113 protein-coding genes (2 of these 113 only partly in view) are annotated in these 113,743 nt (G+C 64.8%); 56 read left to right on the top strand and 57 right to left on the bottom strand.

The window, feature by feature from the left end:
* The 8 genes from ACRB8A_RS10050 to holA form a co-directional block, all read left to right on the top strand.
* Positions 1–201, top strand: partial view of a glycerol-3-phosphate dehydrogenase/oxidase gene (locus ACRB8A_RS10050; protein WP_432244612.1) — the final stretch only. It extends 1,614 nt beyond the left edge of the window; the window shows 201 of its 1,815 coding nt (coding positions 1,615–1,815); the start codon falls outside the window, past its left edge; the stop codon is at positions 199–201.
* Between the two features lie 89 nt (positions 202–290).
* Complete coding sequence (locus tag ACRB8A_RS10045; protein ID WP_050684679.1) at positions 291–1,040, top strand: MIP/aquaporin family protein; 750 nt, start codon at positions 291–293, stop codon at positions 1,038–1,040.
* A gap of 77 nt (positions 1,041–1,117) precedes the next feature.
* The gene (gene glpK, locus ACRB8A_RS10040; RefSeq protein ID WP_050684680.1) at positions 1,118–2,632 is read left to right on the top strand and encodes a glycerol kinase GlpK; all 1,515 of its coding nucleotides are present in this window, start codon (positions 1,118–1,120) and stop codon (positions 2,630–2,632) included.
* Between the two features lie 323 nt (positions 2,633–2,955).
* Positions 2,956–5,481 (top strand): leucine--tRNA ligase, encoded by a 2,526-nt coding sequence (leuS, locus tag ACRB8A_RS10035; RefSeq protein ID WP_432246032.1) that lies wholly within the window; start codon positions 2,956–2,958, stop codon positions 5,479–5,481.
* Positions 5,482–5,534: 53 nt separating this feature from the next.
* Complete coding sequence (locus ACRB8A_RS10030; RefSeq protein WP_050684682.1) at positions 5,535–6,557, top strand: DegV family protein; 1,023 nt, start codon at positions 5,535–5,537, stop codon at positions 6,555–6,557.
* A gap of 209 nt (positions 6,558–6,766) precedes the next feature.
* Positions 6,767–7,636, top strand: a complete 870-nt coding sequence (locus ACRB8A_RS10025; RefSeq protein ID WP_432244611.1) for a ComEA family DNA-binding protein — start codon at positions 6,767–6,769, stop codon at positions 7,634–7,636.
* 144 nt (positions 7,637–7,780) lie between these two features.
* Positions 7,781–9,646 (top strand): ComEC/Rec2 family competence protein, encoded by a 1,866-nt coding sequence (locus ACRB8A_RS10020; RefSeq protein WP_432244610.1) that lies wholly within the window; start codon positions 7,781–7,783, stop codon positions 9,644–9,646.
* Positions 9,580–10,596, top strand: a complete 1,017-nt coding sequence (holA, locus tag ACRB8A_RS10015; RefSeq protein ID WP_432244609.1) for a DNA polymerase III subunit delta — start codon at positions 9,580–9,582, stop codon at positions 10,594–10,596. The genes ACRB8A_RS10020 and holA overlap by 67 nt, the downstream gene beginning before the upstream one ends.
* A gap of 92 nt (positions 10,597–10,688) precedes the next feature.
* On the opposite strand, the gene rpsT is transcribed toward holA, so the two are convergent.
* Together rpsT and ACRB8A_RS10005 are read right to left on the bottom strand one after the other, a co-directional pair.
* Positions 10,689–10,949 (bottom strand): 30S ribosomal protein S20, encoded by a 261-nt coding sequence (gene rpsT / locus ACRB8A_RS10010; RefSeq protein ID WP_050684685.1) that lies wholly within the window; start codon positions 10,947–10,949, stop codon positions 10,689–10,691.
* Positions 10,950–11,117: 168 nt separating this feature from the next.
* Positions 11,118–11,693, bottom strand: coding sequence for a type II toxin-antitoxin system PemK/MazF family toxin (locus tag ACRB8A_RS10005; protein WP_432244608.1), 576 nt, complete (start codon positions 11,691–11,693; stop codon positions 11,118–11,120).
* Positions 11,694–11,868: 175 nt separating this feature from the next.
* Between ACRB8A_RS10005 and lepA the strand changes: the two genes are divergently transcribed.
* Together lepA and hemW are read left to right on the top strand one after the other, a co-directional pair.
* Entirely contained in the window at positions 11,869–13,725 is a 1,857-nt protein-coding gene (gene lepA, locus ACRB8A_RS10000; protein ID WP_050684687.1) for a translation elongation factor 4, read from the top strand.
* Between the two features lie 25 nt (positions 13,726–13,750).
* Entirely contained in the window at positions 13,751–14,980 is a 1,230-nt protein-coding gene (hemW, locus tag ACRB8A_RS09995; protein ID WP_432244607.1) for a radical SAM family heme chaperone HemW, read from the top strand.
* 28 nt (positions 14,981–15,008) lie between these two features.
* Here hemW and ACRB8A_RS09990 read toward each other — a convergent pair whose 3' ends face one another.
* The 3 genes from ACRB8A_RS09990 to ACRB8A_RS09980 form a co-directional block, all read right to left on the bottom strand.
* Positions 15,009–15,521, bottom strand: coding sequence for a 2'-5' RNA ligase family protein (locus ACRB8A_RS09990; protein ID WP_432244606.1), 513 nt, complete (start codon positions 15,519–15,521; stop codon positions 15,009–15,011).
* Between the two features lie 22 nt (positions 15,522–15,543).
* Positions 15,544–15,963: a DUF4870 domain-containing protein gene (locus tag ACRB8A_RS09985; protein WP_050684690.1), complete on the bottom strand. Its 420-nt coding sequence runs from the start codon at positions 15,961–15,963 to the stop codon at positions 15,544–15,546.
* 116 nt (positions 15,964–16,079) lie between these two features.
* Positions 16,080–16,928, bottom strand: coding sequence for a DUF3097 domain-containing protein (locus tag ACRB8A_RS09980; RefSeq protein WP_432244605.1), 849 nt, complete (start codon positions 16,926–16,928; stop codon positions 16,080–16,082).
* Positions 16,929–17,103: 175 nt separating this feature from the next.
* On the opposite strand from ACRB8A_RS09980, the gene hrcA reads away from it, so the two are divergent.
* The 3 genes from hrcA to ACRB8A_RS09965 all read left to right on the top strand — a co-directional run bounded on the left by hrcA (position 17,104) and on the right by ACRB8A_RS09965 (position 20,121).
* The gene (gene hrcA / locus ACRB8A_RS09975) at positions 17,104–18,117 is read left to right on the top strand and encodes a heat-inducible transcriptional repressor HrcA (protein ID WP_056598229.1); all 1,014 of its coding nucleotides are present in this window, start codon (positions 17,104–17,106) and stop codon (positions 18,115–18,117) included.
* A 94-nt stretch (positions 18,118–18,211) separates the two neighbouring features.
* Entirely contained in the window at positions 18,212–19,339 is a 1,128-nt protein-coding gene (gene dnaJ / locus ACRB8A_RS09970) for a molecular chaperone DnaJ (RefSeq protein ID WP_050684693.1), read from the top strand.
* A gap of 2 nt (positions 19,340–19,341) precedes the next feature.
* The gene (locus ACRB8A_RS09965; RefSeq protein ID WP_056598230.1) at positions 19,342–20,121 is read left to right on the top strand and encodes a 16S rRNA (uracil(1498)-N(3))-methyltransferase; all 780 of its coding nucleotides are present in this window, start codon (positions 19,342–19,344) and stop codon (positions 20,119–20,121) included.
* Here ACRB8A_RS09965 and ACRB8A_RS09960 read toward each other — a convergent pair.
* Positions 20,108–21,058 carry a GerMN domain-containing protein gene (locus ACRB8A_RS09960; protein ID WP_050684695.1) on the bottom strand — a complete coding sequence of 317 codons (951 nt, stop codon included), beginning with the start codon at positions 21,056–21,058 and terminating at the stop codon, positions 20,108–20,110. The two genes, ACRB8A_RS09965 and ACRB8A_RS09960, sit on opposite strands and share 14 nt — an antisense overlap.
* A gap of 362 nt (positions 21,059–21,420) precedes the next feature.
* Here ACRB8A_RS09960 and ACRB8A_RS09955 point away from each other — a divergent pair, with 362 nt between their 5' ends.
* The 5 genes from ACRB8A_RS09955 to ACRB8A_RS09935 all read left to right on the top strand — a co-directional run bounded on the left by ACRB8A_RS09955 (position 21,421) and on the right by ACRB8A_RS09935 (position 26,928).
* The gene (locus tag ACRB8A_RS09955; RefSeq protein WP_050684696.1) at positions 21,421–22,509 is read left to right on the top strand and encodes a PhoH family protein; all 1,089 of its coding nucleotides are present in this window, start codon (positions 21,421–21,423) and stop codon (positions 22,507–22,509) included.
* Positions 22,506–22,979: an rRNA maturation RNase YbeY gene (gene ybeY / locus ACRB8A_RS09950; RefSeq protein WP_050684697.1), complete on the top strand. Its 474-nt coding sequence runs from the start codon at positions 22,506–22,508 to the stop codon at positions 22,977–22,979. Before ACRB8A_RS09955 ends, ybeY begins: the two co-directional genes overlap by 4 nt.
* A complete protein-coding gene (locus tag ACRB8A_RS09945; protein ID WP_056598231.1) occupies positions 22,976–24,307 on the top strand; it encodes a hemolysin family protein in 1,332 nt (443 codons plus the stop codon). The genes ybeY and ACRB8A_RS09945 overlap by 4 nt, the downstream gene beginning before the upstream one ends.
* Positions 24,291–25,250 (top strand): GTPase Era, encoded by a 960-nt coding sequence (gene era / locus ACRB8A_RS09940; RefSeq protein ID WP_056598233.1) that lies wholly within the window; start codon positions 24,291–24,293, stop codon positions 25,248–25,250. Before ACRB8A_RS09945 ends, era begins: the two co-directional genes overlap by 17 nt.
* Positions 25,251–25,347: 97 nt before the next feature.
* Positions 25,348–26,928, top strand: a complete 1,581-nt coding sequence (locus ACRB8A_RS09935; RefSeq protein ID WP_432244604.1) for an LCP family protein — start codon at positions 25,348–25,350, stop codon at positions 26,926–26,928.
* 84 nt (positions 26,929–27,012) lie between these two features.
* Here the strand turns inward: ACRB8A_RS09935 and ACRB8A_RS09930 are convergent, their stop codons facing one another.
* Positions 27,013–27,615, bottom strand: a complete 603-nt coding sequence (locus ACRB8A_RS09930; protein ID WP_432244603.1) for a hypothetical protein — start codon at positions 27,613–27,615, stop codon at positions 27,013–27,015.
* Between the two features lie 203 nt (positions 27,616–27,818).
* Positions 27,819–29,771 (bottom strand): M13 family metallopeptidase, encoded by a 1,953-nt coding sequence (locus tag ACRB8A_RS09925; RefSeq protein ID WP_432244602.1) that lies wholly within the window; start codon positions 29,769–29,771, stop codon positions 27,819–27,821.
* 247 nt (positions 29,772–30,018) lie between these two features.
* Between ACRB8A_RS09925 and leuA the strand changes: the two genes are divergently transcribed.
* The 3 genes from leuA (at position 30,019) to ACRB8A_RS09910 (ending at position 33,453) form a co-directional block, all read left to right on the top strand.
* Positions 30,019–31,758 (top strand): 2-isopropylmalate synthase, encoded by a 1,740-nt coding sequence (leuA, locus tag ACRB8A_RS09920; protein ID WP_050684703.1) that lies wholly within the window; start codon positions 30,019–30,021, stop codon positions 31,756–31,758.
* Between the two features lie 109 nt (positions 31,759–31,867).
* On the top strand, positions 31,868–32,620 hold the full coding sequence (recO, locus tag ACRB8A_RS09915) for a DNA repair protein RecO (RefSeq protein ID WP_050684704.1): 753 nt from the start codon (positions 31,868–31,870) through the stop codon (positions 32,618–32,620).
* Between the two features lie 2 nt (positions 32,621–32,622).
* Positions 32,623–33,453, top strand: a complete 831-nt coding sequence (locus ACRB8A_RS09910) for an isoprenyl transferase (RefSeq protein WP_432244601.1) — start codon at positions 32,623–32,625, stop codon at positions 33,451–33,453.
* A gap of 20 nt (positions 33,454–33,473) precedes the next feature.
* Here ACRB8A_RS09910 and ACRB8A_RS09905 read toward each other — a convergent pair whose 3' ends face one another.
* A complete protein-coding gene (locus ACRB8A_RS09905; RefSeq protein WP_432244600.1) occupies positions 33,474–34,442 on the bottom strand; it encodes an alpha/beta hydrolase in 969 nt (322 codons plus the stop codon).
* A gap of 60 nt (positions 34,443–34,502) precedes the next feature.
* On the opposite strand from ACRB8A_RS09905, the gene ACRB8A_RS09900 reads away from it, so the two are divergent.
* Positions 34,503–35,573, top strand: a complete 1,071-nt coding sequence (locus ACRB8A_RS09900; RefSeq protein WP_432244599.1) for a quinone-dependent dihydroorotate dehydrogenase — start codon at positions 34,503–34,505, stop codon at positions 35,571–35,573.
* A 105-nt stretch (positions 35,574–35,678) separates the two neighbouring features.
* Here the strand turns inward: ACRB8A_RS09900 and ACRB8A_RS09895 are convergent, their stop codons facing one another.
* Complete coding sequence (locus ACRB8A_RS09895) at positions 35,679–36,281, bottom strand: DUF3043 domain-containing protein (protein WP_050684717.1); 603 nt, start codon at positions 36,279–36,281, stop codon at positions 35,679–35,681.
* An 88-nt stretch (positions 36,282–36,369) separates the two neighbouring features.
* On the opposite strand from ACRB8A_RS09895, the gene ACRB8A_RS09890 reads away from it, so the two are divergent.
* The 5 genes from ACRB8A_RS09890 to ACRB8A_RS09870 all read left to right on the top strand — a co-directional run bounded on the left by ACRB8A_RS09890 (position 36,370) and on the right by ACRB8A_RS09870 (position 41,571).
* On the top strand, positions 36,370–37,815 hold the full coding sequence (locus tag ACRB8A_RS09890; RefSeq protein ID WP_432244598.1) for a dipeptidase: 1,446 nt from the start codon (positions 36,370–36,372) through the stop codon (positions 37,813–37,815).
* Between the two features lie 171 nt (positions 37,816–37,986).
* A complete protein-coding gene (locus ACRB8A_RS09885) occupies positions 37,987–38,376 on the top strand; it encodes a HesB/IscA family protein (protein WP_432244597.1) in 390 nt (129 codons plus the stop codon).
* A gap of 186 nt (positions 38,377–38,562) precedes the next feature.
* Positions 38,563–39,435, top strand: coding sequence for an aa3-type cytochrome oxidase subunit II (gene ctaC / locus ACRB8A_RS09880; RefSeq protein WP_050684710.1), 873 nt, complete (start codon positions 38,563–38,565; stop codon positions 39,433–39,435).
* Positions 39,436–39,445: 10 nt separating this feature from the next.
* Positions 39,446–41,173, top strand: a complete 1,728-nt coding sequence (gene ctaD, locus ACRB8A_RS09875) for an aa3-type cytochrome oxidase subunit I (RefSeq protein WP_050684711.1) — start codon at positions 39,446–39,448, stop codon at positions 41,171–41,173.
* Complete coding sequence (locus tag ACRB8A_RS09870) at positions 41,170–41,571, top strand: cytochrome c oxidase subunit 4 (protein ID WP_050684712.1); 402 nt, start codon at positions 41,170–41,172, stop codon at positions 41,569–41,571. Before ctaD ends, ACRB8A_RS09870 begins: the two co-directional genes overlap by 4 nt.
* 121 nt (positions 41,572–41,692) lie before the next feature.
* Here the strand turns inward: ACRB8A_RS09870 and ACRB8A_RS09865 are convergent, their stop codons facing one another.
* Positions 41,693–42,010, bottom strand: a complete 318-nt coding sequence (locus tag ACRB8A_RS09865) for an HPr family phosphocarrier protein (protein ID WP_050687152.1) — start codon at positions 42,008–42,010, stop codon at positions 41,693–41,695.
* Between the two features lie 157 nt (positions 42,011–42,167).
* On the opposite strand from ACRB8A_RS09865, the gene ACRB8A_RS09860 reads away from it, so the two are divergent.
* Positions 42,168–42,938, top strand: coding sequence for a GntR family transcriptional regulator (locus tag ACRB8A_RS09860; RefSeq protein WP_050687154.1), 771 nt, complete (start codon positions 42,168–42,170; stop codon positions 42,936–42,938).
* 139 nt (positions 42,939–43,077) lie between these two features.
* Here ACRB8A_RS09860 and qcrB read toward each other — a convergent pair whose 3' ends face one another.
* The 4 genes from qcrB to ctaE form a co-directional block, all read right to left on the bottom strand.
* Positions 43,078–44,748, bottom strand: coding sequence for a cytochrome bc1 complex cytochrome b subunit (gene qcrB / locus ACRB8A_RS09855; protein ID WP_050687156.1), 1,671 nt, complete (start codon positions 44,746–44,748; stop codon positions 43,078–43,080).
* Positions 44,726–45,796 carry a cytochrome bc1 complex Rieske iron-sulfur subunit gene (gene qcrA / locus ACRB8A_RS09850; protein WP_050687157.1) on the bottom strand — a complete coding sequence of 357 codons (1,071 nt, stop codon included), beginning with the start codon at positions 45,794–45,796 and terminating at the stop codon, positions 44,726–44,728. The genes qcrB and qcrA overlap by 23 nt, the downstream gene beginning before the upstream one ends.
* A gap of 99 nt (positions 45,797–45,895) precedes the next feature.
* Positions 45,896–46,684 (bottom strand): cytochrome bc1 complex diheme cytochrome c subunit, encoded by a 789-nt coding sequence (qcrC, locus tag ACRB8A_RS09845; protein WP_050687159.1) that lies wholly within the window; start codon positions 46,682–46,684, stop codon positions 45,896–45,898.
* Positions 46,685–46,770: 86 nt separating this feature from the next.
* Positions 46,771–47,409, bottom strand: coding sequence for an aa3-type cytochrome oxidase subunit III (gene ctaE / locus ACRB8A_RS09840; protein WP_197273605.1), 639 nt, complete (start codon positions 47,407–47,409; stop codon positions 46,771–46,773).
* 148 nt (positions 47,410–47,557) lie between these two features.
* Between ctaE and trpD the strand changes: the two genes are divergently transcribed.
* A complete protein-coding gene (gene trpD, locus ACRB8A_RS09835; protein ID WP_432244596.1) occupies positions 47,558–48,613 on the top strand; it encodes an anthranilate phosphoribosyltransferase in 1,056 nt (351 codons plus the stop codon).
* A gap of 33 nt (positions 48,614–48,646) precedes the next feature.
* On the opposite strand, the gene ACRB8A_RS09830 is transcribed toward trpD, so the two are convergent.
* A complete protein-coding gene (locus ACRB8A_RS09830; RefSeq protein ID WP_050687163.1) occupies positions 48,647–48,928 on the bottom strand; it encodes an Lrp/AsnC family transcriptional regulator in 282 nt (93 codons plus the stop codon).
* 118 nt (positions 48,929–49,046) lie between these two features.
* Complete coding sequence (locus ACRB8A_RS09825; RefSeq protein WP_432244595.1) at positions 49,047–49,448, bottom strand: DUF3054 domain-containing protein; 402 nt, start codon at positions 49,446–49,448, stop codon at positions 49,047–49,049.
* Between the two features lie 590 nt (positions 49,449–50,038).
* On the opposite strand from ACRB8A_RS09825, the gene ACRB8A_RS09820 reads away from it, so the two are divergent.
* Together ACRB8A_RS09820 and ACRB8A_RS09815 are read left to right on the top strand one after the other, a co-directional pair.
* Positions 50,039–50,188 carry a hypothetical protein gene (locus ACRB8A_RS09820; RefSeq protein ID WP_197273606.1) on the top strand — a complete coding sequence of 50 codons (150 nt, stop codon included), beginning with the start codon at positions 50,039–50,041 and terminating at the stop codon, positions 50,186–50,188.
* Positions 50,189–50,239: 51 nt separating this feature from the next.
* Complete coding sequence (locus ACRB8A_RS09815) at positions 50,240–50,914, top strand: DNA alkylation repair protein (protein WP_056600685.1); 675 nt, start codon at positions 50,240–50,242, stop codon at positions 50,912–50,914.
* Positions 50,915–50,993: 79 nt separating this feature from the next.
* Here ACRB8A_RS09815 and ACRB8A_RS09810 read toward each other — a convergent pair whose 3' ends face one another.
* Positions 50,994–51,392 carry a VOC family protein gene (locus ACRB8A_RS09810; protein WP_432244594.1) on the bottom strand — a complete coding sequence of 133 codons (399 nt, stop codon included), beginning with the start codon at positions 51,390–51,392 and terminating at the stop codon, positions 50,994–50,996.
* A gap of 398 nt (positions 51,393–51,790) precedes the next feature.
* On the opposite strand from ACRB8A_RS09810, the gene ACRB8A_RS09805 reads away from it, so the two are divergent.
* Together ACRB8A_RS09805 and ACRB8A_RS09800 are read left to right on the top strand one after the other, a co-directional pair.
* On the top strand, positions 51,791–52,630 hold the full coding sequence (locus ACRB8A_RS09805; protein WP_432244593.1) for a sulfurtransferase: 840 nt from the start codon (positions 51,791–51,793) through the stop codon (positions 52,628–52,630).
* A gap of 1,625 nt (positions 52,631–54,255) precedes the next feature.
* Complete coding sequence (locus ACRB8A_RS09800) at positions 54,256–55,044, top strand: hypothetical protein (RefSeq protein ID WP_432244592.1); 789 nt, start codon at positions 54,256–54,258, stop codon at positions 55,042–55,044.
* A 1,565-nt stretch (positions 55,045–56,609) separates the two neighbouring features.
* Here ACRB8A_RS09800 and istB read toward each other — a convergent pair.
* From istB to ACRB8A_RS09780, 4 genes are all read right to left on the bottom strand, one after another.
* On the bottom strand, positions 56,610–57,398 hold the full coding sequence (gene istB / locus ACRB8A_RS09795) for an IS21-like element helper ATPase IstB (protein WP_432244591.1): 789 nt from the start codon (positions 57,396–57,398) through the stop codon (positions 56,610–56,612).
* The gene (istA, locus tag ACRB8A_RS09790; protein WP_432244590.1) at positions 57,395–58,924 is read right to left on the bottom strand and encodes an IS21 family transposase; all 1,530 of its coding nucleotides are present in this window, start codon (positions 58,922–58,924) and stop codon (positions 57,395–57,397) included. Before istA ends, istB begins: the two co-directional genes overlap by 4 nt.
* A gap of 504 nt (positions 58,925–59,428) precedes the next feature.
* A complete protein-coding gene (locus tag ACRB8A_RS09785; RefSeq protein WP_432244589.1) occupies positions 59,429–59,977 on the bottom strand; it encodes a hypothetical protein in 549 nt (182 codons plus the stop codon).
* Positions 59,978–60,122: 145 nt separating this feature from the next.
* Positions 60,123–61,267 (bottom strand): IS3-like element ISAcl2 family transposase gene (locus ACRB8A_RS09780; RefSeq protein ID WP_432244588.1). Its coding sequence is split into 2 segments (ribosomal slippage): positions 60,123–60,991 and positions 60,991–61,267, totalling 1,146 coding nucleotides; the frame shifts between segments, so codons are not numbered across the junction.
* Positions 61,268–61,751: 484 nt separating this feature from the next.
* Between ACRB8A_RS09780 and ACRB8A_RS09775 the strand changes: the two genes are divergently transcribed.
* From ACRB8A_RS09775 to ACRB8A_RS09755, 5 genes are all read left to right on the top strand, one after another.
* Positions 61,752–62,333 (top strand): hypothetical protein, encoded by a 582-nt coding sequence (locus tag ACRB8A_RS09775; RefSeq protein WP_432244587.1) that lies wholly within the window; start codon positions 61,752–61,754, stop codon positions 62,331–62,333.
* Positions 62,334–62,420: 87 nt separating this feature from the next.
* A complete protein-coding gene (locus ACRB8A_RS09770; protein ID WP_432244586.1) occupies positions 62,421–63,254 on the top strand; it encodes a hypothetical protein in 834 nt (277 codons plus the stop codon).
* 157 nt (positions 63,255–63,411) lie between these two features.
* A complete protein-coding gene (locus ACRB8A_RS09765) occupies positions 63,412–63,858 on the top strand; it encodes an NUDIX domain-containing protein (protein WP_432244585.1) in 447 nt (148 codons plus the stop codon).
* A 404-nt stretch (positions 63,859–64,262) separates the two neighbouring features.
* Entirely contained in the window at positions 64,263–65,441 is a 1,179-nt protein-coding gene (locus ACRB8A_RS09760; protein ID WP_432244584.1) for a hypothetical protein, read from the top strand.
* A gap of 626 nt (positions 65,442–66,067) precedes the next feature.
* Positions 66,068–66,721: a hypothetical protein gene (locus tag ACRB8A_RS09755; protein ID WP_432244583.1), complete on the top strand. Its 654-nt coding sequence runs from the start codon at positions 66,068–66,070 to the stop codon at positions 66,719–66,721.
* Between the two features lie 771 nt (positions 66,722–67,492).
* Here the strand turns inward: ACRB8A_RS09755 and ACRB8A_RS09750 are convergent.
* The 4 genes from ACRB8A_RS09750 to ACRB8A_RS09735 all read right to left on the bottom strand — a co-directional run bounded on the left by ACRB8A_RS09750 (position 67,493) and on the right by ACRB8A_RS09735 (position 68,956).
* Positions 67,493–67,711, bottom strand: a complete 219-nt coding sequence (locus ACRB8A_RS09750; protein ID WP_432244582.1) for a hypothetical protein — start codon at positions 67,709–67,711, stop codon at positions 67,493–67,495.
* A gap of 29 nt (positions 67,712–67,740) precedes the next feature.
* Positions 67,741–68,274 (bottom strand): helicase associated domain-containing protein, encoded by a 534-nt coding sequence (locus tag ACRB8A_RS09745; protein ID WP_056600281.1) that lies wholly within the window; start codon positions 68,272–68,274, stop codon positions 67,741–67,743.
* 220 nt (positions 68,275–68,494) lie between these two features.
* Positions 68,495–68,692, bottom strand: coding sequence for a hypothetical protein (locus ACRB8A_RS09740; protein WP_050687193.1), 198 nt, complete (start codon positions 68,690–68,692; stop codon positions 68,495–68,497).
* A gap of 45 nt (positions 68,693–68,737) precedes the next feature.
* Entirely contained in the window at positions 68,738–68,956 is a 219-nt protein-coding gene (locus tag ACRB8A_RS09735; RefSeq protein WP_157371002.1) for a hypothetical protein, read from the bottom strand.
* Positions 68,957–69,540: 584 nt separating this feature from the next.
* Here ACRB8A_RS09735 and ACRB8A_RS09730 point away from each other — a divergent pair.
* Positions 69,541–69,840 (top strand): hypothetical protein, encoded by a 300-nt coding sequence (locus ACRB8A_RS09730; RefSeq protein ID WP_157371003.1) that lies wholly within the window; start codon positions 69,541–69,543, stop codon positions 69,838–69,840.
* Positions 69,841–69,890: 50 nt separating this feature from the next.
* On the opposite strand, the gene ACRB8A_RS09725 is transcribed toward ACRB8A_RS09730, so the two are convergent.
* The 6 genes from ACRB8A_RS09725 to ACRB8A_RS09700 form a co-directional block, all read right to left on the bottom strand.
* Positions 69,891–69,980 (bottom strand): hypothetical protein, encoded by a 90-nt coding sequence (locus ACRB8A_RS09725; RefSeq protein WP_432244581.1) that lies wholly within the window; start codon positions 69,978–69,980, stop codon positions 69,891–69,893.
* 26 nt (positions 69,981–70,006) lie between these two features.
* Positions 70,007–70,234 carry a hypothetical protein gene (locus ACRB8A_RS09720; protein WP_432246031.1) on the bottom strand — a complete coding sequence of 76 codons (228 nt, stop codon included), beginning with the start codon at positions 70,232–70,234 and terminating at the stop codon, positions 70,007–70,009.
* A gap of 737 nt (positions 70,235–70,971) precedes the next feature.
* Positions 70,972–71,967: an Ig-like domain-containing protein gene (locus tag ACRB8A_RS09715; RefSeq protein WP_432244580.1), complete on the bottom strand. Its 996-nt coding sequence runs from the start codon at positions 71,965–71,967 to the stop codon at positions 70,972–70,974.
* A gap of 627 nt (positions 71,968–72,594) precedes the next feature.
* On the bottom strand, positions 72,595–72,828 hold the full coding sequence (locus tag ACRB8A_RS09710) for a hypothetical protein (RefSeq protein ID WP_432244579.1): 234 nt from the start codon (positions 72,826–72,828) through the stop codon (positions 72,595–72,597).
* A 78-nt stretch (positions 72,829–72,906) separates the two neighbouring features.
* Positions 72,907–74,187 (bottom strand): Y-family DNA polymerase, encoded by a 1,281-nt coding sequence (locus ACRB8A_RS09705; protein ID WP_432244578.1) that lies wholly within the window; start codon positions 74,185–74,187, stop codon positions 72,907–72,909.
* Between the two features lie 29 nt (positions 74,188–74,216).
* A complete protein-coding gene (locus ACRB8A_RS09700) occupies positions 74,217–74,648 on the bottom strand; it encodes a LexA family protein (RefSeq protein WP_432244577.1) in 432 nt (143 codons plus the stop codon).
* Between the two features lie 284 nt (positions 74,649–74,932).
* On the opposite strand from ACRB8A_RS09700, the gene ACRB8A_RS09695 reads away from it, so the two are divergent.
* From ACRB8A_RS09695 to ACRB8A_RS09680, 4 genes are all read left to right on the top strand, one after another.
* A complete protein-coding gene (locus ACRB8A_RS09695) occupies positions 74,933–75,166 on the top strand; it encodes a hypothetical protein (protein WP_157371004.1) in 234 nt (77 codons plus the stop codon).
* A 462-nt stretch (positions 75,167–75,628) separates the two neighbouring features.
* Positions 75,629–76,351: a hypothetical protein gene (locus ACRB8A_RS09690; RefSeq protein ID WP_157371005.1), complete on the top strand. Its 723-nt coding sequence runs from the start codon at positions 75,629–75,631 to the stop codon at positions 76,349–76,351.
* Between the two features lie 716 nt (positions 76,352–77,067).
* Entirely contained in the window at positions 77,068–77,409 is a 342-nt protein-coding gene (locus ACRB8A_RS09685; RefSeq protein ID WP_432244576.1) for a hypothetical protein, read from the top strand.
* 72 nt (positions 77,410–77,481) lie between these two features.
* Positions 77,482–78,018: a DUF3090 domain-containing protein gene (locus tag ACRB8A_RS09680; RefSeq protein ID WP_050687209.1), complete on the top strand. Its 537-nt coding sequence runs from the start codon at positions 77,482–77,484 to the stop codon at positions 78,016–78,018.
* 58 nt (positions 78,019–78,076) lie between these two features.
* Here the strand turns inward: ACRB8A_RS09680 and pcp are convergent, their stop codons facing one another.
* Positions 78,077–78,718, bottom strand: coding sequence for a pyroglutamyl-peptidase I (gene pcp, locus ACRB8A_RS09675; RefSeq protein ID WP_432244575.1), 642 nt, complete (start codon positions 78,716–78,718; stop codon positions 78,077–78,079).
* Between the two features lie 52 nt (positions 78,719–78,770).
* On the opposite strand from pcp, the gene arr reads away from it, so the two are divergent.
* From arr to ACRB8A_RS09650, 5 genes are all read left to right on the top strand, one after another.
* Positions 78,771–79,181 carry an NAD(+)--rifampin ADP-ribosyltransferase gene (arr, locus tag ACRB8A_RS09670; RefSeq protein ID WP_050687211.1) on the top strand — a complete coding sequence of 137 codons (411 nt, stop codon included), beginning with the start codon at positions 78,771–78,773 and terminating at the stop codon, positions 79,179–79,181.
* Positions 79,182–79,232: 51 nt separating this feature from the next.
* Complete coding sequence (locus ACRB8A_RS09665; RefSeq protein WP_050687213.1) at positions 79,233–79,673, top strand: VOC family protein; 441 nt, start codon at positions 79,233–79,235, stop codon at positions 79,671–79,673.
* Positions 79,674–79,779: 106 nt separating this feature from the next.
* Positions 79,780–80,976, top strand: coding sequence for a type III polyketide synthase (locus tag ACRB8A_RS09660; protein ID WP_432244574.1), 1,197 nt, complete (start codon positions 79,780–79,782; stop codon positions 80,974–80,976).
* Positions 80,977–80,989: 13 nt separating this feature from the next.
* A complete protein-coding gene (locus ACRB8A_RS09655) occupies positions 80,990–81,676 on the top strand; it encodes a class I SAM-dependent methyltransferase (protein WP_432246030.1) in 687 nt (228 codons plus the stop codon).
* A gap of 1 nt (position 81,677) precedes the next feature.
* The gene (locus ACRB8A_RS09650; RefSeq protein ID WP_432244573.1) at positions 81,678–82,832 is read left to right on the top strand and encodes an FAD-dependent oxidoreductase; all 1,155 of its coding nucleotides are present in this window, start codon (positions 81,678–81,680) and stop codon (positions 82,830–82,832) included.
* A 12-nt stretch (positions 82,833–82,844) separates the two neighbouring features.
* Here the strand turns inward: ACRB8A_RS09650 and ACRB8A_RS09645 are convergent, their stop codons facing one another.
* A complete protein-coding gene (locus ACRB8A_RS09645) occupies positions 82,845–83,258 on the bottom strand; it encodes a nuclear transport factor 2 family protein (protein WP_432244572.1) in 414 nt (137 codons plus the stop codon).
* Between the two features lie 61 nt (positions 83,259–83,319).
* Between ACRB8A_RS09645 and ACRB8A_RS09640 the strand changes: the two genes are divergently transcribed.
* The 5 genes from ACRB8A_RS09640 to ACRB8A_RS09620 all read left to right on the top strand — a co-directional run bounded on the left by ACRB8A_RS09640 (position 83,320) and on the right by ACRB8A_RS09620 (position 87,104).
* Entirely contained in the window at positions 83,320–84,000 is a 681-nt protein-coding gene (locus ACRB8A_RS09640) for a peptide deformylase (RefSeq protein ID WP_432244571.1), read from the top strand.
* Positions 84,001–84,059: 59 nt separating this feature from the next.
* Positions 84,060–84,938: a methyltransferase domain-containing protein gene (locus ACRB8A_RS09635; RefSeq protein WP_432244570.1), complete on the top strand. Its 879-nt coding sequence runs from the start codon at positions 84,060–84,062 to the stop codon at positions 84,936–84,938.
* Between the two features lie 127 nt (positions 84,939–85,065).
* Positions 85,066–85,533: an NfeD family protein gene (locus ACRB8A_RS09630; protein WP_050687227.1), complete on the top strand. Its 468-nt coding sequence runs from the start codon at positions 85,066–85,068 to the stop codon at positions 85,531–85,533.
* A 33-nt stretch (positions 85,534–85,566) separates the two neighbouring features.
* Positions 85,567–86,508 (top strand): SPFH domain-containing protein, encoded by a 942-nt coding sequence (locus ACRB8A_RS09625; protein ID WP_050687229.1) that lies wholly within the window; start codon positions 85,567–85,569, stop codon positions 86,506–86,508.
* A gap of 248 nt (positions 86,509–86,756) precedes the next feature.
* Positions 86,757–87,104, top strand: a complete 348-nt coding sequence (locus tag ACRB8A_RS09620; RefSeq protein WP_013600997.1) for an RNA polymerase-binding protein RbpA — start codon at positions 86,757–86,759, stop codon at positions 87,102–87,104.
* A gap of 83 nt (positions 87,105–87,187) precedes the next feature.
* Here ACRB8A_RS09620 and ACRB8A_RS09615 read toward each other — a convergent pair whose 3' ends face one another.
* The 18 genes from ACRB8A_RS09615 to ACRB8A_RS09530 all read right to left on the bottom strand — a co-directional run bounded on the left by ACRB8A_RS09615 (position 87,188) and on the right by ACRB8A_RS09530 (position 107,640).
* Positions 87,188–87,925, bottom strand: coding sequence for a polyprenol monophosphomannose synthase (locus tag ACRB8A_RS09615; protein ID WP_432244569.1), 738 nt, complete (start codon positions 87,923–87,925; stop codon positions 87,188–87,190).
* A gap of 95 nt (positions 87,926–88,020) precedes the next feature.
* A complete protein-coding gene (locus ACRB8A_RS09610; protein WP_432244568.1) occupies positions 88,021–89,673 on the bottom strand; it encodes an amidohydrolase in 1,653 nt (550 codons plus the stop codon).
* Positions 89,674–89,728: 55 nt separating this feature from the next.
* A complete protein-coding gene (locus ACRB8A_RS09605; protein ID WP_050687304.1) occupies positions 89,729–92,629 on the bottom strand; it encodes a DEAD/DEAH box helicase in 2,901 nt (966 codons plus the stop codon).
* Between the two features lie 20 nt (positions 92,630–92,649).
* Entirely contained in the window at positions 92,650–93,444 is a 795-nt protein-coding gene (gene tatC / locus ACRB8A_RS09600; RefSeq protein WP_050687408.1) for a twin-arginine translocase subunit TatC, read from the bottom strand.
* Positions 93,445–93,492: 48 nt separating this feature from the next.
* Positions 93,493–93,777, bottom strand: coding sequence for a Sec-independent protein translocase subunit TatA (gene tatA / locus ACRB8A_RS09595; RefSeq protein WP_050687306.1), 285 nt, complete (start codon positions 93,775–93,777; stop codon positions 93,493–93,495).
* Between the two features lie 26 nt (positions 93,778–93,803).
* On the bottom strand, positions 93,804–94,157 hold the full coding sequence (locus ACRB8A_RS09590) for a hypothetical protein (protein ID WP_050687308.1): 354 nt from the start codon (positions 94,155–94,157) through the stop codon (positions 93,804–93,806).
* A 10-nt stretch (positions 94,158–94,167) separates the two neighbouring features.
* The gene (locus tag ACRB8A_RS09585; RefSeq protein WP_432244567.1) at positions 94,168–96,150 is read right to left on the bottom strand and encodes a helix-turn-helix transcriptional regulator; all 1,983 of its coding nucleotides are present in this window, start codon (positions 96,148–96,150) and stop codon (positions 94,168–94,170) included.
* A 144-nt stretch (positions 96,151–96,294) separates the two neighbouring features.
* Positions 96,295–96,690: an FKBP-type peptidyl-prolyl cis-trans isomerase gene (locus tag ACRB8A_RS09580; RefSeq protein ID WP_050687312.1), complete on the bottom strand. Its 396-nt coding sequence runs from the start codon at positions 96,688–96,690 to the stop codon at positions 96,295–96,297.
* A gap of 72 nt (positions 96,691–96,762) precedes the next feature.
* The gene (locus ACRB8A_RS09575; protein WP_056600321.1) at positions 96,763–97,689 is read right to left on the bottom strand and encodes an FKBP-type peptidyl-prolyl cis-trans isomerase; all 927 of its coding nucleotides are present in this window, start codon (positions 97,687–97,689) and stop codon (positions 96,763–96,765) included.
* A 110-nt stretch (positions 97,690–97,799) separates the two neighbouring features.
* Entirely contained in the window at positions 97,800–99,164 is a 1,365-nt protein-coding gene (gene pafA / locus ACRB8A_RS09570; protein ID WP_050687316.1) for a Pup--protein ligase, read from the bottom strand.
* An 8-nt stretch (positions 99,165–99,172) separates the two neighbouring features.
* Positions 99,173–99,895 (bottom strand): proteasome subunit alpha, encoded by a 723-nt coding sequence (gene prcA / locus ACRB8A_RS09565; RefSeq protein ID WP_050687317.1) that lies wholly within the window; start codon positions 99,893–99,895, stop codon positions 99,173–99,175.
* 1 nt (position 99,896) lies between these two features.
* Complete coding sequence (gene prcB, locus ACRB8A_RS09560) at positions 99,897–100,718, bottom strand: proteasome subunit beta (protein ID WP_056600323.1); 822 nt, start codon at positions 100,716–100,718, stop codon at positions 99,897–99,899.
* Positions 100,719–100,798: 80 nt separating this feature from the next.
* Entirely contained in the window at positions 100,799–101,002 is a 204-nt protein-coding gene (locus ACRB8A_RS09555; RefSeq protein WP_015937113.1) for a ubiquitin-like protein Pup, read from the bottom strand.
* Between the two features lie 86 nt (positions 101,003–101,088).
* On the bottom strand, positions 101,089–102,708 hold the full coding sequence (gene dop, locus ACRB8A_RS09550; RefSeq protein ID WP_432246029.1) for a depupylase/deamidase Dop: 1,620 nt from the start codon (positions 102,706–102,708) through the stop codon (positions 101,089–101,091).
* 50 nt (positions 102,709–102,758) lie between these two features.
* On the bottom strand, positions 102,759–104,510 hold the full coding sequence (arc, locus tag ACRB8A_RS09545) for a proteasome ATPase (RefSeq protein WP_432244566.1): 1,752 nt from the start codon (positions 104,508–104,510) through the stop codon (positions 102,759–102,761).
* 82 nt (positions 104,511–104,592) lie between these two features.
* Positions 104,593–105,657 carry a tRNA (adenine-N1)-methyltransferase gene (locus ACRB8A_RS09540; protein ID WP_050687323.1) on the bottom strand — a complete coding sequence of 355 codons (1,065 nt, stop codon included), beginning with the start codon at positions 105,655–105,657 and terminating at the stop codon, positions 104,593–104,595.
* Positions 105,658–105,749: 92 nt separating this feature from the next.
* Complete coding sequence (locus ACRB8A_RS09535; RefSeq protein ID WP_432244565.1) at positions 105,750–106,916, bottom strand: site-2 protease family protein; 1,167 nt, start codon at positions 106,914–106,916, stop codon at positions 105,750–105,752.
* Complete coding sequence (locus tag ACRB8A_RS09530) at positions 106,909–107,640, bottom strand: HAD family hydrolase (RefSeq protein WP_432244564.1); 732 nt, start codon at positions 107,638–107,640, stop codon at positions 106,909–106,911. The genes ACRB8A_RS09535 and ACRB8A_RS09530 overlap by 8 nt, the downstream gene beginning before the upstream one ends.
* Positions 107,641–107,792: 152 nt before the next feature.
* Between ACRB8A_RS09530 and ACRB8A_RS09525 the strand changes: the two genes are divergently transcribed.
* Entirely contained in the window at positions 107,793–108,698 is a 906-nt protein-coding gene (locus ACRB8A_RS09525; RefSeq protein WP_432244563.1) for a PAC2 family protein, read from the top strand.
* 56 nt (positions 108,699–108,754) lie between these two features.
* Here ACRB8A_RS09525 and mshC read toward each other — a convergent pair whose 3' ends face one another.
* Both mshC and ACRB8A_RS09515 read right to left on the bottom strand, forming a co-directional pair.
* Positions 108,755–110,032, bottom strand: coding sequence for a cysteine--1-D-myo-inosityl 2-amino-2-deoxy-alpha-D-glucopyranoside ligase (gene mshC, locus ACRB8A_RS09520; protein WP_432244562.1), 1,278 nt, complete (start codon positions 110,030–110,032; stop codon positions 108,755–108,757).
* A 15-nt stretch (positions 110,033–110,047) separates the two neighbouring features.
* Entirely contained in the window at positions 110,048–110,881 is an 834-nt protein-coding gene (locus tag ACRB8A_RS09515; protein WP_050687328.1) for an undecaprenyl-diphosphate phosphatase, read from the bottom strand.
* A gap of 52 nt (positions 110,882–110,933) precedes the next feature.
* On the opposite strand from ACRB8A_RS09515, the gene ACRB8A_RS09510 reads away from it, so the two are divergent.
* Positions 110,934–111,872: an aldo/keto reductase gene (locus ACRB8A_RS09510; protein ID WP_432244561.1), complete on the top strand. Its 939-nt coding sequence runs from the start codon at positions 110,934–110,936 to the stop codon at positions 111,870–111,872.
* Here ACRB8A_RS09510 and ACRB8A_RS09505 read toward each other — a convergent pair.
* On the bottom strand, positions 111,869–112,126 hold the full coding sequence (locus ACRB8A_RS09505; RefSeq protein WP_050687332.1) for a hypothetical protein: 258 nt from the start codon (positions 112,124–112,126) through the stop codon (positions 111,869–111,871). The genes ACRB8A_RS09510 and ACRB8A_RS09505 overlap by 4 nt on opposite strands.
* A gap of 39 nt (positions 112,127–112,165) precedes the next feature.
* Here ACRB8A_RS09505 and ACRB8A_RS09500 point away from each other — a divergent pair, with 39 nt between their 5' ends.
* Positions 112,166–112,399 (top strand): DUF5703 family protein, encoded by a 234-nt coding sequence (locus ACRB8A_RS09500; RefSeq protein ID WP_056600347.1) that lies wholly within the window; start codon positions 112,166–112,168, stop codon positions 112,397–112,399.
* Between the two features lie 8 nt (positions 112,400–112,407).
* Here the strand turns inward: ACRB8A_RS09500 and ACRB8A_RS09495 are convergent, their stop codons facing one another.
* Together ACRB8A_RS09495 and ACRB8A_RS09490 are read right to left on the bottom strand one after the other, a co-directional pair.
* Positions 112,408–113,568 carry an acyl-CoA dehydrogenase family protein gene (locus tag ACRB8A_RS09495; RefSeq protein ID WP_432244560.1) on the bottom strand — a complete coding sequence of 387 codons (1,161 nt, stop codon included), beginning with the start codon at positions 113,566–113,568 and terminating at the stop codon, positions 112,408–112,410.
* A gap of 11 nt (positions 113,569–113,579) precedes the next feature.
* Positions 113,580–113,743: the end of a M20/M25/M40 family metallo-hydrolase gene (locus ACRB8A_RS09490; protein WP_432244559.1), read on the bottom strand. 1,141 nt of this gene lie beyond the right edge of the window; 164 of the gene's 1,305 nt are visible here — the last part of the coding sequence; its start codon lies off the right edge, out of view; its stop codon occupies positions 113,580–113,582.

Below are 113,743 nucleotides of genomic sequence, written 5' to 3'. Positions count from 1 at the left end.
GGCCACCTCGTGGACATCCTGGTCCGCCGCACCTCCCTGGCATTCCGGGGCCTGGTGACCGGCGAACTGCTCAATGAAATGGCCGATGTCCTGGGCGCCCCGCTGCACTGGGATGCCGCCGCCAGGGCCGCCGAAGTGCGGCACGCCCAAGAGGTGCTGCAGCGGTTCCACCGCGTGGAAATCCACAGCCTGGTCGCCTGAGGCCGAACTGACCGCCGGGGCGGCAAACCGCCCCGGCCCAACGGCCCCCAACCCGCAGGGGCCAACAACAGAGATAATAGGAGTCAAAGATGTCTCTTGGAATTGTGTTCCTTTCCGAGCTCTTCGGAACGGCGATGGTCACCCTCCTGGGTTGTGGCGTCGTCGCAAACGTCGCCCTTCGGGGGACGAAAGGAAATAACGGCGGGTTCCTGATGGTCACCTGGGGCTGGGGAATTGCAGTCTTCGCCGGTGTGTTTGTCGCCGCCAAGTCCGGCGCGCACCTGAACCCGGCCGTCACCCTGGGCAAGCTCACCAACGGCGGCGCCACCTACGCCCCGGACGTTCCCATTTCGTTCGCCTCCACGGTGACCTACCTGGGCGCCGAACTGCTGGGTGCCTTCATCGGCGCCGTGGTCTGCTGGCTCGCCTATAAGCAGCACTTCGACGCCGAACCCGAGCCCGCAGCAAAGCTTGGTGTGTTTTCCACGGGCCCCGCGATCCGGGCCACCCCGTGGAACCTGGCCACGGAAATCATCGCCACCTTCGTCCTGGTCTTCGTGATCCTCGCCTTTGGCGGGACCCCCTCAGGCCTTGGCCCCCTCGCCGTGGCGCTGCTCGTCGTCGGCATCGGCATCTCCCTCGGCGGCCCCACCGGCTACGCCATCAACCCGGCCCGTGACCTCGGTCCCCGCATCGCCCACGCCCTGCTCCCCATCAAAGGCAAGGGTTCCAGCGACTGGAGCTACGCCTGGATCCCGGTGGCAGGCCCCCTGGCGGGCGGGGCCCTGGCCGGCCTCGTGGCCAAGATTGTGCCGATCATTTTTATCGCCGCTGCCTGACCTGACCCACGGGCGCTTCAGCCCAACCGCTCCACCAGCCATGAACCGTCACTCACTGACAAGACAAGGACGTCACCATGAACCAGTACGTAATCGCCATCGACCAGGGCACCACCAGCACGCGCGCCATCATTTTTGACCACAGCGGGGCGATCGTCTCCTCCGGCCAGATGGAACACGAGCAGATCTTCCCGCAGGCCGGGTGGGTGGAACACAACGCTGCCGAAATCTGGAACAACACCCGGGAGGTCATTGCCTCCGCCCTGTCCAAGGCGAACCTGACCCGCCACGACATCGCCGCCGTCGGGATCACCAACCAGCGCGAAACCGCCGTCGTGTGGGACAAAACCACCGGCGAGCCCGTGTACAACGCCATCGTCTGGCAGGACACCCGCACGCAGGACATCGTCGATGAACTTTCCAAGGACGGCGGCGGGGACCGGTTCAAGCCAAAAGTCGGCCTGCCCCTGGCCACGTACTTCTCCGGCACCAAAATCAAGTGGATCCTGGACAACGTGGCCGGCGCCCGCGAAAAGGCCGAGGCCGGCGACCTGGTGTTCGGCAACACCGATGCCTGGGTCCTGTGGAACCTCACCGGCGGCGTTGACGGCGGCGTCCACGTCACGGACGTCACCAACGCCTCCCGCACCCTGTTTATGGACCTCGAAACCCTTCAGTGGGACGAGGAAATCCTCGGCATCTTCGGCGTCCCGCTCAGCATGATGCCCGAGATCCGCTCCTCCTCCGAGGTCTACGGCCAGGTCCACGGCTCCCAGCTGCTCCGCGAAACGCCCGTCGCCGGTATCCTGGGCGACCAGCAGGCCGCCACGTTCGGGCAGGCAGCGTTCCAGACCGGCGAAGCCAAAAACACCTACGGCACCGGCTGCTTCCTCATCTTCAACACCGGTGAGGAAATCGTCCACTCCAAAAACGGCCTGCTCACCACGGTCGGCTACAAGCTTGGCGACGCTGCGCCGCACTACGCCCTGGAAGGCTCCATCGCCGTCACCGGTTCACTGATCCAGTGGCTGCGCGACAATCTCGGCCTGATCAGCAGCGCACCGGAGGTGGAAACGCTTGCCGCCGCCGTCGAGGACAACGGCGGCGTGTACATCGTCCCGGCCTTCTCCGGCCTCTTCGCCCCCTACTGGCGCTCCGATGCCCGCGGCGCCATTGTGGGGCTCACCCGGTACGTCAACAAAAACCACATCGCCCGGGCCGCGCTGGAATCCACGGCGTTCCAGACCCGCGAGGTCCTCGACGCAGTCAACGCCGACTCCGGCGTGCCGCTGACCGAACTGAAGGTCGACGGCGGCATGGTCGCCAACGATGCCCTGATGCAGTTCCAGGCGGACATCCTCGGCGTTCCCGTCATCCGGCCCAAGGTCGTGGAAACCACAGCCCTGGGCGCCGCGTACGCTGCGGGCCTCGCCGTGGACTTCTGGAAGGACCTCGGCGAGCTGTCTGCCAACTGGTCCGAAGACAAGCGGTGGGAACCCCAGCTGGACCAGGCCGAGCAGGACCGCCAGCTGCGGCTCTGGAAGAAAGCCGTCACCAAGTCCATGGACTGGGTCGACGAGGACGTGAAGTAGCTCCGGCTTAGCTGATGCCTTCCCTGTTAAGGGGGCCCCGCCCGCTTCGCGGACGCCCGAAGCCGCTCCCGGGCCCCCTTAACAGGGAAGGCATGCCCGGGCCGGTACATTCAGCCGCCCGTAGCGACTTACGCTAAAGTGGATTCATGCGTGCGATCCTCTTGCTTAGTCAGCCGCCGGGTGTCCGAAACATCGGATAGCTGAGCGGCAGCCCCTCCATGGAGAGGGGCTTTTGTGTGTCCGGGGTACTTTCCGGGCCGGCAGCAGGAGGATCAGGCCGTTATGGCAGTACAGATGCCGTGACAGAACAGAAGAGGGCAGCAGTGGGCGTTCAGCCGGAGACCAAGACCGGAACAGCAGCATCAGCAGCGGAGGCGCCCGAAGAAGGCGCCTACAGCTTTACCGCCATGGAGGCCAGATGGCCCAAGGTGTGGGATGACCTCCAGGTCTTCACACCTGTGGATGACGGCTCGAAGGAACGCCGCTACGTGCTGGACATGTTCCCGTACCCGTCCGGCGACCTGCACATGGGCCACGCTGAAGCGTTCGCCATGGGTGATGTGGTGGCCCGTTACCTCCGCCAGCAGGGCTTCGACGTGCTGCACCCCATCGGCTGGGACTCCTTCGGCCTGCCCGCGGAAAACGCGGCCATCAAGCGCAACGCCCACCCCAGCGAGTGGACCTACGCCAACATCGACACCCAGGCTGCGTCCTTCAAGCGGTACGCAATTTCCGCTGACTGGTCCCGCCGCCTGCATACCTCGGACCCCGGCTACTACCGCTGGACCCAGTGGCTGTTCAAACGCTTCTACCAGCGTGGACTGGCCTACCGCAAGGATTCCCCGGTCAACTGGTGCCCCAAGGACCAGACGGTGCTGGCCAACGAACAGGTGGTCAACGGCGCCTGCGAACGCTGCGGCACCATCGTCACCAAGAAGTCGTTGAACCAGTGGTACTTCAAGATCACCGACTATGCCGACCGGCTGCTCGATGACATGGAGCAGCTCCGCGGCCACTGGCCCGAGCGGGTCCTGGCCATGCAGAAAAACTGGATCGGCCGCTCCGAAGGAGCCCACGTCACGTTCGTGATCGAGGCCGACGGCGAAAAGCCCGCCAAGGACGTCACGGTCTTCACCACGCGCCCGGACACCCTGTACGGGGCAACGTTCTTTGTGGTGGCCGCTGACGCGCCGATCGCCGTCGAACTCGTCACCGCAGGACACGCCGACGCCCTGGACGCCTACCGCGAACAGGTCAAAGCACTCTCCGACATCGAACGCCAGTCCACGGAACGGGACAAAACCGGCGTCTTCACCGGCCGCTACGCCATCAACCCGCTCAACGGCGAGAAGCTGCCCGTCTGGGCCGCCGACTATGTCCTGGCGGACTACGGCACCGGTGCCATCATGGCCGTCCCCGCCCACGACCAGCGCGACCTCGACTTTGCCCGGACCTTCGACCTGCCCGTGCGGACCGTCCTGGATACCGGCGAGGAGGGCCCCTCCGTGTCCGGTACCGCAACGGCAGGGGAGGGCACCCTGGTCAACTCCGGCGAACTGGACGGCCTGCCCAAGGCTGAGGCGATCCCCGCCGCGATCGCCATGCTGGAGCGCCAGGGTACCGGTGAGAAGTTCGTGAACTTCAGGCTGCGCGACTGGCTGCTGAGCCGGCAGCGGTTCTGGGGCACCCCCATCCCCATCATCCACTGCCCGTCCTGCGGCGAAGTCCCGGTCCCGGACGACCAACTGCCCGTAACACTGCCCGCTGACCTGCGCGGCGAGGATCTGTCCCCAAAGGGCACCTCCCCGCTGGCCGCCGCCGAAGCGTGGGTCAACGTTGACTGCCCCTCCTGCCACGGCCCGGCAAAGCGCGATACGGACACCATGGATACGTTTGTGGACTCGTCCTGGTACTTCCTCCGGTTTGTGTCCCCGGACTTCACCGAGGGCCCGTTTGATCCGGCGAAGATCAACGACTGGATGCCGGTGGGGCAGTACGTGGGCGGCGTTGAGCACGCCATCCTGCACCTGCTGTACGCCCGGTTCTTCACCAAGGTCATCAACGACCTCGGCCTGATCGAAGCCAACGAGCCGTTCAGTGCGCTCCTGAACCAGGGGCAGGTGCTTAACGGCGGCAAAGCCATGAGCAAGTCCCTGGGCAACGGTGTGGACCTCGGCGAGCAGCTGGACAAGTACGGTGTTGACGCCGTCCGCCTGACCATGGTGTTCGCCTCCCCGCCCGAGGACGACGTGGACTGGGCCGATGTTTCCCCGTCCGGGTCCGCCAAGTTCCTGGCCCGGGCCTGGCGCCTGGCCCAGGACGTCACCAGCGGAGCGGGCACCGATGCCGCATCAGGTGACCGGGCCCTGCGCTCCGTGACCCACAGGACCATCGCGGACGCTGCGGAACTGCTGGACGCCAACAAGTTCAACGTGGTGGTGGCCAAGCTGATGGAACTGGTCAATGCCACCCGCAAGGCCATCGACTCCGGCGCCGGCGGCGCTGACCCGGCCGTCCGGGAAGCCACCGAGGCCGTTGCTGTGATCCTCAGCCTCTTCGCCCCTTACACGGCCGAGGACATGTGGAACGTCCTGGGGCACCCCGCCTCGGTCGCGAACGCCGGCTGGCCCGAACATGATCCGGCCCTCTTGGTCCAGGACACGGTCACGGCAGTCGTCCAGGTCCAGGGGAAGGTCCGTGACCGCCTCGAGGTGTCCCCGGACGTCTCCGAAGACGAGCTGCGTGAACTGGCGCTGGCATCGGACAACGTCCAGCGTGCCCTCGACGGCCGCGGCATCCGCACCGTAATCGTCCGGGCCCCTAAACTGGTCAACATCGTCCCGGCCTGACCGGGAACCGGCCGCCCTTCCCGGGCGGCCGGCCACCAGACCAGGAGGCCCCCTTGCCCGAGAGCAATCCGGTTGCGTGGCCCTGGTTCCGGGCGCGCCTGGCGGGACTTCGCCCGGCGCCCCGGCCCGCACCGGTCGCCCCCGGGGCGCCGCGGGTGCGGACCGCCGTCGTCACTGACTCTGCAGCCGCGTTGCCGGTGGACTGGGCGGCCACCAACGCCCCGGACGGCGCCCTCACGGTCATTCCCATGCCGGTCATGGTTGGCGCTGATATCTATGGCGAGGGTGAAGACGACATCCTCGAAACCATCGCCCTTGCCCTGGCCGCCGGAAAAGCCGTCAAAACGTCCCGGCCTTCACCCGGACAATTCGAACAGGCGTACCGCACGGCCGAGCGGCTCGGATTCGAGTCGGTGGTCTCGATCCATCTCTCAGGTGACCTGTCCGGCACCGCTGATGCGGCCCGGCTTGCGGCCACCAGGGTGCAGATCCCCGTGGAGGTAGTGGACTCCCGGACGGTGGGCATGGCGCAGGGCATCGCCGTCCAGGCCGCTGTCCACGCCGCGTCTGCGGGGGCGGAGGCTGCCGCGGTAGCGGCAGCAGCAGCCGACCAGGCCGGCCGGACGTCTGTCCGCTTCTATGTCCCCAGCCTTGAGCAACTGCGCCGGGGCGGCCGCATCGGCGCCGCGGCGTCCCTGGTGGGGACCATGCTGGCCATCAAACCGCTCCTGGCCGTGGACGGCGGGAAGATCGTGCCGCTGGAGAAGGTCCGCTCGGCTGCAAGGGCCGTGGCCCGGCTGGAGGAACTGGTCGCGGCCGAAGTTGCGGCGCACCCACTGCCGGTGCCACGGCTGGCGCTGCACCACTTCGGCAATCCCGCCGAAGCCGAGGCACTGGCTGAGCGGCTTGCCGTGGCCTTGCCGCAGTGCGCCCCGGCGCAGATCAGCTCACTGCCTGCTGTGCTTGCCGCGCATGCGGGGTTGGGCGTTCTTGCCGTTATTGTGGCGCATGACGCACCTGGCGATCAATCCGGTGGATCCTGGCCCACTGGAGCGGGGTTACCACTGTCGCTTTGAACGAAGGGGCAGAGCCGGGATGACCCAAATGCCCTTGGTATTGCTTTTGGTACTGCGTGATTTACCTTGCCTGCAGGAGAATATCCCGGTGGCTGATTCCAGGCAGTATCGTTCGTAAGCCGGTCACGGCCGGACCCTTTCCTGCCGCAGTGTCCACATAGGATCACGGCCCCCTGTTGCCGGGCGGGCCGGCTTCCTAGCGTGGAACCATGTCAGGCCGGGAATCTCGTGCAGCGCGCCCGCCGGCGCGCCACGCGCCGGCCCGGCTGGAAGCCACCGTGGGAAAGTCTCCGGGGCTGCTGGCCGATGTGGCAGGGGACCCGTTCGAATACCGGAACGCCGGTTCTGCCGGTGGGAAAGAAAACGCGGAAGTGCCCTCGGCCGGCGGCCTGCGGGGCGCGAGGCTCCGGTGGCGGCTTGGCCTGCGCCTGGCTGTGCTGCTCGGAGTCCTTTCGCTCCTAGCCGGTGCCTGGTTTTGGTGGCTTGCGGCTGCCGGGCAGCCCGGGATCCTTCCGCTGGGAGCGGAGTCGGCGGCAGGACCCAGCCCTGCCGCAGACGGCGGGGATCCGGACCGGGAAAACACGCCGGACGCCGGTCCGGAACCGTCAGTGCCCGGCGCCGCGGCAGCTGTGGACGTTGTGGTGCACGTGGCCGGGGCCGTTGGCCGGCCGGGAGTTGTCCGGTTGCCCGCCGGCAGCCGGGTCCAGGACGCAGTCACCGCGGCAGGCGGAAGCGTGCCCGGCGCGGATCTGGACCTGCTCAACCTGGCGCTGGTCCTGGTGGACGGGCAGAAAATCCTGGTGCCGGTGGCGGGGGAGCCGTTGCCGGCCGCCGGTGGCGGCGCCGGCGGGGACAGCGGCCTACCCGACGGCCCGGCCCCGCCCGTCCTGAAGGTCAACCTGAACACGGCGAACGCCGAAACGCTGGCGACGCTGCCCAAGGTGGGTCCTGTACTGGCGCAGCGGATCGTGCTGTGGCGCAAGGAGCACAGGCCGTTCAGGACCACGGCGGAACTCGATGCCGTGGACGGTGTAGGACCCAAGCTGCTCGAGGCGCTTCTGCCTTTGGTCACGGTCTGACATGCGGCCGCGGATCCATCGGGGGTGCCCGTGACCGGCACTGGCCGGTCCGGCCGTAAAAGCCCGTGGAGCCGGTATGTGGACTCGGCGGTCCAGGGACCGCGGCCCGCGCCGGACGGTAGCCAGGTCGGGAGGCCCGGTGCCGTGTCCACCTCGGCACGCCAGCGCCGTTACGACGCCTTCCTGGACCTCCGCCGGCGGGTACTGCCGGCAGCAGCGGCGGCGTCGCTGGATGACGGCAAGGCAAAGCCTGCCGGCCCCGGCACCCGGAGGCGGACCGATCTCCGGCTGGTGCTCCCCGCACTGGCCGCTTGGGGCGCAGCAGTCGCGGGGCTCTGGCTGCCGCCGCTGGCCCTCGGTTTCGCGTGTTGCCTGCTGCTCGCAGCCTCGGCTGCGCTCCTGGCCGGCCACCGTTACGGTCGGCGCACCGTGCGCCCGGTGGGGCGTGGCGGCCGTTCGTTCCCCGCCACCGCCGCCGTCGCGCTGGCCCTGGCCGCCACCGTTGCCGCCCACGCGGCGGTGGCTGCGGGCCAACGCACTGACGGTCCGCTGGCTGACGCGGTCGCTGCCGGAAAGTCGGTGGTGGCGTTGGTGGAAGTGGCGGCAACGCCCAAAGCCCTCAACCTGGCGGGCCATTCTTCCGGGCCCCAGCGATGGGCGGTGCCCGTCTGGACGGTGGAGATCAGCACCGGCGGGGTCCTCGTGCGCACCAGGGCGCAACTGCTGGTGATGGGCGGCGGGGCCTGGGGAGCCGCAGTACCGGGTCAGCAGCTACGGGCCGCAGGCAAACTCCGCGCGCCGGATCCGGGAAGTCTGGAAACCGGCATCCTTGCTGCTTCCGCAGCACCCGCCACCATGTCCGACGGGGCCGGGCTGAACGCAGCGGCCGCGGACCTGCGGGCCCGCTTTGTGGCTGCCTGCCGGTTCCTGGGCCCGGATGCCAGCGGGCTGCTGCCGGGCCTGGTCACCGGCGATACCAGTGCCCTGGACGAAGACCTCATGGTTGCCATGAAATCGGTGGGCATGACCCACCTGACCGCAGTATCCGGGGCGAATTGCAGCCTGGTCCTGGGCGGACTGCTGCTGGCGGCCCGAAGGTTCCGGCTGCCGCGGGTGCCGGCGGCCGGCGTCGCGCTTGGAGGCCTTGGATTGTTTGTGGTGCTGGTGGGCCCGGAGGCAAGCGTCCTCCGCGCGGCCGTGATGGGCGGCGTTGCCGTGGCAGCGCTGGCCTGTGGGCGGTCCGGGCGCGGCCTGAGCTTCCTGTGCCTGGCCGTGATCGGGCTGCTACTGGTTGATCCAGGGCTGGGCGGCAGTTTCGGGTTCCTCCTGTCCGTCCTGGCAACGTTGGGCATCATTGTGCTGGGCAGGCGGCTCATTGAATGGACGCCCGCGGCAGTTCCGCGCTGGATGGCCGCTGCTGTTGCGGTGCCGCTGTCCGCCCAACTGCTGTGCGGTCCGGTCACGGTCCTGCTTCAGCCCGGATTTTCGACGTACTCGCTCCTGGCCAACGTGCTGGCCGCCCCACTGGTGGCGCCGGTGACGCTGCTGGGGACTGCGGCGGTTCCGATGCTGGCGGTGGCGGAGTGGTGGGCTGTTCCCCTTATTGCCGGTGCCGGCTTGTTCAGCGCAGGCGTGGCCGCCATTGCACGCCTCGCGGCCGCGCTGCCTGCGGCCACGGTGCCGTGGGCCGAGGGGATCCCCGGCGTGCTGTCCATGGCCCTGCTCTCCGGCCTGACCTTCGGAGCTGTGTGGGCCTCAGTCCGGCCGCGCAGGACGTCGCGTAAGATCCTGGCCTGCCACCGGCACACCGAACGGCTGCTGGCACAACTGGAAACGTGGGGACGGAATGGCCCGGCCCGCTTCCCCGGGCGCCGCCGCTTGGCCGGACGGCAAGGACATGGCAGGCTTGGAAACTCCACAAAACTCTCCGGAAGGAACCCCCGATGGCCGCTGCGCAAAAACGGGCACCCAGCTCACCGGCAGCCAACATGGCCACGTGGCGGGACGTAAGCCCTGCCGCGATCGTGCTGGTAGGCGGGCCTGAGGAGTACCTGGGGATCCGTGCCATGGACAGGGTCCGGGCGCAGGTCCGCGCGGCTTCCCCGGATGTGGAAGTGAGCCGCATCAACGCTGCAGCCTATGAACCAGGCACCCTGCTGATGCAGGTCAGCCCCTCGCTCTTCGGCGAGAGCAAGCTCATCGAGGTCGAAGCCGTTGAGTCCATGAATGAAGCGTTCCTGACCGATGCCCTGGCCTATCTTGGCAGGCCGGAGGAGGACGCGGTCCTGGTGCTCAGGCACGGTGGGGGAGCGCGCGGCAAAAAGCTGCTGGACGCCATCCGGAAGGGTGGCTGGCCCGTGGTGGACTGCCAGCCCCTGAAGAAGGACGCTGAAAAAGCCGCTTTTGTTGTCTCGGAGTTCAAGGCGGGCGGCCGCCGGATAGAGCAGGAAGCAGTCCAGGCGCTGGTCAACGCAGTGGGGGCCAGCCTTTCCGAGCTTGCCGCGGCCTGCAGCCAGCTGATTGCGGACGCCGGCACCACCGTGACCTCGGAGCTGGTGGACCGCTACTACGGCGGACGCATCGAGGCCACCGCCTTCAAGGTGGCCGACGCCGCCATGGCCGGGAACGGACCACTCGCGCTGTCCACCCTTCGGCACGCCCTCGCCACCGGCGCGGATCCCGTCCCGTTGGTTGCCGCGCTTGCTGCAAAGCTGCGGACCGTGGCACGCGTGGCCGGGGCGTCAGGCTCGTCGGCCCAGATCGCCGCCGAACTGGGCATGCAGCCCTGGCTGGTGGAACAGGCCCAGCGGGATGTCCGGCGCTGGACCCCGGACGGCCTGGTCCGGTCCATTCAGGCCACAGCCGAGGCCGACGCCCAGGTGAAGGGACTGTCCAGGGATCCCGTTTATGCCGTGGAGCACGCCGTGACGGTTATCGCCATGTCGGTCCAGGGCCGCTGACCCTTCAGCGAGGAACGGCCCAGCACGTTAAAGATGTGTGGCCGGCACCTTACGGTACCGGCCACAACCATCAGTTCAGTGAACTGGAAACCTTACAGTGCGTTGACCTTCTTGGAGATCGCCGACTTGCGGTTCGCTGCGTTGTTCTTGTGCAGAACACCCTTGCTGACAGCCTTGTCCAGCTTGCGGCTGGCAGTGGCCAGGGCAGCAGCAGCTGCATCCTTATCGGTGGAATCAACGGCGGTGTTGACGGCGCGGATGGCCGTCTTCAGCTCGGACTTGACTGCGTTGTTGCGCAGGCGTGCCTTCTCGTTGGTGAGGATGCGCTTCTTCTGGGACTTGATATTCGCCACGTGTGAACTCTCTTTTTAATGCGGAAATGGTCTAGAGGGCTTTCAGATTGGCCATTGACTGAGCGGCGTGGGGATACCTATGGCGGCCAACCATCTGTGGCCGTCGACCTGCACGGACACACAGCTATAAAGAATAGCAGGTCAGCTGCCGGGCTGGCCATTTGACGGTCAGGTCCAGCCGTGTCGCTTCCGCAGCCCGGCGGCCACCTTCTCGAAGCGGGCACGGTCCAGAACGGCGCCCTCGCGGCGGATCGCGTCCGGCCGGATCTGCAGGACCCTGTCCAGGAGTGCTTCGCTGGGCCTGCCCTGCGTGTCCCATGGCCCGGCTCCCAAGTCGATGTAAACCCCGTCGGAGCGGGATGCAGGAACGTGGTCCTTGCTGGTGAGCATCAGGCCCAGGAGGTATGCGCCGCTGTTGCCCACCAGCAGGACGGGGCGGTCCTTCCCCCGGCTGTAGTCCTCCTCATACGGAACCCACGCCCACACCACCTCGCCCGGGTCCGGATCACCGTCCGGGGCGGGGGAATACCGGACGGTGCTGCGGCCGCGGAAGTCGCCCGGGTAGCCGGCGGTTCCGGACTGCTGCGTTCCGGACTGTGCAGTCCCCGCACGCGGGGCAGGGCGCCGTATCGGGGGAGCGGGGGGTTGCCGGCGCGTGCCGGACGGTGGGACCGCGCCGGCCTTCTGCAGGATCCGGAGGCCCGTGCGGACGGCGTTCACCACGGTTCGAAGATTGATAGCCATTCCGCAACACTAGCGCCGGGCGCCGGGCCCGGGGAATGCGCACCGTGGCGGCAGGAATGCGTGCACGGCGCCCCGGACGTGGGACACTGGAGGTTGAAGATGGGCGGTCCTCCGGCCCGGGCACGTTTGTGTGCCCTCCGGCCCCGCCACGTGAAGCCAACAGTAAGGACCCTGCGTGTCTCCCATGGCCCGCACCGCCCCGGTGCCCGCCGCGACAGATCCGGCCATTATTCGGAACTTCTGCATCATCGCGCACATCGACCACGGTAAATCCACCCTCGCCGACCGCATGCTGCAGTACACCGGAGTGGTCCAGTCGCGCGATATGAAGGCCCAGTACCTGGACCGGATGGACATCGAGCGTGAGCGCGGCATCACCATCAAGTCCCAGGCCGTCCGCATGCCCTGGGAACGCGATGGCGTCAGCTATGCCCTGAACATGATCGACACCCCCGGCCACGTTGACTTCACCTACGAGGTTTCCCGGTCGCTGGCGGCCTGCGAAGGCGCCGTTCTGCTCGTGGACGCGGCACAAGGCATCGAGGCCCAGACCCTGGCCAACCTGTACCTGGCCATGGAGAACAACCTCACCATCATCCCGGTCCTGAACAAGATCGACCTGCCGGCCGCGCAGCCCGAGAAGTACGCCGCTGAACTGGCGAGCCTGATCGGCGGCGATCCCGAGGACGTCCTGCGGGTCTCCGGCAAGACCGGCGCCGGCGTCGAGGCCCTCCTGGACAAGATCGTGCACGACCTGCCTGCTCCCCAGGGCGATCCCAACGCCCCGGCCCGCGCCATGATCTTCGACTCGGTGTACGACACCTACCGCGGCGTGGTCACCTACGTCCGTGTGGTTGACGGCATGCTGCACCCCCGCGAGCGCATCCAGATGATGTCCACCCGCGCCACCCACGAACTCCTCGAAATCGGTGTGAGCTCCCCGGAGCCCACCCCGTCCAAGGGGCTCGGCGTCGGTGAGGTGGGCTACCTGATCACCGGCGTGAAGGACGTGCGCCAGTCCAAGGTGGGTGACACCGTCACCAACCTGGCCAAGCCCGCCTCGGAATCGCTGCCCGGCTATGCGGACGCCAAGCCCATGGTGTTCTCCGGCCTGTACCCGCTGGACGGCGCCGATTACCCGGTGCTGCGCGACGCCCTCGAAAAGCTCATGCTCAATGACGCAGCCCTCGTTTACGAACCGGAGACCTCAGCGGCGCTGGGCTTCGGCTTCCGGGTGGGTTTCCTGGGCCTGCTCCACCTGGAAATCACCCGCGAACGGCTGGAACGGGAATACAACCTCGCCCTGATCTCCACGGCACCGAACGTTGAGTACGAGGTGACGCTGGAGGACAAGAAGGTTGTCCAGGTGACCAACCCCAGCGAATACCCCACAGGGAAGGTTGCCGAGGTCCGCGAACCCATGGTGTCCGCCACCATCCTGGCCCCCAATGAATTCGTGGGCGCCATCATGGAACTGTGCCAGAGCCGCCGTGGCGTGCTGGGCGGCATGGACTACCTTTCCGAGGACCGGGTGGAAATCCGGTACCGCCTGCCGCTGGCCGAGATTGTGTTCGACTTCTTCGACATCCTCAAATCCAAGACCCGCGGCTACGGTTCCCTCGACTGGAAGGCAGACGGCGAACAGGCCGCCGACCTGGTCAAGGTCGACATCATGCTCCAGGGCGAGCAGGTGGATGCCTTCAGTGCCATCACGCACCGCGACAAGGCCTACGCCTACGGCGTCATGATGACCGGCAAGCTCCGCGAACTGATCCCGCGCCAGCAGTTCGAGGTGCCCATCCAGGCCGCGATCGGCTCCCGCATCATCGCCCGCGAAAGCATCCGCGCCATCCGCAAGGACGTGCTGGCCAAGTGCTACGGCGGTGACATCACCCGAAAGCGCAAACTGCTGGAGAAGCAAAAAGAAGGCAAAAAGCGCATGAAGATGGTGGGCACCGTGGAAGTGCCGCAGGAAGCGTTCATCGCCGCCCTCACCACCGATGAGTCGAAGGACAAGGCCAAAAAGAAGTGACCACCGCGCAGCCGGGGACCCGCTGATGCCCAGCGTCCTTCCCCTGGGCGACCCGGCGCCGTCGGACGGCCTGCTGCCTGCCCAGGCGGCGGCCGGCGCGGCGGACCGGGCCTTTGGCCTGTACGTCCACATCCCGTTCTGCGCCGTGCGGTGCGGGTACTGCGACTTCAACACCTACACAGCAACGGAACTGGGCGGCGGCGCCTCCCAGGACGCGTATGCCGGCACCGCCGTGTCCGAGGTGGACCTGGCTGCCCGGGTACTCACCGCGTCCGGGCTGCCGGACCGTCCGCTCAGCACGGTGTTCTTCGGCGGCGGCACGCCCACGCTGCTCCCTGCGGAGGACCTTGCGCTGATCCTCCGCGCCGCCATCAGCACGTGGGGGATTGAGGACGGTGCCGAGGTCACCACCGAGGCCAACCCCGATTCGGTGACACCGGAATCCCTTGCCGTGCTGAAGGCAGCCGGTTTCACGCGCGTGTCCTTCGGCATGCAGTCGGCGGTGCCGCACGTCCTGAAGGTCCTGGACCGCACGCACAGCCCGGCCCGGGTTCCGCAGGTGGTCCGGTGGGCCCGCGAGGCAGGCCTGGCGGTCAGCCTCGACCTCATTTACGGCACCCCCGGCGAATCATTGGACGACTGGCGCCTCTCCCTGGAGACCGCCCTTTCGTACGAACCGGACCACATCAGCGCCTACGCCCTGATTGTGGAGGACGGCACCAAGCTCGCAGCCCAGATCCGGCGCGGGCAAGTGCCTGGAATTGACGACGACGACCACGCGGCCAAGTACGAACTCGCCGACCAGTTGATCACCGCAGCCGGGCTTGGCTGGTATGAGGTCAGCAACTGGGCACGGACTCCGGAGCAGGCCTGCCGCCACAACCTGGCCTACTGGCGGGGGGACGACTGGTGGGGCATCGGACCGGGCGCCCACTCGCATGTTGGCGGGGTCCGCTGGTGGAACGTCAAGCACCCCACCGCCTACGCGGGGCGGCTGGGCCAGGGCGTCTCGCCCGCTGCCGGGCGGGAGACGCTGGATGCGGAAACGCGCAACGTGGAGCGGGTCATGCTGGCGGCCAGGCTCAGCAGCGGCCTCCGGATTGACTCATTGGGCGATGCCGGCCGCCGGCAGGTGGCGGGCCTGATCGCCGATTCCCTGGTGGAACCCACTGCAGCGTTCCGCGGAACACTCGTGCTCACCCTCAAGGGCAGGCTGCTGGCGGACGCCGTGGTGCGGCGGATCCTCCCGGACTGACTGACCCGCAGCCGGCGCGGTTAACGGCTCAGGCCGTTGGCGGACTGTTCAGTGCCGTAACGGTCCGGGTGGTGCTGTCCCACAGCCGCGCGTCGGTGCACCGGGCCTCGAGGGTGGCGTCCAGGGTCCCCACTGCCGCGCCCAGCAGCTCTGCCGGAATCCGGCGGGCGAGCGTGACGTGCGGGGTCCAGGCGCCGGGGCGGGTGAGGGGCAAGGCGTCATTGGCCTGCCGGTGCAGGCCGGCGTGGAGGGCCAGCAGTTCCCTTGATCCCACCACCAGCCGGGCCAGGACGTATTTGCCTTTCCCTGCAGGGAAGAGGACCAGCCCGTCCAGGCGGACGTCCAGTGGAAGGCCCGCCCAGAGCCCGGCCGCTTCGGCCGCAACAGCCAGGCTGTTGCCCGCTGCGAGCGTGATGTGGGGCCTGTTGCTGGGGGCGGTATGGGAGCCCAGGCTGGGCAGGCCCGCCGCGGCCAGCCGGGCCCAGTCCGCCCGGATGCACGCCTCGGCGGTACCGTCGAAGGTCAGCTCGATGCTTCGCACGGGACCCGGCCGTCAGGCGGTGTTACTTGATCCAGCGGAGGTTGAACTGGTAGCGGTAGGGCTGGCCGCGGTTGACGCGGATCCCTGCTGCCACGGAGTAGCAGGTCAGGGCAATCCAGATGAGGGCCGCCGCGACGGCGAAGATGTTTCCGATCACCGGGATGAAGACCAGGATGTTCGCCACCACTGCCGCGATGGTCGGAGGCAGGCTGAAGTTGAGTGCTTCCTTGGATTCCTGGGCCGTGAATGGTCCACGATCACGGAAAATGAGGTAGACGAGCAGCGACGGGATGCAGCCCAGGATGCCGCCGAAGTGCGCCAGCGTGGCCCATTGCCGGTCTTCGCTGGCCGTCAGGGGCAGCGCGTTGGCCGGGACGCCGTGGTATTCGGACCGGCTTTGGCGGCCCTGCGGGTCCCCGTGCCCGCGTGCGTTGTCTGCCACAGTTGTGTTCCTTCGAAGATGCAATAGTGCGTTCGGCGCTGAGGCGCCGGCCGCCCCCGCCGGGAGTGGCAGGTGCTGGTCTACCCAGAATACTGGGTGTTGGCCGGAAGACTGCTTTAGGGAACCGTGAGGAAGTCGATGACTTCCTCCACCCGGCCCAGAAGCGAGGCCTCAAGGTCCGCATAGGTATGCACCGCACCCAGGAGTTTCTGCCACCCCAGCCCCACGTCCTCCTTGGTCTGGTGCGGCCAGCCGAATGCGGCCAGGATCCCGGTTTTCCAGTCCTGCCCGCGCGGCACGGCAGGCCACTTCGCGATGCCCAGCACGGAGGGCCGGATGGCCTGCCACACGTCCACATACGGATGGCCCACAATCAGGACGTTCCCGGCCGCGCCGGGGGAGGCCATTACGGCATCGGCAATGCGCGATTCCTTCGAGTTGGGTACCAGATGGTCCACCAGGACGCCCAGCCGCCGGCCCGGACCGGGGTTGAAGGCCGCCACCGCACCGGCCAGGTCATCGATGCCGTGGAGAGGCTCGACGACGATGCCCTCCACCCTGAGGTCATCGCCCCACACCTTTTCCACCAGCTCGGCGTCGTGCTTGCCCTCCACCCAGATGCGGCTTGCCTTCGCCACCTGGGCGCGCTGGCCGGCCACCCGAACGGAACCGGAAGCGGTCCGGCCCGCCGCAGTGGTGGGAGCGGCACGCGGCGCAGGCGGAACCAGTTTGATGGGCCGGCCCTCCAGGAGGAAGCCGAACCCCAACCGGAAGGACCGGGACTTTCCCCGCCGGTCCTCCAAGGCCACCACATGCATGCCGCCGGACTTCTCCACCCGGGTTACGGCACCGACCCAGCCGGACTGGACGTCCTCCAAAACCATTCCGCGCTCCACCGGGACCTCGGGCAGGGTGGTGCGGGCCGGGGCGGACATGTCTGCCGGCCCCCAGTTCTGGTAATCCATGGTTGACTCCGCCTCGCAGTTGGTTCGTGGCCCGGAATTTCGCCCGGAGCGGTACCAATGCTAACAACGGGGCGGGGCGTAATAGACTGTTGGCACTAAGGCATGCCGAGTGCTAACTGACGGGGCCGCGTTGCCCAGGCGGCGCGGCGGCCCCAATCCCGGATGGAGGTGGACTATGAGCGAGCCACGCAAGCTGGAAGTCCTGCGGGCCATCGTGGAGGACTACGTCCATTCCCGCGAACCCGTGGGCTCCAAAGCCCTCGTGGAGCGGCACCATCTTGGCGTCTCCAGCGCCACGATCCGCAACGACATGGCGGCCCTGGAGGACGAGGGCCTCATTACGGCGCCGCACACCAGCGCCGGCCGGATCCCCACGGACAAGGGCTACCGCCTGTTTGTGGACCAGATTTCCGCGGTCAAACCGTTGTCGCCGCCGGAACGGCGGGCCATCCAGTCGCTGCTGGAAGGCTCCGATGACCTGGACGATGTCCTGGACCGCACGGTCCGGATGCTCTCCCAGCTGACCAACCAGGTGGCAGTGGTCCAGTACCCGCACCTGAGCCGGGCCCAGATCCGGCACATCGAATTTGTCCTGCTCGCCCCCCGGAAAGTGCTGGTTGTGCTGATTGCCGACAGCGGCAAGGTGGAGCAGCGGGTCATTGACGTTGGCCACGACCTTGCTGACGACGCCCTCGCCGGCCTGCGGACCCGGTTCCTGGCGACCCTTGCAGGGACGCCGCTGGGCCGGCTCAGCATGGTGCTGCCCGCGGTGGTGTCCGCCGTGGCGCCTGTCCACCGCCAGGCCGCACAGGCCTTGGCCAACGGGCTGGAGATCCTGGGGCAGAACAGCCGCGAGGAACGTATGGTGATGGCGGGGACCGCCAACCTGGCCCGCTCCAATGTGGATTTCCCGCTCAGCATCGGACCCGTCCTGGAAGCCCTGGAGGAGCAGGTGGTGATGCTCCGCCTGCTCAGCGAAATGGCGCAGGACCCCCGCGGTGTTGCGGTCAGTATCGGCCGGGAAAACCCCTACGACGGGCTGGCCGAGGCATCGGTGGTGGCCACCGCCTACGGTCCGGACAGCACCGCGAAAATCGGCATCCTTGGACCAACCCGCATGGATTACCCCACCACCATGGCCGCCGTCAGGGCTGTGGCCCGATACCTGTCCCGGATCCTGGGTCCCTGAACAGGCCTGCCCGGCCGGCCGCGCGCCGACAGGGCACCAAGAGCAACACCGGCAGTTGAACTGCCGGCAGTACAACAAGGAAGAGACACGAACTTTGAGCAGCCACTACGACGTCCTTGGAGTCTCACCGGAGGCTACGGGCGAAGAGATCAAAAAGGCCTACCGCAAACTGGCCCGCACCCTGCACCCGGACGTCAACCCCGGGGACGACGCGTCCGACCGTTTCAAGGCCGTCACGCATGCCTACGAGGTCCTGTCGGATCCGCAGAAACGGCGGGTCTACGACACCACCGGCAACGAAAACGGCACTGACAACGGCTTTGGCGGCGGCAGCTATGCCGGCCAGGGCTTCGCGTTCCAGGACATCTTCGACACCTTTTTCGGCGCAGGCGGCTCTGCCGGCCCGGCCTCCCGCGTCCGGCGCGGCCAGGACGCCCTGATCAGCGTTCGGATCGAACTTAAGGACGCCGTTTTCGGTGTCAACCGGAAGCTGGAGGTGGATACCGCCGTCACGTGCCCCACCTGCGACGGCTCCTGCTGCCAGCCCGGCACCTCGCCGGAACGCTGCGACATCTGCGGTGGCAGCGGCCAGGTCCAGCGGGCCGTCCGGTCCATCCTGGGCCAGGTCATGACGGCGGCGCCGTGCGGTACCTGCGAAGGCTTCGGCACGGTCATCAAGGACCCCTGCAACGAGTGCAGCGGGCAGGGACGCATCCGCAGCCGCCGTTCGCTGACCATCAAGGTCCCCGCAGGCGTTGCCACGGGCACCCGGATCCAGCTTTCCGGCCAGGGTGAAGCCGGCCCTGCGGGTGGCCCTGCCGGCGACCTGTACGTGGAGATCCGCGTCAACAACGACGCCACCTACGTCCGGGACGGCGACGACCTGCACGCCACACTGAACATTCCCATGACGGCGGCTGCGCTGGGAACCGACGTCAGCCTGGAAACCTTCGACGGCAGCCAGGACATCGACGTCAAGCCCGGTACCCAGTCCGGGGAGATCATCACCCTGCGCGGCCTCGGCGTCACGCACCTGCGCGGGTACGGCCGCGGCGACCTTAAGGTGCACCTCCAGGTGGAGACGCCCGCGAGGCTGGACCAGGCCCAGGAGGACCTGCTGCGGCAGCTGGCCAAGCTGCGCGGGGAGCAGATCACCGAAGGCAAGCTCGCGGCCAGCGGCGGTATGTTCGCCAAGCTGCGGGACCGGCTCGGTAACCTGTAGCGGTGAGCAACCCCGTCTTTTTCACCACCGCCGGCGCGCTGGACCAGGTGCACCCCCAGGGCAGGTTTGTCCTGGAGGGCCCTGAAGCCCGGCACGCCGTGGCCGTGAAACGGCTGGCGCCCGGTGAGCCCGTGGACATCGTGGACGGTGCAGGCACCAGGCTCAGCGGAGTTGTGGTGGCTGCCTCGTCCGCGGCACTGGAAGTTGAGTGCATATCCGTGGCCCGGGAGGACCGGCCTGACATCCGCCTTGTCCTGGTCCAGGCCCTGGCGAAAGGCGACCGGGACGAGCTCGCCATCGAGACGGCCACGGAACTGGGAATCGACGCAGTCATCCCGTGGCAGTCCGAACGGGCCATCGTCCGCTGGAAGGGTGACCGTGCCGCGAAGGCGCACGCCAAGTGGCAGTCCACGGTGACTGCCGCCGCCAAACAGGCCCGCCGGGCCTGGGTGCCTGAGGTGCGGGCCGCCGTCGACACTGCCGCCCTCGCCGGCGCTGTGGAAGCCGCGGACCTGGCCGTCATCCTGCACGAAAACGCTGTCCGGCCGCTCCGCTCCGTCCTGTCGGCGTGGGCCGGGGAGTCTACGGCCGCAGTGCGCGAGGTGCTGCTGATCGTCGGCCCCGAAGGCGGGATCAGCCCCCGCGAAGTGACGCGCCTGTGCGATCAGGGTGCCGTGACTGCCCTGCTGGGGCACCACGTCCTGCGCTCCTCCACGGCCGGACCGGCCGCCGTCGTGCTCGCCAGCGATGTGCTGGGCCGCTGGGACGCTACCGCACAGTGAACGAGCGGGTGTCCTCGTTGCGGTCCACCTGGTCGTCGGCACCCAACTGGGCCACCTTTGCCTCGTAGTCCCCGGCCGGCAGCGTCAGGGCAAGTGTAAACAGCCCGGCACTCCCGGGTTCGGGGGCCGTGGTGGTCTCGCCGGTCAGGAAGGGCTCCTTGGTGCCGTTCTTCTCGGACCGCAGGATCTGCCAGCGGAGCTTGCCGCCCGAGACCGAACTGCGGCCGCCGATTTTGACGCTGCCGGACCGCAGCTCGGTGCCTTCCTGAGGGTCGATGATCCAGACCGGAGCCAGCAGCCCGGTGGCGCGGGTCATCAGGGCGCCGAGCTGGACATGGCCGAACGCCATGTAATCGGTGTGCCCGTCCACCAGGATCCGGACCCGGATCTGCTGGCCGGTGTCGATCAGGCCCGAACTGGCCCCGGCGGCTGTGGCCGTATAAACGAGCTGCTGGATGGCCCGGTTGGCGGTGTCGGCGTCGAGGTTGCTGTTGAAGGCGTCCTCCGAAACATCCACCGTGATGACATCCTTGCCCGAAATGGACGTGGCCAGCTTGGAAGGATTTTGCCAGGGCGTAAAGAAATCCGCGTCGAGGGGTTTCTCGTCCATCATGGCCCGCAGGGCGCGTGTGACAGGGTTTTCCTGGTCCGGGACGTCGCGGAACTCGCGGTAAAGGAAGACATTGTTGTTGGTCCGGCCCAGCCAATAGACGGGGGCCTTGTTGGAGGACTGGGTTGTTTCCAGTGGGGAGCTGGTGGCCGGAATGTCGGGTGTGCCTGTCACCGAAGGGCTGGCTGTCAGGGTGCTGGACTCCGAAGCGCCGGGGTCGGCGATGCAGCCGGACAGGGCGGGAACAACAAGAAGGCCCGCAAGAACCAGTGCCCGCGCGCGGCGTGCACTTTGTCCGGCCCCGAAGGGCGCAGCGGTTTCGGGCACTGTTGTTGCCTGTCCTTTCCTGGTGTGGAGGGCCGATCCCCGGGCGGCCCGCTGTCCAGCAGTAGCTGGGTTTCCAGCATTACACAGGGTGCAGCCGGGAAGTGCTCCGGATCCGGGTCATGCCGGAACTGCAACGGGAACGATATGAGGACGATATGAAGTTGATACCTAACGGGGGAGCACGGCACCCACCAGCCGCACCGGCAGCCGGTGGCTACCAGGGTCCTGATCGCGGGCGGCGGTGTGTGCTGGCGTAAGATGGAGGGATCACTGGGCCGGGACCAGCACGTACCGGAAGTCCCGCCCGGCCAGACGGAAAGCACTTCGACCTTGAGGGGACCACGGGCCTGCGGGCCAGCACCATGACTGAATCAGCGAATGGAAAGCGCCGGCTCACCACAGGAGAGGGCATGGCGGCCGAATTCCCCCATTCACTCCCCGGGATCCGGACAGAAGTTGTTGTTTTCGACAACTCCGACCAAATGGTCCAATCCCTCGGCAGCCACGATGAGGCCCTGAGGTTCATTGAGGAACAGTTCCCCGACGTCAATTTCCACGTCCGCGGCAACGAGCTTTCCATCAGCGGACCAGTCCGCGACGTGCCCCGCATCATGCGGCTCCTGCACGAGGTCCGTGGCCTGGTGGCCCGTGGCAGCGTGATCAGCCCCGCCGTGCTGCAGCAGCTGGCGGCCCTGCTCCGGAGCCAGTCCACGCAGAACCCCGTGGATGTCCTCACCCACGACATCCTCTCCAGCCGCGGCCGGACCATCCGGCCCAAGACGCTGAACCAGAAGAACTATGTTGATGCCATTGATGCCAACACCGTGATCTTCGGGATCGGCCCCGCCGGTACCGGCAAGACGTACCTGGCCATGGCCAAAGCCGTCCAGGCGCTGCAGCAGAAGGAAGTCAGCCGGATCATCCTGACCCGGCCGGCTGTTGAGGCGGGGGAGCGGCTGGGCTTCCTGCCAGGCACCCTCAGCGACAAGATCGACCCCTACCTGCGGCCGCTCTACGACGCCCTGCACGACATGATGGATCCCGAATCCATTCCCCGCCTGATGGCGGCCGGGACCATCGAGGTTGCCCCGCTGGCCTACATGCGCGGCAGGACCCTCAATGACGCCTTCATCATCCTGGACGAGGCACAAAACACCACTCCCGAACAGATGAAGATGTTCCTGACCCGCCTGGGCTTCGGTTCCAAGATGGTGGTCACGGGCGACGTCACCCAGGTGGACCTGCCCTTCGGCACCCGCTCTGGCCTGCGGATCGTTGAAGAAATCCTTAAGGGCATCGACGACGTCAACTTCTCGGTCCTGGACGCCACGGACGTGGTCCGGCACAAACTGGTGGGGGACATCGTCAACGCCTACAGCAACTGGGACGACATCCAGCGCAGCCGGGTCAAGCAACCGGCCGGCAGCCAGCGGCGGGGGGACAGCGCATGAGCATCGAAGTGAACAACGAATCCGGCATCCAGGTGGACGAAGCCAGCCTGGTGGCGCTGTCCCGCTATATTTTTGAGCAGCTGTACATCCACCCCCAGGCGGAGCTTTCCATCCTGCTGGTGGACGAGCCCGCCATGGAAAAGCTGCACATCGAACTGATGGACGAGCCCGGTTCAACCGATGTCCTTTCCGTCCCCATGGACGAGTTGACCCCCGGCACCCCGGGCCGGCCCACGCCACAGGGGATGCTCGGCGACATTGCCATCTGCCCGCAGGTCGCCACGGTGCAGGCCAAAAACGCCGGCCACGGGCTCGCAGACGAGATGCTGCTGCTGACCACCCACGGCATCCTGCACCTGCTGGGCTACGATCACGCGGAGCCTGAGGAAAAGACGGAAATGTTCGGCCTCCAGCGTGAACTCCTGACCGGCTTCACCGGTAGAGAAGCACCCGCCGAGACCACCCAGTGACACCACTGCTCCTGGTGGTGATGGCCCTGGTGTTCCTGGGCGTCGCCGCCGTGCTGACGGCAGCCGAGGCGGCCTTCAACTTCCTGCCGCGCCACGACGCCGAGGAAGCACTGGTGCGGAGCCGCAGCAACGCCATGCGGAAAATCCTCGCCGAGCCCGTGGCCCACATCCGGGCCCTGCGCTTCTGGCGGATCTGGTTCGAGATGGCCTCCGCCGTCGCTGTGGCGGTGCTGCTGTACAGCGTCCTCGACAACGTCTGGCTGGCCGGCCTGGCAGCCACGGGCATCATGGCCCTGGTGGGCTTTGTGATTGTCGGTGTTTCGCCCCGCCAGCTGGGCCGGCTCCACTCAGGCGCCGTGGTCAGGTTCACCGCCCCGATGATCCGCTTCCTCACCTGGGTCCTGGGACCCATTCCCGGTTGGCTGGTGGCCCTGGGAAGCGCCGCAGCACCCGGCGCCCCGGGCGGGGACGAAGCCTTCTTCAGCGAACAGGAATTCCGCGAACTCGTGGACCGGGCCAGCGAATCCGACATGATCGAGGACACGGAGGCCACCATGATCCAATCGGTCTTCGACTTCGGCGACACGTTGGTGCGGGCCGTTATGGTTCCCCGCACGGACATCCTGAGTGTCGACGCCGGATCCACACTCCGCCATGCCATGTCCCTCTTCCTGCGCTCCGGGTACTCCCGGATGCCGGTGATCGGCGAAAACAACGACGACATCCTGGGCATCATCTACCTCAAGGACGTGGCCGCCGTCCTGCACGAACTCGCCCCGGGTGAGGAACCACCGCTGGTGGATTCGCTGACCCGGGAGGTACGGTACGTTCCCGAGTCCAAGCCGGTCAGCGACCTGCTGAGTGAACTGCAGAAGGAATCCACCCACGTGGCCATCGTCATCGACGAATACGGCGGCACTGCCGGGCTGGTCACGCTGGAAGACCTGATCGAGGAAATCGTCGGCGAGATCGTTGACGAGTACGACACCGAAAGTGCTGAAGCGGTGGAACTGGGTGACGGCTCCTACCGGGTCAGCGCCCGGATGAGCATTGATGACCTTGGCGAACTGTTCGACATCGAACTCGATGACGATGAAGTGGACACCGTCGGCGGTTTGCTGGCCAAAGCACTGGGCCGCGTGCCCATCGTGGGCAGCGCCGTGGAAGTCCACGGCGTCGCCTTACGCGCAGACCGGCTTGAGGGCCGGCGGAACCGGGTCAGCCACATCATTGCGGCACCGGTACCAAAGATAGACACTGACCTTGAAGACCTCCTCGAAGAGGCGGAAACAACCCAGCAGGGAGTTCCACGTGAGCAAGAAAATTAAAGCCGGCGGCGACGAGGAATTCGGCGGCTTCCGGGCCGGTTTTTCCGTCCTGGTGGGCCGGCCCAACGCCGGAAAGTCCACCCTGACCAACGCCCTGGTAGGCAAGAAAGTGGCCATCACCTCCGCCAAACCGCAGACCACACGGCACACCATCCGCGGCATCGTCCACCGGGAGGACGCCCAGCTGATCCTGGTGGACACCCCGGGCCTCCACCGGCCCCGGACCCTGCTGGGGAAGCGGCTGAACGACCTCGTCGCGGACACCCTGTCCGAGGTGGACGCCATCGGGTTCTGCCTGCCCGCCAACGAGAAGATCGGTCCCGGCGATAAATTCATTGCCGCGCAGCTCGCTGCCCTGGGCAACAAACCGATCATCGCGATCGTGACCAAGGCCGACACCGTCGACCGGCAGGCCCTCACGGAGCAGCTCCTGGCCGTCGCGGCCCTGGGACGTGAAGTTCTCGGCGAGGACGGCTGGAAGGACATCGTCCCGGTGTCGGCAACTGACGGCTTCCAGGTGGAAACCGTGGCCGACGTGCTGATCGGCCACATGCCGCCCTCGCCCCCGCTGTACCCGGACGGGCACCTGACTGACGAGCCCGAGGCCGTTATGGTGGCTGAACTCATCCGTGAGGCAGCGCTGGAGGGTGTCCGCGACGAACTGCCGCACTCCCTGGCCGTTGTGGTGGAGGAGATCGTTCCCAGGGAAGGCCGTTCCGAGGACAGCCCGTTCCTTGACGTCAGGGTCAACCTGTACGTGGAGCGTCCCTCGCAGAAGGCCATCATCATCGGCAAGGGCGGCGCCCGGCTCCGCGAAGTGGGCACAAACGCCCGCAAGGGAATCGAAGCCCTGCTGGGCACGCGCATCTATCTTGACCTGCACGTGAAGGTGGCCAAGGACTGGCAGCGGGACCCGAAGCAGCTGGTCAAGCTGGGCTTCTGAGCCGGCAGGACCGGTGCCGCCGCGGGGCGGTCCGGCGTTTTCCCAGACTGGGCCACTAAAATGGGCCGGATTTTGTTTTTAGAGGAAGGTTCATCACGTGGGGCGAGGCCGCGACAAGCAGGACAACGGCGCTGACAGTGCTGCCGGAGCTGGACCTGTGTCCCGCCACTCAGATGCTTCGGCCGCTGGCGCTGGCGCTGCCCGGCACCTGGGACCCATCCGCCGGATGCCCATCTGGCTGAAGGCGGTCACTGCCGTCCTGGCGGTTGTGCTCGTAGGTGGCCTGGCCTTCGCCGGGTTCTGGTTCTTCCGGCTGCAGAACAACATCTCCAAGGCGCCCCTGAACGCCGGCGGCGGCAGCACCGAAGGCCAGGTTGATGACGCCAAGGGCAGGATGCAGATCCTGATCCTCGGTTCGGATACCCGCGACGGGAAAAACGCCGACTACGGGACAGCGGACCAGTCCACCGGGTACGGGAACTCCGATGTGATGATGTTGATGGACATCTCCGAGGACAATAAGCGCGTCAGCGTGATCAGTTTCCCCCGCGACCTCCTGGTGGACATCCCGGAATGCACTGACGAGGACACCAAACAGACGTATCCGGCCCGCAGCGGCGTGATGATCAACGAAGCCATGGCTGAAGCCGGGATCGGCTGCGCAGTGGACACCGTCAACAAACTCACCGGCATGGAAGTGGACCACTTCATGATGGCCGACTTCAACGCGGTGAAGGAACTCTCCAACGCCGTGGGCGGCGTCGATGTCTGCATCAGCGACGCCGTCTACGATCCGGACTCCCGGCTGCGGCTGCCTGCGGGCACCTCCTCCGTCGAGGGCGAGCAGGCCCTTGCATTCCTCCGGACCCGCCACGCGTTTGCCGACGGCGGGGACCTCGGCCGGATCAAGGCCCAGCAGGGTTTCCTCTCCTCCCTCACCCGGAAGATCAAGGACGAAGGCACCCTGACGGACCCCGTGCGGATGCTGAAGATCGCCGACGTCGTCACCCAGAACCTGACGGTCGACCAGGGCCTGGGATCAGTTCCCACCCTGCTCACCATCGGCAACCGGCTCAAGGACATCGACGTCGGAAAGGTCGCCTTTGTGGCGGTCCCCACGGGGCCTGCCGCGTCTGATCCGAACCGGCTCGAAGTGGCTGAACCCGCGGCTTCGCAACTCTTCGCCGCATTGCGCAAGGACGTGGACCTGACGGATCCCACCGCGCCCACGTCGCCGTCGGCCAGCCCGTCCGCGGAGCCCAGCACGGCCCCGACGGAAACAGCCCCTGCCGTGGCGCCGTACGACAAGGCCCTGCAACCCGTCGCGGTGGCCAACGGCACCGGCGTCCCTGGCCGGGCGCAGGAAATTGTGCAGGCCCTGGTCGCCGGCGGATTCACCCAGTCGACCTTCTTTGACGCAGCAGTGACCGGCCAGACCGTGGTTTACTACGGGGCGGACTTCGCCGACGTGGCCGCTGATACGGCGGCCCTGCTGGGCATCCCCGCCACACAGCTCGTCCCGTCAGCCAACGTCTACGGCGTGCAGGTGGCCCTCGGCAGCGACTTCCCCTCCGGCGTTACCTACGGTGCCGGCACCGCCCTCCCGGACGACATCGTCAGCCAGACCGCCGGTGACGCCGTGTGCCAGCAGGCAAACCCGGAGCTGATCGTCCGCTGACAGCGGTCCCGGCTTCCGGGGGCGAACGCCTCCGACGGTGCCGTTCACCCGTAAATCACCTCTACGTCTTCCGGAGCATGCTCCCTACCTGGCCGGCTCCCACTCCGGGGTGCCGTCTATTAAGTCGGCGCCCAAGGGCGGCGACGTCACAAGGGCGGTGACTCCCTGTGCCTCAAGTTCATCCACAACAACGCGAAGCATTGTCTCTCCCATGGCCCGGGGGAGTTCACCTTTGGTGTCCAGATATGCCAGCGGTCCGTGAGACGTAAGGTAGACCGGCGACGAGTAATTCGGCGTGTATTCATTTGTGGTTTCCAGCGCAGAGTCGGTTAACTCATTGCCCTTGCTGTCGATGTGCATGCACCGTTCCATGGCGATATGGAGGGCCTCGGCAGCCTTGTCTGTTTGATCGGTGATGATAAGGAAGAACGGCGATGGACCTTCCCACCCATCCCAATCCGGTGAAATGGATCCTTCCTCAGTCTGCCGGTCAAAGATGCCTGGGGCTACCGTCACGTTGGCGATTCCGTCCCCCTGTGTTGTGTTAATCGGCGCACCGCACGCCGCGAGCAAAGCCGCGCAGGCCAGGAGCGCAAGCATCGTCTCAACGGTTGCGATCCGTGTTTTTCGATTCGTCGCCAAAACTATGGCCTTCGCCGCGCGGCATTCCTTCATCCTGGAGGACACTGTTCTCCTCCCTCTTGAAATGCTGTAAACGAGTCGCCCGCTGCCATGCCGAAAGCGTACAGGGTCGTGGTGTGCCGGGACAGAGCAACAGGACTGGCCATGTGGGATGCTGCCGCGATACGTCAGAGCCTGGCAAAGCAGATGCAAGCGGGTTTAAAAGCGGAAGGTCCCGTCCCAAGGGGGACGGGACCTTCCGTGGAGAGCTACCAGATGTTGACGCGCTCGGCCGGCGGCATCCACATGCCGTCGGCCTCGGTGACGGTGAACGCGTCATGGAAGGCGTCGAGGTTCCTGGCGATGGCGTTGGTCCGGAACTCGTTGGGGGAGTGCGGGTCCGTGGCCAGGCGCCGGACGGCCTCCTCGGTCCGGATGACCTGCCGCCAACCGGCAGCCCAGGACGCAAAGAAACGCTGCTGCCCGGTCAACCCGTCCAGCTCTTCGGGCTCCTGGCCGTCCAGGCTGATGTGGTAGGCCTTGTAGGCGATGGCAAGGCCGGCGAGGTCGCCGATGTTTTCGCCCAGGGTGAGCCGGCCGTTGACATTGTGACCCGGCGCAGCCGTCGGGGACAGCTCGTCATACTGGGCCACGAGTTTGGCGGTGAGGGCTTCGAACGCCTTCCGGTCCGCGTCCGTCCACCAGTTCCGCAACGCGCCGCCGCCGTCAAACTGCGAACCCTGATCATCAAAGCCGTGGCCGATCTCATGGCCGATAACGGCCCCGATGCCGCCGTAGTTCACGGCATCATCGGCGTCGGCGGTAAAGAACGGCGGCTGGAGGATGGCGGCCGGGAAGACGATTTCGTTCATCATCGGGTGGTAGTAGGCATTCACCGTCTGCGGTGTCATCAGCCATTTAGTGCGGTCCACGGGCTTGCCCACCTCGTCCAGGTGCCTGTCGACGTCGGCGTTGTGCGCACGCTCCACGTTGCCCAGCAGGTCCGCCGGATCAATCTCCACAGCGGAGTAGTCGATCCACTCGTCAGGGAAGCCGATCTTGGCCCGGAAGCCCTCAAGCTTCCGCAGGGCCTCTTCCTTGGTCTCGGCGCCCATCCATCCCACATCCTGGATGCTTTGGCGGTACGCCTCGATCAGGTTAGCCACGAGGGTCTGCATCCTGGCCTTATGGGTTTCCGGGAAATGCCGGGCCACATAGATCTGGCCCACGGCTTCGCCGAGCGCACCTTCCACAACACCCACGCCGCGCTTCCAGCGGTCCTTGTTGCGCGGCGTCCCACTGATGGTGGTGCCGTAGAAGGCGAAGTTTGTGTCCACAAAAGTACTGGAGAGATACGGTGCGGCGGCGCTGACCACACGCATCGCGAGCCAGTCCTGCCACGCCTGCAGCGGCTCGGATTCCAGCAGCGCCGCTGCGCCCACAAAAAAGTCAGGGGTGCTGACCACAATCTCTTCCCGTTTGGCGGCGTCGATGCCTGCAGCGTCAAACCAGGTGGCCAGGTGCGGGAAGAGGGCAGCGGATTCACCGGCGGTCTTCAGGTTGTATGTTTTCTGCGGGTCCCGCAGCGTGACGTTGTCCCAGTGGTGCGAAGCGAGGAGGGTTTCCAGTTGCACCACGCGTCCCGCGGCAGTTGCTGCGTCCGCCACTCCGGCCAGTGCCAGCATGGCCTGCACATGCTCCGTGTAGGCGGCCACCATGGGCGCGAATTTTTCCTCGCGGTAATACGATTCGTCCGGCAGGCCCAGCCCGCCCTGGCCGCTGTAGAGCAGGACGCGGTCCGGGTTGCCGGCGTCGGGTGCCGGATAAATGTAGAACAGGCCTCCGACGTCCGCGCGGAACAGGCGCCCCGCCAGGGCGATCAGGTCGGCTGCGGAGTCCGTGGCATACACATCGGCGAGCCGCTGGCGGATGGGTCCGATGCCCTTGGCTTCTGCCGCGGCCTCATCCATGAAGCTGGTGTAGAGGTCCCCGATCTTCCGCTCGATGCCACTGGCGGCGGCGCCCTTACCTGCCGCTTCCTCAATGATGGCGCGGACGGCGAGCTCTGAACCGTCCCGCAATGCGGTGAAGGTGCCTTCCAGCGGACGGTCGTCCGGGATTTCCGTTGCCTTGAGCCAGGTGCCGTTCACATGCTGGTACAGGTCATCCTGCGGCCGGACTGTGTGATCAATGGTGGACAGGTCGATCCCCGATGTGGGCACTGAAACTCCTTTTGACGAAAGCGCCGCAGCCGGACACCGGCGGGCGTCTGCATGCTGGACGTTACGGACGGTGGTGCTCTTTCATCTTACGCACCCGTGTTACGCTCAAATGGTGCGTGCAGAGCTCCTCCTTCTTAGCTGCCGCGGCGAGGCCTCAGACGCTGTCTAGCGCAAGGCCCATCCTCGCCGCGGAGTCTGTGTTGTCCGGCCGTCCTTTTGAAAAGACCACAGAAAAGGCCCGATCGTCATGCATAACGCACAAAAAACCTCAGGAATGCCGGCCCACCGCTACGCCCCGTTCCAGGACCTCATTACCGTTGAACTGCCCGACCGCACCTGGCCGGACAAGGTCATCACGGCAGCACCGCGCTGGTGCGCCGTGGACCTGCGAGATGGCAACCAGGCCCTGATCGATCCCATGAGCCCGGCCCGCAAGATGAAAATGTTCGATCTGCTGGTCCGAATGGGCTACAAGGAAATCGAAGTCGGTTTCCCGTCCGCGTCGCAGACGGACTTCGACTTTGTCCGCCAGCTGATCGAGGGCAACCACATCCCGGAGGATGTGACCATCCAGGTCCTGACGCAGGCCCGCGAACACCTGATCGAGCGGACCTACGAGTCACTGGTCGGCGCCAAGCAGGCAATCGTGCACCTCTACAACTCCACCTCCGTGCTGCAGCGCCGTGTGGTGTTCAACCAGGACGAGGACGGCATCCTGGACATCGCGCTGCAGGGCGCGCGACTGTGCAAGAAGTACGAGGAAACCCTCGTGGACACGCACATCACTTACGAATACTCACCGGAATCCTTCACCGGCACCGAACTGGAGTACGCCGTCCGCGTGTGCAACGCCGTCGCCGACGTCTTTGAAGCCTCCGCTGACAGCCAGGTCATCATTAACCTGCCTGCCACGGTGGAAATGGCCACCCCCAACGTTTACGCGGATTCAATCGAGTGGATGAGCCGCCACCTGCACCCGCGGGAGGGCATCATCCTGTCCCTGCACCCGCACAATGACCGGGGAACCGGCGTGGCCGCCGCCGAGCTGGGTTACATGGCCGGCGCGGACCGGATCGAGGGCTGCCTGTTCGGCAATGGCGAGCGGACCGGCAACGTGGACCTGGTCACCCTGGGCCTGAACCTGTTTGTGCAGGGCATCGATCCCATGATCGACTTTTCCAACATCGATGACGTCCGCCGCACCGTGGAATACTGCAACCAGCTGCCCGTCCCCGAGCGTTCCCCGTACGGCGGCGACCTGGTCTTCACCGCGTTCTCCGGCTCGCACCAGGACGCCATCAAGAAGGGCTTCGAAGCCCTGGAACGTGACGCCGCTGCTGCCGGCAAGGCCGTGGCGGACTACTCCTGGCAGGTTCCGTACCTGCCCGTTGATCCCAAGGACCTGGGCCGCAGCTACGAGGCAGTCATCCGCGTGAACTCCCAGTCCGGTAAAGGCGGCGTGGCGTACCTGCTGAAGAACGAGCACAGCCTCGATCTGCCCCGGCGCGCGCAGATCGAGTTCTCCGGCGTCATCCAGCGCCAGACCGACACCGTTGGCGGCGAGGTCAGTGGCGCCCAGCTCTGGAAGGTCTTCCAGGACGAGTACCTGCCGTCCGGGCAGTCCGACGGCCAGTGGGGCCAGTACTCGCTGGGCAAGGTCAGCACGGAAACGGACGCCGACGGCGGCATGACCCTGCACGCCTCACTCACCGTTGACGGCGTGGAAGTCAGCCGGACGGGCACCGGGAACGGGCCCATCGCCGCGCTGCTGTCCATCCTCCGGGAAGACGGCGTGGACGTCCGGGTCCTGGACTACAGCGAGCACGCACTCTCCGAAGGCGGCAACGCCATGGCTGCGGCGTATGTCGAAGCCGCCGTGGGGGAGCGGGTCCTCTGGGGTGTTGGCATCGACGCCAACACCAGCATGTCCTCGCTGAAGGCCGTCATCTCCGCCGTCAACCGCGCTGTGCGGGACGCCCGGGCCTGATCCTGAAGCTGTGCCGCCGGATCCGTCCGGCGGCACAGCCGCACCCCCTTAAACGCAGGGTGCCCGCGCCCCGTACACGCGGGGCACGCGGGGGATGGGAAGATGGAGCGTGGCCCAACAGTCTTTCGCTTCCCGGGCGTACCGGGATGAAGCAGTGGTGCTCCGTACCCACAAGCTGGGCGAAGCGGACCGCATCATCACTCTCCTGACCAAACACCACGGCCAGGTCCGTGCCGTGGCCAAGGGCGTCCGCCGCACCAGCAGCCGTTTCGGCGCGCGGCTGGAACCCTTTATGGTCGCAGACCTTCAGCTGGTCGCTGGCCGCACCCTGGACATCGTCACCCAGGCCGTGGCCAAGGGGGCCTACGGCGGGAACATCGCCGCCGACTACGGCCGGTATACGGTGGCGGCGGCCATGACCGAAACCGCCGAAAAACTCACTGACGTGGACGGCGAAGCCGGGACTGCGCAGTACAACCTCCTGGTGGGCGCCCTGGCATCCCTGAGCCGGGAGGACCACGCCGCCGGCCTGATCCTGGACTCCTACCTGCTCCGGGCCCTGGCCACCGGCGGCTGGGCGCCGAGCTTTACCGTCTGCGCACGCTGCGGCAGGCCGGGACCCCACACGGCATTCTCGGCACCGCTTGGCGGCATGGTCTGCGCCGACTGCAGGCCGCCCGGTTCCCCCGCGCCGGCTGCGGAGACCGTGATCCTGCTGGGCGCGCTGCTCACCGGTGACTGGCCCACCGCGGACGGTTCCGCCGCCGTGCACCGCCGCGAAGCCGCCGGCCTGGTGGCCGCCTACCTGCAGTGGCACCTTGAACGAGTCCTGAAATCCCTCAAGCATGTGGAGCGTACCTGACAGTGGCCCTGGGCAAAAAGCACCCCACCACCCGCCGGCGGACCCAACCGGTCATCGCCCCGTACCCGCACCCCTCAGGGGCGGTGGCCCCGGCGATCCCCGCCGAATTTGTGCCCCGCCATGTGGCCATTGTTATGGACGGCAACGGGCGCTGGGCAAACCAGCGCGGGCTGCCCCGGATAGAAGGGCACAGGGCGGGCGAACCCGCCCTGCTGGACGTTATGGCCGGTGCCATTGAACTGGGCATCGAATACGTCAGTGTCTACGCGTTCTCCACAGAGAACTGGCGCCGTTCCCCGGAGGAAGTGCGGTTCCTGATGGGATTTAACAAGGACGTGCTACGCAGGCAGCGAAACCAGCTGGATGAGTGGGGCGTAAGGGTGCGCTGGTCCGGCCGCCGCCCCCGGCTGTGGGGCTCCGTGATCCGTGAACTCGAGGATGCCGAGGAGTTCACCGCAGGCAACAGCACCTGTACGTTGAACATGTGTGTTAATTACGGTGGCCGGGCCGAAATCACGGACGCCGTGTCCGCGATTGCCGCCGAGGTTGCCGCCGGCCGGCTGAAACCCGGTGCCATCACTGAGCGCACCATCCAGAAGTACCTGGACGAACCGGACCTCCCCGACGTGGACCTATTCCTGCGCAGCTCGGGGGAGCAGCGGCTCTCCAACTTCCTGCTCTGGCAATCCGCGTATGCCGAGTTTGTTTTTATGGACACCCTCTGGCCGGACGTGGACCGCCGCACCCTGTGGACCGCCGTCGAGGAATACGCCCGGCGCGACCGCCGCTACGGCGGCGCGGTGGACGCCGCGAAGCCGGCCGGCCATCCATAGCAGCAGATAGCAGCAGCGGCTTAAATGCCGGCTGTCCCATAGGCGCGGAGCCAGCGGGCCAGCCTCGCATAGGCGTCCGCGCGGACCTTCTCGGGCGACAGGAAGACATCATGCAGTGCGCCCCCAATCTTCTCCACCGTCACCGTGGTGCCCAAGCCGAAAGCGCGGGCGCCGATGGCATGCACATCCAGGACAGCGTCAGTGCGCCGCATTTCCTCCGACCAGACCATCCCGTTGGCGCTGCCCTGCGATAACAGCACCAGCACCGGAACATCAAGCCGCAGGCCCTTTGCCACACGGGCTTGCCCGGCAAGGATGGCGCTCAGCCAGCCGGCCCTCACAGGGAAGGCCATGGGCGGCCGGTAAGCGTCGTCAAGGTCCCATTCGCCTTCGGCCGAGCTGCTGATGGTCCGCCAGTAGAACCCACGCTCCGGCAGCCGCAGGACTGTTTCCGGCCGGCGCCGGGCCAGCGGCCCCACCAGGCCCGCTGCGGCGCGCCGGACCAGGTGGCTGCCGTGCATTTCCAGCCAGGGGCTGTTGAGGACAAGACCGGAAAGTACTTCGGGATTCCGGCTGGCCCACAATGATGCCACCAGGCCGCCGGTGGAGTGGCCCATCAGGGTCAACGGCCCGGCCGCCCCGTCCGCCCGGATCAGGTCCCACGCCCGGCTTATTTCGGGGTCGTAGTCGGCCAGGTCGGCGACGTAGCCGCCGGGGCTTCCCGGTTGCAGGTTCCGGCCGTGGTTGTGCATATCCAGCGCGTAAAACGCGTACCCGGCCGATTCCCAGAAGCGGGCCAGGTCCGTATTAAAGAAGTAGTCGCTCCAGCCGTGCAGGAACAGCACCGCAGCCTTCGGGTTCCGACCCGGAGCGGGCGTGGCCGGCCGGTACCTGATGAGCGTGGCGGTGCGTGCCACGCCGTCCGGTCCGGCGGCGGAAAAGTGCCGGGAGGTGAATTCCGATCCCAGGAAGTCCTGTTGCCATGCCATGGGCCCATGCTATTGCGTCACCCGTTTGGTCTGGGCCGCCGGAGACGGAAAACTAGAGGCATGCGCGTTTATCCCACATTCTTCAAGCTGGCATTTTCCTGGATGGACGCCGAGCGCGCCCACACGATCGGCTTCAAAGCCATCAGGCTCGCGCACACCACCGGTGCCGGGAAGGTCCTGCAGAAGTTCACGGTCCCCGCGGCTTCACTCCAGACCACCGCGTTCGGCCTGACGTTCCCGTCCCCATTCGGCCTGGCTGCCGGGTTTGATAAGGAAGGCCACGGCATTGAGGCCCTGGCTGAACTCGGTTTCGGCCACGTCGAGGTGGGAACCATCACCGGCCAGGCGCAGCCCGGCAACGAGAAGCCCAGGCTCTTCCGCCTGGTTGAGGACCGCGCGGTGATCAACCGGATGGGCTTCAACAACGACGGCGCCGCCGCCGTGGCTCCCCGGCTCAAGGCGGCACGGGCTGCTTTGCAGCGCCGGCATCCTTCGGTGCGCCCGGTCATCGGCGTCAACATCGGCAAGACCAAAACCGTGGAACTCGCGGAGGCCGTGGACGACTACCTGGTCAGCGCCCGGACGTTGGCGCCGGTAGCCGACTACCTGGTGGTCAACGTCAGTTCCCCCAACACTCCCGGCCTCAGGCTCCTCCAGGACGTGGAAACCCTGCGCCCGCTGCTGACGGCTGTGGGCGACGAAGCAGACAGGGCAGCCGGGCGGCACGTTCCGCTGCTGGTGAAGATCGCCCCGGACCTGAGCAACGAGGACATCGATGACGTCGCCCGGCTGGCGCTGGACCTGAAGCTCGACGGCATTATCGCCACCAACACCACGATCGCCCGGTCCGGGCTCAGCACCCCGGCGGACCAGGTGGAGGCCTGCGGGGCGGGCGGACTGTCTGGCGCTCCGCTCAAGCAGCGCTCCCTGGAAGTCCTTCGCCGGCTCAAGGCTGCCACCGGTGATGCACTGACCCTGGTCGCCGTCGGCGGCGTCGAAACAGGCCAGGACGTCCAGGACAGGCTCGATGCCGGCGCAACCCTGGTCCAGGGCTACACCGCGTTCCTCTACGAGGGGCCCTTCTGGGCTGCAGGCGTCAACCGGCACCTGGCCAGGAACCGCCGCCGCTGATTCCCGGCCCCAGCCCGGGTCCGGCTTAAAAAGACAAAAGGTGGGCCCCGGCGGATTTTTCCGCCGGGGCCCACCTTTCGGGTTTGCGCTGCTGGGTTCGGTGGGTCAGGAAGGGAACTGGCCGCGCCGGACCTGCGGCTTGGGCAGGCGCAGCTTGCGGAACTGCAGGGACCGCATGGACCCGTACCAGACGGTGCCGCGTTCCACCTCGCCGAACTTCTGGGCCAGCAGCTTCTTCAGCTTGCGGGAAATCAGGTACACGTCCACAAACACGGCCAGGAACATCACCCAGAACGCGCCCAGGACGTAGATCATCAGCTCGCTGCTGGCCGGCACCAGCAAGGAAACGAGCACAAAGACCAGCGCGCCGAACATCAGGAACTCGCCAAGGCTGAAGCGGGCATCCACGTAATCGCGGGCAAACCTCTTCTGCGGGCCCTTGTCGCGCAGGGGCAGGAACTTCTCGTCACCCGTGTCCAGTGCGTGCCGCATCTTCTGCCGCTGATCGGCAATGACCTGGCGCTCGGCGGCTTTGGACGCCTTGCGGTCCTCAGGCACCAGCGGGCGCTTGCGCGCAGCTTCCTGCGCCCTGCGGGTGGGAGTCGGTGCCCCTTTGCCGATGGCGCCGTTGCGCTGCGCCGCCGCTTCCGCGGCCTGCTGGTCTACTGTCTCCTGCGCCGAGGGCGCTTCCTTTTTACGTCCGAACACCACAACAGAATACCTTGCGGGAGCCCGCCGGGCTGCTGGCGGCCGGGCCTGCCCTGGCGGCCGATGTGACGGGGGTAATGTTTTGGCCATGACTTCTTCACCTGCTGCCACCCCCCACAACGCCACCGGCCCCACACCTTCGGGCCCTGCCGGCACCCCCTGGACGGAAGACCTCCGCACCTCGATCGGCAATGCGTTCGGGCGGACCCTCACCCACCTCAAGGAGCTCGTGGCCATTCCGGGCATCGCGTGGCCCAGTTTCGACAGGGCGCCGCTGGAAACCAGCGCCGGGGCTGTTGCCGCCCTCCTGCACACCGCCGGAGTGTCCGATGTCCAGATCCTCGCCTGCAACAAACCGGACGGCACCCCCGGAGGTCCCGCCGTCGTCGGCCGCCGCCCGGCTGCGCCCGGCAAGCCGACCATCCTGCTCTACGCCCACCACGACGTGCAGCCCCCCGGCGACGAAGCGCTCTGGGAAACCGATCCCTTTACTGCGGTGGAAAAGGACGGCCGCCTTTACGGCAGGGGCGCCGCGGATGACAAGGCCGGCATCATGGCGCACGTGGCCGCTTACGCCGCGGTCACCGAAGTCCTCGGCGACGAACTGGGCCTCGGTGTGACCTTCTTCTTTGAGGGGGAGGAGGAGGCCGGCTCGCCCACGTTCCGCGCGTTCCTCGAGACGCACCGCGAACTGCTCCGCGCCGACGTCATTGTGGTGGCGGACTCCAGCAACTGGAAAGTGGGCATCCCGGCCCTGACCACCAGCCTCCGTGGCCTCGTGGATGGCGTCGTTGAGGTCCAGGTCCTGGACCACGCCGTGCACTCCGGCATGTTCGGCGGACCGGTTCTGGACGCGCCGACCCTTCTGTCCCGCCTGATCGCGACCCTGCATAACGACGACGGCTCCGTGGCCATCAAGGGCCTGGTCGCCACGGACAACGCCACGGTGGACATGGCGGAAGCCGACTACCGTGCCGACGCTTCGGTGCTCGACGGCGTCCGGCTGGCCGGGTCCGGCAGCCTCGCGTCCCGCCTGTGGACCAAGCCCGCGCTGTCGATCATCGGTTTCGACGCACCGGCCGTGGACGTCGCCTCCAACACCCTGATCCCGCGCGCCAGGGCAAAGTTCAGCCTGCGGCTGGCTCCCGGCCAAGACCCGGCCGAGGCGATGGCCGCTGTCAAAGCCCACGTGGAGGCCAACGCGCCTTTCGGGGCGAAAGTGGTGTTCACCCCGGGGGAGAGCGGCAACCCCTTCCAGACCGACACGTCCTCCGCCGCCGCGTCCCTGGCCATGTGGGCGCTGGGGGAAGCCTGGGGAGTCCCCGCCGTCGAAACCGGAATTGGCGGCTCCATCCCCTTCATTGCCGACCTCACGGAACTTTATCCGGACGTCCAGATCCTGGTGACGGGTGTGGAAGACCCGGATTCGCGGGCGCACAGCGCCAACGAATCGTTGCACCTGGCCGACTTCCGGAACGCCATCCTGGCAGAGTCCCTCCTGCTGGCGCGGTTGAACCGTGACGGGCTGCAGTAGCCGGGCATCCAGCCGCGTTTCCAGGGAACAAGCAGAGCCCTTCCACGGTTACGCAAGGAGTTAGAGCTATACGTCTGTCCGACGTAGCATGTAGCTATAGCCCATACCGAATCCGTAGGGGCAGGCGCCGCTGAGGCGGCGCTGCCAGGACCGTCCTAAGAAGGTAGGCCAATGAGCACCGCAACCAATGAGAACAGCACCGAAACCACCAGCGCAGCCAGTGATGAACTGGCCGTCCACGAGGTCAAGCTGACCGACGTCGCCGCAGGCAAGGTACGCAGCCTTCTCGAACAGGAAGGCCGCACCGACCTGCGCCTCCGGGTTGCCGTGCAGCCCGGTGGCTGTTCCGGCCTGATTTACCAGCTCTACTTCGATGAGCGGCTCCTTGACGGGGACGCAGTCCGCGATTACGACGGTGTCGAGGTGGTAGTGGACAAGATGAGCGTCCCTTACCTCGCCGGTGCCAGCATCGACTTCGAGGACACCATCGCCAAACAGGGCTTCACCATTGACAATCCGAACGCAGGCGGCTCATGCGCCTGCGGCGATTCGTTCCACTAAGCCGGTTCTTTCGCCTGATGCCGGCGCCGTGCCCTCTGCCGTGGAAAACGGTAGGGGGACGCGGCGCCGACATGTGGGCGAAACGCCCGGCGGAGCGGTAAGCTCTACACCGAGTAGTAAAACTTTTAGTGTGCCCGGGGAGCCTAAGGCTGGCCGGACAACAGCATCAAGTAGGAAGGGCCGTCTGTGAGTTCGCAGAACCGAACCGGCAGCCGACGCAAAACGATCTCATCGATCACTGGCTTGGCAATTGCCGGCGCGTTGGTTTTGACCGGATGTTCGCCAGAGGTAGAGAGAGGGTGGCTGCCCACTGAACGTGGCACCACCAGCAACACCGATCGCATCATGGACCTCTGGGTCAACTCATGGATTGCAGCCCTGGTTGTGGGCATCATCACGTGGGGCCTGATCGTCTGGTGCCTGGTGGCCTACCGCCGACGCAAGGGCACCGTAGGGTTCCCCCGGCAGACCAGCTTCAACCTCCCGCTGGAAGTCTTTTACCTGACCATCCCGCTGTTCATGGTGCTGGTGTTCTTCTACTTCACCGACCGGGACCAGGCGGCCATCGATGACCGCTCCCAGCCCGCCGACGTCGTTGTTGATGTCCGCGGCAAGCAGTGGGCCTGGGATTTCAACTACAAGTCCGGCAGCGTCATCGAAGAAGACCTGCACGAGGCCGGCGTCCAGGCGCACCTCACCGGCAACACCATTGACAAGGAACTGCTTCCCACGCTGTACCTGCCCGTCAACAAGTCCGTGGACCTCGAGCTCAACGCCCGCGACGTCATCCACTCCTTCTGGGTTCCCGCCTTCCTGCAGAAGCGCGACATGATCCCTGGCAAGACCAACTACATCCGGTTCACCCCCACCAAGGAGGGAACCTATGACGGTAAGTGCGCCGAACTTTGCGGCGAGTACCACTCCGAAATGCTGTTCCGCGTCAAGGTGGTCTCGGAGGCCGAATTCCAGACCCACATGGACGGGCTCCGGGCGGCAGGCAACACAGGCCTCCTGGGTGCGGAATACGACCGCAACCCGAACCTGAACGAAATTAAGTAAGGGGAGCGACGTGGCTACGTACACTCAATCCGCACCCACCGAAGCCTTGTCGGCTCCCGTGGTTCCGAAGTCCAAGGGGCGCATCGTCGTCAACTGGATCACCTCCACCGACCACAAGACCATCGGGTACATGTACCTGATCGCGTCCTTCGTGTTCTTCTGCTTCGGCGGCGTTATGGCCTTGCTGATCCGCGCCGAGCTCTTCGAGCCGGGCATGCAGATCCTGCAGACCAAAGAGCAGTACAACCAGCTGTTCACCATGCACGGCACCGTAATGCTGCTGATGTTTGCAACGCCGCTCTTTGCCGGCTTCGCAAACGTCATCATGCCGCTGCAGATCGGTGCCCCCGACGTCGCCTTCCCGCGGCTGAACGCACTGGCCTTCTGGTTCTTCCTGTTCGGCTCCACCATCGCGGTGTCCGGCTTCATCACCCCGCAGGGTGCTGCCTCGTTCGGTTGGTTCGCCTACGCGCCGCTGTCCAACACCACGTTCAGCCCCGGAATCGGTGGCGACCTGTGGGTGTTTGGCCTGGCACTGTCAGGCTTCGGCACCATCCTCGGTGCGGTCAACTTCATCACCACCATCATCTGCATGCGCGCCCCGGGCATGACCATGTGGCGGATGCCCATCTTCACCTGGAACACCCTGGTCACCGCCATCCTGGTGCTCATGGCCTTCCCGCCACTGGCTGCCGCCCTGTTCGCCCTCGGTGCCGACCGCCGGTTCGGTGCACACATCTTCGACCCCGAAAACGGCGGTGCCGTCCTCTGGCAGCACCTGTTCTGGTTCTTCGGCCACCCCGAGGTGTACATCATCGCGCTGCCGTTCTTCGGCATCGTCTCCGAGATCTTCCCGGTCTTCAGCCGCAAGCCGATCTTCGGCTACAAGGGCCTGGTGTACGCCACCATCGCCATTGCTGCCCTCTCCGTCACCGTGTGGGCCCACCACATGTACGTCACGGGCTCGGTCCTGCTGCCGTTCTTCGCCTTTATGACCATGCTGATCGCGGTACCCACGGGTGTGAAGTTCTTCAACTGGATCGGCACCATGTGGCGCGGTTCCATTACGTTCGAGACGCCCATGCTCTGGAGCATCGGCTTCCTCATCACGTTCCTCTTCGGTGGCCTGACCGGCATCATCCTGGCTTCGCCGCCCCTGGACTTCCACGTCTCGGACTCCTATTTCGTGGTGGCGCACTTCCACTACGTGGTCTTCGGCACCGTCGTGTTCGCCATGTTCGCCGGCTTCTACTTCTGGTGGCCCAAGTGGACCGGCAAGATGCTCAACGAACGCCTCGGCAAAATCCACTTCTGGCTCCTGTTCCTTGGCTTCCACGGCACCTTCCTGATCCAGCACTGGCTGGGCGTCGAGGGCATGCCCCGCCGCTATGCGGACTACCTGGTGGAGGACAACTTCACCTGGATGAACCAGTTCTCCACCATCGCCTCGTTCGTCCTGGGCGCGTCCCTGATCCCGTTCTTCTGGAACGTGTACATCACCTGGCGCAGCGCTGAGCGGGTCACCGTGGATGATCCCTGGGGCTTCGGTGCTTCGCTGGAGTGGGCCACGTCCTGCCCGCCGCCGCGCCACAACTTCACCTCGTTGCCCCGGATCCGTTCCGAGCGCCCCGCACTGGACCTGCATCACCCGGAACTCCGCCAGGTCCACACCGTTGACTCACCCGCGCCTGCTGCAAAAACGCTGGGTAACGCCGACCAGAAGGACACCGCACAGTGAAAATCGAATCTTGGATCTTTGGTGCGGGTGTTTTCTTCTTCATTCCCGTATCGATTGTTTACGGCTTCCTGACCAACTGGCACGAATGGGTCGGCACCCTGGGAATCCTTCTCGTGGGTGGGCTGTCCGGCATGATCGGCGGCTACCTCGGCTTCACCGGCAAGCGGGTAGGCATGCGCCCCGAGGACCGAAGCGACGCTGAGATCCACGAAGGTGCCGGCGAGCAGGGCCACTTCAGCCCCTGGAGCTGGTGGCCACTGGTCCTCGGCATCGCCTGCGCCACCGGGTTCCTTGGCCTGGCACTTGGCTGGTGGATCGTATTCATCGCCGCCGGCCTTGCTGTAGTTGCACTCGTTGGCTGGGTTTACGAATACAGCCGCGGCGACCACGCGCACTAACTGCATAACAGACGTACGACGGCGGGCCCCACCAAATTTGGTGGGGCCCGCCGTCGTTAGTGGTCAATTCAGCAGGGGAGGGCGGGTACCGGAGCAGCCCGCGCCGGCTTGCGGGCCGCGGTCAGGAAGCCTGCACGGGAGCCTTCGCGGCGGCATCCTGTGAAGCGATCAGGGCGGCAAGGCCACGCAGAGTTTCCTCCGCCGCCTGCAGCGCGGCCGCCCCCGCCAGGGCGTTATCGCTGATGCCGAGCTCCACTTCACAGCCTTGTTCAAAGTCGGCGGCCATCACCTGGAGGAGGGAGCGGGCGTCCACCGCTTCGGTCCCGCGTTTACTGATGGTGACCGGCAGGCCCGTTTCCATCACGGCACGGACAAACACGGCCGCGGGCCGGGCATGCAGGCCTACGGCTGCTGTGATCACTGCCTTGTGTACTGGCAAAGGGGACTCCTTCGTGATGACGGCCCCCACCGTCGCATCGTGCTGTCCAGATCAATATATCGGCCGTGCCGGCCGGCAGCTAAACCCGGACCTTGCGCACCTGACTGGTCTAGACCTGACCTAAAATGGTGGCAGGACAGATAACAGGGAGACCACCATGGCCGCTGGCGCCACAGCCATCACCGGAACCATCGACCGCACCAGCGGCACGGCCATCTACGTGCAGCTGCGCGAGATCCTGCGCGCCCACATCACCGGGTACTGCAAGCCAGGGGCGGCCCTGCCCTCCGAACGGGACTTGGCCGAGCGGTTCGGGCTGGCCCGCATGACGGTGCGGCAGGCCATCGACGCCCTTGTGGGTGAAGAAGTCATTGAGCGGGTGGTGGGGCTGGGCACCTTCGTCCGCCGGCCCAAGATGGACCTTCAGGTCAAGCTGACGTCCTACAGCGAAGAGATGCAACGGCGTGGCATGGTTCCCGCCGCCAAGGTCCTCAGCTTTGAACAGATCGCCGCCAGCGCCTTCCTGGCACGAGAACTCCAGCTGGAGGAGGGAACGCCGCTGGTCCGGTTCCGCCGGCTTCTCCTCGCGGACGGTGAGCCCATGAGCGTGGACGAGAACTTCATTCCCGCGCACCGTGTTCCGGGCCTCCTGGACGGGGAACCGCCCACATCGCTCTACAACGTCCTCAACGAACAGTTCGGCCTGGTGATGGAGTGGGGCGAGGACATGATCGAAGCGACGGCAGCCTCACCGTCAACGGCCCGGCTGCTGAACGTTGAAGTAGGGGCGCCGCTGCTGAAGATCCAGCGGCACGCCTTTGTTGCCCGGGCCATGGTGGACTATTCGGTATCGTACTACCGGGCGGACCGCTATAAGCTCTGGGTGCCGCTTCAGCGGCCCGGCGCCCGCCGGACCCGCAACCACTAGCCGCGCACGGGGGAGGCCCTGCAGGGTGCCTCCGTTGGGCTGCAGGAGGGGTAGGTGGTCTGTGGCATCAATTCCGGGACGAGCATTGTACGCAGAAAGGCCCGGTCCGCAGGGACCGGGCCTTTCTTGTGCTGCGCAGTTAGTGCGTCAGGGACTTGGAGTCCTCGGAAGCCTCAACAGCTGCATGGCCGTGACCGTGCGCTGCTTCGAGTTCCGCCGGCGTTGCCGGGGCAACACGGTCTTCGAAGAACCACTTGGAGAGGAACGCGCGGCGCTTCTCCTTGCCGGTGACGACACCGTGTTCGTTCGGCTCCGCAGGAAGTACCTTGGGAGATTCGAATCCTACGAGCTTGTAGCGCTTGTACTCATCGAGCGGTGCGTGCACCTCAATGAACTCACCGTGCGGGAGCCGGACAATGCGTCCGGTCTCGCGGCCGTGCAGGGCGATCTCGCGGTCCTTGCGCTGCAGCGCCAGGGCCACACGCTTGGTCACGATGAACGCGATGATCGGGCCGATGAAGAAGAGTGTGCGCAGCCAGTACGTCACATCGTTCAGGGACACGTGGAAGTGCGTGGCGATGAGGTCGGAACCGGCAGCGGCCCACATCACGCAGTACCAGACGAAGCCTGCCATGCCGATGGCCGTACGGGTCGGGGCGTTGCGGGGACGGTCAAGGACGTGGTGCTCGCGGTCGTCCTTGGTGATCCAGCGTTCGATCCACGGGTACATAAACATTACGGTGAACAGGATGCCTGCCGGCACCAGGGCCGGGAGCAGGACGTTCAGCGTCAGCGTGAATCCGAAGATGACGTACTCGAAGTGGAATCCGTTGATCACACCCGGCATCAGGCGCAGGGCGCCGTCAACGAATCCGATGTACCAGTCAGGCTGGGTACCGGCGGAAACGGGGGAGGGATCGTAGGGACCGTAGTTCCAGATCGGGTTGATGGTGAAGAAGCCTGCCATCAGGGCCAGCACGCCGAAGACGATGAAGAAGAATCCACCGGCCTTCGCAGCGTAAACCGGGCCCAGCGGGTAGCCCACAACATTGTTGTCGTTGCGGCCGGGGCCGGGGTACTGGGTGTGCTTGTGGACAACCACCATAAAGAGGTGCAGGACGATCATCAGCAGGATCAGGGCCGGTACCAGCAGGATGTGCAGCATGTAGAGGCGGCTGATGATGGCCGTGCCGGGGAACTCGCCGCCGAACAGGAAGAACGAGATGTACGTTCCAACGATCGGGATTGACTTGATCACGCCGTCGATGATGCGCAGGCCGTTACCGGAGAGCAGGTCATCGGGGAGTGAGTAGCCGGTGAAGCCGGCAGCCATGGCAAGGATGAGCAGGACGCTGCCCACAACCCAGTTCATTTCGCGGGGCTTGCGGAAGGCTCCGGTGAAGAAGACCCTCAGCATGTGCACGGCGATGGAGGCTACGAACAGCAGGGCTGCCCAGTGGTGGACCTGGCGCATGAACAGGCCGCCGCGGATGTCGAAGGAGATATCCAGCGAGGAGCTGTACGCCACGGACATTTCGACGCCCTTGAGGGGCACATACGAACCGTCGTAGTGGGTCTCGGCCATTGACGGATCAAAGAAGAACGTCAGGAACGTGCCGGAGAGCAGCAGGATGACGAACGAGTACAGGGCCACTTCGCCGAACATGAACGACCAGTGGTCCGGAAAGACCTTGCGGCCGAATTCGCGGAGGATTCCGGAACCGCCCACACGGGAATCGACGAAGTCGGTGACCCGGCCTGCCTTGGTTTTGGCGACGAAAGCGGGCTCAGCTGTTGTTGCTGCGCTCATGCATATCACGCTCCCAGTAACTCGGTCCTACGGGTTCTTTGAAGTCGCTGGTAGCGACCAGGTATCCCTCGTCGTCAACTGCGATGGGCAGCTGGGGGAGCGGACGGCTGGCGGGGCCAAAGATCACTTTGCACTCTTGCGTGAGGTCAAAGGTGGACTGGTGGCACGGGCACAGCAGGTGGTGCGTCTGCTGCTCATAGAGAGCAACGGGGCAACCGACGTGGGTGCAGATCTTGGAGTAAGCAACGATGCCGTTGTAACCCCAGTCCTCGCGGCCCGCGGACGGGTTGAGCGAGGAAGGGTCGAGGCGCATCAGCAGAACGACGGCTTTGGCCTTTTCGTTCAGCTTGCCCTCGTGGAGTTCGTTCAGGCCTTCGGGAATGACGTGGAAGGCTGAGCCCAGCGTCACGTCGGAGGCCTTGATGGGCGTTCCGTCGGGGTCGCGGGCGAGGCGCTTCAGGTTCCCGTCCTGGGGAGCCCACATGGTGTGTGCGAGCTTCTCGTCCGGGCGCGGTCCGAGGTCACCGAAAATGGCGATCGCGGGAAGCGGTGCCAGGGCCACGGCGCCGAGGAGCGTATTGCGGATGAGGGGGCGGCGTTTGATGCCGGTCTCTTCGACAATGTCATCGACAATGCGGACAGCTGCTACGCGGTCTTCCTCGTAGCGGATCGCGTGGCGTTCCTCGGATACCTCGTGATCGGGCATCAGGGCCTTGGCCCAGTGCACGATGCCGGTACCGATGCCCAGCATGGCGAAGGCGGTGCCTACACCGAGGAGGGCGTTCTGGAGGCGGATGGTGGCAATGCCGGCATCCTCGCCCAGATCGATGGCGAAGTACGCCACCAGGAAGATTACGGTTCCAACAACAGAGAGGCCAAAAAGTAAGGCGACCTGCCGTTCTGCCCGCTTTGCGGCCTTCGGGTCCGTGTCAGCCAGGCGCAAACGGTGCGGGGGAATTCCAGGATCCTGGAACTTCTCCACCTCATTCTGACCAGCCGTAGCTACGGTGCCCGAGTGGTTCGGACTGCCGTCACTATGGTTGCCCATAATTCGCCTCATCCTTCTCTCGTCCCGGCGGCTGCCGGGTTAGTTTTCAATTTCAAGCTGCTGACGGATCAGCAGAAGTGCTGTGGTGCTGCGTGGACGTCAGGACGTCCGGGAGGTGAGCCAGATGGTGAAGGCGATGATGACACCAAGGCCTGCGACCCAGACGAACAGGCCTTCAGCAACCGGGCCAAGCGAACCGAGGTCGGCTCCGCCCGGGGAGCCGGTGGATTCGATCTGCTTCAGGAACGTGATGACGTCGCGCTTGCCTTCGGGGGTGATGTTCGTGTCGCTGAACACCGGCATGTTCTGCGGGCCGGTGACCATGGCCTCGTAGATGTGCTTGCCGGAAACGTCCGCCAGGGCGGGAGCGAACTTGCCACGGGTCAGGGCCCCACCGGCTGCTGCCGCGTTGTGGCACATGGCGCAGTTGGTACGGAAGAGCTCGCCACCTGCAGCGGCGTCGCCGCCTTCGTCCAACAGGCCTTCTTCAGGAACTGCCGGGCCGGCTCCCAGGGAAGCCACATAGGCTGCAAGCTGGTGGGTCTGTTCGTCGTTGAACTGGGCCGGCTTTTCCATGGCCTGCGGGCCGTTCATCTGCATCGGCATACGGCCGGTGCCCACCTGGAAGTCAACAGCAGCAGCGCCGACGCCAACCAGCGACGGACCCGCCTGGGTTCCGCTGGCGCCCATGCCGTGGCAGGTGGCGCAGTTGGCGGCGAAAAGCTTGCCGCCCTCTTCGGTGTCGTTGGCGCTGTACGAGGTGGTGGAGGCCTTGGCCTCGTTCACCGTGGTAGCGACGGCGTAGAGCCCGCCCATGACGAGCAGCCCCATCAGTAGCAGCGCTACGGCTGCCAGTGGGTGACGCCGCTTTTGCGAAAGTGCCTTCACGTGGTGGTTCCTTTATTCGATCCTGCGCCGGCTCCGGGAGCCGCTACCTGAAATTCTGCCTCTTGTAGAAAAAGAATCAAAGCTGGCTACTTGAGGACGTAGATGACCAGGAAGAGGCCAATCCAGACGACATCCACGAAGTGCCAGTAGTAAGAGGTGACAATCGCGGACGTGGCCTCGAAGTGGCCGAACTTCTTCGCCGCGAAGGACCGGCCCATGATGAGCAGGAAGGCGATGAGGCCGCCGATGACGTGCAGGCCGTGGAAGCCGGTGGTCATGTAGAAAGCGGAGCCGTAGGCGTTCGAGGACAGCGATACATGCTCGGAAACGAGCATGGCGTACTCGAAGGACTGGCCGCCGACGAAGATGGCACCCATGATGAAGGTCAAGGTGAACCATTCATTCATTCCCCACTTGGAGAACTTGAGGGCGCCACCGCTTCGGCGCGGCTGCAGCCTTTCGGCGGCGAAGACGCCCATCTGGCAAGTAAAGGAACTGGCCACAAGGACGATCGTGTTTGCTAGCGCGAAGGGGAAGTTGAGCTTGGCCGTCTCTTCCGCCCACATGGCACCACTCGTGGAGCGCAGTGTGAAGTACATGGCGAAGAGACCGGCGAAGAACATCAACTCACTGGACAGCCACACTACGGTTCCAACGGAAACCATATTGGGGCGGTTCAGCGTGGGGTGCGCCGGGGTACTGGGGGCATGGGTCGCAGATGTCACATAGACATTATGTCTGTAAAAGTCCGTGCTGCCCAACGCAAACCGCCTTTTGGGGGGACTTTTTCTACAAAGACGCGAAATTGCCCGGAAAAGTTCCCGCGAGGGTTCATATTGGTCAGTCCCGGCCCTCGCTCGATAGCATCAGGGGGTGACTTCTCCGGCAACTGCAGCCCCAGCCAACACGTGGCCCCGGCTGATCTCGGCACTGATCAGCGGTTCGGACCTTACTGCCGCGAATACTTCCTGGGCCATGGACACCATCATGTCCGGAGCGGCGACGCCCGCGCAGATCGCCGGTTTCCTGGTGGCGCTGAGCGCCAAGGGCGAAACGGTGGAGGAGCTTTCCGGCCTGGTGCACGCCATGCTTTCGCACGCCAACCCGATCTCAATTTCCGGCGAAAAGCTGGACATCGTGGGCACCGGCGGAGACCAGCTCAACACCGTCAACATCTCCACGATGGCCGCCCTGGTCGCTGCCGGCGCGGGCGCGAAAGTGGTTAAGCACGGCAACCGGGCGGCGTCGTCGTCGTCCGGTTCCGCCGATGTCCTTGAGGCACTGGGCGTGCGGCTGGACCTGGGAATCGAGCAGGTGGCGCGGAACGCGGAACTGGCAGGAATCACGTTCTGCTTTGCCCAGGTCTTCCATCCGTCATTCCGGCACACGGCCGTGCCGCGGCGGGAACTTGCCATCCCGACGGCGTTCAACTTCCTTGGTCCGTTGACCAATCCAGCCCAGGTCCAGGCATCAGCCGTTGGTGTTGCCAACGCGCGGATGGCGCCGCTAGTTGCCGGCGTACTTGCCCGGCGGGGCAGCAGGGGCCTGGTGTTCCGCGGGAACGACGGCTTGGATGAGCTGACCACTACCGGCCCGTCGACCGTTTGGGAGATCCGGAACGGCGGCGTGACCGAGCTTGTCTTTTCGCCGCAGGATCTCGGTATCAGGCTCGCCACCGTCGACCAGCTCCGGGGCGGCGATGCGCAGGTGAATGCCGGCGTGGTGCGCGACGTCCTGGCAGGAAGTGCGGGGCCGGCGCGTGACGCCGTGCTGCTGAATGCTGCCGCCGGGCTGGTGGCGTTTGACCTGACCGCTGACGGGCCGTTCCTTGACCGCATGGCCGGTGCTTACCACCGCGCCGCCGAATCCATCGATTCGGGAGCCGCGGCCGCGGTTCTGGAGAAATGGGTGTCGCTCACCACGTCCTGACCCGAGAAGTGGGCCCTGCTGCGGTGGGGAGGATTACTGCTCGAACCCCAGCGAAAATGCGGCGTCCAGGTCATGCTGGGAGTAGGCGCGGAACGCAATGTGCGTGGTGGTGTGGACCACGGCGGGGACCTTCGACAGCCTGTCGGCAATGACGTCCGCGAGGTCCTCGTGCCGGGGGACCCGCGCCACGGCAATGAGGTCCCACTCGCCTGTGACGGAATAGACCTCACTGATGCCTTCGATGGCGGAGATTTCCTCTGCCGTCTCTGGAATGCGGGCGGCGTCGGTCTTGATCAGAACGAATGCGGTGATCACGTTTAACCCTTCCGGATCAGTTGCGCCGTAGCTTTGCCCGGCCAGCTTGTCAGTTCTGCCAGCCTATTACAGAAGGGCGCCGCAGGACCTCTGTCCGTGGCGGGCAGCAACGCCAAGGTCACGGGTGCCTGCGGCGCCGGATCAGTGCCGCAATAAGCCGGTAGCCCAGCAGCAGGACTGCAAGGCTGAGAGTGGCCACGATGATGAAGGGCAGCACCACGCTCTGCCCGGTCACGGCGCGCAGCAGCATTCCGCCCACCAGGGCGCCCAGCCAGACGGGAACTCCGGCCCGTGTTGGTGAGAATGGGTTCCGCCAGGACCGCGCCGCAGCCCACCCAACGGCGGCTCCCAGCAGGAACGGCCATGCAGTCAGCAAAACCCCGGTCACCACATCGCCGCGATGGTGGGCATCGCGGCCGACGGCGGCAAACACCAGGATCAGCACCACATCAACAAGGGCGGCGGCCGCCCAGGCCCTGGTGGCGGTGGGTTGAGGGGTCCGGCTTTTCAGGAAACTCATGGCTTCGAGCCTATCGCCCGGAACCGTTGTGCCCGCGCGGTCCACAACGAGCCCTGCAGGCAATGCTGGACGGCGGGAACGCGGCTGACAGCGGGGATCGTTAAGGCCCCCGGGGCGTTCGTCTGACCAGGCAGCCAGGCTCCCAGTGGTAGCTGCTGTCCGCGCCTTCGCCGTATTCCATCAGGACGTGGGTCACCGTATACGCCAGCGCCCGCCCTGGCCGGAAGCGGGCCTGTGCCCGGACGGGATACCGGAGCAGAACCGGCCTGCCTGGGGACTGATGCAGCGCGTCCGCTAAAGGGGTGGTGCCCTCAAAGGCGCGCGCCAGCGCCGCACCGACAGCAGGGGCGCTTGGGAAAAAATCCGGCATGGCAATCCTTCCGCAATCCGGGGGGCTACGGGCCTGAAAAGCATTGGACAGCCAGGAACAGAAGGTGAGTGCCGCCGTCGGCCGCCGTTTTGTGAGCCTACGGCTAGTTGTCTTGCTGCGCACCCGTAGTGGCTACGCGGATCCGGCCGGCACGTTACTTGTGCGGGCGCCCACCGCTACAGGTGTGGCTTACGCTGGACTTCCGACGAGTGGAGGCGCCATGAACAAGCCGCTGTGGATTTGCTGCCTGGTGGGGGCGGCGCTTGGCATCGCCCTGGGCCTGGCGATTTTTGACAGCCCTGTGGTGGGGGTTGCCTTGGGACTCGGGGTCGGCGCGGTGGTGGGTGCTGGACTCAAGCAGCGGCACTGAACCATCCCGGCCGATACGCTTGAATGGTAGGCACTGATGCAGGAGGCTGGCATGAACGGGACGACGCTGGACGCCGTGATGGCGGAACTGTCCGGATTGCAGGATCCGAGGGTGCGTGAGGTCAACGAAAAACGCGGGGACGACCACGGCGTGAACCTGTCGAAGCTGCGCGGCGTGGCGAAACGGCTTAAGACCCAGCAGGACCTGGCCCGCGGGCTGTGGGCCACCGGGGACACTGCCGCACGGCTGCTGGCGTTGCTGATCTGCCGGCCCAAGGATTTTCCGGCGGCGGACCTGGATGCCATGCTGCGTGAGGCGCGGGCTCCCAAAGTGCACGACTGGCTGGTGAACTACGTGGTCCGGAAGAGTCCCCACGCCGAAGACCTGCGCCTGGCGTGGACCGGGGATCCCGACCCGGTGGTGGCAAGTGCGGGCTGGGCGTTGACCGGTGACCGGGTGGCGAAGTCGCCGGACGGACTTGACCTGGCCGGCCTGCTGGACACCATCGAAGCGGAGATGAAGGACGCGCCGGACCGCCTGCAGTGGGCCATGAACAGCACGCTGGCGCAGATCGGGATTGTGCATCCCGAGCACCGTGGCAGGGCGCTGCGGATCGGCGAGCGGCTGGAAGTGCTCAAGGACTATCCCACGCCGCCGAACTGTACCTCCCCGTTCGCGCCCATCTGGATCAATGAGATAGTGCGGCGGAACGAAGCTCCTGCCTGATCCCGTAGATAGTTCACGCCTCACGCGTGGCGGGGTTCACCGGTTGGTCCCGTTGGACCGGCGGAGATACGCCCAACACTCACGCGGGTTCGTAGCCGATCAGCCAATGCAGTCCATGCCGGTCGATTACCTGCCCGTCCGAGGCGCCCCAGGGTTTTGCCGCCAACGGATCGACAATCCGGCCGCCGGCAGCGAGGCTGACGAACCACTGGTGCAGTACGGGCGCTTCCGCCGTTCCCAGCAGGGAGAGCATCAGCCCTTCGCAGTTCACCGGTTTGTCACCCTCGGACGCGTCGGTGCCGGCCATGGCCACGGGCCCTGAAAGGACACCGTGCGCTATGGCCGAGGGGTCGCCCGTGGAGTTTCCGAAGTCAGCGTTGGTATGCAGGGCGAGTTCACCGCCGAAAATGTTCGCGTAGAAGCCCAGTGCGTCCCGGGCCGTGCCAGGAAACGTGATGTAGATCATGGGTGCAGCCATGTCCCCAGCCTACAGATCCCAGGCGAGGCCGCACAGGCAGTCTTTATCGGTGCACCCGCAGTCCTTTAGGCCGCAGCAGGGGAGTGGTCGCGATTACTGGCTCGGCCCCGCCCATGCCCCCGGGGCATTGGTCCACCGACCACCGCTGTCATCATCCCGTCCGCAACGCACGCAGCGCCGGAAGCGACGGCCATCGTCAGTGTGTTCAACGTGCCAGTCGTGACGGAGGTTCAATTTGCACAGCAGGGCCTGGATCATGGCACTGTCCGCTCTCTGGGTGGGTCCCCTTGGTACCAATTCCATGGTGGCACGCGAGGACCTCTAGGCATAGGCCGTGGTCATCCACATTATGAGACTTTTTTGCTCAAAATATGGACGCATCAATTAGCCTGCACTGTATGGACGACAGCCGGATAACCCCAGAAGATCTCCCACCCTTTGTTGATGTCGCGTGGCTCACGGCGCACCGCCAGAACCTTGTCATCGCCGATGTTCGGTGGTACCTCGACGGTGCGTCCGGCCGTAACGCGTATGATGGCGGACATCTGCCAGGTGCGGTATTTGTGGACCTGGACGCATGGCTGTCAGGCGATTCTGGACCACGCGGGCTTAACCCGCTTCCCGGCCCGGAAGTGTTCGCGCATGGAATGTCCTCCCTCGGAATCGGCGACGGCTCGACCGTCGTCGCCTATGACGACGCGGGGGGAGTCATCGCCGCGCGGCTCGTGTGGATGCTGCGTTCGCTCGGACATAGGGCGGCGTTGCTCGACGGCGGGATTTCCGCATGGTCGGGACCGCTCGAAACAACGCCCGTGGAGCCTTCGCCGGTGGCCTTCACGCCGTCTCCATGGCCCGGGGCCCGTCTCGCCACGCTTAAGGACATCATTTCGGGGGCTGCCGGAATCGTCGTAGACGCCCGCAACAACGACCGCTTCGACGGAAGCCTCCAACTGCCCACCGATCCCCAAGCCGGACACATCCCCGGTGCAGTGAACGTCCCGTGCCGTGGAAACCTCGACTCCGACAGACGCCTGCGCCCGGTCGAAGACGTCCGACGGGCGTTTGCAAAGGTTGGAATCGAAGACGCGACAGAAGTCATCTCCTACTGTGGTTCAGGCGTCACCGCGTGCCATAACCTTCTCGCTCTTGAGTATGCAGGGCTTGGTCAGGGCCGTCTTTACGCGGGCGGGTGGTCAGAGTACGGGGCCGACCTTCGCCGCCGGGCCGAGCTTGGATGACAACTGGCCTGCGGTGCTCGCCGGATGAGGCTTTGTTGACCAGGTCATTGGTGCTGCGGACGGTTTGGTGCATCGGCCGGAGTTACGTTCCTGAAGACGGAGCTAAGCGCCTTGTCCAGACCGCAGTGAATATAGGTTGCGGCGATTACCTCTCGTCCAGGATAGTTTCCATGCTGTGTTGTGTGCGGCTCATTAGCGTTGGAAACTGCCCCATCCTGCAGATGCGTTCGGTTCGAGTCGTCCGGAGTAAGCAAACCTAAACGGACCCGGTTCATCGGCGGCTTCGTAACGATGAACCGGTAGCCGTTCTCAAGTACCAGGCTGAGATACTGCTTTCTTGCCCGTCAGGTACGGCCACGTGATGATGAGTCCCCCTGTAAGACCACCTGCAAGTGTGCCCAGCGCTGGGCCCGGTCCGAATGCAATCATGAGGAAAAGCGTCGGAATGACAAGAGCGAGTGCCAATATCGAATATCCCCGCTTGCGTTTAGGCCTTTTGTCTCGAACCCCAAATGCCGCAATCATTATTAGAAGGATTCCGGCGGTGGAGGCCACGCTCGGCCAATAGGTTTTGTCACCCGGGGCTACAAATAAAGCAAGAACGCCGGCCCCAATGAGGGAACCTATCAGCTAGAACAAGATGGCGACTACGATCTTCTTCCCTCTGGTGCTCAATTCATCACCCCTTGCGCCTCAGATGAGAGGCAGATTTCTTTGTTTGGCCACTGTGGGTGGACGCAAGCGTCCGTCCGACGGTTAGCCGTGCCGTCAGCGTAACAGTGGCCAAGGCCGAGCGCACTGGTCGGGATCCCTCAAGAACAGTGCTGTCCGCCGCCCCTTCCCGAGCGTTGGAAAACGTCCATAAGAGGCCAGTTCGCATAACGTCCCATACGCCGATCCTTGAATGGACGCCTTATTCCAGCCCGTGCAGCGCTCTTGTGGCTGGTCACGGCACTGTCGGCCGTGTCAGCGGTCAGGATAATGTCTGGATTATGCGTGAACTGTTGATGGTGGCACTTGGGTTGTTCTTTTTTGGCGGATGCATAGTGACCTTCCTCTGGATTCGCACGGTTGAGCGCAGGACAAGCCAACTCGGGTGGGCGGATTCACGTCAGGCGTTCGGTAGGCGGCGCCAGATTCAGTTTGCTTACGACCGCAGAAATGCTCACAATCGTCTGCCTCGACGCTCCAAATCTGCCCGGCGTAGATCTTCCTCATCCCAGAATGGAGCATCATTTCGGCGTACGTGGAGCATGTGAAGGACTTGTCCAGCGCTGAGCAAAAACCACGCTGCGAAAAGGCAGAAGAACCCAATATCCCAACCGTTGTTCAACCCCTTTGCGAATTCGCTGGGTGCGAGGAGCGCACTGGCTACAATCTGGGCACAGTAAGCCCACATAACGGTCGGTGATAGCTGCTTCAAATTGGCGTTTCCTCGCCGCGGCTTCAGCGTGCTCCTGTCATTTCGGGGGGATTGCATGAGTCGAACTGATCTCCGTGCAGTTCTTCATTGTCACGGGTTTATTGCCGGAGGAGACTTGAGGCGACGGCATCCAATCTCGGGCCGCCCGCGGGGCCACCCGGCTGCGGGGCCCCACAGGACTTTGTAGCGGCCTGGTGGATCAATGAGTTCCGTGACGCCCCTTGAAAAGGCCGCTAAGAGGTCGTGTCATCTCTTGCCTTTGGCGACTGTCGCCCTGCTTGGATGTCTCAGCGGGTGCCAGTATGAGCCTGACGACGCGTTCCTCGCGTCTGCCACTTCTCCGGTCACGGAGGCTCGCACAGTCCCGCCGCTGCCGGAGAGTCGCGACCCTCGTACGGTCCCACCGCTGCCGGAGAGCGGCGACATCGACGCCGGCACATACCTAGTCCCCGTCGTCGGCTACACGGAGCCTTTCGAGATCACCGTCCCGGACGGCTGGTATACCCTTGACGGCCAAAGCCTGGGCAAGGATGACCCGGGTCACCCGGCTGAATGGGCCGTCTACCTGACTCTTTCGCCCGCGGACTATGTGTCAATGGACGCATGCAGCTGGATGGGCGCTCTTGCCAATGTCGGACCGTCGGCCGAGGCCTCCGTCAAAGCGATGGCGGCACAGTCATGGACGGTAAGCACCCCTCCCGTCGAGGTCATGGTGGGCGATTACTCCGGCTTCGAGTTCGACCACTCCGTCGAGGGTGACGTGGACTTCAAAGCCTGCGGCGCCCGAAGGTTATGTATCCACTCAGAATCATTCGCCACCTGCTCACACTGGTACTCAACTCAGAATGAACACGAAACCTACCGGGTGGTCGACCTGAACGGCCAGTGGGCTGTGGTCTCGGTGGGCTATATCGACGAATTGATCAATCCGGAACTGATAAGAGAGGCACGTGCCGTCTTCGACTCGATCGTGTTCAGGTCCTACAAGTGACCAGTTAATCCGATAGGCGATCCCACCCGCGGCTCCGACTCCTTCTCTGAACTCACCGGGTGTCTCAGATCCGCAGCGCCTCGAAACGCTAGGGTTTCACGGCAGTCTGAGGCGTAGCAGTTAGGGCACCCTCACCGTGCATTTCATCGTTCGGGGTAAACGTACACATCAGGGGCCGACAACGGAGCAGAGGAATGGATCCATGCCTGGCTGAACGCTAAACGACCGGCTAACGGGCGCTTCGCTGCTCGTGCTTAGACACTCTTGAACATGCTTTTTAGAAAGCGCCGCACCCGGCAGATTTATCAGGCATTACTGACTCCTTGTAGAGAGATTCAGATCGGGTAGAAAACCGTAGAAAACCCACAAAGGTCTTTTCTCGGGAGCAGATTGGTGGGTGACTGGGTCAAGGATGCCCATACGTTTCGGAGAACTGATCAAAGGAGAGTCCTTGGTAACCATGGCTGCCAGGCTGCGAACCTCGATGCGTTTCCCGAAAAGATCAAGCGCGGACCTTCGGTGGATAGGAAACCTTGCCTTGGTCTTCGGTGTCACGTGGGCTGCCCTTGGACTGTTTGGCTACTCAGGTTGGGCGAAGCTGTCGTCGGTGATCCTCGCAATTCTTTGGGTGAGCTATTTTGTGTTGGCGCGGAGGGAACTACGGCGCCGGAAACAAGATCAGGACTCTGACGATCCACTTCCGGATGCTCGCGAACAACCGGAAACCGGAAGCAAGAACGAGAGGCATTCATGACACCATCCCCTCGGGCCAGGACGCGCCGAAAAAGAGTCTTCCTGGCCGCCCTTGCTGTCACCATTGTCGCCTTCGGTCTCGCTCTCATTCTTCGAGGACAAGAAGATGGCTCATCACCCTTGCTCACCAGTGCGTACACGATTCTCGGAGGTGTGTCCGGTCTAGGGGCAAGTTACCTACTCGTAATCGGCCCGATCCTTGAGTGGCAGCAAAGACGAAAAGACCGACAGGCGCGACGGCACCCTTCGTAGGTGAGTGAAGGACCCACTAACAGACGGCGTAACGGTGTCTTTCAGTCCTGCTGACGCCCCTACCCGAACTCGATTTAGCAGGAAGCAGGTTTCCCATGCGCGAGCCGGATTTGGACCCGACTCCCAAGAGCCGACTGGAACAGGTCTACGACACCATCAGTTCCCTGCCGCTGTTCGTCCTAGCCGGCATCTTCTATGTCCCATTGCAGGCTGCCCTGGGCTTGTGGCCTGCATGGGTCATCGTGATCACTTCCGGCATCGTTATGACAGCCGCAATCCAGTTCTTTGTCGTTGCCCCTATGCGGACGAAGCGCAAAGCCCAGGACACCGAACGAGGACTTTTCGAATGCGCCCACAGAGAGCCTGGATCGGGGCTTCGGGGTAGATGGGCTCGAGGTTATGCAAGGGCAGAGCCAAACCGGCTCATCTGTCAATGGCCATTAGGTTCTGCCCATGGGCGGTCAGTTGATGTGCCCGCTGGTGGCCAGTAAAACTGCCCGGTGATGGCCAACAGATCTGCCCACTGATTGGTTCGGCGGGATTGGCCATCGTGGGGTTGGTCAGTTCAAGCGGGTAACTCCTTTCCCGGCGAGGGCCTGGGTGAGGCGGACGGAATCGCCGCTGGTCTGACAGACATGTGCGTGGTGCAGCAACCGGTCAACCGTGGCGGTCGCGAGGGTCTTGGGCATGAGCTCATCGAACCCGGCCGGGTGGAGGTTGGAGCTGATCGCGACGGACCGTTTTTCGTAGGCTGCGTCCACGACCCGATAAAGGCCTTCGGCAGCGTCGGTGGCCACGGGCAACAGGCCGATGTCGTCGATGACCACGAGCTCGGCGCGGAGAATCCGGGTCACGGCGCGGGTGACGCTGTCATCGGTTCGGTGGGCGCGGATGAGGACGCCGAGGTCCTCGAGCCTGAACCAGGCGACCCGCATGCCGGCTTCGACGGCCTGCTGGCCGAGCGCTTCGAGAAAGAACGTCTTTCCGGTCCCGGAAGGCCCGCAGACGACGAGGTTTTCCCGCCGGTTGATCCATTCCAGAGTCCGCAGCGCCTGTTGGGTCGGTGCGGGGATGGAGGACGCTGCCGGGTCCCACGCCTCGAAGGTTTTCCCGGTCGGGAACCCTGCTGCTTTGCGGCGGGAGGCGAGCATGGACCGGGCCCGTCCGGCAGCTTCCTCGGTGAAGAGGGCTTTGATGACCTCGGTTGGTTCCCAACGCTGGGCGCGGGCGGTCGCGATCAGGTCCGGGGCCAGCGCCCGGGCGTGGGGCATTTTCAGGGACCGCATCAGGGCTTCCAGGTCCGCCGGCAGCGGCGGAGCCGCGGTATTGGTCGTGGTCACGGGGCTCATCGGGCCTCCTCCGGCGTGGTGTTGGTTGCGGGGTTGCCGATCGCAGCCCACGCAGCCGTGCCTTGGGTGAGGGAGGTTGCTTCGTTGGCCGCGTGCGTGGTGGTGCGGCGGATGTTGGCGTTCAGGATCGAGGCGAGGTCCGGATGCGCGAACCGGCCGTGCAGGGCGGCATCGCCGAGTGCCCGGTCGACGTGGTCGACGCCGGCGATTTTGGCCAGGGTGACGGCCTCGGCCATCTTCACGTTCATCCGTGCCGTCCCGGCCGCCGCCGCTTCCAGCAACCAGGTCCTGGCGCCCTCGCCAATGGCCAGAAACGATGCCTCGTCAGCGCTGCGGGCCCTGACCTCATAATCGCCAGGGACCTTTGCCCGGGTTCCGGGGAAGTGATCATCGTTGATGGCGGGGCTGCCCGGTCGGGCCCGGTCGTGGCGGGCGACCTCGACGGGCCCGGCGCCTCCATGGTGGACGATGATGACCTGCTCGTCCGGTCCGGTCCCGTGGGTGCGGACGAACACCCGGGCCCCGAGCAGATGCGCCGGGACCGAATACTGGCCGTTTTCGAACGTGACCATCGGAGTGTTCTCCGGAACGGTGCGGGCCAGCCCGAACGCGACCGTGTGGGCGGTGTCCGGAATCCGGTGCAACCTTGGGGCTTCCTCGGCGAGCACCGCCGCGGGTCTGCGCCGCGTCACCCGATGCTCACGGGCATTCACCTCATCCATGAAGACCTCGCAGGCGGTCTCGAGTTCGGCGAAGGTGCGGTAGTCGGCGCGGAGGTTGGTGTCCTTCGGCACGAGGTCGGCCTTGGCGAGTTTCACGGACGCTTCGACCCCGCCCTTGGTGGCAGGGTCCGCGGGCTGGCAGGTCAGCACCGTGATCCCGTAGTGCCGGGCGAAGTCCAGGGTCTGCTGGTTCCTGACCGGGACCCCGGCAACATGGGCCGTGGTGACTGTCTTCTCGTTGTCGGTCAGCACGTAGGTTGGTGCCCCGCCCAGCATTCGGAAGGACCGGTCCAGGGCCGCGAAGACGCTCGGCGCGGTCCGGTCCCGCAGCGGGATCACAATCCGGAACCGGGAGAACGCCAACCACGCAACGAACAGCATCGTCTTCACCCCGCCGATCCGGGGGCCATCGCCGAAGTCGTACTGCAACCACATGCCCGGCTCGGTGATCCAGGGCCGGTGAACGCGGGTATGGCCCAACCGCCATGCTGCTTTGACCTGGGCGATCGCCCGGCGGGTGGAGCGTTCCGAACCCGTGTAGCCCAGGGTGAGGAGCTTTTCGTGGGCCTTGTCGGCACGGATCCGGCCCTTGGAGGCTTCGATCCACTCCTCGATCTTGGGCAGGAACGGATCGGTCACCCGGCCGCGGGCCGCGGGTTCCCCGATCGGCCGGCCAGCGTCGCGGGCCTGGACGTGTTTGGCAACGGTGTGGTGCGAGCAGCCCGTGAGCTCCGCGGTGGCGCGCAACGACCCGGTCAGATCGTAGGCAGCAAGAATTTCCATGATTTCTCCGTCAGACTTCATACAGGGCCTCTTCCTGGTTCGCTTTTGGTGCGCTTAGACACCGTCATCAAACCCCAGGGAGAGGCCCCCACCGCTTAAGGCGCGGTCGGTTCAGTAAAGGAAGTGGGCAGATCTCATGGCCACCGGCGGGCAGTTCTACTGGCCGTCAGCGGGCATTTTCGTGGCCGCCTACGGGCAGTTTTTCATGGCCGCTACCACTCATCTTCCAGATGGGTGCTGGTGAGGACGGGCCCCTTACAGGGCCACTGGAAATCTACCCTGAGCCCACGCCCGTCGGAGATCTCGAAAAAGCCCCCTGGACCGTCTTTCCCGGAGGGCTCATAGTCACCATCACCTCCGAGAACAAAACACTCCAGCTAGCCGCCCGCCGTGCAAGCCTCGAGCTCCTGAACACACGGTGTTTCACCAAGCCAACATCAGACCCCTGATCAGGTGCCACAGGACTAGAAGCCACGTCTGGATAAGGATCCTTCACCGGACGCTGTCGGGAGGTGCGGAAGCTAATCACGGGTTTGGCTTGAACGCGGTGTGCGCTAATAGACGTTCGTAGATCGCATTGCATTCTCTGTGGCTGATACCAACCTGCAGCGCAGGAGCCTCTGTCACATGCGCGTACAACTCAATCAGAACGTCCTGGGTCCTCCACATAGCTGAACGATTACCGCGTCCATCCGTCTGCTCATCGGGCGACGGGCCAAACAAATCTTTGAGACCGGCCCTCACACCTTCATAACCGGCGACAACGGCAGCGGCCACATCCTGTTCATGCTGGTAGGCAAAAAAATTGAGGCTAGAGAGCAACCCGTCGAGAGCGGCCCACGAAGCACCATCGGTCCGAATATCTGTTGTTGTAAATAATCCTCGAGTCACGGCCGGCGGTTCCGTGCCAGCCGGATCATCTACGACGTCGAGCTCGCACCCAAGATGATCAAAGTAATCCTGGAAGAGGGCCACGTCCGAAGGCCACGTTTTCTCGGCGGCCGATTGTATGAATCGAACGATGACACTGGGATGCGGGTCCAGTGACTCAACGTTTCCTATGCGCTCGTCCATAGCTGCACCCTACTCCGCAGACAAAAGCAAAGACTCATCGTCAGAAGAAGCTCCTTCACCGGGACGTTTCACAGGTACTGCACCTAAACGCGGTGTCTACGGACTGGGCATTGGGGACTGCCCCGGCTTTTGTTGACTCGGGGTCTTAGGCCGCTGTGAGCGCGGTCCGGTTGATTGTTTCATATTCGATGGGCGTGAGTTTGCCCAGCCGTCTTTGCCGTCGCCGGCGGTGGTAGGTTCTCTCGATCCAGGTTGTGATGGCCAGCCGGAGGTCCTGTCTGGTGAGCCATCGCTGACGGTCCAGGACGTTCTTCTGCAGCAGCGAGAAGAAGGACTCCATCGCGGCGTTGTCCGCGCACGCACCGACCCTGCCCATCGATCCGGTGAGCCCGTGGCGACGGAGCGATTCAACGAACCGGCGTGACCGGAACTGCGACCCACGGTCGGAGTGGACCACCGTTCTTTCCGGTCTTCGTGCCTGCACCGCGTTCTCCAGGGCAGCGACGGCAAGAGAGGACTTCATCCGCGAGTCCATCGAGTAGCCGACGATCCTGCCGGAATAGACGTCCTTCACCGCGCAGAGGTAGAGCTTCCCCTCGGCCGTGGGGTGTTCGGTGATGTCCGTCAGCCACAGCTCGTTCAGCGCCGCGGCGGTGAAATCCCGCTCGACCAGGTCGTCGTGAACCGGCGGCCCGGGTCTGCGGTTCAGCCCACGCTTCTTCGAGAACACCGACCAGATGCCGTGGTCCCTGCACAGGCGCTGGACCCTGTTCTCGCCCGCTGTGATGCCTTTCCCGGGTAACTCGTCGGCGATGAACCGGTACCCGAACGCCGGGTCGTCGGAGTGGATGTCAAGGGCGGCGTTGACGAGGTGCGCATCGATCCAGTCCCGTTCCGTGACCGGGTTGGCCTTCCAGCGGTAATAGCCTTGCTTGCTAAATCCCAACACCCTGCAGGTCACCGCCACGGGAACACCGTCGGCGGCAAGATCCGTGACCAGCGGGTAGATCATTTTGGGTTGATGTCCCTGGCCAGATAGGCAGCCGCCCGGCGCAGAATCTCGTTCTCCTGCTCCAGCAGGCGGTTCCGCTTCTTCAACTCCCGCACCTCAGCCGACTCCGCCGCCGCTGGGCTGGTCCCGGAGTCCTTACGCTCAGCGATAGCGATCCAGCGCTTCAACGTCGTGACCGAAAGCCCAAAATCCTTCGCAATCTGCGCCAGCGGCGCCTCGCCCTTGCGGGCCACATCAATAACATCCTGGCGGAACTCCGCCCCATAAGCCGTGGGCATGGTCAACATCCTTCCACGAGCACAAGCTCGCTAGGTCAAGGAGTCAACAAAACCGGGGGCAGTCCCAAATGACAACCTAACGTCATCTGTTCCTGCCGCCACGCATGTGTAGAGCTCGAACCTATGGTTGTGGTTCAGCGGACCGTGAACTACGCCATGAAGGCCAAGCGTCGCGTAGAGGTGAAATGGCTTTAGTGATGCTCCTTTGGGCCATTCGAGAACTCCGACCATTTCTGGATAGTCATTAAATTTCCAGTACTCCGGCTCGCCGCCGAAATGAATCTCATAGTGAGCATCCACTGCTTTTACGCTGCCCAAGCCTTACCCCCTGTCATACCTGGTCAGCACTAGCCTAGGGCCTGAGACTCGGCGGCTGCATTCACGGAAAGACCACCTGAGCGACTTGGCTGGGCGAAACCTTCGCGTTCTGGAAAGCAAGGACCGGAAACGATCCTTCCGTATTGGTTTGGGTAGCCTCACTTGTATGGATACTCCGTATCAACCGAAAAGGACGGGCTTCGATGCCTTGGACGAACTTGACCGGGTTGATTGGAGCCGACTGCAACACGCGTATGGAAGAGGCGTCGTGTCGCTGGGGGCCGCCGACATGTCACTCGGCATTGCTGGCGACGTAGCACGATCATTAGCCGCGCTTCGGGACGACCCTTCCTCCGCAATCGGCGAGGGGCTCTATTCCAACGTTTGTCACCAGGGCACGGTATATGAAGCAACAGCCTATGCCGTGCCCTTCATTGCAGCAGTTGCGGCTGGCGACGTCCCAGACGAGATCCGCCTCTCTTTGCTGGTGCTGCTGGGGGACACCTCGATAGGAGGAAGCTACGTAGCTCCCCACGGGTCTCACTCAGGTGCTTACGGAAACCCAGTAGATGTCCTCGTCACCGAGTCGCTCGCCACTTCGATGAGACGCCTCGCGGCGGTCCAAAAGCCTGCGCTTGTGGCACTGATCCACGCGATTGAAATGCTTCTCGACCAATCAACAGACGCCCGCCGGGATGCAGTTGAGTCCGCCATCGAATTTGCAGTTACGTCGCCGGCGCAACACTAGAAACGGCGTCCGTATGCCGGTCCTCCACCGGACGCAGTTTGAGTCCGATGGGTCGGGATTGGATCATTCACGCCATATGGTGGTGCCATGACCGAGATGATCGTTTGGAATCTGGCCTTTCGTTGTGGCACAGGTATTGGCAAAGCACCGGGACGAACTGCCGAAGGTGCCCTGCCAAGCCAGCCGCCGTCTGGGTGGACAGGAAGTTATGGTCCGGGCGTTCGTTGGGAACACTGGCCACGAAGCCTCAACACTGGTTTGCCTATGATGCATGTGCTGACTCTGTGGCTACCGGAAGACTTCCAACGGCGCGGTCCCCAGTTTCCAGGGATTGCGATTTTTGCTGGTGAGGGCCAATTCGCAGTAGGCGACAAATTTCCCATGCCGAGCGCTGAATCAACCGATCCATTCCTGCGCGACCTTGCAGCAGCCGAGAACCATCCAGGTTTGCTTAGGCGCAGAGACCTGATCGACGGAGAATTTGCCATCCTCTGGCTCATGCATGATGAGTTGGCTGCCGGCCCGACGGCAGCTCGTCCCGATCTTCGTGCCAAGGGCGAGCATGTCGACGAATCACAAGGTAATAATGCTTGGGACAACGTCGAGCCAATCACGGACATTTGGTTGGTTCCGCGAGTCGATCCGAATGCTGGCAAGACACCTGTTGAACTCTGGGGAGATGAGGTCGGCGCCGATGGGTATGTCCATCCCACAACAGATGCGGGCAGTCTCACGGACTGGGCAGAACCCCTATTCGCCAGATGCCACTTGGGCGGAACTGCCTTTCCCGTCCAGACAATGCCTGACGGGCTTACTCCTTGGTACCTCGAACTGGAAGAGATCTCTGGGCTCAACTTCGGCGGTGGTGGCAACGCTCAATTCGATCTGGAATCCGATACGTTCGACCGGGCCTGCGGATAGCGCAAGCGGGGTATCTGGCCGTGGGTTTCTAAGCGCCTCAGACAAGAGCAGGACCGGTCCAGGACGTGTCGCGTAAGCCGATCCTTTACCGGGCGTTATAAGTCAGCAGTTCCGGGGGCTTCGTACGAACGCAGCGGCGGGTCGGTAGGCTGAAGAGATGTCTCGCGAAGTCGAAAAGGTTGTCTGCTACGTCGTCCACGATGACCATTTGCTGGTGTTCACACACGACAACCAGCCAATGACCGTAACCGGGGTGCAAGTGCCTGCCGGGTCGATTGCGCCCGGGGAGTCACCGGTGGAAGCCGCTATTCGTGAGCTTTATGAGGAAACTGGGAGACGCGGACAAGTACTCCGAAGTCTTGGCACTCAGTCATACGACCTACGTCCAGCGCGGGATGAGGTGGCAATCCGGCATTATTTCGAGATGACAGTGTCCAGTGCCGATGTTGCAGAGCGATGGGCCGGCGGAGAGGATGACTCATCCAGCGGCGGTAACGCGGAAATTTGGACATGCTGGTGGCTTCCCCTCAAGCATGCCCACGTTCTGGCAGCAGGCTTCGGAGGCTTGCTCGGCTCAATGCACGAAACGGATGCTGTCCGTTAGTCGATCCTTCACCGGACGCCGGCGCTACGAAACGGCCAAAGGCTCAAGAAAGAATCAGGGGTCCGCTTTTAGGCGAGGTTTCGTGCGTAACTGTTCCGTATGGACTGGGACGAAGCTGGCGGTAGTGGTGTTCTTGGCGCAGGTGCGGGGAATTTGGAGACGAAGGCGCCCCGGGACTTGTATACGTTCGCGCTTCCGGCTGGTGGGCAGTCCACTTACCCCGAAATTGGGAGGTGTCCCTATTACGGGAAATGGCAGCTGATGTCCCGGGGCACGGTCGCGCAGATCGCGACTGGGCGATGCTGGGCCGGGGACAAACAGATCAACAACATTCCCGCAGGGCACTACACCCTGGATTTTCATGGCGTCAAAGAAGCCCTGGGCACCTACTCTTTCGAGATCCGATGAAGATTGAAGCCAGTGATCTGAGCGTCAGTGAAAAGATGATTTTGCATGAATGGAGGCGGTGTGGAACGGTCCACCTGCGTTTACGCTCAGACTTATCGGTAGATCAGGCTGCTTCATGTTTACGAAAATCCAGGTTGGAACTCGCACTACCCGGCCTTGGGGAAATGGGCCTCGGGGGAGTGGCCGCAACCTCCCAGGGGCCGGTGCTGATCCTTCATGAGGTACCTGACCGCAAGGAGGCTTTGGAACTGGTGCGCAGGATCGCCGATAACTTGCGAGAGCAGGGAGTTGTCGGCCGGTTGATGTCCTGCGGGTTCCAAAAGTCTCCCCTCGAAAACTCTGACCGGTTCTTCCCTGCAATAGCTGCCGGGATCAGCCTGCGGGGAAACCCATCATTTGTTCCCCCGGTTCCGAATGCCGGCCGTGCGCGGGCGGAATATCACTGGGATATCGATCCCATGGTGCTGGGGACGGTTTTTGACTACGCCCTCCAGTGGTGCAACGTCCCGTCCGGGAAGTACTTCGTCAACTCTGGGCTGACACAGTTCAAGTGCGAACAGGAAGAGTGCGGGGATCTGCTGTCGGCGGCCTACGGGGCCATCCCCACGGCCGCGCTGACTTGTGCGGCGGGACCCAACGAGGCACGCCGCGTCGCCATAACCCACGATGGTTTCCTTACGTTTGAATGGTATCTTCCAACCGGCGCTTGGAAGGACGGTGTTGCCGAGCTGACGGGGGTGCTGGAGGCGATGGCCGACTATGCGCAGTACGGACTGGTCAAGAGAATCGACATGCCTGGTTTTGCCTGGCAGACCTTGATTGACCTCGACTGGCCGGTCAGGCCCCATTTGCGAACATCGTCCATGTGGGGGCAAGAGCTCATGACCGAGCTCATTCCTGATGCCTTCGCGGTTCAGCTCCTCAGCAGCACCCACGTGCTTCCGGACCTCAACGGACAGTGGGACTCCAGACCAGTTGGCCGCTCCTCGGCGCTTCTCACCCACACCGACCTGTCAACCTGGTTTGACGGGCGCCATCCCCGTCAGGAAACTCTTGAAACGGCACGCGACAGCCTGTCCGCGCTCTTCATGAATGATGCGATGCTCCGGGACAAAAAGGCAGACTTCTTCGGAGAACACCTCAGGACGCCGGCTCACACGCTATTCGGGCACTGAACTTGAGCCACTTGGGCGAGCTTATGTCCATTTGTACTAACTCCAGACTGACGTCAGGGCGAGATTTCCCGCATGCGTGACTGTCGGCGGTAAACCACGCCTTTTCACGGTCCTATCGGATGCGCGGAGTAGCCCGCAAGGGGATCCTTTACGGGACATCACAGGGGCGTTTTCGGTAGATTTTTAGCTGTCCCGCTTCCACCTTCACAAAAGGGGATACAGGTGGAATGCTGAGGGCACCTGCCCAGCCTTCCACGGCAGCGGACAGTGGGGACAAGCGAATGCAACGAAGCCAGCCGCGGTTGTGGCGTTCCGGTGTTCCTCTTTTATTTGTTGGGATGCTGCTGACATCGTGCGGTGACATGAGAATAGGCGGGCCAGGCAGCGCCGGGCCCGTCTCCATCGAATCCCCAACGTCAACCAACCCAACTCCGCATTCCAGCAGCACTTCCCCGCCCGAAGAATCATGCGCGGCGTTCCTACCGTCGGCCCCGTGCACGGACTACACGGCCATCTCAGCCACCGGCAACAATCAAGACCTTCCATGGGCAGCTGCCGGCGTGAGCGCGCAGCTGGCTGCCGCACATGGGGAACTTTGGCTTGCTGTATCAACCAAATGCGGACCCATGAGCGGCCCAGCGACCATCACTGGTACCACCCTGACCGTCGGGGACATCGCAATCGGCGCGAGCGGTTGCACTGGCGATTCCGGCGAGCAGCAGCAGTGGGTATTAAATTTCCTGCAGCGCCCGATTGAACAGACCTTCAGCAACGGGAATCTCACCTGGAAGAGCGACAGTGACACACTCAACTTCAGAAAGTCTCCAGGCGAACCGGGAACGGCCGAGCCCACGATAACCTCCACCGGTTCAATCTCTGGTCCTCCTAGCAGCCCACTTTCAGACGGCGGGCCGGTGTCGTGCGTTGACTGGGTCCGGTTCGAAACCCCTCAGGACTTATACGACAACGCCGCCGCGGTGCTCGTTGGAAGGTCCGTCGGCCGGGCCGGCGAAACCAGCATTTATGGTTCCAAGGCAACGACCCACCTTGTTGAAGTCGAGCAGATACTCAAGGGGGATCCCGGAGACGGGAACCTCCACATTTCCTCCATGCCCCCGACCTGCACTGGAAGCGATTCCTACCCCGAAGGGGATCCACTCGATTCCAACCAGAGATTCATCATTTTCGCCGCCAAGCGGGGCGGCGAGTGGTTCACTCTAACCCCCGCACAAGGAGTCTCTCCCTTCCCGCCTAACGCCCAGCTTCCCTTTCACCAGTAAGCCCAGCCGTTGCCGATCAACTCCATGCGTTCTCATAGTTACCGCTAAAGGATCCTTTACGGGGCCCTGCGTTGTCATTGAGAGTGCTTGTCCCATGTTTCGGGCTCCGGGCGCAGCACGTTTAGGCCGAGTAATTTCAATCGTCTGAAGCGACAATGACGTGAAGGATGCAATACCTGAAAGCGGGCACCTAAGCAGTCACTCAGCGGACCCCCCATATCTTGCGACATACTGTTCTCGTTGGCCGCTATCCAACAACACAGAAGAAGGGAGTGCACGGGTCCATACCCGTTCACTCCCTTCGCTGGCTACGGCCCGGGGGGATTAGTCCTTACTAGACCCCATTAACCAGTCCGAAAATTGATAGTCCCAGGCCGAAAAGAGCAAGCGATGAGCCCGTGATTCTGATGAGGAAAAGCTGTCGTTTTTGAAACCTGATTCGATCAGTATCTGTTGCGAGAAACGGGTGGGATCTGCCTGCGATCCTAGCTAGGCGTTTCGAAATTAGCCATCCGAAGATGCCGGCTGCCAGAACAACCAGGCCTGCGATCAGTACGGGCGTCATGGCATGTTCCCCCTAGTGCAGCTTGGAGTAATCAGTGAGATTCAACGAATGAGGGTTCTTCCCGTCGCTCATCGGAGACCCTGGTATCCGCCGAAGAACCTCACGAACTGCCTCGAACTGGAAGGCAGGCTTCCCCGCGGGTTCGAGATCTGACGGGATGCGTTCTACCGGCACTTCGGCGCCCTCGTGCGTGAGCGATCTCCTACTCATCGAATGACGCCCAACGTCGCTTCGGTAGAAGGCTGATTCAGCAGGAAAAGGACCAAACAGGTCGCAACGAGAACCAAACCAGCGACACTTGAGATGACAGTTCTTTTTCTGAACTCCGGTGATCGTCCACGGCGATCTGCCGTTTGCCAGAGAAAGTAGCTTATTCCGAACCCCACGAAGAAGATGCAGCCAGCAACCAGGTAGAGAAGTGCCATGTTCTTGTCCTAATTATTGCTTCAGATATCTACGCTTGCGGTCCGCGGTTGCTGTGTTTCCTGCCGGCCCGCCACCCTGGGAGTGTGGTGTCGAGCATTGCTGCTTTCCGTGGTTCGAGCTTTGAGGCGCGAGCGGTGATCCGTTGGCCATGGAGCCAGAGGCCGAGTTGGCGTTCGTATGGGTCGGTGGTCTTGTTGTGTCGGGGCCAGTCGTTGCCCTCGGCGCGGTAGGCGACGAGTGCTGCGAAGCGGGTGGCCCAGCGGGTTTCGTCCCGTTCCCGGGCCGTGGTCCCGCCAGCGGAGGGGAGCCGGCCCGTGCTGTGGAAGAAGGTAAGGATTTCTTGGAGGTTGGTGCGGCCGGCGGTGGTGGTCCTTGGTGTGCGGGGGAGTAGCTGTTGGTTTGCCTCAGCAAGGCCGGGGTCCTGCCGTTTAGCCAGGGCGAGGTGATATCGGACCGAGGAGCCGGCGACTCTGGCCAGGGTAGCGATCTTCCGGGCGGGTATGCCCTGTCTGTACATCTGGACCCATTCGGGGTTCGGCGCTTCACGCCGGCGCTCGGTCATTTCCTAGGCATCTTCCTCGCTGTGCTGATCGTCTCGGGGGCGTCGGGGCCTATTTTCGTCTGTTCATACGTTTATAGATGATGAACGCGAACAGACTGATGATGCGGAGACCGGGTCCGATGATCTCTGTCTGCATTGCATCGCGGAATGCTTCTCTACCCGAGATGGTGGCGAGCACTTCAGGCGCCCCTGCTTTCGTGGTCTTGTTTGCTGTCGCGGGTTACGGCTCTTTGTGGCCACGTTCCTGCGAATAGAGGTACAGGGCCCCGCATGCAGCTATCCCGAGTGCGAGGAAGAAGACGAGCCAGTTTTGTTGGCTGAGAGCAATGAACACGCCAATGATCATGAACACCAAGGCACTGACGCCGAAACCAGCAGCGATGAGACGGCTCCGGTCACGATTCGACTTTGGCAGCATCAAAACTCCTCCTTGAACGGATAGCGTGGCAGATGTTTCGGGGCCTCACCGTGGCGCATCACGGTGATCTCTTTCATTGACGTAGATGTATCCCGCTGCGGCGAGGGTCACTGCAGCTGGGATGAGAAGAACGAACCAGTTTGAGCTTTCAATGCCGACGTAGACGGCCAAAACCCAGGAAACGACGGCCATAACGCAGTAGCCAAGCCCGACTTTCCTCGCCCGGGACCGGTTGCTGTCTGGTTTGCCCTTGCCTGTGAACATGCGCCTCAATCTGTAGAGAGCCTGACGCTCATCATCCCGGAGAGTTCATGCCGGTGGAGCTTCCTTTCGTATTTCTTTCGCAATGTCTTGTAGGCGCCTCCGCTCGAATTTCTCGCCACGGCTGACCGGGAGGCCTAACCAGTCTCTGCACCGCACCGAACGGCCCACCCTGGCGCGAATTCACCGAGAACAGAGATCTCGACCTGGACTTCGAACTCCACTACTAACCGGTCCCTTGCCCACTACGCTGGGTGATGAGCGGATGTTTCACTGCTCTACGAAATCCCTCCGGCCTCAGGCTGGAGGGATTTCGTTTTTCGCTTCGGATCTACAAAGAATTCTGAGTCCTATTCAGTTGATCGTTCAGAGCTGGAAGGACGATTACCCGCGGCCGTCCTGGGCAGTACAGCCGGCTGGCACGAGCCTCCTGATCAATCGCCGGCGATCGCGGCAGACCTGATGGCCTTCCCCGTGTCTCATAAGTAAAGGGGGAGACCTCAACATAGGTCCGCGTCAGTATGACTGCCACGGCGCAAGTTTTGGAGCAAGCGCAGCAACTCTGACTGCTCGAAAAGCAACTGATCATGCTCCAGCGCTATACGCCGGTCTTCCGCGGCTATCTGTCTCGCATTCCGGCGATCCAGCGCGGAAATGACCAACGCAATTATCGCGGCTACGACGGCCGCGACCACGGCGGCAACCTGAACCCAGAGGGCTATTTCTTCTTTCGTCATGGCTCCACGGTATGTGGCGTCGCCTTGCTACGTGGCCTTGTAAGAAAAGGGGTCTCACTTAGAAGCTGGGAACCTGTCGGCGGCAGCACTCACAAACGACGTATTGTGAGAATTGATCTAATCGAGAACAAAGCTTTCCCTTTTTATTAGAGCTCAGCCCACGTGTATCGGCACACTCGAGTCTGTGGTGGTGCCGTCGCCTAGCCGTATTGACCGCGGTCGTTGTGACCCCAGGCCCATACGCCCCCATCAGTCTTTACCGCGTATCCCGATTCGTAGGCGGTGGTCATGTTCTCAACGCCCGCCAGCTGCGAGACTAGGACGGGAATGGTGGATAGATTGGGACTGAAGTTCCCGAGCTGGCCGTAGTCGTTACTGCCCACGCCCACACCGTTCCGTCAGTCTTCACCGCGTGGACCGAGAAAGAGTCGGCAACCACGTTTCTGACCCCGGTTAAACCCGTTACCTGGACCGACACGTAGGAGTCGGTGGTGGTGCCGTTCCCAAGTTGGCCAAAGAAGCTGTTCAGGCCCCAGGACCACACCGTCCCATCGGTCTTCACCGCGTAAGCAGAACAGTAAGGGCTGACGATACTCTGAACGACGGTTAGGCCCCTGACCTGCACCGGCACGAAGCAGAGATATTGCTCAGGAAGTACCAGCCGGATACCGAACTGCTGGACCTTTCTCAGATCCACAAAGCACACCTCGTTTTAACGTGTCGGCATACTCCTTCAGGAAATCAAATGACAGAGAAAAGTGCTTCCGAAGCAGCCGGCTCCTGTGCCGGTCTCGCAAAAGCAACGACTTATGCCGACTGCTGCAGCGCAAAAGAGGACTCCACTACCTCCCGTGGATCCTCACTCCGAAACACCGCTGTTGCTCATGACGAGGATCGAATCAATGACCTCCCGATAAGGGGCCGGTGCCGGCATAACCCCTCTGACAACCTCAACTTTGGAATGTTCGGAAACTGGCGCGACGATTGGGACAACACATTGCCCTGAGTGGCCACGACAGGTCACTCCAGCCCCAGCGCCGGCCGGCAGCCGTACCGCATCGCAAGCGACTTCTGACTGCTTTGACATCCCTGCTGTCTCCCGCAGGGCTGCATCGCCGGATCTCAGTGATGCGCGTCGACTCAGGTGTCAGTCACTCTCCAGGGCCGGCGGGTGTACATTCGATGCGCATATGCGGGCCTTTCATCAGACCGCAAGGGATCCCGGCCGGACGTTTGTCCGGCCGGCTGATCACATCAGCAGAACATCACCGGGCGCCGGCATCAGCTGCCGATGATGACCGTCCTTGCCGGAGTAAACACCGCCATATAGGAACTGGAGCCAAGGTACCTGGCCTGAAGGACGTGCTTCCCATACTTCAGCGTCGAATGCGTGTAGCCCGCTTTGCCGTTGACCAGCTTCACCGGCGACCCTACTTTGGTGTTCCAGTCGTAAAATTGCACCCATCCCGAAGGCGTGGCTCCGCCAACAACACCGGGTTTGATCACCGCTTGGACCGTAACAGCAGTCCCGGCCGGAATGTCACCGTGATGCGAGGAATGAAACTCGGTCTTCACCGCACCCAGTGCAGGCGTGACTGTGTAGGTCACCGGCGCGGACGTCGACCATCCGTAATTACCTAGCTGGTCCACGTACCTTACGGTGAACATGTGCTGTCCCGCGGGCAGGTTAGTGACGGTAAAGACGTACTGCCACCCCGCCCCTATGTAGTGGTAATCGACCTCAACGCCGTCGATCTCCAGGATGTATTCCCCAACGGGGCGTCCGGTGAGCGGACCGGAAGGCAGCGCCGTGGTCCGGGCCGTGATGGTGATGGGTAGGCCAGCGACGGACGATCCGGCCGGACTGACGGTGATAGCTGTTTGGGCTTTTGGTCCGCTGATGCCCTGTATAGCGAATCTGATGGTCTTGGGCGAAAAGTTGGCGTCGCCCGAATACGCCGCCTTGAAGTAATTCGCCCCCAGAGAAAGAGCGGGCGAGTCCATGAACGTCACGCCCAGGAACGGCTCATCGGTGTTTACATCGCCTACGCTCAGCACCTTGCCGGTGGTGTCGGACAGTAGGCTGACGGTGCCGGACGGGACTTTGGTGCTGGGTAATACGGAATCCACGCCGGCTACGACCTGCACCGGATTGTTCGCGAACGGCAAGCCAAATTCGTTTGCCGTCAGCGTGACCTCCGCCCGGCCCGTCGTGTAGGTGCCGGCAGCCTGCGCCGGCGCCGCGAAGCCCGCACACGCGATGATCGCGGCGGCCATCAATGACAGGACTGGGGAGATCCGATACCGCAGGCTGCGGGCTGCTGCTGGGACCGTGGACTTGGATGAGTTCTCCATGGGGTACCGACTCTCTTTTTCCGATGACATAACGTCACGGAAAGCCCCAGCACCTCCGCAGGCCTGGTGTGGCCAACACCCACAGAATAGGCCCGCTCCAGGGAATGCGATAGGTGTCCGGCTGCGCGAAGTCCGGGACTGGTCTGATTCCCCCCCCTATATGGAGAAAATTCAGCAGGGCTCACCGTGGCTTCCATCTCAACCCCCGCTGAGGCCGGGGACAACGACCTCATGCGGCCAGGCGACCCGTCCTGCCAGGAATAATTCTGTCTTCGTTTCATCGTTGCTACCGGCCTTGGCAACGAAACTCTGACTCCTCGTTCGCGGCCCGCCACAGGAAGACCTCGGGGTCACAGACCAGCTGCGCACGGCGGCTGGGGCAGCGGCCCGGGACGCTGAGTAGCGGTGGTACCTAACGCACCGCAGTTCGCGAATTTCTCTGGTGCGTCCCCTGCCGGCCAAACCGTGGAAGTGGACCTTGGTGTCGACTGGCGCGCGGCCGAGCCCTGGACCGCCTGCCCATGCAGCACCGCCGCGGCCGTGGTGGGGTTAGGCGGCGTCATCGATGGAGGTCAGGATCCAGTGGTCGGTCATCGCTGGCTGGCGCAGCTGCATGGTCCGTAAGGGGGCGCCGCCGTGGAGTTGGACCTGGACTTGCCAGATGGTGACGTCAACAACGGCGGCGCCGGCGGGCACTCTTGTCTGGTTTTCCCACCAGGATTCGCGTTCGTACCGGCGCACAGGGTCCGCGGCGACGCCCCAGATGTGTCCGTCGTACCTCACCGCCAACGGGGTGCCGTCGAGGGTGAAGCGGACGTCGACAACGGGTGCTGTGCTGTGGGGTGTTCGGGGTGGGGGTGGTTAGCCGGCTTTGGCTAGGGGCAGTTCGTCCCAGTGGGTGGTGTATCGGGGGGAGAGCATGTCGCGTTTCATGGTCCAGTTCAGGCCTTGGCGGATCCCGCCGTGTCCGAGTCCGATGGATCCGCGGCCGTAGCGTTTGGTGACGTTTTCAAGGAGGGTGCCGATGTGGCGTTCCTCGTGCGGGTTCTCGAACAGGGAGAGAGGGGATTGGTTTCCGGAGGGGCGCAGGTCGGTGACCATGATCCCGGCTCTGGCGTAGCGGATGCCGTCGACAATTCTGGGCAGCAGCGCGTGGGCTGCCCTGGTGAGGAGGACCGGGTCCGCGGTCGGCATGGGCAGCGGTACACACACGGCGGGGTAGGAGGTGTCGTGGGGGTTGAAGTGGGAGGTCCCGGCGAACGCGGTGAGGACTTTGGCCTGTTGGTCGTGTTTGGCCAGCCGGGCTGCGGCTTGTTGTCCGTAGACGCTCATGACCTGCCGGACACCCGCTGCGGTGGTGATGGGTGTGGCGAACGAACGGGAGAAGATCAGTTGTTCCTTCCCGATACGTTCTTCTTCCATGGGGATACAGGGGCTGCCTTGGAGTTCCAGGACGGTGCGCATCATGACAACGGAGAACCGGTCCCTGATCATGACGGGGTTTGCGGCGGCGAGGTCGTGGATGGAGTGGATCCCCAGGGCGTTGAGGCGTCTGGTGAGTCTGGTGGCCACGCCCCAGATTTCGATGACGGGTAGGGATCGCATTAGCCGTTGCCGTTCCGCTGTGGGCACGGATTCCCAGTGGCAGACCCCGGCGAACCCCGGGTTGTTCTTCGCCCATTTGTTCGCCAGTTTCGCCAGGGTCTTCGTTGGTGCGATCCCGACACAGACCGGGACCCCGATATGGGCCCGGACGGCGTCTTTTATCTCCCGGCCCAGGGTGCGGAGGTGGGTGGGTTCGCCTTTGACGCCGAGGAAGGCTTCATCGATGCTGTAGACCTCGAGCCAGGCCGAGTACCGGCCCAGCAGCTCCATGACCCGTGAGCTGATGTCGCCGTAGAGCTCGTAGTTACTCGACAGTGCGATCAGCCCCCATTCCTTGGCGCGGGGGGCGATTTTGAACCACGGGTCACCCATGCCGATACCGAGGGCTTTGGCTTCGGGGGAGCGGGTGACTGCGCACCCGTCATTGTTCGAAAGCACGATCACGGGTTTGCCTTCCAGGGACGGATTGAACGCCCGTTCCGCGGAAGCGTAGAAGCAGTTCACATCCACATGGGCGATCTGCGGCATATGCCGCATCAACGCCGGCTTCGACACGGACCGGGCCCCTAGACGTGGTGAAGGCATCGGGTCGCGACACCCCAAATGGTCAGATCCGACAGGGCCGGGACTTCAATGTCGGGGTAGCGGGGGTTCTCAGACTGCAGGATCACTTTGCCGGCGGTCATCCGCAGCCGCTTGATCGTCAACTCCCCGTCCAGGACAGCGACAACAACGGACCCGTCCGTGGGCCGCAGGGCACGGTTGACGATGAGCTCATCCCCGTCGCTGATCCCCGCGCCCTCCATCGACTCCCCGGACACCCGCACCACATAGGTGCTGGTGACGTCCTTGATCAGGTGCGCATTCAAATCGATCCGCCCATCAAAATAGTCCTGCGCCGGCGACGGGAAACCCGCCGCGACCGGCACTGGAGAGAGTAACGCCGAAACCAACGACACGCCCGCGTCTATCACGCGGGGACCAACAACAACGCTCACAACACACCTTTATTCGAATATATGTTCGACTCTTTGAGTGTACGCCGGGACGCTGACATTCGGGGTGCCGACCGGGAGGGTTGAACCCACGGGGGACAGCTTTGAGCTGTTCGCAAGGGCTTCATCTGCCCGCCAATGGGCACTGCCGACCTATAGCAAGGTCCACGGCGCGGCAGGAACCCAGGAATCCCGATTCGACTGGCGACGTGGCGCGGACGTGCAGGCTTGGCGCCTGCAGGGCTGCTCTGCGACCCGTGCCCGCGTGGTTCTGCTAAGTTGGCCGGGTGAGGTTCTTTCCCTACCTGGTGGCCATCTTCCTGGCATTGGCCGTGGGGGTAGTGGCGTTTTTGGACGTGCCGCTTTGGTCGAAAGCCCTCGCCGTGGTCTGGATTGCATCCCCATGGGTTGTGAACGCGTTCCGGCTGAGACAAGGCAAGCGGATTGCTGCTGAGTTAGCTTCGCACTGTTCAAGCTCGGTGCAGGACCGGATTCTGCACGACTACCGTCAACGCAAATAGCACTCTGAATTAGCCCATGAGTCCCGTTGATGCCTGTACAAGCATCCCGGGCCCGGCAAAGGCTCAAGCCCTCCGGGCCTTTGTCGAAAACGGGGAAACGGAACCCAACTGACCGGCTGACCACATAGCGATCCCCGCATCTTCAGGATCCAGGTGGGTCAGAGAAAGAGTCCCGCACCAGCTGGTCGTTGGCCGGCACGCCCGTGGCGGATTTCCAGCCGGGGGAGTAGTGGGTGGAATGTAAAGCAGGTACTGATTACTGTGCCCGGTTTGCGATTGGGCCGCATAGCTTGGTGGGTATCGCGTCAGGCAAGCATTGGTACGGAGGGGGTTAAAACCTGCCCGGCCGCTCTTGTACGTGAGCAGCACGGCCGTACCAGTCCGGGACAGGAATCGACAGGATATGGCTCCGGGACATGCCCCGAAACTCGGGGCGGCCGGCGAACTGAAGGGGACCAGTCCATGCAAAGGCGCACGACATTCACAACCCTTATCCTGACCGCGCTCCTTGCCCTCGCGGGGTGTGGAACAGGCACCGGAACAGAGCCGGTAACCTCCGCTGCACCTGAACCATCCGCCAGCCCGGAACCCAGCCCTGCGAAGACCTACACGGATGCAGACCTCAGCTCCGTGATGGCCACCCTGAAGGACGCCCAGGGCCGCGACCTGACGGTGGTTCCCGCGGCGCAGATCGACCAGGGCATCATCAAAGCCAAAGAGCTCCTGAAAACAGCCGTGTTCTCCCCGCCGGAGTGCAAGGCCTTTTCCGATAGCAATGCCCAGGTCCCCGAAGGCAGCACCTACGCTGCCGGAACCACCGTGTCAGCGGAAGAAAAGACATCGATCGTGGTGACCGTCATTGCCCTCAAAAACGCCCAGGAAATGACCGATCAGCTGGAAGCTTCACAAAAAGCGGCCGCCGCGTGCAGCAACTTCACCATCGAACTTGGCGGACAGAAGATCACCACCGAAGTCCAGCAAATAGCCGCGAAAACCGCCGGAGACCAATCATTCGCCGCCCTGGGTAAGCAAACCCTTGCCACCGGGGAAGCCCAGACAACGCTGACCATGACAGGCATCAAAGGGACCCTGGCAGCCACGGCCGTGAAAGCCGGACCGGCAGTCACTCCGAACGACGCGCGGGAGCTGGCCCAACTCATCGACACCATCCTGGCCCACGGCTAACGAAACACCCTGCCACGAAGTCCACGGTATATGGCCCAGGGCACCGTCGCTGGACGCGGGTGATCATGGAAAAATGCGAGGATTCTTGTCTTACTTGACATAATGTAGATTATCGGCGTTTAGAACAATCGAGTAGAAGTGGCTATGAAAACTCCCGGCCCATCACGAATCCGACGACGCGTACTCGGCCGCCGCTAACGCCCATGTACTGTTCAAGTTGTTATCGACTCCTCAAAGTTCATTGGCAACGCACCGGCATGATTCATGTGACAAGTCGCCCAAGTGAACTACCAATACCGGATAGTCAGTTCTAGAGCGGCGCTGTCCACAATGAAGATAACGACTGCTTGTTTGTCTGTTTCCAGAGCCGCACGACGGACCTGCCCGGGGAGCCGCTCCGTGCCACGAATACCCGCGCAGGCCAGTTTGGGAATGTGGCGGAAGAGAGGCTGAGTGTAGGCTCGCACCATCAAGGTTTGTACCGACCAATCGGCTGGGGGGAAGCATTGGCCACCGACTCAGTTTCGTTGATTGCCGAGCAGAAACGTTCGGCACGTGCCTACGCCGGCCGCAGCCGCATCGGTGGACTGGCGCTCCTCGAGGAACCGGATGAAGTATGTGAGTTACGTGTGGAATCTTGGTTGCCTCGGCCGGCTGACGTTGTGATCGATTTCTGCCTCCAGCGTCAAAATTTCATTGCGATTATGCCTGGCGCCATGCAGGTCATTTGGTCGTCAACCGAGACGGGCGAACTGGGCGGCACCTACCATTTCCGTTGGTGGCTGAAGAACGTGGTCCCTGTGCAGTGGGTGGCGTTCATCGACTCCTACAGGCCAGGTTCTGAATTCAGCGACCAGCAGGTGCGGGGCTTCTTCCGGTACTTCCACCACACCCATACTGCGGTGGACGACGGCGCCGGGAGCCGCTATACCGACACCCTGCGTTTCGCCGGTCCGTTCGGGGCACGGGTGGACCGCACGTTGCTCGTGGGCCAGCTGCGCAGGACATTCGAAGCACGGCATCAGCGGATGAACCGGATGCTCCCGGTACTCCCCTAGCCATCGAACCGCCGACGCCCCGAAAACGCCGGGCGAAAGACGCCATGAACCCCATGTGCCTAAGATATTCACATGCCTACACGTGTTCACGAGTTTGCCTGGCCTGACCGGGTCGTCGTTGGCACCATCGGCCTCCCCGGGGCGCGCACGTTTTATCTGCAGGTGCGCGCCGGGACGCAGATCGTGACCATCGCCCTTGAAAAGCAGCAGTCAGCCCTGCTCGCCGAAAAGGTCGACGAAATCCTCGACCAACTCATCACCATCGACGGCAACCCGTTCAGCGTCCCCACGGGCACTCCCATCGAACTTGTCGACAACGATCAGCTCGAGCCCGTCCAGGAACAGTTCCGGACCGGCGCGATGAGCCTCGGGTGGGACCCCACGACGGCGCAGGTTGTCGTCGAGGCCTACCCGCTCACCGACGCCGATCCCGAGGATATCGACGACGCTGAGGAAACCGAAAAACTTCTGGTCCGGATGCCCGTAGGAACAGCCCGCGCGTTCGCCAAGCGCACGCGCGAAATCGTGGGTGCCGGCCGTCCGATGTGCCCGCTCTGCGGTTACCCCATGGACGCCGACGGGCATACCTGCACAGTTCCCGAAGGCTGACGCCGACGGCGCGCACCGGGAAGTCCTGCAATATAGGCAGCAGCCCGCAAAGCAAGGCTTAGTGGGTGGCGCCGGCTGACATTTCAACATCGGTTCGGGTGCGCAGGCTTGCGCGGATGACGGCGGCGATTCCGTTGGCTGCCGTTTCCACCGTCATCGACGGGGCGGCGCTGCCCGGCGGGACTTGTTCTGGAAGGTACGGAAGGTGGACAAAGCCGCCCCGGGCACCGGGCCTGTCCGCGAGGGCATGCATCAGGGCGTAAAAAATGTGGTTGCACACGTAAGTGCCTGCCGTCTGCGAGACCTCGCCGTCGATGCCCGCAAGGTCGAGATCCCGAAGCGCAGCCTTGATGGGAAGGGTGGAGAAGTATGCGGCCGGTCCGCCGGGGACAACTTCCTGATCAATGGGCCGCCCGCCCTTGTTATCCGGGATGCGGGCGTCATCGCAGTTGATGGCCACGCGTTCGAGGGACACCCGTCCCCTGCCGCCCGCCAGGCCTGCGCAGACCACCAGCTCCGGATCCAGTCGGGTAATGGCTTCCCGGAGGACCTCCGCCGATTCACCGAAGACGCAAGGCAGCTCCATCGCCTCCACCGCAAGGCCTTCGGCCCGAAGGATCGCCACTGCCCGGCGCGCAGCCAGCCAGGATGGATTTATTTTCTCGTGTCCGAACGGCTCGAAGCCGGTAATCAGGATCATGGGTTCCACCCTAACCAGCCTGCCTCTCCCCCGGCATGCCTAGACTGAAAGCGTGAGCCAACCCCTGGATGAAGGACCGTTCTTTCACGGTACAAAAGCCGATCTCCGCGACGGCGATTTCCTCAGGGCCGGATTCCGGTCCAACTATCGTCCGGAGGTGGTGATGAACCATATCTATTTCACCGCCCTGAAGGACGGTGCCGGACTCGCCGCGGAACTCGCACCTGGCGACGGGGCCCCGCGCGTCTACGCCGTGGAGCCCACCGGGGCGTTCGAAAACGACCCCAACGTGACCGACAAAAAATTCCCGGGGAATCCCACCCGGTCGTTCCGCAGTGCAGAGCCGCTGCGGGTCATCGGCGAGGTCACTGACTGGACCCGACTGACGCCCGCTGCGCTGCTGGCCTGGCAGGAGCGGCTGGCGGTACTGCGCTCGGACCAAAGTGCCAAAATCATCAATTGACCAGGATCCTGCCCTTTCCAGGGCCCGGCCCGGCTGGGTAGCGTGCTGTGCATGGCCATCAAACTTGAAAACGTCGGCATTGCCGTTCGCGACATCGAAGCAACCATCGCCTTCTTCACCGACCTCGGTCTCACAGTGGTGGGCCGGGACACCGTCAGCGGAGAATGGGCCGATACCGCCGTGGGCCTCGACGGCAACCATGCCAAAATTGCGATGCTCCAGACACCCGATGGCCACGGCACCCTGGAGCTCTTCGAATACATCCATCCGGACGCCATCGAAACGGAGCCCACCCTCCCCAACGAGATCGGCATGCACCGCGTCGCGTTCTCCGTCGACAACATCGACGCTGCCCTGGAGATCGCCGCGAAGCACGGCTGCCGGCCACTGCGTGGAGTTGCCACCTACGGGGACGTCTACAAACTCTCCTACGTCCGGGGCCCCAGCGGAATCATTGTGATGCTCGCCGAGGCATTGAACACAAAAAACTGACGGCGGCGCCGAAGCAGGGCTGCTCACCGGCTCCCCCATTAATAGATTGTGCAGGTCAACGGCCCAAAGCATTGTCTTCTTCCGGAGGCTCGCCAAGAATGAACCAATGACGGTCTATGTGCGGGCACTCGAAACAGCAGTTCCAAAAACCACCCTGGTCCAGTCCGAGGCGCGTGACGTGTTCGCTGCCCAACCCGGCTTGACCCGGCTCGGATCGCGGCTGGTCAGCACGTGTTTCGACTCGGCCGCCATCGACACCCGCTACACCGCCGTGGATGAACTGACCAAGGACTTCCGCGCGGACGATCCGCAGTTCTTCGACCCGGCCACCGGGCTCCTGCTGAATCCCAGCACCAAGGTGCGCAATGAAATCTTCGGCCGGGAAGCCACCAAGCTCTTTGTTGAAGCTGCCGCTGCAGCCGTCGGGGCCTGCACTGACCTCAGCCCGGGCGACGTCACGCACCTCATCACGGTGTCCTGCACCGGCTTCTTCAACCCCGGCCCGGACTACAAAATCGTCCGGGAACTGGGACTGAACCCCTCTGTGCAGCGTTACCACCTCGGCTTTATGGGCTGTTATGCAGCCTTTCCCGCCCTCCGCGCCGCGAAGCTGTTCTGCGAGGCGGACCCGGGCGCCGTGGTGCTGGTAGTTTGTGCAGAACTCTGCTCGTTGCACGTCCGGACCTCCAACGACCCCGACACCATCATGGGGTCGGCGCTGTTCGCGGACGGAGCCGCGGCCGCCGTCGTGACCTCCCAACCCGCCCCGGACGGGACGGCGCTGCTGCAGCTGGACCACTTCGAGACGGTCCTGACGCCGGTGGGCGAGGACTCCATGGCGTGGAACATCGGTGACCACGGCTTCGAGATGGTTTTGGGCAACTACGTCCCGCACATCATCGATGACCACATCGTGGGGGCGCTCGAGCCGCTCCTGGCCCGCGACCCGGACCTGGTGCCACTCCCCTACACCGCCATCCGGCACTGGGCCATCCATCCCGGCGGGCGGAGCATCCTGGACAAAGTCCAGTCCCGCCTGGGCCTGACGGACCAGCAGCTGGTGCCGGCCCGGGAAACCCTCCGCAACTACGGCAACATGAGCAGCGCCACCGTCCTGTTTGTCCTCAAGTACATTCTGGAACAGGAACCGGAGCCGGGCGATGAACGGATCTGCTCCATGGCTTTCGGGCCGGGCCTGACAGTGGAAACTGCCCTGTTCACCAAACTGCCGCGCACCTCCGCCGCGGCCGGCAGCGAAACCGTTTCCGGCCGAGCCTCGCTGCAGGAAGCGCCGGTGGCCTGACCCGGTGCGACTCCTGCTGAGCGAGCGGGCGGTGGACGCCGTGGAACTGATGGACCGCCCCGACTGCAACCCCGTGCTGCTCGAAAATACCTACCGCCAGTTCGGCCCGGTGAACCGGCTGTTTTCCGGCTGGCGGGGACTGTACCGCCGGGAACTGCGGCCGCTCCTCGCCACGGCGGTCCGGCCGGTCTCCCTGCTGGACATCGGCTGCGGCGGGGGCGACCTCGCCACCCTGCTTGCCCGGTGGGCCGCCCGGGACGGGCTGCGGCTTGACCTGACGGGCATCGATCCTGACCCCCGTGCTGCCGCGTTTGCGTTGCGGCGCCCTGCCCGGCCGGGTGTCCTGTTCCGCCAGGCCCACAGCCGGGACCTTGTGGCCGAGGGACGCAGGTACGACGTGGTGATTTCCAACCACGTCATCCATCACTTGCCGCCGGAACAGCTCAGCGAGCTGCTGTCCCATTCCGAACAGCTGGCCACACGATCGGTCCTGCACAACGACCTGCGCCGCAGCCCCACGGCGTTTGCCCTTTTCAGCGCCGCAGCCCTGCCGTTCCGGAACTCCTTTATCCGCGCGGACGGGCTCACCTCCATCCGGCGCAGCTATACCCCGGCCGAGTTGCGGGCTGCCGCTCCCCAGGGGTGGCAGGTGGAACTGAACCAGGCGTTCCACCAGGTGCTCACCTTCCGGCACGGCTGATATGGAAACGGATGTGGTCATAGTGGGCGGCGGTCCGGTGGGGCTTTACCTGGCTGCCCTGCTGCTCCAGGCCGGCGTCCGCGTCCGGGTCCTGGAGCAGCGGCCATCCCCCAACGGGCACTCCCGTGCCATCGGCATCCACCCTCCGGCGCTGGCGGCGCTTGAGGACGTCGGGCTTGCCTCCGCCCTGGTCCACGCCGGCGTCCCCATCCGCCGAGGCCTGGCCATCAGCGGCGGCAGGACGGTAGGTGCCATGGAATTCAGCAGCGTTTCGCGCCGTTATCCCTTTGTCCTGGCGCTCCCCCAGCACCGGACGGAGCAGCTCCTGGCAGAACGCGTCCGGACCCTGGACCCGGACGCGCTGGTGCGGGGTGCACGGGTCACGGGCGTAGCGGACGACGGCGGACAGGTTGCCGTCAGCGTTGGGCCCGGCCTGGGTGCCGCGGACCCGGCCCGCGGCTACGCGGCACAGGTGGTCATCGCCGCGGACGGGGCCCGGTCCGGCCTGCGGCAGCAGCTGGGTGTACCCGTCGCCCGGAAAACGTATCCGGACCATTACCTGATGGGTGATTTCGCCGATGCCGGCACCCATGGAGAAACGGCCGTCCTGTTCCTGGAACGGCACGGCATAGTGGAATCCTTTCCGCTGCCCGGTGGCGTCCGCCGCTGGGTGGTCCGCCTCGGGGCACCCGCACCCGCAGTTGCCATGGATCCGCTGCATCTTGCCCACCTGGTCCGAGACCGGACGGGAATCCTGCCCGAGCCAGGCAGCAACTCCATGCTGAGCGCCTTCTCCGTCCACACCACCGCCGCCAGGAAAACAGTCATCGGCCGGGTGGTCCTGCTGGGTGATGCCGCCCACGAAATCAGTCCCATCGGCGGGCAGGGCATGAACCTGGGCTGGCTGGATGCCCAGGCCCTGGCCCCCGTGATCCAGCGCGTGCTGACCGGCACCGCCACGCCCGCGGAGGTGTGCCGCTATGAGTCCGGCAGGCGGCAGGCCGCCGCCCGGGCCGCCCGGCAGGCCGGAATCAACATGATGCTGGGCCGGCCGCTCCCACCGGCGTTGCTGGGCCTGCGGAACGCCGCCCTGGCCGCGGTCGCGTCCAGCCCGCCTGTGAACCGCTGGGTGGCCCGCCGGTTCACCATGCAGTGACCGGGGCGGAGCCTACCGGTAGTAGCAGTCGTAGCTGGCCTGGCTGGTGATCAGGCCGTCGCTGACTTCGAACACGGAGGAAGTGCTGGCGCGGATGGTTTCGCCGCGGTCCCAGTAACGCAGGTCCATGCGGACCGTGGCGGACCAGTCGGCTTCCACCACAACGCGTCCGTCCCCGCTGGTGGTCCGCTTGATCACAAACTCCTGGCCGGAAACAACTTCGGAGCTCTGGTCCGCTCCTTGCAGCACCTGGGCCAGGTTCCGGGTGGCACCCTCGGGCGCCAGCAGGTGCGGCGCCTCCACCAGCGTGAAGGTATCCGCCAGGAAGGGCCTCAGTTGCGCCGCGCCGCCGCCGGCTTCCAGGGTCCGGATGAACTCAAGCACCAGCTCACGCGGGGATGAAACACGTTGGGGTTCAATGGCCATGCCTTCGAGACTAACCCAGCCGCCGGCCGTGCACGCCCGGCGGCGCCGCTAGGCTTTGCCCATGAGCAACAATCCTCCGGAAACAACCCAGAGCCCGGCGCAGATCGCCGAACAGGTCGAGGCCATGCTGGCCACCGATAACCTGCCGCCCATTGTGCAGGCGGGACACCCGGTGCTGCGGCAGCGTGCAGCCGCCTACGACGGCCAGCTGCCCGGCGACCAGCTGGAACGGCTGATCGAGTTGATGCGGCGGGTTATGCATGATGCGCCCGGCGTGGGACTCGCCGCACCGCAGTTGGGCATCCCGCTGCAGCTGGCGGTCCTGGAGGACAAATTCGACGTCGACCCGGAGGCGGCAGCGCTCAGGCGGCGGGAACCGCTGGACTTCCTGGCCATCGTCAATCCCCGGTACACGCCGCTGGGAGCCAGCCACGCCTCGTTCTACGAAGGCTGCCTGTCACTGAACGGACTGCAGGCAGTGGTGGCCCGGCCGGAAACCGTCCGGCTCGACTTCCTGACGGTCGACGGCGGTGCGGTGCAGCGGGAATTTTTCGGCTGGCAGGCCAGGATTGTCCAACATGAGACGGACCACCTGAACGGGGTTCTGTACGTGGACCGCGCCCAGTTGCGCTCGCTGAGCAGCAACGCCGAATACGCTGCGCACTGGGCGGGCCCCGGCATCGACAAGGCCAGCGAAGGGCTGGGGTTCGACGCCGGACCGGCGGGTATCAGCGTCGCCTGACGGCAGCGGCCGCGGCACTGCGCCGGGCAGCGCCGGGTCCGCCGCCTAAAGTGGTATCCATGCCCTTTGCCCCGCACCTTTCCCTGCTGTGCCCGGTATGCCGGCAACCCTTCGAGCCTTCCGGAGCCCATCCGCAGGCCGGGAAGCGGCTGGTCTGTCCGGCAGGGCACAGTTTCGACGCCGCACGGCAGGGCTACTTCAACTTTCTGGTCGGGAAAGGGACGGCTTTCGAGGCGGACTCTGCCGCCATGGTCGAAGCCCGCCACTCCTTCCTCGCCGCGGGGCATTACCTGCCGCTGGCAACCGCCGTGGCAGCCGCCGTCGTCCGTGTCCTGCCGGCTACCGGCGCGGCGGTCCTTGATTCCGGCACCGGGACGGGCCAGTACCTTCGGGTGCTCCTTGACCAGGCAGCGGCAACGGCCCCCGCTGCCTACGGCCTGGACATCTCCAAATACGCGCTGCGGCGGGCAGCCCGGCTCAACCCGGAGGCCATGAACCTGGTCTGGGACATCTGGCAGCCGCTTCCCCTGGCAACAGATTCCGTGGACGCCGTCACGGTGGTGTTCGCGCCCCGGAATCCTGCCGAGTTCGCCCGGGTCCTGCGGCCCGCCGGTCGGCTGGTGGTGGTCACCCCCCGCAGCGGCCACCTCGCCGAACTCGCTGCGCGCACCGGGATGCTGGCCATTGAGGAGGGTAAGGACGCGCGGCTGGCTGCTGCCATGGCCTCGCATTTCGATCTCGAATCATCCTCGGACATCGACATTCCGTTGTCACTCACGGTGTCGCAGGCAACGGACCTGGCTTTTATGGGGCCAGCCGGCCACCACCTGGGCCGCGAGGCCATCGCCGGCAGGCTCGCGGGCAGCAGGGAGCCCGTGACTGCCGAAGCCCGCTTCAAGCTGTTGGTGTTCACCCCTGCGCAGACGCCGGCGGAGTAACGACTTGGCCAATATCCCGGCCCGCACGGATGCGCCCGCCCCCTCCGGGAGGCGTCCGGACTAGGATGGAAGTGCAGTGACTGGGGGGTCTGCGGCACGCGGCTCCACGAAGCAGAGGGGGAACGGCATGTTCGAATGGCTGGGCGAAAACTGGTGGGCATTGTGGCTCACCGCGTTCCTGGCATTTGCGGTGATCGAGATGATCACCCTCGACCTGTTCTTCATCATGCTGGGCGGCGGCGCCCTCGCGGCCCTGGTTGCCGACTTCGCCGGCGCCGAGGGCTGGCTGCAGATCATCATTTTCTGCGTCGTTTCGCTGCTGATGATCGCCTTCGTCCGCCCCGTGGCCCTTTCGCACATCAAGAAGGGTCCGGCTGAGCAGCGGACCAACGTGGACCGCCTGATCGGCGAGTCCGCCGTGGTGATGGAAGCCGTCACCACAGCCGGCGGGCTGGTAAAAATCGGTGGCGACATCTGGAGCGCACGCTCCTCCGCGGGCGACCTGCCCGCCGGCCAGCACGTGGTGGTGGCCGCCATTGAAGGCGCCACAGCAGTGGTGTCAACGCCGCCACCGGCCACCCCCGCCCAGTCCTGACAGAGTCTTATCAATTGGGGAAAGAGGAGATGTATGGAAAACGCAGGAGGGACCGCCCTGGCCATTGTGCTGGTAGTCCTGATCATATTTGTGGTGATTGTCCTGGTCAGGTCGGTGCGGATCATTCCGCAGGCCCGGGCCGGCGTGGTGGAGCGGCTGGGTAAGTACCAGCGCACGCTCAATCCCGGCCTGACCATCCTGATCCCGTTTGTGGACCGGCTGCTGCCGCTGCTGGACCTGCGTGAACAGGTGGTTTCGTTCCCGCCGCAGCCCGTGATCACCGAGGACAACCTGGTGGTCTCCATCGACACGGTGGTCTACTTCCAGGTCACCGACGCCCGCGCCGCGACCTACGAGATCGCCAACTACATCCAGGCCGTGGAACAGCTCACCACCACCACCTTGCGCAACGTGGTGGGCGGGCTGAACCTCGAAGAGGCGCTCACCTCCCGGGACCAGATCAACGGCCAGCTCCGCGGCGTCCTCGACGAAGCGACCGGCCGCTGGGGCATCCGGGTGTCCCGGGTGGAGCTCAAGGCCATCGATCCGCCCCACTCCATCCAGGATTCGATGGAGAAGCAGATGCGCGCCGAGCGGGACCGCCGTGCGGCCATCCTCACGGCTGAGGGTACCAAGCAGTCCGCCATCCTTACGGCCGAAGGCCAGCGGCAGTCGTCCATCCTGAAGGCTGAGGGCGACGCGAAAGCGGCGATCCTCCGCGCCGACGGTGAAGCGCAAGCCATCCAGAAGGTCTTCGACGCCATCCATAAGGGCAACCCTGACCAGAAGCTGTTGGCGTACCAGTACCTGCAGACCCTGCCGAAACTTGCCGAAGGCACGTCGAACAAGCTGTGGATCATCCCCAGCGAACTCACTGAGGCACTGAAGGGAATCGGGGGCGCCCTGGGCGGCACCAACCCGGATCCCTCAGCGGACGGATTCGCCGCCACCCCGGCAGCGCCCGCCCAGCCCTGAACCACCGGGCTGATTGCCCGGGAGGGGATCCGCAGTAACCTGCGGGTCCCCTCCCCTGTTTTGTGCCTGCGCCGGTTGAACCGGTATACTCGGGTATTTGTCCGGCTGGAGCAATCCGCTGGAACAACACAGCTTCGCGATGCGTTGAATCCTATGATGCAGCACAGAGCACAAAGAAGTCCGGCGGTGCTTCGTTACTGCCGGCCAGCGCGGGTTTTCCTACCGCGTAACGACCAGAGGGAGAAATCATGAGCGATCGCAGCCTGCGGGGCATGCGCCTTGGCGCGCAGAGCATGGAGACCGAGTCCGGCGTCGAGCCGGCGCCGCGCCAGCGGGTCGAGTACCGCTGCGAAGACGGCGAGCAGGTTTTTGTCACCTTCTCCTCCGAAGCGGAAATTCCCCCGGTCTGGGTTTCGAAGACCGGCAAGGAAGCGCTCCTGGTGGACGGCGAACGCCCCGACACCAGCAACGACAAAGCTGTCCGCACGCACTGGGACATGCTGCTGGAACGCCGGTCCCTTCCCGAGCTGGAGCAGATCCTTGAGGACCGCCTGACCATCCTGCGGGAACGCCGCGGAGAGCGTCGCTCAGCCTAGCTGCCGCAACAGAAAAGGGGCCATCCCGCACTTCGGTGCGGGATGGCCCCTTTTCTGTTCAGCCGGAACGGCTGCGGGAGCCGTCAGATCGCGGCTTTCCTGCCGGTCAGAGCCTTCCAACGGGCAGCCAGGCCCCACTTGGTGACGTTGATCATGGCCTCAACCACAATGTTGCCGCTCATCTTCGACGCCCCGAGTTCGCGCTCCACAAACGTGATGGGCCGTTCCTCGATGCGCATGCCCATCCGGGCCACCCGCCAAGCGAGGTCCACCTGGAAGCCGTAGCCCACCGAGTCCACCTGGTCCAGGTTCAGCCGCTCCAGGGTGGTCCGCCGGAAGGCACGGTAGCCGCCGGTGACATCCTTGATCTTCAGGCCCAGCATAAGGCGGGCGTAGGTGCTGCCGATCCGGGAAATGGCCTGGCGGTACAGCGGCCAGTTGACCACGCTGCCGCCCGGAACCCAGCGGGATCCCATGGCCAGGTCGGCGCCCTGTTCGATGGCTTCCAGGAGCTGGGGAAGTTGCTCGGGCTGGTGGGAGCCGTCAGCGTCCATCTCCACGAGGACGTCATAGCCCGCCTCGAGGCCCCAGCCGAAGCCGGCGATGTACGCGGCGCCAAGGCCTTCCTTTCCTTTACGGTGCAGGACGTGGACCTGGGCGTCGTCGGCAGCGATGGAGTCGGCGAGCTTGCCGGTGCCGTCAGGGCTGTTGTCATCAACCACCAGCACGTCCGACGACGGGACGGCGGCCCTGAGGCGCTGGAGCGTCTTGGGCAGCGATTCCAGTTCGTTGTAAGTGGGGATGATCGTAAGGACGCGCACAGAGGGCCTTTCCTGGGAGGAGCGGTCAATGCACCAGAGGGTGAGCGGGTCACCGGCGGGCGCAACTACCCATTATAGGGCGGACGGGGCGCCGGTCAGTGACGCAGGGCCGGGCTCGCGAAGAGTTCGACGCCGTTGCTCACCGTCTGCAGGCACGTCGGGTCGGTCCCGGTATCCAGGGCCGGCAGCAGCGGCGTCCTGGCGCGGGGATCAGTGCTCCACGACTGGACCCGGCCATCCGCCACCTGCACCATCAACTCTTCGACCTCCCACACCGCGAAACTTGCCGGCGCGCCGGGAACCAGTTGCCCGGCCATAAAGTCGGGATGCCGGGCTGCCCGCCAGCCTGCACGGGTGTGGCCCAGGAACGCTGCGCGGGCGGAGATCCGCTGGTCCGGGTTGTGATGTTCCAGGCAGGCCCGGATGCTGGACCACGGCCGCAAGGGCGTGACCGGGCTGTCGCTGCCGAAACAGACAGGGACTCCCTGTGCGTAGAGGGTGGCGAACGGATTCATTCCCCGGCTCCGCTCCCCCAGCCGCTGTTCGTACAGGCCGCCGGGTCCACCCCAGGCGGCGTCGAACGCCGGCTGTGCGCTGACGGTGACGGCGTATTTAGCCAGCCTCGCCACCGCGGCGGCGTCCACCATTTCCACGTGCTCAAAACGGTGCCCGGCGGCGCGGACCCGCTGCTCGCCCACCTGTTCCGCGGCGAGGTCCAGCGCGTCGAGTGCCGCGTCCAGCCCGGCGTCGCCAATCACATGGAAGCCGCCCTGGATGCCCAGCAGCGAGCACGCGGCCAGGTGCGCCGCGGCTTCGTCCACGCCCAGGTACAGCGTGCCCTGCTCCGCTGAGTCGCTGTAGGCGGAACGGAGCGCCGCCGTCCGGGACCCCAATGAGCCGTCGATGTTCAGGTCACCGGCCAGGCCGCGGATCCCAAAACCGAAGCTGTCCAGGATGCTGCGGGCGTGCGCCTCGGACTCCGCCAGCTCACCCCAGTAGGGCAGCACCTCGGGAACCGCCGGGGCACCTGCGGCTCCTTCATTCCAGGCGGCCGCGATCCGGAGGTCTTCGGCGCCGCCGATGTGCGGGGCTCCCATCTCGGCGACCGCCACGTACCCGTTGGCTGCAGCCTCGGCCAGGGCCCGGGCCTGGTGCTCCCGGAGGGTTGCGGCCGGCAATGCCCTGGTGAACTGCCGGGCCGCTGCGTGCGCGTCCCGGCGGACCCGGGGGCCGCCGTCGAACCCGTCCCTGCCCCGAAGCTCCGCGGACCCGGCCAACGTTGCGGACACGAGGGCGGAGTGGACGTCCACCCGGGCCAGGTACACGGCACGGCCGCCGGCGGCCCGGTCGAGTTCCTCAGCGGTGGGCAGCGTCGCGTCAGCCCACCGCGTTTCATCCCAGCCGTGCCCCAGGACGGTGCCCTGGCCCGGCGCCGCAGCAACGGCCGCCAGCAGTTCAGCCGCCGAGGCGGTACTGCCCAGGGCCAGGGAGCCCAGCGCGATGCCGGTCTCGGTGAGGTGCGCGTGCGAGTCCACGAACCCGGGGGTCACCAAGGCGCCGCGTAGGTCAATGATCTCCATGGAACTGTCCGCGATGGACGTGGCCGCCTGTTCGGACCCCACCCAGGCCACGGTGCCGCCCTCCACCACCATGGCCGTGGCGAAGGGGTCTGCGGCGGTGTAGACGGACCCGTTGCGGTAAAGCACTGCTTTGGGGCGGCCTGCGGACGGGGATTCCGGGGTGGTCATGTAGGGCGGGGCTCCTCAGGGGAAGGGCCGGCGGGCGCCGGCGGACGGGAAAAAGTCAGAGAACGGACGAGTAGGCCACAACGCCCCGGCGGATCAGGGCGATGGCTTCGGCGCACAGCCGGGAAAGCCGGGGCTCCAGGCCGGGGATCTTGGCCAGTTGGTCCAGCAGGTCCACTACCTGCTTGACCCAGCGGACAAAGTCGCCGGCTGCGAGGTCAGTCCCGTTCAGGACCTCCTGCAGGTGCCGGCCGCGGGCCCACTTGTACATGGGCCACACCAGCCCGAGTTCAGGTTCGCCGGTCAGGGGAAGTTTGTTGTCCTCTTCCACGTCCTCCAGGGCGGACCATTCCCGGACCACAAGGTCCACTGACGTCTCCAGTGAGACGCTGGGCATGCGCGGCCGGAGGCCCCGGTCCTCGCGTTTGGCCTGGTAGACCAGGACGCTGGCCAGGGCCGCGACTTCCACGGCATCCAGGTCGTTGAATGCGCCCAGCCGGAGCGACTGGGAGATGAGGAGGTCCTTTTCGCCGTATATCCGGCGGAGCCGTTGGCCGTCGGGGCTGATGGACAGCCTGCCGTCCGGGGCGCTTTCGAGATAACCGTAGGTGGACAGGACGTCGCAGACACGGTCGAAAGTCTTGGCAATGGTGTTGGTACGGCCCTGGATCTGCCGGACCAGGCCGTCGGTTTCCCGGCGGAGCTTCCACCAGCGTTCAGCCCAACGGGCGTGGTCCTCACGTTCGCTGCACCCGTGGCAGGGATGCGCGCGGAGCGCGCGGCGCAGTTCCGTGATGCGCTTGTCCTGGTCCGGCAGCGCGGCTGCCCGGCCGAAGTCGTCGTTGCGGGTGTGGCCCGGGGCCAGCGGACGGTTCTCACGGAGCGCGTTCCGGGCGGAGGAGGCCAGGTCGCGGCGGGACTTGGGCACCTTCGCGTTGAACGACTTGGGGATCCTGATCCGCGTGACGGGTGAGATGGGTCCCTCAAGGTCGTCAGTGCCGATCCGGCGCAACTGGTTGTCCAGGGTCAGGACCGCAGGCCGGGGCTCACGGCTGCCGTGGTCCGAACTGAGCACAATCGCCGGGCCGGGGGCCCGCCCACCGGGAACGTCTACTACATCCCCCGGCAGGAGCCGGGCCAGGGAGTCATCGCTCAGGGACTTCCGGTTCCGGTACTTGGATTTGGTGCCGGCGTTCTCCGCGTCGGAAAGTTCCCGGCGCAGGCGCGCGTACTCGGTGAAGTTGCCCAGGTGGCAGGTCATGGACTTGGCATATCCGGCCAGGGACTCTTCCCGGCTCCTGACCTGCTTGGCCAGGCCCACCACTGACCTGTCCGCCTGGAACTGGGCGAAGGAAGACTCCAGGATTTCCCGGGCCCGGGCGCGGCCGAACTGGGCCAGGAGGTTGATGCTCATGTTGTAGGTGGGCCGGAAACTGGAGTTCAGCGGATAGGTGCGCCTGGAGGCCAGGCCTGCGACCGCTGTGGGGTCGGTGCCGGGCTGCCAGAGCACCACGGCATGGCCCTCCACGTCGATGCCGCGGCGGCCCGCACGGCCGGTGAGCTGGGTGTACTCGCCCGCGGTGATGTCCACGTGCGCCTCACCGTTGTACTTATCGAGCTTCTCCAGCACCACGGACCGGGCCGGCATGTTCACGCCCAGCGCGAGGGTTTCGGTGGCAAATACGGCCTTGACCAGGCCGTCCACAAAGAGTTTTTCCACCACTTCCTTGAAGGTGGGGAGCATGCCGGCGTGGTGCGCAGCAAAGCCGCGCAGCAGCCCGTCGCGCCAGGTCCAGAAACCCAGGACATCCAGGTCGTCCGGCGGGATGTCCTGGCCGGCAGCGTCAACCCGCTGGGCGATGACCTGCTGCTCCTGCTCCGTGGTCAGCCACAGCCCCGAGGAGACGCACTGCGCAACGGCGGCGTCACAGCCTGCCCGGGAAAAGATGAACGTGATGGCCGGCAGCAGGTCCATCCGGTCCAGGCTGGCGATCACCTGGGGCCTGCTGGCCCTGCGGACCCCGGGTTCCTGGGCGCCGCGGGCCGGCCGGTCGGAGCCGCCGCGCCGGCCGCGCTGGTTCCGTCCGCCGGAGCCAGGCCTGCTGCGGAAGCCCTGCTGTCCCTCGCTGCGGGCCACGGAGAGGAGTTCGGGGTTCACATCGAAGCCGCTCCCGGGGGCAGCTGCGGTGACGGTCGCCGGAGCGCCGGAGGCGTCCACTGGCGGGGCGATCTCATCAAAGGTGGTCTCGCCGGCGAACAGGTCCACGATCTGGCGGCCCACCATCACGTGCTGCCACAGCGGCACCGGACGGTGCTCGGAAACGATGATGTCCGTGTCGCCGCGGACGGTGTCCAGCCAGGCCCCGAACTCTTCTGCGTTGGAAACAGTTGCGCTCAGGGAGGCGACCTGCACCTCGCTGGGAAGGTGGATGATCACTTCTTCCCAGACGGCGCCGCGGAACCGGTCGGCCAAATAATGGACCTCGTCCATCACCACGTAGCCCAGGTCATCAAGGGTGGCGGAATCCGCGTACAGCATGTTCCGCAGGACTTCGGTGGTCATCACCACCACCGGCGCATCGCCATTGATGCTGGTGTCGCCGGTCAGGAGACCCACGTTTTCGGCGCCGTATTTTTCGCCGAGCTCAGTGAATTTCTGGTTGCTCAGGGCCTTGATGGGTGTGGTGTAGAAGGCTTTCAGCCCGCGCTGGAGGGCCAGGAAGATGGCAAATTCGCCAACGATCGTTTTGCCGGCACCGGTGGGCGCCGCCACCAGCACTCCCCTGCCTTCCTGGAGGGAACGGCAGGCCTGGCGCTGGAAGTCATCGAGTTCGAACTCCAGGGTCCTGGTGAAAGCCCCCAGGTACGTGGCGTTTTCGGCTTGGCGTTCCGCGTTGGCACGGTATCTCTCTGCCGGTGATAACTCGTCAGGATCGGTGGGCCCGGTGGTGGAGAACATGTCCCAAGCCTAGCGGGAGCTTAGAGCTTCTTGAGCTCACTGCCGGGGGTGGCGACGTCCGCGGTGGCGTCCGTCTCAGCGGCGACCTTTGCCTCACGCTTGTCCCTGCGCTTGTCGTTGATGATGCACAGGCCGATGGCGGCGAAGAACAGGATCAGCAGCGGAGCCGCCAGCATCACCATGGACAGCGCGTCCGTGCCGGGTGCGGCCAGGGCGGCGAGGACGAAGACCAGGAAAACAATGATGCGCCAGGCCTTCAGGATGGTGCGGCCGCGGACCACGCCGGCCATGTTGACGCCGACCAGGATCACCGGCACCAGGAAGGAAACCCCCAGGATCAGGAACATCTGCGTGGCAAACGTGAGGTAGTCAGTGGCTGAGACGTTGTTGGCGCCTGTGGTGGGGGTGAACTGAAGGAGGGCCCGAACCACCGTGGGGAAGACCAGCCAGGCGACAAAAACGCCGGCGAGGAACAGCGGTACGGCCGCGGCCATAAATCCCAGCGTGTACCGGCGTTCCTTACCCGTCAGGCCAGGGGTGATAAAAGCCCACACCTGATAGATCCAGACGGGGCTGGAGATGACCAGGCCGATCTGGATGGCAATCTGGATCTTGAACGCGAACGGATCCGCGATGGTCGCGAAGTTCAGGACCGCGGTGCGGCCTGTCTGCTGCGCGATGGTGATGAGCGGTTCAGAGAGGTTGAAGACCACCGGATCGTAAAGGAACCAGCCGGCGATGCCGGCCAGCACCACGGCGATGGCCGACTTGATCAACCGGTTCTTGAGTTCCTTGAGGTGGTCCCAAAGAGCCATCCGGCCTTCCGGATTGGCTTTGCGGCCCTTCTTTTGTGCCACCTTGAACTACGCGCGGGTGGAGGGCGGTACGTCCGTACCGTCAGCGTTGCCGCTGGACGGGGTTTCGGGGCGCGGGTGGTTCACTACCCGGCCTTCGACGGGACCTGAGGCATCGGCGGCGTCGCCGTCAGTCTTGCCGTCGTTCTTCATTTCCTTGACCTCGGACTTGATGATCCGCATCGACTGGCCAAGGCTCCGCGCCATCGCCGGAAGTTTGGGCGCGGCAAAAAGCAGCAGTGCTACAACGATGATGATAACGATGGGCCAGGGGCCATCAAAGAGTCTTCCCATGGGAAATCCTTTCCTCTAAGTACATCCTACTTCGAAGTGAAGTCGAGATCTCCGAGCGCCTGCAGTTGGCCCCGGTCTGTCCTGCGCTGCACCCGGCGGCGCCGCCGTTCTTCCCGGCGTGACGCTTTGGCGGCCTCGTAATCATGTCTCATGATCTCGGGTGAGGCAAAAACAGCGGATCCGGCCGGCATCCGGTCGGGAGCAGGCGCCGGTTCGGGAAGGAACACGGGGCTGATGTGGCCCAGTTTTTCGCCTGCTGCGCCCAGGTCCTTGACCGTGGCCATGAATTTCCGGAACAGCCGGATGCCTAAAAGGAGGAACAGCAGCAGGGCCAGCGCAACAAGCGCCACCCATATTAGAATCCAGGACCACCAAAGCATGGTTTCGAGTCTAGCCGCCGTACCGGGCAAGCGACGCAGCGAGCCATTCCCGGGCCGCGTCGGCCAGGCCTGCCGGTGCCAGGATGCGGGCCTGGCCACCGTGCTGGGCCACAAACATGGGCAGCCACGCCGTGTTGCCGAACTGGATTTCCGCCACCAGGCCGCCGTCGGGAAGTTCCGCGGTACGCGCCGCATGGTATTCATCCGCAAGTCCCCGCCCCTGCCCGGTGAGTTGGACTGTTACGGACGTATCGCCGTCGTTCGCTGCGAACATTCTGCCGGAGCCGGCCGCGAGGGCCGTGGCATCCGTGCTGATCGATGTGCCGGTGGGGCGAAGGTCCTGGACCCGGTCGAGGCGGAAGTTCCGGAGCCCGTCCACCAGGTGGCAGTACGCCTCGAAGTACCAGGTGTCGTCCAGCGAGAAGAGCCGCAGCGGGTCCACGTCCCGCTCCGACACGGTGTCGCGCTGGGGTGAGAGGTACGTCAGGTGAAGTTGCGAGCCGGAACTGATGGCGTCCCGGACTGTGGTGTGGACACCGGCATCGGCAGGCGCCATGGCGGGTCCTGCCAGCGACCCCGCCCGGAGCCCGGCTTCGCCGGCTGCCGCCATAAGTTTGAGTGTCACTGATTCCAGGGCTCCTCCCCCGGCCAGTTCCGGCAGGCCGTTGAGGGTCTCCAGCCCGGCCAGCAGGGCGCAGGCTTCCTCCACTGTGAACCGGACCGGCCTGTTCAGGTCCAGGTCCTGGCTGATAAAAACGTGGTCGTCCTCCCACTGGATGTCCAGGAGGTCATCCGGGTATCCGCCGGGGAGCCCGGAACAGATCAGGATCCGCAGGTCGGCCTCGAGTTCCTGGCGGGAGATGCCAAAGTGCCGGGCCACTTTCTGGATGTGCAGTCCTTGATTGTGGACCAGGAACGGGACCAGTTGAAGCATACGTTTGAGCTGGTCCTCGGCTGTTCCTGCCCTGTCCTGCCGGGATCGTGCTCCGGAAAGGGTGAAGAGGGGAACGGGCGCTGCGCTGAAGTCCGCGGCGGCGCGGAGGCGGCGCTGCACCGCCTCAGCGAGTTCCGGCGGGGCAACTGCCACAGCGTCGGGTCCGTAGGAGGCCAGTTCCTCGGCCAGGACTTCGGGGTCGCGGTACGCGAGTGCCAGGCGTTCGTAGTCCGCATCGGGTCCGGCCGGGTGGTCCACATCATTGGTAACGGCCCGTTGCCGCAGGGACAGGAGGCGTCCTGTTCTGACGTCGACGACGGCGGTGCGGCGCGGGAGTTCGGGAAGGAGGTCCAGTTCCTGGCGGATGTTGAAGTCCGCAGGTGGGGTGTACTGCTCCCGTGCCAGGGTTTCCACGGAGCTGGTCAGCCTGGAAAGGCGGAAGTGCCGGGCGGCCTGCCGGGCCCGGTCGAAGCCGATCAGGTACCACTGACCGAACCGGCTGCCCAGTCCCCACGGCTCCACCGTCCGCCGTTCCTCCTGGCCGGTGGAGGCGGCGCGGTACCCGAAGGAGACCGGGTGCCGGGTGTGCATGGCCGCTACGAGGTCGTCAAACGCCTGGCCGGCAGGCTTGATGCGGGGCTGCACACCGGCGGGCAGCTTAATGTCGGCCATCTGGCCGGCCGCCTGAAGTTTCCGCATTGCGCTGCGGGCCGCAGTGCCCAGCGCCGCGCGTTCCCACAACTGGGAGGCAAGGAGCAGCACTGTCCATTCGTCCGGGCTGAACTGGACGTCCGGAAGACGGTTGGATTCCTTGCCGATCCGGTACCGGGTGGTGGCTGGATCGTCTTCGCTCCAGCCCAGGTCCGTCAGGGTTTCAACGTCGAAGCCGAACTGCCGGAGATCGTTTTTATCCCGTTCGAACATGCGGCCGAACGCCACGTCGTTTCCGGTGACGGTGCGGTACACGGTCTCCCGCAGTTCGCTGCGGCGCAGGCCGTACCGGGTGTTGAGAAGGGCGATCAGCAGGTTCAGGAGGCGTTCAGTGCGGGATGCGGACACGGTTGCTACGTTACTCAATGACGGCCCGGAACGCGCAAAGCGCGGCAGCATGTGGACGCAAGGTCCGATCAGCTGCCGCGCTTTGCGGTGCCTGCCAGGGTGCCGGGAACCGGCTGACCCGGGCAGGTCAGGGGGCCTTCCGGATCAGCGGACGCCCACCAGGTCAACAACGAAGATCAGGGCTTCGTTGGGCTTGATCGCTCCACCGGCGCCACGTGAGCCGTAAGCAAGCTCGGAAGGGATCTCCAGGCGGCGGCGGCCGCCAACCTTCATGCCCAGCAGGCCCTGGTCCCAGCCCTGGATGACCTGGCCCACGCCAACCCGGAAGTCCAGGGGTGCGCCGCGGCCCCAGGAAGCATCAAACTCTTCGCCGGTGGACCAGGCGACACCCACGTAGTGGGCGGAGACGGTGCTGCCGGCCTGGGCTTCCGGTCCGTCGCCTTCGATCAGGTCCGTGATGACCAGGTCCGTGGGGACGTCGCCCTCGGGGAAATCGATCTCGGGCTTCTGGCGGTCGAAATCACGCTGTCCAAAGGACATGGTTGCTCCTTGTCGTTGGTGCTTACTGGTGGGATGCCACGGAGGAATCCCGTGCTCCGGTCTTAAATGTTGTTACTTGACGCCCAGAATGTCCACTACGAAGACCAGGTCGCCCTTGGCTTCGCCCTGGCCTGCGTCACCGTACGCCAGGTCCTTGGGGATCACCAGCAGGACGCGGGAACCCACCGTTTTACCGGCGAGGCCCTGGGTCCAGCCCTTGATGACCTGCTGCAGCGAGAACGGTGTGGGCTTGCCGCGGTCATAGCTGGAATCGAATTTGGTGCCGCCCACGAGGGTGACGCCCACGTAGTTCGCCGTCACCGTGTCGGTTTCCTTGACGGTGGCACCGGTGCCCTTGATGAGGTCCTGGGAAATGAGCTCCGTGGGAGCTGCGACGCCGTCAACGTTGATCTCCGGGATGCCGTCGCCGTTTTCCTTCACCGTCGGCAGCCCGGCCGGCGGGGTAATGGTTTCACCCTCCGGCTTTTCGAGGACCGGGGCAACCTCGGTGGTGGAGATGACCTTGATCACCAGCAGCTGGGTGGGCTGCGCCGGGGCACCCGCGGTGCCGGCCTGGCCGGGGACGGCGAGGGCGATGCTGGAGCCAACCTTGGCCCCAACGATTGCGTTGTAAACCAGCTCGCTGCCGGTTTTCAGTTCATCGTTGAGCTCGAGTGCTTCCGGCTCAGCGGGGAAGGTGTCTTCCAGGGTTGCCCCGTCTTCGCCGTTGATGGCGAGGATGGACAAGTTGGCGATCTGGTTGGCCTTGACGGCGTCACCGCTGCCCTCGGTAACCAGCTTGGCGGTGGGTTCCGTGACCGCGAGGGGCTTGTCGAATTCGACGCCCGGGGCTTTTTTGTCACCGTTTTCGGTCAGTTTGAGGGAGTCGAACTTTGCAGTCTCGCCAGCGGACTGGCTGGTGGGCTCCGGTTCACCGGTACCGCCGCAGGCAGTCAGCAGCAGCAGGCCGGGAAGGAGAATTGCTAGTAGTCGGCGCACGTTGGAAACTTTCGTCGGGGCAGGGTGGGGGCGACACGCCGCTTGCAGCGGCCGTTATCGCGGCAGCCCAAATAATGGGCCTTTTCAAGAATAGCCCGGAAAGCTGGGTGTCAGCCCATAGACTCGAGCAGCGCATCCACGCGTTCGTCCACGCTCCGGAACGGATCCTTGCACAGGATAGTTTGGTGCGCCCGGTCGTTGAGTTTCAGATGGACCCAGTCCACCGTGTAGTCGCGGCCCAGTTCCTGGGCGCGCCGCACGAAGTCACCGCGGAGCTTGGCACGCGTTGTCTGCGGCGGCGCGTCCACCGCGTCCTTGATCACGGTGTCATCCACCATCCGGCGGACGGCGCCGCGGGACTGAAGCAGGTAATAGAGTCCCCGGGTACGGGAGATGTCGTGATAGGTCAGGTCCAGTTGCGCGATGCGCGGAGCGTCCAGGCTCAAACTGTGCCGGTTCCGGTAGCTGTCCATCAGCTTCTTTTTGATGGCCCAGTCGATTTCCGTGTCGATCCCCCGGTGGTCGCCGGACTCGATGGCCTTCAGCGTCCGCTCCCACAGGTCGAGGATCAGTGGGACGTGCGGGTTGTGGGCGCCATGCTCCCGGACGAACGCCGTCACTTTGGTGAGGTATTCCTGCTGGATCTCCAGGGCAGTCAGCTGGCGCCCGTTGGCCAGCCGGACCAGCGCGCGGCCACTGAGGTCGTGGGAAATCTCCCGGATGCTGCGGATGGGGTTTTCCATCCGCATGTCCCGCATGATCACCCCGGCCTCCACCATGCGCAGCACCAGGTCCACCGTGCCCACCTTCATCAGGGCGGTGGTTTCGGACATGTTGGAGTCGCCTACGATGACGTGGAGGCGGCGGTAGAACTCGGCGTCCGCGTGCGGTTCGTCCCTGGTGTTGATGATGGGCCGGGACCGGGTGGTGGCGGAGGATACGCCTTCCCAGATGTGGTCTGCCCGCTGGGAGAAGGCGTAGGTCGCCCCGTGCGGTGTCTTGAGGATCTTCCCGGCACCGGCGATGAGCTGGCGCGTGACAAGGAAGGGGATGAGGATCTCGGCAAGCCGGGAGAACTCGCCGCGGCGCGGGATGAGGTAGTTCTCGTGGCTGCCATAGGAGTTGCCGGCGGAGTCGGTGTTGTTTTTGAACAAGTAGACGGTGCCGTTGAACCCTTCCGCAGCGAGGCGGGCCTGCGCTTCGTCCACCAGGTCATCGAGAATGAGTTCGCCGGCACGGTCGTGGGCGATCAGCTGGGCCAGGTCGTCGCATTCCGCGGTGGCGTACTCAGGGTGGGACCCCACATCGAGGTACAGCCGGGACCCATTGGTGAGGAAGACATTGGAGGAACGGCCCCAGGACACCACCTTGCGGAAGAGGTACCGGGCCACCTCTTCGGGGGCCAGCGGCCTCGAGTCGGGGCTTGAATACGAGATGCCGAATTCGGTTTCGATGCCGAAGATCCTCTTGTCCATCTGTCCTCCTAGGTCAGCAGTGCGGCGATGTCGGCGTCGTTGAGCCGTCGGAAGGCCCGCCGCGCGCCGCGTGTTGCCTCCGAATGCCGGTCCAGGACTGCAACTTCCAGGGCGCCGGCAGGCAGCGGCGCTGCGGCACCCGCTGGTTCAGCGGCCCCAGCCGCCGGCCGGACCAGCCCGCCCATGGCGAGGCGGACCGCCTCGGCCAGGGTCAGCGAGGTCCGCCAGCCGTCCTCGATGGCGGCGGAGACTTTATCCGCCTGGCCGCCCATGACCACAAAACGGTGCTCGTCGGCGATGGACCCGTCGAACGTCAGCCGGTACAGGTGGTCGCCTTCCTGGCTGGCTCCGACTTCCGCCACCGCAAGTTCAACCTCGAAGGGTTTCTGTTCGGTGGTGAAGACGGCGCCGAGGCTTTGCGCATAAACGCTGGCCAGGCCCCTGGCGGTGACGTCCTCGCGGTCGTAGGAGTATCCCCGGACGTCTGCGTAGCGGACACCCGCCTGGCGGAGGCTTTCGAATTCGTTGTATTTCCCTACGGCGGCGAACGCGATTTTGTCGTAGATCTCGCCGATTTTGTGCAGTGACGGGGAGGGGTTTTCCGCGACGAGAGCTATCCCTTCGCCACAGCTGATGACCACCACGGACCTGCCACGGGCGATGCCCTTCCGCGCGAAGTCGGCGCGGTCCTTCATGAGTTGTTCGGGTGAGACGTAGAACTGCTGTGTCATCTCAGGCCTCCCGTCCGGCGATGGTGCGTGCCTCGATGACAGCCCTCGCGGCCGCCCCGAGCTCTTCGTCGGGAACCCGTCGGGTACCGGTGCTGTCAACGGTGTAGACCACAGGCCACAACTGGCGGACGGTGTCAGGCCCGCCCGTGGCTGAGTCGTCGTCGGCGGCGTCGTAGAGGGCCTCGACCGCTACGGCCAAGGCTTCGGCGGCGGTGAGATTGGGCCGCCACAGCTTTTTCAGGGCGCCACGGGCAAAGACGGACCCGGAACCCACGGTGTGGTGTTCGTGTTCCTCGTACCGGCCGCCGGTGACATCGTAGGAGAACAGCCGGCCCGCGTTGGCGCCGGTATCGAATCCGGCGAAGAGCGGCACTACCGCCAGGCCCTGCATGGCCAGCGGCAGGTTGCCGCGGATCATGGCGCCGAGCCGGTTGGCTTTGCCCTCAAGGCTGAGGAGTGTTCCCTCGATTTTTTCGTAGTGCTCCAACTCAACCTGGAACAGCCGGGTCAGGTCAATGGCAATGCCCGCGGTGCCGGCGATCCCGAGGACCGAGAACCGGTCAGCGGGGAACACCTTTTCAATGTGCCGGCTGGCAATGACGTTGCCCATGGTGGCCCTGCGGTCCCCCGCCATCAACACGCCGCCCGCGTAGCCCATGGCCACGATGGTGGTGGCGTGCGGGACCTGGAGCGGCGCTGTCACGGCGGCCCCGGTCGGGAGGGCCCGCGTGAACGGCAGGAGTTCGGGCCGTTCACGCTGGAGGTGTTCGGTAAAGGACGAGGTGGCGTAGGCGGCTACCTTGTTGGCGGTTGATTCCTGCACTCATGCACTCCTTGAACGTGGTCCTTCGACGTCGCTTCAGATTCCGGCCGTCCGGGGCTTCCGCCACCTGGGTGCTGCGGTTACTGGCCGCCCTTTTGGACAAACGCGCGGACGAATTCCTCGGCGTTGGATTCCAGGACGCCGTCGATCTCGTCGAGGAGGTCATCCACACCTTCGGTGGAGGCTGACGCCTGCGCTTCGGGCGGTGCCGGCGGCGCCTCGGGGATGTCTTCGTCGACTTGGCTGTCCCGCGACTGCGGCTGCTGCTGCTCCTGGCCTGCCATGATGTTTCCTTCCAATATTCAGTCTTTGGATCCGGCGGATCCTCCGATATGCCCATCCTGCCACGGGCCGCACCTCCCGGCGTGGTTTACGCCGCAGGCGGAGCGGTGGTGTGTCCCAGCAGTTCAGCGAGGAATGGACCCGCTTCCCGGTGGCGGGCAAACAGCCCGCCGGTGAGCGCCCTGGTGCCCCGCAGCGGTTCCCGGGTGGGGACACGCTGCAGCCGGCCGTAGCCGGGGACATCGAAGATCACGGAGTCCCAGCTGGCCCCCACCACGTCCTTGCCGAACGTGCTGACGCACCGGCCGCGGAAGAACGCACGTGTATCCGGTGGTGGCTCCGTCATTGCCGCCGCGATGGCAGCATCCGGGGTGATCCGCTGCATCCGGTCCCGTGCCAGCAGGCGGTGGTACAGGCCCTTCTCCGGCCGGATGTCTGCCCACTGCAGGTCCACCAGGCCAAGCCTGGCATCGTTCCAGTCGAGCCCGTCACGCTGCCGGTATCCGTCCAGGAGGGAGAGTTTGCCCAGCCATTCGACCGATGAGGCGGCAGCTGCCCGGTCGGTGTCCAGTTGCGTCAGGACGGTGGCCCAGCGTTCCAGCACGCCGTGGGTGTGTCCGTCGCCGTCCACCGGATCGGCGACGCCGGTATCCTGGGCCAGTTTGGCGGCGGCTTCGTGATACATCCACTGCAGGTCAAGGGCGCTGACGCGCCGGCCGTCGATGAGCCGCAGTTTGCCGGTGAGGCCGGTGTCGTGGCTGACCGCCTGCAGGGCGGCCACGGGTTCGTAGACCTCCACTTTGGGCGCGAGGCCCGCTTCGATCAGGCTCAGGACCATCGCCGTGGTGCCGAACTTCAGGTAGTTGGCCACCTGGGAAAGGTTGGCGTCCCCGATGATGACGTGCAGGCGCCGGTATTTGTCGGCGGTGGCGTGCGTTTCGTCGCGGGTGTTGATGATGGGCCTGCGGATGGTGGTTTCCAGTCCCACTTCCGCTTCGAAGAAGTCGGCCCGCTGGCTGATCTGGTAGCCGGCGGCCGAGTTGTCCTGTCCCAGTCCCACCCGGCCTGCGCCGCACATGATCTGGCGCGTGACGAAAAAGGGTGTCAGTCCGCGGACAATGTCACCGAAGGGCACGGACCGGGGCATCAAATAGTTTTCGTGGGAACCGTAGGAAACGGATTTGTTGTCCGTGTTGTTTTTGTAGAGGTTCACGGGGGGCAGTTCGGGATCCGCTGCGAGGCGCCGCACGGTGGCCAGCGCCACGAGGTCCCCGGCCGCATCCCAGGTCACGGCGTCCAGCGGGTTGGTTACTTCGGGGCTGGAGTACTCGGGGTGCGCGTGGTCAACGTAGAGCCGGGCGCCGTTCCCCAGGACCATATTCATCAGAAGGGTGCCTGATTCGTCCTGTCCGTCCAGTTCGAGTTCCTCCCGGCCGTACGCCAGGGCCACGGCCTCGGCGTCCAGCACGGGAGGCTGGTCCGTCAGCTGGCTCGGGTGTGCCGCGCCGCGGTCAACAGTCCAGCCGCGGGCGTCGTGCAGCGGTTCCTCGTCCGTGTAGTCCCAGCGGGTTTCGGCCCCGCCTGCCGCACGCTGCCGGGTCACCTGTGCGTAGGCCTGGACCACCCTGGCGCTCATCATGGTGGCATTGGCTGACGGTGCGGTGGGCGCGTGGATGCCATATTCGGTTTCCGAGCCCATGACCCGCATGGCCCCGCCGGCCGGGAGCGCTCCCCCGCCGACGGGTTCCGGTGCAGCCGTCACAGATATTGTCCTGTGCTGGGCATCGTTTCGATGGACTTGCCGGGCTCCTGGCCGGCTTTGCCCTGGACGATGGTGCGGATGTAGGTGATCCGCTCGCCCTTCTTGCCGGAGATCCGGGCCCAGTCATCCGGGTTGGTGGTGTTGGGCATGTCCTCGTGCTCACGGAACTCATCAACGACGGCCCGCAGGAGGTGCTCGATGCGGAGCCCCTTCTGCTGGGTGGTCAGGAGGTCCTTGATGGCGTACTTCTTGGCGCGGTCCACCACGTTCTGCACCACGGCGCCCGAGTTGAAGTCCTTGAAGTACAGCATCTCGGTATCGCCGTTGGCGTACGTGACTTCCAGGAACTCGTTGGACTTGTCGGTGGAGTACATCGCTTCCACGGTGCGTTGCACCATGGCGTCCACGGTGGCCTGGACGTCACCGCCGTACTCCGCCAGGTCCGACACGTGGAACGGCAGGTCCGGGGTGATGTATTTGTTGAAGATGTCCGCGGCGGCCTCGGCGTCAGGGCGCTGGATCTTGACCTTGACGTCGAGCCGGCCCGGCCGAAGGATGGCGGGGTCGATCATGTCCTCGCGGTTGGACGCGCCGATCACAATCACGTTGTCCAGCCGCTCTACGCCGTCGATCTCGCTGAGGAGCTGCGGAACGATGGTGGTCTCGACGTCGGAGGAAATGCCGGTGCCGCGGGTGCGGAACAGCGAATCCATTTCGTCGAAGAAAACAACAACGGGGCTGCCATCCGATGCCTTCTCGCGCGCCCGGGCAAAGATCAGCCGGATGTGGCGTTCCGTTTCGCCCACATACTTGTCCAGCAGCTCGGGGCCTTTGATGTTCAGGAAGTAGCTCTTCAGGTCAAGGTTGCCGGACCGTTCGGCGGCGCGGGCGGCCAGCGAGTTGGCCACGGCTTTGGCGATGAGGGTCTTGCCGCAGCCTGGCGGGCCGTAGAGCAGGATGCCCTTGGGCGCCTTCAGGCCGTGCTCGCGGTAGAGGTCCGGGTGCAGGAACGGAAGTTCCACCGCGTCCCGGATCTGCTCGATTTGGGGACCCAGGCCGCCGATGTCCTCATACGTGATGTCCGGGACCTCTTCGAGGACCAGATTTTCTACTTCGGAGCGCGGCACCTTTTCCAGGGCATACCCGGTGCGGGAGTCGATGGACAAGGCGTCGCCCACCCGGAGCTTCTGGGCCAGCAAGGCACCGGAAAGGCGCACCACACGTTCTTCGTCGGCGCGTCCCACCACCAAGGCCCGGTCGGTGCCCAGCATCTCCTTGAGGGTGGCCAGCTCCCCGGCACGCTCGTAGCCGAGCCCGGCAACCACCAGGAGGGCCTCGTTGAGCAGGACCTCCTGGCCCACTGCCAGCTGGTTCATGTTGACCAGCGGGCTGACACCCACCCGCATCTTCCGGCCGGCGTTGAAGATGTCCACCGACTCCTCGGTGGCCGCCTGCCCGCTGTTGCCCTGGGAGGGTTGCTTTTTGGGATTGAGCTGAAGGATGGTGCCGAAGCTGTACGGCGGCTGCCCTTCCTGGTCCAACGCGTTTTTCAGCCGGATGATCTCGGCTTTCGCGGCTTCCAGCATGGCCACCAGCTTGGTGTTGTTCTGCGATGCCGCAGCCAACTGCCTGTCGATGTGCCTGAGCTTGTCCCGGAGGATGTTGACCTGGCGGTCTGCAACCGAGAGGTCGTTGGCGGCAGACTGCTCTGCCGGTGTACGTCCGGAGTCCTGGTTCGGCGTCTCCATGATGTATCAGCCCCTTCCTGCGCTTCCCTTACGACACTAGTCCCAAGATGGCAGGTAGGGGTGGAGGCTCCCGAAATGTGGACTAGTTCGTGACCTCCGGAGCGTCCTTGACGTGGGTGCCGGCGATGGCATCGCGGGCGGCGCGGCGGAGCTTCTTATCCGAAACCAGCCGTTCGCCCACAGCGCCGGGGGTCCAGGCGTTGACGTCTTCAGCGTTGAATTCGGTTTTGGACGGTCGCCGTTTGACGGAGATGCCCGTGACGCCGTCCGCAAGGCGGCGCGTAACCAGCAGGAAGCCGGTGTGCGCCACCATCCGGTGGTCAGGGCGGACTGCCAGGCCCTCGAGGTGCCAGCCACGGACCATGGATTCCCAGGCGTCCGGTGCGGTGAAGCGACCGTCGGCACGGATGGCCTCCGCGGTCCTGGACAGCTGCGTGACGGTGGCCACGTAATTGATCCATACTCCGCCGGGGGCCAGGACCGTGGCGACGGCGTCCAGGCATTCCCAGGGAGCGAGCATGTCCAGGACCACGCGGTCCACGGAACCCGGAGCCTCGCTGCGGACCACTTCCTCCTGGAAGTCACCCAGCGAAATCTGCCAGGCCGGGTGCGGCCCGCCGAAGATGGTTTCGACGTTGCCGCGGGCAATGTCCGCGAATTCCTCACGTCGCTCGAAGGAATGCAGGTAGCCATTGTCGCCTACTGCACGGAGCAGCGAAATGGACAGCGCCCCGGAGCCCACGCCGGCTTCCACCACGCGGGCGCCCGGGAAGATATCGGCCATGGTGACAATCTGGCCTGCGTCCTTGGGGTAGACCACAGCGGCACCGCGGGGCATGGACAGCACAAAGTCGGACAGCAGCGGTCGGAGCGTCTGGTACTGCTGGCCCACGTTGTTCACCACCACGGAGCCGTCCGCCTGGCCGATGATCTCATCGTGGTTGAGGAAGCCGCGGTGGGTGTGGAACGCGCCACCCGTTTCCAGGGTGACGGTGTTCATGCGGCCACGTTCGTCCGTCAGCTGGACGCGTTCGCCTTCGCGGAAAGGGCCCCGGCGGCGGGCCGCACCGGCCGGCTGCGAGCCGCCGCCGGCAGCGCCGGGCTGGGCTGCTGCTGTGGCTTCGTTGACGGCAGATTCGCTGCTCATGGAATTCCTCACTCCTTGTAAACCTTTGGCGCCGCTGCGGGGACGTCCCTCACCGGGACCTGCTGTGGCGATGCACCGACCGGCAGGTAACTCTACCGGGTCCTGCCCGGCGCGCCCCTATTGGGCCGGGGCGCCTTGCCGGTGATGGCGGTTACCACGCTGTCCTGGGCCAGGAGGCCCGTCACCTTGCCGTTGTGGTCCACAACGGCATAGTGCCTGCCTTTCACCTGGGACAGGAAGCCGATCAGCTCCTGGCCCCGGGACCACTCCGGGACGTAGGCGCCGGCGGCCAAGGCAAAGGATACGGCGGTGATTGGGGTGGCCGCCGCTGCTGCGTCCGGCACGGAGTGCAGCGCTGCGGGTTGCACCACGCCTTCCGGTCGGCCGTCTGCGCCGCAGACCACCACGCTGACCGTTCCGCCGGCGCTGCTGGCCAGGGCGTCCTTAACAGACGCGGTGGCGGGAAGCCCGGTGGCCGGCGTCGACAATCCGGCGGCGGTGACTCCCGGGAGCCGGGTGCGGAATTGTCCCTGCTGGATGGATGCCGACGCGCCCATCCAGAGGAAGCTGCCCACCAGGACGGTGATCATGACCAGGCCCAGGTCCGGGTCGTCGCCGGCCAGGAAGGGACGGATGAGGAACCAGTAGGCAATGCCCACCACAATGAGCCGGCCGCCCCAGCCGGCGGCAATGGTGCCTTTCGCCTGGCTGCCGGTGGCTTTCCAGACAGCGGATTCCACCATGCGGCCGCCGTCCAGGGGCAGGCCGGGCAGGACGTTGAACACGCCGATGAGGAAGTTGGCCCACATAAAGATGTTGGTCAGGATCTCCGCGACGCTCCCCATGGAGGTGTTGGCCAGGACCAGCCAGGCGCCCCCGGCCAGGACAAAGTTGGCGGCAGGCCCGGCCAGGGCCACCAGGACGGAGCGGCCGGGAGACGCGGTGAAGCTTTCGAACTGGGTATGTCCGCCCCAGAGGTTCAGGACGATTTTTTCCGTGGGCCAGCCGTAGATCTTTGCGGTCAGGGCGTGCGCCAGCTCGTGGACCAGGACGGAGATGAGGAGCAGGACTGCGTAGGCGAAGGCCACAACGTAGGCGCTGGTTCCAAGCGCCGGGTTGCTGCGGGCAAGGACAGGGCCGTAAACGATGACGGTGAAAGCCGCGATGATGAACCACGAATAGGCAAGGACCACGGGAACGCCGAAGATCCGGCCCAGCGGAATGCCTTCGCGGCGGACCGGGGTGCTGGTTTCAGTCATGGGCGTGCCCTGTTGCGGGCACCGGCGCTGCCGGCTCCTGGCCGCTCAGCAGCAAGGCTTCCAGATCTGCCGGTGACCGGCCGGCCAAAGTGTCCCAGCGGGTGTAGCGGTCATCCAGGGGCAACGGCACGATGTGCGGGATGGCGACGGTGGCCACACCGGAGGCAACGGCTGCCGCCACGCCCGGAGCCGAGTCCTCCAGGGCAACGCAGTCACCGATGTTCAGGTTCGGGTCGGTTTCCTGGAGGAGTTCGACGGCGGTCAGGTACGCCTCGGGGTGCGGCTTCCCCTGGGTCACGGAGTCGCCGGTGACAATGACCTCAAAGTAGGGCCGTGGCAGGCTGGCAACAACTTCCCGGGCCAGCGGGCCTTCGGACATGGTGACCAGGGCGCATCGGATGCCGGCGCCGTGGAGCTCCTCAAGGAGTTCTTTCGCGCCGGGCCGCCAGGGCACCTCCTGCCGGACGCTGCGGACCACTTCACCGGTCAGCACGTCGATGATCTCCCGGATTTCAAGGGCCACACCGGCTTGTTGCAGCAGACTGGCGGAGTAGTCCAGCGACTGGCCCACCAGCTGCACCGCCTGCTGGTGCGACCATGTCCCGCCGTGGGCTTCCACCAGTGCATGCTCGGCAGCCATCCAATAGGGCTCCGTGTCCACGATGGTCCCGTCCATGTCCCAGAGGACGGCTTTGAGTGGGGAATGTGGGGAGGGGGATCGCATGCTGCACAGTCTACGGCGACCCGCTGGAAGGTTGCTGGTGGGTACGCCCACGGCGAATACGCCTGTTGTGCCTGCTGACCGCGCGGGGGCGGGACACTTTTGCGGCGGTTCATGCACTGCGGGAGGGCGGTTCTTGGACGTAGGGTGAAGAAATGAATAGCTTCGAGGAAGACACCACCGAACCGGGTGCCGTACCGGGGCAGGAGCGGTTCCTGCAGCCTGTGGCTGAGGGACGGCGCGTAACAGTGATGCTTGCAGCTTTCGAAGGCTGGAACGATGCGGGGGAAGCGGCCAGCGACTCCCTGCGCTACCTGAATAAGCTCTGGGGCGGCAAAAAGGCGGCGTCGATAGACGCCGACGAATATTACGACTTCCAGTTCACCCGGCCCACCGTCCGCCGGAATGCGGCGGGTGAACGCAAGATCAAGTGGCCGTCCACCCGGATCTACAAAGCCAGCGCCCCCAACTCCAATGTGGACGTGATTTTTGTCCAGGGCACGGAGCCGTCCTATAAGTGGCGGGCCTATACCGCCGAACTGCTGGTCCACGCCGAAGCGCTGAACGTCGATTACGTGGTGTTGGTGGGGGCACTGCTCGCGGATGTTCCGCACAGCCGGCCCATCCCCGTCAGCACCTCGTCCGACGACGGTCCGCTCCGGGAGCGGATGAACCTGGAGGCCTCCCAGTACGAAGGTCCGGTGGGCATTGTCGGCGTCCTGTCCGAGGTGGCGCTCCTGGCCGGCCTTCCCACCATCTCGCTGTGGGCTGCGGTGCCGCACTATGTGGCCCAGGCGCCATCTCCCAAGGCACAGCTTGCCCTGCTGCACCGGATCGAGGAGCTGCTCCAGGTCCCGCTGGACATCCACGAGCTGGCTGAGGAATCCGATGCCTGGGAGCGGGGCGTGGATGAGCTCGCCACCGAGGACCCCGAGATCGCCGCCTACGTCCGGCAACTGGAAGAAGCCAAGGACACCGCCGACCTGCCGGAGGCCACCGGGGAGTCCATCGCCCGGGAATTCGAGCGTTACCTCAAGCGGCGCGGCCAGGACCGGCCCTGATTGCAGAGCAGCGCCGGTCCTGGGGACCGGCGCCGCATCAGGATTGCTGACCCGGGCTAGAGCACAACACCCAGCAGGGCGTCCACGGCGTCGCTGACCAGCGCCTGGTCGGTCAAACTTGCCGGACCGCCGTCGGACATTGCCTGCTGCGCCCACTGGGACACCGCAGCAACGGCGGCGGGGGCGTTGAGGTCCGCGGTGAGGGCGTCGCGCATCCGGGCGATCAACGGCGCCGCAGAGCCTTCCGGCGCGTGCCCGAGCGCCTGGCGCCACAGGCTGATCTCCGCTTTGGCTGCGGCGAAGCCTTCGTCAGTCCAGGACCAGTCCGAGCGGTAGTGGTGGGCCAGGATGGCCAGCCGGATCGCTGCGGGGTCCTCCCCCGCTGCGCGCAGCCGGGACACCAGTACCAGGTTTCCCTTGGACTTGCTCATCTTCTCGCCGTCCAGGCCCACCATGCCGGCATGCGCATAGTGCCGGGCCAGCGGAACACCGGCCAGGGAGTACGCATGTCCGGCCCCCATCTCGTGGTGCGGGAAGACCAGGTCCGAGCCGCCGCCCTGCACCGTGAACGGGGCCGGCAGATACTGCTGTGCGATGACGGTGCACTCGATGTGCCAGCCGGGCCTGCCGGCGCCAAGGCTTGCGCCGGGCCAGTGGGGTTCGCCCTCGCGGGCCACCCGCCACAGCAGCGGGTCGAGTGCCTGCCGCTTCCCGGCCCGGCCGGGGTCGCCGCCACGCTCGGCAAAGAGCTCCAGCATTTCACTTTCGGCGAGCCCGGAGATGGCGCCCAACGTCCATGCATCGGGTGCCACCGACTGCTTTCCCGCGGCCTCAACGTCGTAATAAACGTCGCCGTCCGGTTCACCGTTGCTGCCCTGGACGGTGTAGGCCAGGCCAAGTGCCACCAGCTTTTCCACGGCGGGAACAATCAGGGCGATGGATTCCACGGCGCCCACGTAACGGTCCGGGGCCAGGACGTTCAAGGCTTCCATGTCCGTCTGGAAGAGTTCGATCTGGCTGGCGGCCAGGTCCCGCCAGTCAACGCCGGTGGCGGTGGCCCGCTCCAGCAGTGGATCATCCACGTCGGTGACGTTCTGGACGTACGCAACCCGGTGGCCGGCGTCGCGCCACACGCGGTTCAGCAGGTCGAAGGCGACGTAGCTGGCGGCGTGGCCCATGTGGGTGGCGTCGTACGGGGTAATGCCGCAGACGTACATCGAGGGCGACGGGCCAGCATCCAGCGCAGTTTCGCGGCCTGTTGCGGTGTCGAACAACCGGATGGCAGGCATGCTTCCGGGCAGGGTTGGAACGGGGCGGGAGGTCCAGGATTTCACAGGGCAAGCCTAGTGCTACGCGGCGATGACACCGAAACCGAGCAGGATGTACAGGGCGAGGCCCAGGAGGATCCGGTACCAGACAAAGAGCCGGTAGCTGCGGGTGGAAACGAATTTCAGGAACCAGCCGATGATCACATAGCCCACCACAAAGGCGATGACGGTTGCCAGAGCGGTTTCGGGCAGGCCGTACGGGCCGGTCAGCCCGTCCTTGGACACCACCTTGTACAACTGGTACAGCCCGCTGCCGAACACGGCCGGGATGGCCAGGAGGAAGGAGTAGCGGGCCGCCGCTTCCCGGTTGTAGCCCATCAGGAGCCCCGCGGTGATGGTTCCGCCGGACCGTGACACGCCTGGAATCAGGGCCATGGCCTGGGCGAGGCCAAAGAAGATGCCGTGCTTGTAGGTCAGCTGGGTGAGGTCCCGCTCCTGCTTGCCCACGGCGTCGGCCACGGCAAGGATCAGGCCGAAGACGATCAGCATGGTGGCCACGATCCACATGCTGCGGAGCACGGACTCGATCTGGTCCTGGAACAGCAGGCCCAGCACGATGATGGGCAGGCTGCCCAGGATCACCAGCCAGCCCATGCGGGCGTCGGGATCCTGCCGGGAGACTTTGCCGCTCAGGGATCCGGCCCAGGCTTTGACGATCCGGACAATGTCCCGCCAGAAATACACCAGCACGGCCGTCTCGGTACCCAGTTGGGTGATGGCGGTGAACGCCGCCCCCGGATCAGCGGCGCCGGGCAGGAACTGCCCCACAATCCGCAGATGCGCGCTTGACGAGATGGGTAGAAATTCGGTCAGTCCCTGCACTAGGCCCAGCAGGGCCACCTCAAACCAGTTCACGGTAAGACCCTACGTCATGGGCAGCTGTACTCCAGCCCGTAAGCTTGCAGCTATGCAGCAGCGTTACGTCGGCAACAGTGGTTTGCGAGTCTCCGCCCTTTCGCTGGGCACCATGTCCTGGGGCGCCGGAACAGACGAGCAGGACGCCGCGGCGCTGCTCCGCACCTTCCTCGACGCCGGCGGCCGGCTGGTGGACACCGCAGCGTCCTATGCCGACGGCCAGTCCGAAGCCATCATCGGGTCCCTGCTGAATGATGTGGTGGCCAGGACGGAAATTTCGATTTCCACCAAGGCAGGAATGACGACGCCGGCCGGCCGGCTCGCCGTCGACGCGTCCCGCAACGCCATGCTCACCGGCCTCGACGCCAGCCTGGCGCGGCTGGGCACCGACTATGTGGACGTCTGGTTTGCCCAGGCCTGGGACGGCAACGTTCCGCTGGAGGAAACCCTGTCCGCCCTGGAATTCGCTGTCCGCTCCGGCCGGGCACGCTACGCAGGAGTGTCCAACTTCAGCGGCTGGCAGGCCGCCAAAGCCGCTGCGATCGCCGGTTTCCCGTTGGTGGCGGCGCAGGCGGAGTACTCCCTGCTGCAGCGCAAACCCGAAACCGAACTGGTCCCCGCCATTGAGGACGCAGGCCTTGGCCTGATGGCGTGGGCCCCGCTGGGCCGGGGCGTCCTCACCGGTAAGTACCGCGGCAGCATCCCCTCCGGTTCACGCGCCGCGTCGGCGGCCGATGCCTCCTATGTGGAGGCGTACCTCGACGAGCCGGCGTCGCGGACCGTGGAAGCTGCCTGCATGGCCGCCAAGGGCCTGGGCCGTTCCGCCCTGGACGTGTCCCTCAGCTGGCTGCTGCGCCAGCCCGGCGTGGCCACGGCTGTGGTGGGGCCGCGCACACCGGTACAGCTCAAGGAGATCCTGGACGCGCAGCTGACGCCGCTGCCACCGGAAATCTCCAACGCCCTGGATGACGTGTCCTTCAAGGCGGCTTAGTCCTCGAGAATTTCGAGGTCCTCGTCCGCGTCACTTTCCTCGTCCTCGTCCTCGTCATCAAAGATCTGGAGCGGGGTCACTTCGTTGTACGCTTCGTAAAGAGCGTCCTCATAGACTTCGAAAGCATCTGCTACCGCAAAAAATGCTGCTTCCACTGAGGGGTCACCATCTCCACGGCGGTTGGATGCTGCTATAAGGTGTTCTTCCAAAGCGGTGGTCAGGGACGAAAGCGCGACACGCGGATCGATGCTCATGACAACACGCTAGCCGGAAAAGGACGAAAATGGAGAGCAATGAAGGAACAATTTCTCACCAGCTCGGTCCAGCGGGAACGGGACTATCTTCGCCAGTACGAGTACCTCGTCCTGACGGTCAGCCCTGAGGATTCACTGCCTGAGGCCAGGCGCAGGCTTGTTGAACATTCCGAGTACGGCAAATGGGAGCTTGAGCGCAGCCGGCTGTACGTGGGTGGCGGCAGGCGGTTCTGGCTCCGCCGCCGGGTGATGCAGGTCCAGCGGACCGTTTAGGTCCCGGTTCAGTCCGCCAACGGCCCCAACCAGGCGTTGGCCACGGTGTTGTGCGCGCTCTCGTCATCCGAGGGGTGGAACATTCCCGCCAGCACGTCGCGGTAGAGGCGTTCCAGCTCCGAGCCCCGGAAGTAGCTGGACCCGCCGCTGACCCGGATGGCCAGGTCCACTACGCGGCGCGCAGTTTCGGTGGCGTTGACCTTCAGGCCCACCAGCTTGGGGAACCATTGCCCGCCGTGGTCAACCAGCCGGTCCACGTCAGCAGCCACTGACTGCAGCTGCGGGTACAGGTTGTCCATCGCCATGGCTGCCTCCGCAACCTTCCACCGGATGTCCGGGTCCTGGGCGTAGCTCCTGCCGCCGTTCTTCAGCGAGGTGCGCCGCTTGGCGGTTTCAACACCCACAGTGAGCGCACGTTCCCCCAGCCCGGTATATACGGCCGCCAGCAGCGTTTCGAAGCACGCAAAGATGGCGAAAACCAGCGGGTCCGGATTGGGCCCCACGGGGAGCTTGCGGAAGATCCGGTCCGCCGTCACCACGGCACCGGCCAGGACGGTGGTGCCCGACTGGCTGGCGCGCATGCCCAGGGTGTCCCAGTCGTCCTTGATGAGGTAGCCCGGAGTGTCCCTGGTCATGAACCCGTGCACCAGTTCACCCTCGCCGTCCCGGCCGGCAGCGTCCTTGCCGAAGATCCCCAGCCGCGTCCAGGCCGGCGACAGGCTGGTGAAGATTTTGGTCCCCGTAAACGAGTAGCCACCATCGGGCAGCGGTTCGGCGACCGTGCGCGAGTCGAACAGGACGGAATCGTTCCCGGCCTCCGAGTTACCGAAGGCAAAGACCTCCCCCTGCGCCGCCTCCGCCAGGATGAAGTCCAGGGAGTGGTCGCCCCGGGCGCCGAGGACGCGGGCGACGCCGGTCCACACCAGGTGCATGTTGACCGCCAGGGCCGTGGCCGGGGCCGCCGTGGCCAGCCGCCGCTGGCACTGCGCCGCGGCTTCGAGGCCAAGGCCCAGGCCGCCGTCGTCCGTGGGGACAAACAGTTTCAGGTAACCGGCGGCCGCCAGCTCCGCCAGGTCTTCGTGGAAGAAGGTGTTGTCCCGGTCATAGCCGGCCGCCCTGCCCCTGATGCGTTCCAGCAGGGGGTCCGGCAGGACATCCTCGGGGGTCACGACGGAGCCTGTCAGTAGTTGGTGAGCAGCGTGTCCAGGACCCTGGCCCCGAACTTCAGCGAATCGGCGGGCACACGCTCGTCCACGCCGTGGAACATGCCCGTGAAGTCAAGGTCGTCCGGGAGCATCAGGGGCGCGAAACCGTACCCGGTGATACCAAGCCGGCTCAGGGATT

It is taken from the genome of Arthrobacter sp. G.S.26, assembly GCF_050847375.1.
GTDB lineage: Bacteria > Actinomycetota > Actinomycetes > Actinomycetales > Micrococcaceae > Arthrobacter.
This window is presented reverse-complemented; position numbering and strand designations above follow the sequence as displayed.

Coding starts and splice junctions, on each gene's coding strand:
- dop (WP_432246029.1), bottom strand. CDS start 102,708: ATGCGGGTCATGGGCTCGGAAACCGAATATGGCATCCACGCGCCCACC.
- ACRB8A_RS09760 (WP_432244584.1), top strand. CDS start 64,263: ATGAAGATTGAAGCCAGTGATCTGAGCGTCAGTGAAAAGATGATTTTG.
- tatC (WP_050687408.1), bottom strand. CDS start 93,444: ATGGCTCTTTGGGACCACCTCAAGGAACTCAAGAACCGGTTGATCAAG.
- ACRB8A_RS09500 (WP_056600347.1), top strand. CDS start 112,166: ATGAAGGAACAATTTCTCACCAGCTCGGTCCAGCGGGAACGGGACTAT.
- ACRB8A_RS09905 (WP_432244600.1), bottom strand. CDS start 34,442: ATGGCATGGCAACAGGACTTCCTGGGATCGGAATTCACCTCCCGGCAC.
- ACRB8A_RS09590 (WP_050687308.1), bottom strand. CDS start 94,157: ATGCTTTGGTGGTCCTGGATTCTAATATGGGTGGCGCTTGTTGCGCTG.
- ACRB8A_RS09640 (WP_432244571.1), top strand. CDS start 83,320: ATGAGCAACAATCCTCCGGAAACAACCCAGAGCCCGGCGCAGATCGCC.
- ACRB8A_RS09825 (WP_432244595.1), bottom strand. CDS start 49,448: ATGAGTTTCCTGAAAAGCCGGACCCCTCAACCCACCGCCACCAGGGCC.
- hemW (WP_432244607.1), top strand. CDS start 13,751: ATGCCCAGCGTCCTTCCCCTGGGCGACCCGGCGCCGTCGGACGGCCTG.
- ACRB8A_RS09730 (WP_157371003.1), top strand. CDS start 69,541: ATGCTCCAGCGCTATACGCCGGTCTTCCGCGGCTATCTGTCTCGCATT.
- pcp (WP_432244575.1), bottom strand. CDS start 78,718: ATGATCCTGATTACCGGCTTCGAGCCGTTCGGACACGAGAAAATAAAT.
- ACRB8A_RS09630 (WP_050687227.1), top strand. CDS start 85,066: ATGTTCGAATGGCTGGGCGAAAACTGGTGGGCATTGTGGCTCACCGCG.
- ACRB8A_RS09775 (WP_432244587.1), top strand. CDS start 61,752: ATGGATACTCCGTATCAACCGAAAAGGACGGGCTTCGATGCCTTGGAC.
- prcA (WP_050687317.1), bottom strand. CDS start 99,895: ATGACACAGCAGTTCTACGTCTCACCCGAACAACTCATGAAGGACCGC.
- hrcA (WP_056598229.1), top strand. CDS start 17,104: ATGAGCGAGCCACGCAAGCTGGAAGTCCTGCGGGCCATCGTGGAGGAC.
- ACRB8A_RS09540 (WP_050687323.1), bottom strand. CDS start 105,657: ATGAGCAGCGAATCTGCCGTCAACGAAGCCACAGCAGCAGCCCAGCCC.
- ACRB8A_RS09530 (WP_432244564.1), bottom strand. CDS start 107,640: ATGCGATCCCCCTCCCCACATTCCCCACTCAAAGCCGTCCTCTGGGAC.
- ACRB8A_RS09610 (WP_432244568.1), bottom strand. CDS start 89,673: ATGACCACCCCGGAATCCCCGTCCGCAGGCCGCCCCAAAGCAGTGCTT.
- istB (WP_432244591.1), bottom strand. CDS start 57,398: ATGAGCCCCGTGACCACGACCAATACCGCGGCTCCGCCGCTGCCGGCG.
- ACRB8A_RS09955 (WP_050684696.1), top strand. CDS start 21,421: ATGACTGAATCAGCGAATGGAAAGCGCCGGCTCACCACAGGAGAGGGC.
- ACRB8A_RS09665 (WP_050687213.1), top strand. CDS start 79,233: ATGGCCATCAAACTTGAAAACGTCGGCATTGCCGTTCGCGACATCGAA.
- ACRB8A_RS09770 (WP_432244586.1), top strand. CDS start 62,421: ATGACCGAGATGATCGTTTGGAATCTGGCCTTTCGTTGTGGCACAGGT.
- ACRB8A_RS09705 (WP_432244578.1), bottom strand. CDS start 74,187: ATGCGGCATATGCCGCAGATCGCCCATGTGGATGTGAACTGCTTCTAC.
- pafA (WP_050687316.1), bottom strand. CDS start 99,164: ATGGACAAGAGGATCTTCGGCATCGAAACCGAATTCGGCATCTCGTAT.
- glpK (WP_050684680.1), top strand. CDS start 1,118: ATGAACCAGTACGTAATCGCCATCGACCAGGGCACCACCAGCACGCGC.
- ACRB8A_RS09680 (WP_050687209.1), top strand. CDS start 77,482: ATGCCTACACGTGTTCACGAGTTTGCCTGGCCTGACCGGGTCGTCGTT.
- ACRB8A_RS09900 (WP_432244599.1), top strand. CDS start 34,503: ATGCGCGTTTATCCCACATTCTTCAAGCTGGCATTTTCCTGGATGGAC.
- ACRB8A_RS09605 (WP_050687304.1), bottom strand. CDS start 92,629: ATGTTCTCCACCACCGGGCCCACCGATCCTGACGAGTTATCACCGGCA.
- ACRB8A_RS09750 (WP_432244582.1), bottom strand. CDS start 67,711: ATGGCACTTCTCTACCTGGTTGCTGGCTGCATCTTCTTCGTGGGGTTC.
- ACRB8A_RS09980 (WP_432244605.1), bottom strand. CDS start 16,928: ATGGATTACCAGAACTGGGGGCCGGCAGACATGTCCGCCCCGGCCCGC.
- ACRB8A_RS09715 (WP_432244580.1), bottom strand. CDS start 71,967: ATGGCCGCCGCGATCATCGCGTGTGCGGGCTTCGCGGCGCCGGCGCAG.
- ACRB8A_RS09725 (WP_432244581.1), bottom strand. CDS start 69,980: ATGACCACCGCCTACGAATCGGGATACGCGGTAAAGACTGATGGGGGC.
- ACRB8A_RS09785 (WP_432244589.1), bottom strand. CDS start 59,977: ATGGACGAGCGCATAGGAAACGTTGAGTCACTGGACCCGCATCCCAGT.
- qcrA (WP_050687157.1), bottom strand. CDS start 45,796: ATGGGCAACCATAGTGACGGCAGTCCGAACCACTCGGGCACCGTAGCT.
- leuA (WP_050684703.1), top strand. CDS start 30,019: ATGCATAACGCACAAAAAACCTCAGGAATGCCGGCCCACCGCTACGCC.
- ACRB8A_RS09740 (WP_050687193.1), bottom strand. CDS start 68,692: ATGCTGCCAAAGTCGAATCGTGACCGGAGCCGTCTCATCGCTGCTGGT.
- ACRB8A_RS10045 (WP_050684679.1), top strand. CDS start 291: ATGTCTCTTGGAATTGTGTTCCTTTCCGAGCTCTTCGGAACGGCGATG.
- ACRB8A_RS09735 (WP_157371002.1), bottom strand. CDS start 68,956: ATGTTCACAGGCAAGGGCAAACCAGACAGCAACCGGTCCCGGGCGAGG.
- ACRB8A_RS09650 (WP_432244573.1), top strand. CDS start 81,678: ATGGAAACGGATGTGGTCATAGTGGGCGGCGGTCCGGTGGGGCTTTAC.
- ybeY (WP_050684697.1), top strand. CDS start 22,506: ATGAGCATCGAAGTGAACAACGAATCCGGCATCCAGGTGGACGAAGCC.
- ACRB8A_RS09800 (WP_432244592.1), top strand. CDS start 54,256: ATGAGTTCCGTGACGCCCCTTGAAAAGGCCGCTAAGAGGTCGTGTCAT.
- ACRB8A_RS09580 (WP_050687312.1), bottom strand. CDS start 96,690: ATGTCCTTTGGACAGCGTGATTTCGACCGCCAGAAGCCCGAGATCGAT.
- ACRB8A_RS09505 (WP_050687332.1), bottom strand. CDS start 112,126: ATGAGCATCGATCCGCGTGTCGCGCTTTCGTCCCTGACCACCGCTTTG.
- ACRB8A_RS09660 (WP_432244574.1), top strand. CDS start 79,780: ATGACGGTCTATGTGCGGGCACTCGAAACAGCAGTTCCAAAAACCACC.
- ACRB8A_RS09510 (WP_432244561.1), top strand. CDS start 110,934: ATGCAGCAGCGTTACGTCGGCAACAGTGGTTTGCGAGTCTCCGCCCTT.
- ACRB8A_RS09885 (WP_432244597.1), top strand. CDS start 37,987: ATGAGCACCGCAACCAATGAGAACAGCACCGAAACCACCAGCGCAGCC.
- ACRB8A_RS09815 (WP_056600685.1), top strand. CDS start 50,240: ATGAACGGGACGACGCTGGACGCCGTGATGGCGGAACTGTCCGGATTG.
- ACRB8A_RS10005 (WP_432244608.1), bottom strand. CDS start 11,693: ATGGCTATCAATCTTCGAACCGTGGTGAACGCCGTCCGCACGGGCCTC.
- ACRB8A_RS09860 (WP_050687154.1), top strand. CDS start 42,168: ATGGCCGCTGGCGCCACAGCCATCACCGGAACCATCGACCGCACCAGC.
- qcrB (WP_050687156.1), bottom strand. CDS start 44,748: ATGAGCGCAGCAACAACAGCTGAGCCCGCTTTCGTCGCCAAAACCAAG.
- ACRB8A_RS09635 (WP_432244570.1), top strand. CDS start 84,060: ATGCCCTTTGCCCCGCACCTTTCCCTGCTGTGCCCGGTATGCCGGCAA.
- ACRB8A_RS09620 (WP_013600997.1), top strand. CDS start 86,757: ATGAGCGATCGCAGCCTGCGGGGCATGCGCCTTGGCGCGCAGAGCATG.
- ACRB8A_RS10025 (WP_432244611.1), top strand. CDS start 6,767: ATGTCAGGCCGGGAATCTCGTGCAGCGCGCCCGCCGGCGCGCCACGCG.
- ACRB8A_RS09805 (WP_432244593.1), top strand. CDS start 51,791: ATGGACGACAGCCGGATAACCCCAGAAGATCTCCCACCCTTTGTTGAT.
- arc (WP_432244566.1), bottom strand. CDS start 104,510: ATGGAGACGCCGAACCAGGACTCCGGACGTACACCGGCAGAGCAGTCT.
- ACRB8A_RS09625 (WP_050687229.1), top strand. CDS start 85,567: ATGGAAAACGCAGGAGGGACCGCCCTGGCCATTGTGCTGGTAGTCCTG.
- holA (WP_432244609.1), top strand. CDS start 9,580: ATGGCCGCTGCGCAAAAACGGGCACCCAGCTCACCGGCAGCCAACATG.
- ACRB8A_RS09765 (WP_432244585.1), top strand. CDS start 63,412: ATGTCTCGCGAAGTCGAAAAGGTTGTCTGCTACGTCGTCCACGATGAC.
- ACRB8A_RS09535 (WP_432244565.1), bottom strand. CDS start 106,916: ATGACTGAAACCAGCACCCCGGTCCGCCGCGAAGGCATTCCGCTGGGC.
- ACRB8A_RS09810 (WP_432244594.1), bottom strand. CDS start 51,392: ATGGCTGCACCCATGATCTACATCACGTTTCCTGGCACGGCCCGGGAC.
- ACRB8A_RS09685 (WP_432244576.1), top strand. CDS start 77,068: ATGCAGGTCATTTGGTCGTCAACCGAGACGGGCGAACTGGGCGGCACC.
- ACRB8A_RS09745 (WP_056600281.1), bottom strand. CDS start 68,274: ATGACCGAGCGCCGGCGTGAAGCGCCGAACCCCGAATGGGTCCAGATG.
- ACRB8A_RS09555 (WP_015937113.1), bottom strand. CDS start 101,002: ATGGCAGGCCAGGAGCAGCAGCAGCCGCAGTCGCGGGACAGCCAAGTC.
- ACRB8A_RS09890 (WP_432244598.1), top strand. CDS start 36,370: ATGACTTCTTCACCTGCTGCCACCCCCCACAACGCCACCGGCCCCACA.
- ACRB8A_RS09820 (WP_197273606.1), top strand. CDS start 50,039: ATGAACAAGCCGCTGTGGATTTGCTGCCTGGTGGGGGCGGCGCTTGGC.
- ACRB8A_RS09755 (WP_432244583.1), top strand. CDS start 66,068: ATGAGCGGCCCAGCGACCATCACTGGTACCACCCTGACCGTCGGGGAC.
- ACRB8A_RS09525 (WP_432244563.1), top strand. CDS start 107,793: ATGAATAGCTTCGAGGAAGACACCACCGAACCGGGTGCCGTACCGGGG.
- tatA (WP_050687306.1), bottom strand. CDS start 93,777: ATGGGAAGACTCTTTGATGGCCCCTGGCCCATCGTTATCATCATCGTT.
- istA (WP_432244590.1), bottom strand. CDS start 58,924: ATGAAGTCTGACGGAGAAATCATGGAAATTCTTGCTGCCTACGATCTG.
- ACRB8A_RS09645 (WP_432244572.1), bottom strand. CDS start 83,258: ATGGCCATTGAACCCCAACGTGTTTCATCCCCGCGTGAGCTGGTGCTT.
- ACRB8A_RS09690 (WP_157371005.1), top strand. CDS start 75,629: ATGCAAAGGCGCACGACATTCACAACCCTTATCCTGACCGCGCTCCTT.